106 protein-coding genes are annotated in these 114,195 nt (G+C 63.6%); 38 read left to right on the top strand and 68 right to left on the bottom strand.

All coding sequences use genetic code 11. The features are described from left to right. Positions 1-84: 84 nt before the first annotated feature. From AC1RKI_RS19085 to AC1RKI_RS19070, 4 genes are all read right to left on the bottom strand, one after another. Positions 85-507: a PRC-barrel domain-containing protein gene (locus tag AC1RKI_RS19085; protein WP_061957406.1), complete on the bottom strand. Its 423-nt coding sequence runs from the start codon at positions 505-507 to the stop codon at positions 85-87. Positions 508-761: 254 nt separating this feature from the next. After that, positions 762-1,499, bottom strand: a complete 738-nt coding sequence (locus AC1RKI_RS19080; RefSeq protein WP_223506022.1) for a helix-turn-helix transcriptional regulator — start codon at positions 1,497-1,499, stop codon at positions 762-764. 220 nt (positions 1,500-1,719) lie between these two features. After that, positions 1,720-2,178, bottom strand: coding sequence for a phosphate-starvation-inducible PsiE family protein (locus AC1RKI_RS19075; protein WP_061957405.1), 459 nt, complete (start codon positions 2,176-2,178; stop codon positions 1,720-1,722). A 97-nt stretch (positions 2,179-2,275) separates the two neighbouring features. Then, positions 2,276-3,310, bottom strand: a complete 1,035-nt coding sequence (locus AC1RKI_RS19070) for an LLM class oxidoreductase (RefSeq protein WP_492796593.1) — start codon at positions 3,308-3,310, stop codon at positions 2,276-2,278. 312 nt (positions 3,311-3,622) lie between these two features. Here AC1RKI_RS19070 and AC1RKI_RS19065 point away from each other — a divergent pair, with 312 nt between their 5' ends. Next, positions 3,623-4,837, top strand: a complete 1,215-nt coding sequence (locus AC1RKI_RS19065; protein ID WP_492796766.1) for an alkene reductase — start codon at positions 3,623-3,625, stop codon at positions 4,835-4,837. A gap of 86 nt (positions 4,838-4,923) precedes the next feature. Further along, the gene (locus AC1RKI_RS19060; protein ID WP_061957403.1) at positions 4,924-5,280 is read left to right on the top strand and encodes a host attachment protein; all 357 of its coding nucleotides are present in this window, start codon (positions 4,924-4,926) and stop codon (positions 5,278-5,280) included. A gap of 209 nt (positions 5,281-5,489) precedes the next feature. Here AC1RKI_RS19060 and AC1RKI_RS19055 read toward each other — a convergent pair whose 3' ends face one another. After that, entirely contained in the window at positions 5,490-6,062 is a 573-nt protein-coding gene (locus AC1RKI_RS19055; protein WP_244788550.1) for a hypothetical protein, read from the bottom strand. Positions 6,063-7,182: 1,120 nt separating this feature from the next. On the opposite strand from AC1RKI_RS19055, the gene AC1RKI_RS19050 reads away from it, so the two are divergent. From AC1RKI_RS19050 to AC1RKI_RS18995, 12 genes are all read left to right on the top strand, one after another. After that, positions 7,183-7,368 carry a Flp family type IVb pilin gene (locus AC1RKI_RS19050; RefSeq protein WP_061957402.1) on the top strand — a complete coding sequence of 62 codons (186 nt, stop codon included), beginning with the start codon at positions 7,183-7,185 and terminating at the stop codon, positions 7,366-7,368. 110 nt (positions 7,369-7,478) lie between these two features. After that, positions 7,479-8,075, top strand: a complete 597-nt coding sequence (locus tag AC1RKI_RS19045) for an A24 family peptidase (RefSeq protein WP_150981559.1) — start codon at positions 7,479-7,481, stop codon at positions 8,073-8,075. Positions 8,076-8,433: 358 nt separating this feature from the next. Continuing rightward, complete coding sequence (gene cpaB, locus AC1RKI_RS19040) at positions 8,434-9,285, top strand: Flp pilus assembly protein CpaB (RefSeq protein ID WP_150981558.1); 852 nt, start codon at positions 8,434-8,436, stop codon at positions 9,283-9,285. A 44-nt stretch (positions 9,286-9,329) separates the two neighbouring features. Continuing rightward, positions 9,330-11,240, top strand: coding sequence for a type II and III secretion system protein family protein (locus AC1RKI_RS19035; protein WP_084004025.1), 1,911 nt, complete (start codon positions 9,330-9,332; stop codon positions 11,238-11,240). A gap of 24 nt (positions 11,241-11,264) precedes the next feature. After that, the gene (locus AC1RKI_RS19030; protein WP_061957371.1) at positions 11,265-11,573 is read left to right on the top strand and encodes a hypothetical protein; all 309 of its coding nucleotides are present in this window, start codon (positions 11,265-11,267) and stop codon (positions 11,571-11,573) included. 44 nt (positions 11,574-11,617) lie between these two features. Next, the gene (locus AC1RKI_RS19025) at positions 11,618-12,823 is read left to right on the top strand and encodes a CpaE/TadZ family protein (RefSeq protein WP_492796588.1); all 1,206 of its coding nucleotides are present in this window, start codon (positions 11,618-11,620) and stop codon (positions 12,821-12,823) included. 18 nt (positions 12,824-12,841) lie between these two features. Beyond that, complete coding sequence (locus AC1RKI_RS19020) at positions 12,842-14,230, top strand: TadA family conjugal transfer-associated ATPase (protein WP_061957369.1); 1,389 nt, start codon at positions 12,842-12,844, stop codon at positions 14,228-14,230. A 40-nt stretch (positions 14,231-14,270) separates the two neighbouring features. Next, positions 14,271-15,248, top strand: a complete 978-nt coding sequence (locus AC1RKI_RS19015) for a type II secretion system F family protein (RefSeq protein WP_061957368.1) — start codon at positions 14,271-14,273, stop codon at positions 15,246-15,248. 14 nt (positions 15,249-15,262) lie between these two features. Further along, on the top strand, positions 15,263-16,213 hold the full coding sequence (locus AC1RKI_RS19010) for a type II secretion system F family protein (protein ID WP_492919056.1): 951 nt from the start codon (positions 15,263-15,265) through the stop codon (positions 16,211-16,213). A 58-nt stretch (positions 16,214-16,271) separates the two neighbouring features. Next, a complete protein-coding gene (locus AC1RKI_RS19005) occupies positions 16,272-16,757 on the top strand; it encodes a TadE/TadG family type IV pilus assembly protein (RefSeq protein ID WP_061957366.1) in 486 nt (161 codons plus the stop codon). Between the two features lie 25 nt (positions 16,758-16,782). Further along, entirely contained in the window at positions 16,783-17,451 is a 669-nt protein-coding gene (locus AC1RKI_RS19000) for a TadE family protein (RefSeq protein WP_150981553.1), read from the top strand. A gap of 18 nt (positions 17,452-17,469) precedes the next feature. Then, positions 17,470-18,786 (top strand): vWA domain-containing protein, encoded by a 1,317-nt coding sequence (locus AC1RKI_RS18995; RefSeq protein ID WP_492796585.1) that lies wholly within the window; start codon positions 17,470-17,472, stop codon positions 18,784-18,786. Between the two features lie 123 nt (positions 18,787-18,909). Here the strand turns inward: AC1RKI_RS18995 and flgL are convergent, their stop codons facing one another. The 11 genes from flgL to flgB all read right to left on the bottom strand — a co-directional run bounded on the left by flgL (position 18,910) and on the right by flgB (position 29,768). Then, positions 18,910-20,151: a flagellar hook-associated protein FlgL gene (gene flgL / locus AC1RKI_RS18990; RefSeq protein WP_150982350.1), complete on the bottom strand. Its 1,242-nt coding sequence runs from the start codon at positions 20,149-20,151 to the stop codon at positions 18,910-18,912. Between the two features lie 46 nt (positions 20,152-20,197). Further along, entirely contained in the window at positions 20,198-22,117 is a 1,920-nt protein-coding gene (gene flgK, locus AC1RKI_RS18985) for a flagellar hook-associated protein FlgK (protein ID WP_061957362.1), read from the bottom strand. Between the two features lie 221 nt (positions 22,118-22,338). Further along, entirely contained in the window at positions 22,339-23,361 is a 1,023-nt protein-coding gene (flgJ, locus tag AC1RKI_RS18980; RefSeq protein WP_150982351.1) for a flagellar assembly peptidoglycan hydrolase FlgJ, read from the bottom strand. Further along, positions 23,361-24,557, bottom strand: a complete 1,197-nt coding sequence (locus tag AC1RKI_RS18975; RefSeq protein WP_061957360.1) for a flagellar basal body P-ring protein FlgI — start codon at positions 24,555-24,557, stop codon at positions 23,361-23,363. The genes flgJ and AC1RKI_RS18975 overlap by 1 nt, the downstream gene beginning before the upstream one ends. Before the next feature lie 7 nt (positions 24,558-24,564). Continuing rightward, positions 24,565-25,269, bottom strand: a complete 705-nt coding sequence (gene flgH / locus AC1RKI_RS18970; RefSeq protein WP_061957359.1) for a flagellar basal body L-ring protein FlgH — start codon at positions 25,267-25,269, stop codon at positions 24,565-24,567. Between the two features lie 8 nt (positions 25,270-25,277). Next, positions 25,278-26,063, bottom strand: a complete 786-nt coding sequence (flgG, locus tag AC1RKI_RS18965) for a flagellar basal-body rod protein FlgG (RefSeq protein ID WP_150982352.1) — start codon at positions 26,061-26,063, stop codon at positions 25,278-25,280. A gap of 54 nt (positions 26,064-26,117) precedes the next feature. Further along, on the bottom strand, positions 26,118-26,861 hold the full coding sequence (gene flgF / locus AC1RKI_RS18960; RefSeq protein ID WP_061957357.1) for a flagellar basal-body rod protein FlgF: 744 nt from the start codon (positions 26,859-26,861) through the stop codon (positions 26,118-26,120). Positions 26,862-26,886: 25 nt separating this feature from the next. Next, entirely contained in the window at positions 26,887-28,113 is a 1,227-nt protein-coding gene (gene flgE / locus AC1RKI_RS18955) for a flagellar hook protein FlgE (RefSeq protein WP_061957356.1), read from the bottom strand. Between the two features lie 94 nt (positions 28,114-28,207). Further along, positions 28,208-28,879, bottom strand: coding sequence for a flagellar hook assembly protein FlgD (locus tag AC1RKI_RS18950; protein WP_150982353.1), 672 nt, complete (start codon positions 28,877-28,879; stop codon positions 28,208-28,210). Between the two features lie 52 nt (positions 28,880-28,931). Further along, the gene (gene flgC / locus AC1RKI_RS18945; RefSeq protein ID WP_061957354.1) at positions 28,932-29,339 is read right to left on the bottom strand and encodes a flagellar basal body rod protein FlgC; all 408 of its coding nucleotides are present in this window, start codon (positions 29,337-29,339) and stop codon (positions 28,932-28,934) included. A gap of 12 nt (positions 29,340-29,351) precedes the next feature. Then, on the bottom strand, positions 29,352-29,768 hold the full coding sequence (flgB, locus tag AC1RKI_RS18940) for a flagellar basal body rod protein FlgB (RefSeq protein WP_061957401.1): 417 nt from the start codon (positions 29,766-29,768) through the stop codon (positions 29,352-29,354). Between the two features lie 402 nt (positions 29,769-30,170). Here flgB and flgA point away from each other — a divergent pair, with 402 nt between their 5' ends. The 5 genes from flgA to AC1RKI_RS18915 all read left to right on the top strand — a co-directional run bounded on the left by flgA (position 30,171) and on the right by AC1RKI_RS18915 (position 33,542). Then, on the top strand, positions 30,171-30,938 hold the full coding sequence (gene flgA, locus AC1RKI_RS18935; protein WP_492796580.1) for a flagellar basal body P-ring formation chaperone FlgA: 768 nt from the start codon (positions 30,171-30,173) through the stop codon (positions 30,936-30,938). 228 nt (positions 30,939-31,166) lie between these two features. After that, positions 31,167-31,484 (top strand): flagellar biosynthesis anti-sigma factor FlgM, encoded by a 318-nt coding sequence (gene flgM, locus AC1RKI_RS18930; RefSeq protein ID WP_061957352.1) that lies wholly within the window; start codon positions 31,167-31,169, stop codon positions 31,482-31,484. 7 nt (positions 31,485-31,491) lie between these two features. Continuing rightward, positions 31,492-31,956 (top strand): flagella synthesis protein FlgN, encoded by a 465-nt coding sequence (locus AC1RKI_RS18925; RefSeq protein ID WP_061957351.1) that lies wholly within the window; start codon positions 31,492-31,494, stop codon positions 31,954-31,956. A 230-nt stretch (positions 31,957-32,186) separates the two neighbouring features. Next, entirely contained in the window at positions 32,187-32,357 is a 171-nt protein-coding gene (locus AC1RKI_RS18920; protein WP_061957350.1) for a hypothetical protein, read from the top strand. Positions 32,358-32,501: 144 nt separating this feature from the next. Further along, a complete protein-coding gene (locus tag AC1RKI_RS18915; protein WP_227460408.1) occupies positions 32,502-33,542 on the top strand; it encodes an FUSC family protein in 1,041 nt (346 codons plus the stop codon). Positions 33,543-33,560: 18 nt separating this feature from the next. Here the strand turns inward: AC1RKI_RS18915 and AC1RKI_RS18910 are convergent, their stop codons facing one another. Continuing rightward, positions 33,561-34,193: a LysE family translocator gene (locus AC1RKI_RS18910; protein WP_492796577.1), complete on the bottom strand. Its 633-nt coding sequence runs from the start codon at positions 34,191-34,193 to the stop codon at positions 33,561-33,563. Positions 34,194-34,389: 196 nt separating this feature from the next. Here AC1RKI_RS18910 and AC1RKI_RS18905 point away from each other — a divergent pair, with 196 nt between their 5' ends. Both AC1RKI_RS18905 and AC1RKI_RS18900 read left to right on the top strand, forming a co-directional pair. Further along, on the top strand, positions 34,390-35,289 hold the full coding sequence (locus AC1RKI_RS18905; protein WP_492796575.1) for a YihY/virulence factor BrkB family protein: 900 nt from the start codon (positions 34,390-34,392) through the stop codon (positions 35,287-35,289). Between the two features lie 259 nt (positions 35,290-35,548). After that, on the top strand, positions 35,549-37,792 hold the full coding sequence (locus AC1RKI_RS18900) for an NADP-dependent isocitrate dehydrogenase (protein WP_061957347.1): 2,244 nt from the start codon (positions 35,549-35,551) through the stop codon (positions 37,790-37,792). 116 nt (positions 37,793-37,908) lie between these two features. On the opposite strand, the gene AC1RKI_RS18895 is transcribed toward AC1RKI_RS18900, so the two are convergent. From AC1RKI_RS18895 to AC1RKI_RS18885, 3 genes are all read right to left on the bottom strand, one after another. Beyond that, positions 37,909-38,433, bottom strand: coding sequence for a carboxymuconolactone decarboxylase family protein (locus AC1RKI_RS18895; RefSeq protein ID WP_492796573.1), 525 nt, complete (start codon positions 38,431-38,433; stop codon positions 37,909-37,911). 51 nt (positions 38,434-38,484) lie between these two features. Further along, a complete protein-coding gene (locus tag AC1RKI_RS18890) occupies positions 38,485-39,459 on the bottom strand; it encodes a Bug family tripartite tricarboxylate transporter substrate binding protein (RefSeq protein ID WP_244788542.1) in 975 nt (324 codons plus the stop codon). 77 nt (positions 39,460-39,536) lie between these two features. Continuing rightward, positions 39,537-40,331 (bottom strand): SDR family NAD(P)-dependent oxidoreductase, encoded by a 795-nt coding sequence (locus tag AC1RKI_RS18885; protein ID WP_492796571.1) that lies wholly within the window; start codon positions 40,329-40,331, stop codon positions 39,537-39,539. A 136-nt stretch (positions 40,332-40,467) separates the two neighbouring features. On the opposite strand from AC1RKI_RS18885, the gene AC1RKI_RS18880 reads away from it, so the two are divergent. Beyond that, positions 40,468-41,406 carry a LysR family transcriptional regulator gene (locus tag AC1RKI_RS18880; protein ID WP_492796570.1) on the top strand — a complete coding sequence of 313 codons (939 nt, stop codon included), beginning with the start codon at positions 40,468-40,470 and terminating at the stop codon, positions 41,404-41,406. Between the two features lie 41 nt (positions 41,407-41,447). On the opposite strand, the gene AC1RKI_RS18875 is transcribed toward AC1RKI_RS18880, so the two are convergent. Together AC1RKI_RS18875 and AC1RKI_RS18870 are read right to left on the bottom strand one after the other, a co-directional pair. Continuing rightward, positions 41,448-42,011 carry a GNAT family N-acetyltransferase gene (locus AC1RKI_RS18875; RefSeq protein WP_492796568.1) on the bottom strand — a complete coding sequence of 188 codons (564 nt, stop codon included), beginning with the start codon at positions 42,009-42,011 and terminating at the stop codon, positions 41,448-41,450. Beyond that, complete coding sequence (locus AC1RKI_RS18870; protein WP_492796566.1) at positions 42,008-43,057, bottom strand: sensor domain-containing diguanylate cyclase; 1,050 nt, start codon at positions 43,055-43,057, stop codon at positions 42,008-42,010. Before AC1RKI_RS18870 ends, AC1RKI_RS18875 begins: the two co-directional genes overlap by 4 nt. A 97-nt stretch (positions 43,058-43,154) precedes the next feature. Between AC1RKI_RS18870 and AC1RKI_RS18865 the strand changes: the two genes are divergently transcribed. Together AC1RKI_RS18865 and AC1RKI_RS18860 are read left to right on the top strand one after the other, a co-directional pair. Further along, positions 43,155-43,463: a DUF1272 domain-containing protein gene (locus AC1RKI_RS18865; RefSeq protein ID WP_492796564.1), complete on the top strand. Its 309-nt coding sequence runs from the start codon at positions 43,155-43,157 to the stop codon at positions 43,461-43,463. Positions 43,464-43,533: 70 nt separating this feature from the next. Further along, complete coding sequence (locus AC1RKI_RS18860; RefSeq protein ID WP_150982357.1) at positions 43,534-45,228, top strand: IlvD/Edd family dehydratase; 1,695 nt, start codon at positions 43,534-43,536, stop codon at positions 45,226-45,228. Positions 45,229-45,282: 54 nt separating this feature from the next. Here AC1RKI_RS18860 and AC1RKI_RS18855 read toward each other — a convergent pair whose 3' ends face one another. From AC1RKI_RS18855 to AC1RKI_RS18840, 4 genes are all read right to left on the bottom strand, one after another. Next, entirely contained in the window at positions 45,283-45,711 is a 429-nt protein-coding gene (locus AC1RKI_RS18855) for a rubredoxin (protein WP_150982358.1), read from the bottom strand. A 118-nt stretch (positions 45,712-45,829) separates the two neighbouring features. Next, entirely contained in the window at positions 45,830-46,264 is a 435-nt protein-coding gene (locus AC1RKI_RS18850) for a VOC family protein (RefSeq protein ID WP_227460423.1), read from the bottom strand. Then, positions 46,261-47,223 (bottom strand): isopenicillin N synthase family dioxygenase, encoded by a 963-nt coding sequence (locus AC1RKI_RS18845; RefSeq protein ID WP_492796562.1) that lies wholly within the window; start codon positions 47,221-47,223, stop codon positions 46,261-46,263. Before AC1RKI_RS18845 ends, AC1RKI_RS18850 begins: the two co-directional genes overlap by 4 nt. Before the next feature lie 11 nt (positions 47,224-47,234). Then, positions 47,235-48,272 carry an ABC transporter substrate-binding protein gene (locus AC1RKI_RS18840; protein ID WP_150982360.1) on the bottom strand — a complete coding sequence of 346 codons (1,038 nt, stop codon included), beginning with the start codon at positions 48,270-48,272 and terminating at the stop codon, positions 47,235-47,237. A 229-nt stretch (positions 48,273-48,501) separates the two neighbouring features. Between AC1RKI_RS18840 and AC1RKI_RS18835 the strand changes: the two genes are divergently transcribed. From AC1RKI_RS18835 to AC1RKI_RS18815, 5 genes are all read left to right on the top strand, one after another. Then, positions 48,502-49,725, top strand: coding sequence for an NAD(P)/FAD-dependent oxidoreductase (locus AC1RKI_RS18835; protein ID WP_492796560.1), 1,224 nt, complete (start codon positions 48,502-48,504; stop codon positions 49,723-49,725). Positions 49,726-49,858: 133 nt separating this feature from the next. Continuing rightward, a complete protein-coding gene (locus AC1RKI_RS18830) occupies positions 49,859-51,121 on the top strand; it encodes a flavin-dependent oxidoreductase (protein ID WP_492796558.1) in 1,263 nt (420 codons plus the stop codon). 66 nt (positions 51,122-51,187) lie between these two features. Further along, on the top strand, positions 51,188-52,336 hold the full coding sequence (locus AC1RKI_RS18825) for an ABC transporter substrate-binding protein (protein ID WP_244788534.1): 1,149 nt from the start codon (positions 51,188-51,190) through the stop codon (positions 52,334-52,336). Beyond that, the gene (locus AC1RKI_RS18820; RefSeq protein ID WP_492796556.1) at positions 52,333-52,818 is read left to right on the top strand and encodes a DUF3237 domain-containing protein; all 486 of its coding nucleotides are present in this window, start codon (positions 52,333-52,335) and stop codon (positions 52,816-52,818) included. The genes AC1RKI_RS18825 and AC1RKI_RS18820 overlap by 4 nt, the downstream gene beginning before the upstream one ends. Before the next feature lie 6 nt (positions 52,819-52,824). Beyond that, positions 52,825-53,322: a MarR family winged helix-turn-helix transcriptional regulator gene (locus AC1RKI_RS18815; RefSeq protein WP_150982364.1), complete on the top strand. Its 498-nt coding sequence runs from the start codon at positions 52,825-52,827 to the stop codon at positions 53,320-53,322. Positions 53,323-53,356: 34 nt separating this feature from the next. On the opposite strand, the gene paoC is transcribed toward AC1RKI_RS18815, so the two are convergent. The 11 genes from paoC to AC1RKI_RS18760 form a co-directional block, all read right to left on the bottom strand. Next, the gene (gene paoC, locus AC1RKI_RS18810; protein ID WP_492796554.1) at positions 53,357-55,549 is read right to left on the bottom strand and encodes an aldehyde oxidoreductase molybdenum-binding subunit PaoC; all 2,193 of its coding nucleotides are present in this window, start codon (positions 55,547-55,549) and stop codon (positions 53,357-53,359) included. Beyond that, on the bottom strand, positions 55,546-56,505 hold the full coding sequence (locus tag AC1RKI_RS18805) for an FAD binding domain-containing protein (RefSeq protein WP_492796552.1): 960 nt from the start codon (positions 56,503-56,505) through the stop codon (positions 55,546-55,548). The genes paoC and AC1RKI_RS18805 overlap by 4 nt, the downstream gene beginning before the upstream one ends. Next, positions 56,502-57,161 carry an aldehyde dehydrogenase iron-sulfur subunit PaoA gene (gene paoA, locus AC1RKI_RS18800; RefSeq protein WP_492796550.1) on the bottom strand — a complete coding sequence of 220 codons (660 nt, stop codon included), beginning with the start codon at positions 57,159-57,161 and terminating at the stop codon, positions 56,502-56,504. Before paoA ends, AC1RKI_RS18805 begins: the two co-directional genes overlap by 4 nt. A gap of 216 nt (positions 57,162-57,377) precedes the next feature. Next, entirely contained in the window at positions 57,378-57,836 is a 459-nt protein-coding gene (locus AC1RKI_RS18795; RefSeq protein ID WP_061958705.1) for a flagellar protein FlhE, read from the bottom strand. Then, entirely contained in the window at positions 57,836-58,552 is a 717-nt protein-coding gene (locus tag AC1RKI_RS18790) for an RNA polymerase sigma factor FliA (RefSeq protein ID WP_061958704.1), read from the bottom strand. The genes AC1RKI_RS18795 and AC1RKI_RS18790 overlap by 1 nt, the downstream gene beginning before the upstream one ends. 109 nt (positions 58,553-58,661) lie before the next feature. Then, the gene (locus tag AC1RKI_RS18785; RefSeq protein ID WP_223506337.1) at positions 58,662-59,477 is read right to left on the bottom strand and encodes a MinD/ParA family ATP-binding protein; all 816 of its coding nucleotides are present in this window, start codon (positions 59,475-59,477) and stop codon (positions 58,662-58,664) included. 12 nt (positions 59,478-59,489) lie between these two features. Further along, positions 59,490-62,054, bottom strand: a complete 2,565-nt coding sequence (flhF, locus tag AC1RKI_RS18780) for a flagellar biosynthesis GTPase FlhF (protein WP_244788530.1) — start codon at positions 62,052-62,054, stop codon at positions 59,490-59,492. A 10-nt stretch (positions 62,055-62,064) separates the two neighbouring features. Further along, on the bottom strand, positions 62,065-64,152 hold the full coding sequence (gene flhA, locus AC1RKI_RS18775) for a flagellar biosynthesis protein FlhA (protein WP_061958701.1): 2,088 nt from the start codon (positions 64,150-64,152) through the stop codon (positions 62,065-62,067). Further along, positions 64,149-65,294, bottom strand: coding sequence for a flagellar biosynthesis protein FlhB (gene flhB, locus AC1RKI_RS18770; RefSeq protein WP_061958700.1), 1,146 nt, complete (start codon positions 65,292-65,294; stop codon positions 64,149-64,151). Before flhB ends, flhA begins: the two co-directional genes overlap by 4 nt. Before the next feature lie 384 nt (positions 65,295-65,678). Further along, positions 65,679-66,401, bottom strand: a complete 723-nt coding sequence (locus AC1RKI_RS18765; RefSeq protein ID WP_061958720.1) for a YceH family protein — start codon at positions 66,399-66,401, stop codon at positions 65,679-65,681. Positions 66,402-66,599: 198 nt separating this feature from the next. Beyond that, positions 66,600-67,409, bottom strand: a complete 810-nt coding sequence (locus AC1RKI_RS18760) for a CsgG/HfaB family protein (RefSeq protein WP_061958699.1) — start codon at positions 67,407-67,409, stop codon at positions 66,600-66,602. Positions 67,410-67,668: 259 nt separating this feature from the next. On the opposite strand from AC1RKI_RS18760, the gene AC1RKI_RS18755 reads away from it, so the two are divergent. After that, complete coding sequence (locus AC1RKI_RS18755) at positions 67,669-68,616, top strand: ABC transporter substrate-binding protein (RefSeq protein ID WP_492796546.1); 948 nt, start codon at positions 67,669-67,671, stop codon at positions 68,614-68,616. Here the strand turns inward: AC1RKI_RS18755 and AC1RKI_RS18750 are convergent. From AC1RKI_RS18750 to tssH, 10 genes are all read right to left on the bottom strand, one after another. Continuing rightward, a complete protein-coding gene (locus AC1RKI_RS18750) occupies positions 68,606-69,976 on the bottom strand; it encodes a M20/M25/M40 family metallo-hydrolase (RefSeq protein ID WP_492796544.1) in 1,371 nt (456 codons plus the stop codon). The two genes, AC1RKI_RS18755 and AC1RKI_RS18750, sit on opposite strands and share 11 nt — an antisense overlap. Positions 69,977-70,113: 137 nt before the next feature. Next, positions 70,114-73,977, bottom strand: a complete 3,864-nt coding sequence (gene tssM, locus AC1RKI_RS18745; RefSeq protein ID WP_492796542.1) for a type VI secretion system membrane subunit TssM — start codon at positions 73,975-73,977, stop codon at positions 70,114-70,116. 10 nt (positions 73,978-73,987) lie between these two features. After that, on the bottom strand, positions 73,988-75,361 hold the full coding sequence (tssL, locus tag AC1RKI_RS18740) for a type VI secretion system protein TssL, long form (RefSeq protein WP_150982497.1): 1,374 nt from the start codon (positions 75,359-75,361) through the stop codon (positions 73,988-73,990). Beyond that, the gene (gene tssK, locus AC1RKI_RS18735; protein ID WP_061958695.1) at positions 75,361-76,704 is read right to left on the bottom strand and encodes a type VI secretion system baseplate subunit TssK; all 1,344 of its coding nucleotides are present in this window, start codon (positions 76,702-76,704) and stop codon (positions 75,361-75,363) included. The genes tssL and tssK overlap by 1 nt, the downstream gene beginning before the upstream one ends. Before the next feature lie 4 nt (positions 76,705-76,708). Next, a complete protein-coding gene (gene tssJ, locus AC1RKI_RS18730) occupies positions 76,709-77,230 on the bottom strand; it encodes a type VI secretion system lipoprotein TssJ (protein WP_492796540.1) in 522 nt (173 codons plus the stop codon). 4 nt (positions 77,231-77,234) lie between these two features. Then, on the bottom strand, positions 77,235-77,516 hold the full coding sequence (locus tag AC1RKI_RS18725; protein WP_061958694.1) for a PAAR domain-containing protein: 282 nt from the start codon (positions 77,514-77,516) through the stop codon (positions 77,235-77,237). A 228-nt stretch (positions 77,517-77,744) separates the two neighbouring features. Continuing rightward, on the bottom strand, positions 77,745-78,227 hold the full coding sequence (locus AC1RKI_RS18720; protein ID WP_061958693.1) for an Hcp family type VI secretion system effector: 483 nt from the start codon (positions 78,225-78,227) through the stop codon (positions 77,745-77,747). Positions 78,228-78,438: 211 nt separating this feature from the next. Then, positions 78,439-79,929: a type VI secretion system contractile sheath large subunit gene (tssC, locus tag AC1RKI_RS18715; protein WP_061958692.1), complete on the bottom strand. Its 1,491-nt coding sequence runs from the start codon at positions 79,927-79,929 to the stop codon at positions 78,439-78,441. 43 nt (positions 79,930-79,972) lie between these two features. Then, positions 79,973-80,527: a type VI secretion system contractile sheath small subunit gene (gene tssB / locus AC1RKI_RS18710; protein WP_492796538.1), complete on the bottom strand. Its 555-nt coding sequence runs from the start codon at positions 80,525-80,527 to the stop codon at positions 79,973-79,975. A gap of 39 nt (positions 80,528-80,566) precedes the next feature. Further along, entirely contained in the window at positions 80,567-83,284 is a 2,718-nt protein-coding gene (gene tssH, locus AC1RKI_RS18705; RefSeq protein WP_492796536.1) for a type VI secretion system ATPase TssH, read from the bottom strand. 293 nt (positions 83,285-83,577) lie between these two features. Here tssH and AC1RKI_RS18700 point away from each other — a divergent pair, with 293 nt between their 5' ends. From AC1RKI_RS18700 to tssA, 5 genes are read left to right on the top strand one after another with little or no spacing between them, the layout of a single operon-like run. Next, the gene (locus AC1RKI_RS18700; protein ID WP_492796534.1) at positions 83,578-84,324 is read left to right on the top strand and encodes a TagK domain-containing protein; all 747 of its coding nucleotides are present in this window, start codon (positions 83,578-83,580) and stop codon (positions 84,322-84,324) included. Further along, complete coding sequence (gene tssE, locus AC1RKI_RS18695) at positions 84,321-84,842, top strand: type VI secretion system baseplate subunit TssE (RefSeq protein WP_150982501.1); 522 nt, start codon at positions 84,321-84,323, stop codon at positions 84,840-84,842. The genes AC1RKI_RS18700 and tssE overlap by 4 nt, the downstream gene beginning before the upstream one ends. A 4-nt stretch (positions 84,843-84,846) precedes the next feature. Beyond that, positions 84,847-86,727: a type VI secretion system baseplate subunit TssF gene (gene tssF / locus AC1RKI_RS18690; RefSeq protein ID WP_150982502.1), complete on the top strand. Its 1,881-nt coding sequence runs from the start codon at positions 84,847-84,849 to the stop codon at positions 86,725-86,727. A 2-nt stretch (positions 86,728-86,729) separates the two neighbouring features. Then, positions 86,730-87,725 carry a type VI secretion system baseplate subunit TssG gene (gene tssG / locus AC1RKI_RS18685; protein WP_492796531.1) on the top strand — a complete coding sequence of 332 codons (996 nt, stop codon included), beginning with the start codon at positions 86,730-86,732 and terminating at the stop codon, positions 87,723-87,725. Between the two features lie 28 nt (positions 87,726-87,753). Next, a complete protein-coding gene (tssA, locus tag AC1RKI_RS18680) occupies positions 87,754-88,836 on the top strand; it encodes a type VI secretion system protein TssA (RefSeq protein WP_492796529.1) in 1,083 nt (360 codons plus the stop codon). Positions 88,837-89,012: 176 nt separating this feature from the next. On the opposite strand, the gene cheZ is transcribed toward tssA, so the two are convergent. The 18 genes from cheZ to AC1RKI_RS18590 all read right to left on the bottom strand — a co-directional run bounded on the left by cheZ (position 89,013) and on the right by AC1RKI_RS18590 (position 108,564). Next, complete coding sequence (gene cheZ, locus AC1RKI_RS18675; protein WP_227460458.1) at positions 89,013-89,651, bottom strand: protein phosphatase CheZ; 639 nt, start codon at positions 89,649-89,651, stop codon at positions 89,013-89,015. 15 nt (positions 89,652-89,666) lie between these two features. Then, the gene (gene cheY, locus AC1RKI_RS18670; protein WP_200899064.1) at positions 89,667-90,053 is read right to left on the bottom strand and encodes a chemotaxis response regulator CheY; all 387 of its coding nucleotides are present in this window, start codon (positions 90,051-90,053) and stop codon (positions 89,667-89,669) included. An 81-nt stretch (positions 90,054-90,134) separates the two neighbouring features. After that, on the bottom strand, positions 90,135-91,208 hold the full coding sequence (locus tag AC1RKI_RS18665) for a protein-glutamate methylesterase/protein-glutamine glutaminase (protein ID WP_150982505.1): 1,074 nt from the start codon (positions 91,206-91,208) through the stop codon (positions 90,135-90,137). Between the two features lie 24 nt (positions 91,209-91,232). Then, on the bottom strand, positions 91,233-91,892 hold the full coding sequence (cheD, locus tag AC1RKI_RS18660; RefSeq protein WP_061958682.1) for a chemoreceptor glutamine deamidase CheD: 660 nt from the start codon (positions 91,890-91,892) through the stop codon (positions 91,233-91,235). Beyond that, positions 91,892-92,800: a CheR family methyltransferase gene (locus AC1RKI_RS18655; RefSeq protein ID WP_061958681.1), complete on the bottom strand. Its 909-nt coding sequence runs from the start codon at positions 92,798-92,800 to the stop codon at positions 91,892-91,894. The genes cheD and AC1RKI_RS18655 overlap by 1 nt, the downstream gene beginning before the upstream one ends. 63 nt (positions 92,801-92,863) lie before the next feature. After that, positions 92,864-93,358 carry a chemotaxis protein CheW gene (locus tag AC1RKI_RS18650; protein ID WP_061958680.1) on the bottom strand — a complete coding sequence of 165 codons (495 nt, stop codon included), beginning with the start codon at positions 93,356-93,358 and terminating at the stop codon, positions 92,864-92,866. A 21-nt stretch (positions 93,359-93,379) separates the two neighbouring features. Continuing rightward, positions 93,380-95,404: a chemotaxis protein CheA gene (gene cheA, locus AC1RKI_RS18645; protein WP_227460463.1), complete on the bottom strand. Its 2,025-nt coding sequence runs from the start codon at positions 95,402-95,404 to the stop codon at positions 93,380-93,382. A gap of 60 nt (positions 95,405-95,464) precedes the next feature. Continuing rightward, on the bottom strand, positions 95,465-96,442 hold the full coding sequence (motB, locus tag AC1RKI_RS18640) for a flagellar motor protein MotB (RefSeq protein ID WP_061960081.1): 978 nt from the start codon (positions 96,440-96,442) through the stop codon (positions 95,465-95,467). A 15-nt stretch (positions 96,443-96,457) separates the two neighbouring features. Then, positions 96,458-97,321, bottom strand: coding sequence for a flagellar motor stator protein MotA (motA, locus tag AC1RKI_RS18635; protein WP_049815961.1), 864 nt, complete (start codon positions 97,319-97,321; stop codon positions 96,458-96,460). A gap of 125 nt (positions 97,322-97,446) precedes the next feature. After that, a complete protein-coding gene (flhC, locus tag AC1RKI_RS18630) occupies positions 97,447-98,052 on the bottom strand; it encodes a flagellar transcriptional regulator FlhC (protein ID WP_150982508.1) in 606 nt (201 codons plus the stop codon). After that, positions 98,049-98,366: a flagellar transcriptional regulator FlhD gene (flhD, locus tag AC1RKI_RS18625; RefSeq protein WP_008647543.1), complete on the bottom strand. Its 318-nt coding sequence runs from the start codon at positions 98,364-98,366 to the stop codon at positions 98,049-98,051. The genes flhC and flhD overlap by 4 nt, the downstream gene beginning before the upstream one ends. Positions 98,367-98,762: 396 nt before the next feature. Continuing rightward, positions 98,763-99,515, bottom strand: a complete 753-nt coding sequence (locus tag AC1RKI_RS18620) for a DUF4088 domain-containing protein (RefSeq protein ID WP_061960079.1) — start codon at positions 99,513-99,515, stop codon at positions 98,763-98,765. Positions 99,516-99,640: 125 nt separating this feature from the next. Then, positions 99,641-101,491: a methyl-accepting chemotaxis protein gene (locus AC1RKI_RS18615; protein WP_492796523.1), complete on the bottom strand. Its 1,851-nt coding sequence runs from the start codon at positions 101,489-101,491 to the stop codon at positions 99,641-99,643. A gap of 172 nt (positions 101,492-101,663) precedes the next feature. After that, positions 101,664-103,301: a methyl-accepting chemotaxis protein gene (locus tag AC1RKI_RS18610; RefSeq protein ID WP_492796521.1), complete on the bottom strand. Its 1,638-nt coding sequence runs from the start codon at positions 103,299-103,301 to the stop codon at positions 101,664-101,666. A gap of 74 nt (positions 103,302-103,375) precedes the next feature. Next, positions 103,376-103,864 carry a chemotaxis protein CheW gene (locus tag AC1RKI_RS18605; protein ID WP_061960076.1) on the bottom strand — a complete coding sequence of 163 codons (489 nt, stop codon included), beginning with the start codon at positions 103,862-103,864 and terminating at the stop codon, positions 103,376-103,378. A 186-nt stretch (positions 103,865-104,050) separates the two neighbouring features. Beyond that, positions 104,051-104,434 (bottom strand): response regulator, encoded by a 384-nt coding sequence (locus tag AC1RKI_RS18600; RefSeq protein WP_061960075.1) that lies wholly within the window; start codon positions 104,432-104,434, stop codon positions 104,051-104,053. A 208-nt stretch (positions 104,435-104,642) separates the two neighbouring features. Further along, positions 104,643-106,622: a putative bifunctional diguanylate cyclase/phosphodiesterase gene (locus AC1RKI_RS18595; RefSeq protein WP_150982512.1), complete on the bottom strand. Its 1,980-nt coding sequence runs from the start codon at positions 106,620-106,622 to the stop codon at positions 104,643-104,645. Positions 106,623-106,767: 145 nt separating this feature from the next. Beyond that, complete coding sequence (locus AC1RKI_RS18590; RefSeq protein ID WP_222156601.1) at positions 106,768-108,564, bottom strand: methyl-accepting chemotaxis protein; 1,797 nt, start codon at positions 108,562-108,564, stop codon at positions 106,768-106,770. Positions 108,565-109,121: 557 nt separating this feature from the next. Here AC1RKI_RS18590 and AC1RKI_RS18585 point away from each other — a divergent pair. Beyond that, a complete protein-coding gene (locus AC1RKI_RS18585) occupies positions 109,122-109,433 on the top strand; it encodes an H-NS histone family protein (RefSeq protein WP_061959796.1) in 312 nt (103 codons plus the stop codon). A gap of 84 nt (positions 109,434-109,517) precedes the next feature. On the opposite strand, the gene galE is transcribed toward AC1RKI_RS18585, so the two are convergent. Both galE and AC1RKI_RS18575 read right to left on the bottom strand, forming a co-directional pair. Next, positions 109,518-110,537: a UDP-glucose 4-epimerase GalE gene (gene galE / locus AC1RKI_RS18580; RefSeq protein WP_492796518.1), complete on the bottom strand. Its 1,020-nt coding sequence runs from the start codon at positions 110,535-110,537 to the stop codon at positions 109,518-109,520. Between the two features lie 94 nt (positions 110,538-110,631). Continuing rightward, entirely contained in the window at positions 110,632-111,669 is a 1,038-nt protein-coding gene (locus AC1RKI_RS18575) for a tyrosine-type recombinase/integrase (RefSeq protein WP_061959794.1), read from the bottom strand. A 265-nt stretch (positions 111,670-111,934) separates the two neighbouring features. On the opposite strand from AC1RKI_RS18575, the gene AC1RKI_RS18570 reads away from it, so the two are divergent. Further along, a complete protein-coding gene (locus AC1RKI_RS18570; RefSeq protein WP_061959793.1) occupies positions 111,935-112,924 on the top strand; it encodes an NAD(P)H-dependent flavin oxidoreductase in 990 nt (329 codons plus the stop codon). 63 nt (positions 112,925-112,987) lie between these two features. On the opposite strand, the gene AC1RKI_RS18565 is transcribed toward AC1RKI_RS18570, so the two are convergent. Then, a complete protein-coding gene (locus tag AC1RKI_RS18565) occupies positions 112,988-113,566 on the bottom strand; it encodes a PadR family transcriptional regulator (protein WP_061959792.1) in 579 nt (192 codons plus the stop codon). A gap of 341 nt (positions 113,567-113,907) precedes the next feature. Between AC1RKI_RS18565 and AC1RKI_RS18560 the strand changes: the two genes are divergently transcribed. Beyond that, positions 113,908-114,123: a hypothetical protein gene (locus tag AC1RKI_RS18560; RefSeq protein WP_061959791.1), complete on the top strand. Its 216-nt coding sequence runs from the start codon at positions 113,908-113,910 to the stop codon at positions 114,121-114,123. The last annotated feature ends 72 nt before the right edge of the window (positions 114,124-114,195 follow it).

The following is a 114,195-nucleotide window of genomic DNA, read 5'->3' as shown; positions in this document are numbered from 1 at the left end:
CCGAGCGCATCGCGCTACGGGATCTCGATGCGCCGCGTCGCCCAAGGATCATTGGCCGGCGTGCCGCGATGTCGCAGCCCGCTGTCAGCTCTTGGCATATTCGAACTCCGGCAGCTTCTTCAGCGCTTCCTTGCTTGCACCCGGGAGGACGGCCTTCGGTGCCATTTGCTTGAAATGCTGAACGGGGATGGCGACACGATGCGTCGCCATTCCAAGAAAGCCACCCACATCGATAATTGCGGCCGAGAGCGTGCCATCCGGTGCGATGATCAGGTCATCAACCTTGCCGATCTTTTCGTTCTTGTCGTTGTAGACATCGGTGTGGATCATCTTCGATGCGCGCCAGCCTGTTGCAACGACTTGGGCTTCGGTGACGGTGACGCCAAGTGTCGCCTTGCCCGCGATAGGCACATCCTGCGCGATGGCGCTAATGGCCACCAGGCCACCAGCGCATAGCGCGAGCACAAACGACGACAGCCTTGCGGCCGAGATGAGGTGAGTCTTCATGGTGTTCTCCGACATACGCAACGTGATAGGTGCACGCCGGACGCACAATGCGTTCACGCATGCAGCAGCGCGTTCTGCCTGTCGCGAAGGACGGGCCGCCAGTTCCGCGCGTCGCGCCCGAGGCGCGCGCAGATGGTTATGGCGCGAGTATCGTCAAGCATATGTCCGGCAGACGCGCGCTTCTTTCGGGTTCCTGCCCAGAGGTGTCGGATTCCTGCGCGTGTTGGTCACTCACGGATCGAGTCGCGAGCGCGTTACCGGATCGTGGGGTGGTGATGCGCGAGGCGGAACGCACGGGGCGTGCACCCCGCATAGCGATGGAACACCTCAGTGAAGTGCTGCTGAGTCTGAAAGCCCGCGCGTGCCGCGACATCGATCAGCGGAAGACTTCCTTCGAGAAGCATCAATTGCGCAAATTTCAACCGCTTGGTCGTCACATAGAAGTGTGGCGCAAGCCCCGTCGCATTCTTGAAAGCATGCGCAAAATGCGAGGGGCTCATATGTAGAAGCGCAGCGAGGTGTTCCACCTGGATGTTTTCCGCAATGTGTTCGTGAATGAAAAGTTCCACGACACTCAGCTTGCTCTGGGAAAGACTGGTACCGGCCTCGCGCGTGTCGGCGTTGCGTCCGTAGCGGCACGCGAGATGAAGTGAGATGACGTCGGCGAACGCCGCGAAGCACATGGGGTCGGGGCCTATGTTGGAGTGCAAAGTGATAAGGATGTCGGCCGCTTCCCGTAGGAAAGGATCCCACGCCGTGAACCAGCACGGGATATCGCAGGTCCCGTTGCCGAGTGCCTTGCGAGCGGCTTCCCTCAGCGTAGGCGAATGCAGCGCAAGGACGAGGCCGCGTGGATCGTCATTGTCGACTTCAATGCGAGCCCACGCCGGCACGATTGCGATGAACGGCGCGCTGACGCTGATATGGTGATCCGGCCGCTCGCTGCCTCCGACTGTGCTCGCATGCGCGGTGGTCCTGTCCGCCGGTATCACACACAAGATCCATTGCGCCGACTCTTCGGCGCAGTCCGTACAGAACGCACCGATCGAGTGACAGTGGAGACACCGCAATTCTGAGGGACGAGACATTTGCGCTATGGTGAGCGTTTGCCAAGAAGACGGGTCGATCTTGCTGCATCGAAACGAATTCTAGTGGTCCATGTCCGTCGGTGTTAGAAATGTTTTTTTTCATGCATAAACCCGGGCCGCCTTGTCACACGCCCGACTCACGATCGCGCGTGGCGCGCTCTGCAATTGCGGCATCGACGGGATCATCGCGCTGCCGCATCAGCCAATAAACGCTGCCGAGCGCAACCAGGCCGGCCGCAAGTGCAGCGATGTGAGCGGGGTCCGTGGCGGGATCGAGGATGATGAACTTGCGCGCTATCGCAAGCATCGCCACGAGGATCACAGTCTTGACTTGCACAATGTGATCTCGCCTGAGCATGACGCGGATAATCGAATGCTTGAACTCCATTGCGATCAACAGCGTCATCACCATGCCAAAGACAGCCTGGAAGACCGCATGATCAAGGGGATCGAACGCCCCGGACAGCAACAGCACGACGACCGCCCGGATCAACTGCCAAAGCGATACCAGGACGACCACCGAAATCACGATGCTCAGGATATGGGCGATGACCTGCTCGAAGCGCTCATAGAAAGTCAGCATGCTCCATTGCGGCCGAATCTTGTCGAGGTTCAAGGAAATGGGTAGCTCTCATTTGCTCATCGATTGAAAAAGACGGCCAACCCCGCACGAACGCCTCTTACCAGACACTCACGATTTGCGCGTCCCGCCCGTCATCCTTCCCCGCAGGCTGTGCGCCAGCATCTCGCGCCCGAAACCGAGGCACCACATGCGTGCCAAGTTCTTCCACCACCTCGGCCGCACTTCGATGACCGTATTTCAGATTCAAAATGACGTGGTCAACGCCAATCTCCTGCAGCGCATCGAGCAAGTCAATGAGATGGCGCCTGCCTAGCTTGTATCCCAAGTGAATTGGCGATGCTGCTGTGGACGGCGATGCGTCGAGGTCGATATACAGCGACTGTAAGAACGGCTTGTACTCGGTCCCGGATTGCACGATAACTTCTTGTCTCCATTTTTCTACGAACGATCGCTGCAGATGAGGAGGACGGGGATAGGTGATCCACCCGCAGCTATGTTTTGCGATCCAATCGAGCGATTGGCGACTGTGTCCGGTCACAAAGAGCGGAATCTCGTTTGTCGTCGGCTTTGGAATGAGGTCGGCACCGATGAGCTCTCCGTCACTCCATCTGACATGCGCAAAGCTCGTGCGCTGAACCCATCGGATCACCTCCACCCTTTCGCGGAAAATCTCCCCGCGCCTTTCCGGATCGATGTTGAACGCTGGAAATTCGACCGGACGATCGCCGGAGGCGACTCCCAGTAGCAAACGGCCATGACTCAGTTGATCGACGCTCGCCGCTGCTTTGGCCGTATGCAAGGGGTTGCGCAACGGCAGCGCGATCGAGGCCGTGCCAAGCGCGATTTTCGAAGTGTGGGCGGCCATAAATCCCATATAGACCCACGGATCGAACACCTGGCCGACGTCGCCAAAGCTTGGATCTCTTAGCGGCACATCACGGAACCATAATGCTGAAAAACCTAACGCTTCGGCGCGCTTTGCAAGTGTTACCTGGTTCTGCATGGTCGGCCGATCTCCGTCGAAAGCTTCAATGGGAAAGAACAATCCCAAGCTAAGAGAGCCGGACGAAAATGTGTGCTCAAATGCCCTGTGCCGCTGGTAAGGAACAGTACTAGGTTGGTACATCTGCATGCCCCCTTCTGTTTCATGCCCTTCCCTAGCCAGCAGCCCGCACGCCACAGCCGGGGTAGACCACATTTTCCAGCACGGTAGACGCATCGCAGCGGTCTGTCTTTCGCGATGCTGCCGAATTTTGTTGGCGTTCTGCCGCCGCCAAGGCCGCAGGATCGTGACACATCTCAGCAGAAACCAAAAAGAAGCCCGCGCGGCGTCACGGCTAGACTGCGCGTAGAACGGGGATCCCGTCGATTTGCTTTGACGCCGACGCTTCTGTGCGTCTGTGGCAACACGTTTCGGCCCGAGTCGCAAACACATGGAGCGAATATGTCTGATACGGAGATTGCCCCCGAACAAGCCCGGCAGCATGAAGCTCCCGTTTCCCTGCACAAGCTGTTCGAACCCCTAAAGGTGGGCCCCTACACCCTGCGTCATCGTGTCGTCATGGGGCCGCTGACGCGTTCGCGCGCAAACCGGGCAGGCAACATTCCGTCGCAGCTCAACGCCTGCTATTACGCGCAGCGTGCAACGGCCGCGCTGATCATCAGCGAAGCGACCCAGGTGTCGATGCAGGGACAGGGCTACGCATGGACGCCTGGGATACATACCGCAGAGCAGGTTGAAGGCTGGCGACACGTAGCGGACGCCGTGCACGACGCGGGCGGTCTGATGTTCATGCAGCTGTGGCACGTAGGACGCATATCGCACCCCTCATTGCAGCCCGATGAAATGCTGCCGGTTGCACCCTCTGCGATCCAGCCGAAAGCGGAGGCGTTTATTGAGAACGAGCGAGGCGAAGGTGTTGTCGCGCCCTGCGTCAAGCCGCGTGCGCTGCAGGTCGAAGAAATGCCGTATCTGGTGCGCCAATACTTCCGGGCAGCGCGCAACGCAAAGGCTGCCGGTATGGACGGCGTCGAAGTACATGGCGCGAATGGATATTTGCTCGACCAGTTCCTGCTGTCCGGCACGAACCACCGCACAGACGAATACGGCGGATCGATCGAGCGTCGAGCCAAGCTGCTATTCGAGGTGATCGAGACGGTTTGCGAAGTGTGGGGACCAGAAAAGGTGGGCGTGAGGCTCTCTCCTCTTGGCACCTTCAACGACATGCACGACGACGATCCCGAGGCGACCTTTTCATACGTCGTAGAGAGACTCAATCGATACGGGCTGGCATATTTGCACATCGTGAATCCCGCGTTGGCAGCGACCGGTGCGGATGTGGCTTTCATCGAACGCGCGGAACGCATGAGCCAGATGATTCGCCGCACCTATCGTGGTGTGCTGATGGTCGCGGGCGGCTTCGACGTGAGCAGTGCGGAAAGATGGCTCGAGGACGGCAACGCGGACCTGATCGCATTCGGACGTTTGTTCATCGCCAATCCCGACCTGCCGGAACGCTTGCGATCGCACGCTCCGCTCAATTCGCCGGATCCTTCCACGTTCTACGGCGGCGGTGAGCGCGGATATACCGACTATCCATCGCTCGCGCAGGAACGCGGGGAAGCGCCACGGTCCGTCATCGATGGGCGCTGGAGATAGACCGTCGCCGATGGCAAATTCGCCGGCGTTCGCGACGATTTTCGATGGACGCAGAGCCGGCGACCGATCACGTTGAAAGGTGCACCATGGCTGACACTACCTGGGTTGTCGTCGCCGACGGCAGCCGTGCTCGAATCTTCGAGACCCCGGGGCTCAAACTGGACTTGCGGGAAATTGAAGACCTGGTCAATGTCGTCCCCGGTGGAACGACGCTAAGCGAGAAAGACCGCGAGAAATTCGCAAAGACCGTCGCCGACCACCTCGAACAAGGAAGGCTTCATCACCGATTTCATCGATTGCGCCTTGCCGTGGAGCCAAAGTTTCTCGGCATGCTTCGCAAGCGTCTGAGCGAGGAAACGCGTCAGATGATTTTCGAAGACATCAACGAAGATCTCTCGGCCCTCGATACGCAGCAAATTCAAGCGCACCTGGCAAGGCATTGAAGGCGACGTCGCGGTTGTGGCGAACGTTGTTCAAGCCATCTTCACGATCAAAAAAAAAGACCCGCCACATATAAATCAGGGCGGGTCTTTCGATAAAGTTCGAGAAGAATTTAATTTGTCAACGTCGCCTATGTGTCCCTAGTGTAAGAGAAAAGCATCAGGAAATCGGGCGTTTCCGCAACAACACCCATTCGGCGCAATCCTGGTCATCAGCACTCGGCAGGCCACTGCTGCTGGCCAAACAACTTCTTCAACGCCTTTCCATCATTTCGCTCATCTTCAAGCGCAACCTGATCGATTAGGCGCCTCGTACTTTCGTCCGCTGCATACCTGGCTGAAAGCTCCGACAGATATTTTCCTGCGACGGATATCAATTCCGTACGTAGATCAAGAATGCGCAGCGGGGCGCTAGATCCGTAAATTCTAACTTTCGCAAACCAAAAAGAGTCCGAGAACTCCGCAAAGATCTCGTATCCGAACCCACGATGTAGCGTCAATGGTCCGACTTGCTTGTCAATCCATGCTTTTGCTGCACCGACACCAGCATCCAAGGCGTCTGCGAACGATCGGTATCGCTCAGATCCCACATAAATTTGATGCTCCCGAGCTTCAGTCTCACGCAGGTCTGTTGCCACCTGAAACTCGGCTAAGTAGCGTGTACTGGCAAAGGCTCTCTTCGGCATCTTTACAGTGACTATGGGCGAAAATCTGCCGTCCTCGCTACGGGATGTGCTGCACCGAATGGGATAGCCGCGATACGTCAAAGACAACTGTTCGCTCATCCCGGTCTCAAAAAGGTCGCCCATACGCACCAATCGCATCATTCCTGGACGCTATATACCGGCCTCAGTCCCGAGGCGCACTCAACTCTTCGGCCTCAAGCGCAGAAAGCGTTGCTCCGATCTCGAAACTCAGAATAGCAAAATATGAACTCCGAGTCAGACCGGTTTCGCATTTGCAACCTTTTGGTTCAAGGCCGCCTCAGCATCGATTTGCACCCCGCGCTCGTCCTTCAGGAGGAGTAAAGGGCCACAAAAATCACATCTGTTTGGTGAATCGCTCCTCATTTTGGAAACCAAACACGAGGGTGCACCGGGACTGCAAACATCCCAATCACCAGTACTCATCCTTTTGCTGGGCCATCTGGCGGAGAAGCGTCCAAAAAGGCGTTTCATCCTTGCAACCGTTTTAACCGATCGGGCGTCTAGTCGTTCGCCCTGATTGGGCAGTCTAAAAGCGGATTATTTATCTCATTATTTATTACACAAACAGCATAAAGAATTGTAAGCGATACAATTCGCCGCAAAAAGCGCCTAATAATCTACGTAAAGATCTAGAAACATTTAGTTACATCGTCTCGAAAAAGGTACGCCACAAAAAACCCTCTTTATAAAAATCAAACACTTAGGACGAGTGGCACGTTCGTCGCTGTATATCCGCCACAGGCAGCGAGGCGGCCCCAAAACAAACGGAGCCACCGAGACTGCAGAACCCGAGTCACGGATACCGAGGACGGGGAAAAAGGGGGCGAAATTAACCAGCACCCAGGGAGCGAAAGCGGCCGGCACGCTGCAGTGCCGGTCCGGACTGGCAGGGCCTCGGCCGCCAAGTCAGCAGATTGCAGCAAATTCAGGTGTGGGTCGGATCCCTGGAGAGAAGTTGGATCAGTTCCACAGTGTCCAGCAGGATGCAATGCGTCGAGCCGAATGGTGCATGCATCGGACATCGTCAAGACGGCCTTTGTGGCGCGGTCTCGTCCCTGAGCCAGGTGGAATCGGAACAGACACCACACACCCTTGTGGTAGCTGGCCGGTTTGGCCTCGGCCGGTTTCCGGCCGAAACCTTGTGCCCGATCTCCAGCGGGCGCTTTTTTCCACTAACCATGACGTGAAGGAGAAGGACATGAACTCCATGTTCAATGGCATCAAGCAATTCGCCCAGGAAGAAGACGGCGCAGCCGGCATTGAATATGCCCTGCTGCTTGCGTTCGTGGCCCTCTGCATGGTCGCGGCAGGCCCTGCCGTCAAGACCGCAGTGACGAAAATCTGGACCAGCATCCAGACGGCACTCACGACGGCAGCTGGCTGAGCGGCGCGCAGCCCGGTGCAACGCGCCACGCACCGGGCTGCAGTATCGCTAACGTTGGCGCACCCCTCGCCCGAACATCGAGCGATCTGAATCACGCATGAGAGGCTGCCATGCATGTCACAAACATCAGCTCCGTCTTTGACCCACTCACGTCGGCCTCCTTGATGGCTGTGCTGGGCATGGCGGTCGTGACGGATGTGAGCAGCCATCGAATTCCAAACCGGCTGGTTGCCGCCGGCACCGTCGCCGCGCTGGTGCTGCAAGTTTGGCAACACGGTTCGGGCGACGGAACATGGCGATGGGCCACGGGACTTGCCGCCGCCTTCGTGCCATTCCTGCTGCTGTACATCGTGCGCGCCGTCGGCGCAGGTGATGCCAAATTGATGGGATTTGTCGGCGCGCAGGTTGGACCCAATGCTGTGCCGGAGATTCTGTTGGCGACTCTGCTGGCCGGCGGCGTGCTGGGTCTGATCGTAATGTTGTGGCGACGTGAATCGCGTCGCACGCTGCATGCAGTCATCGGCGCACTGCTTTGGCTGCCATTTGCAGGACATGCCTCCTCCATGACAGAGGCATGCGCAACGACGGAGGGTCAAGGCAGCTCCACGGCATCTACGGGTGCCAACAGAATTCGCACCATTACTCGCCTGCCCTATGCGGTGGCAATCACAACAGGCGTGGCACTGGTCATGACTGGCGTCATCTGACACGCCAGGCAGGACCATCGTAAGAAAAAGCAAGTCCGATAGCAATCAACGGACACGGGAACGGGAGATCGATCATGGCCTTGAAGCTTCGCAATACTGTCAGCCCCGCGAACGCGCGCCGCTGCCCGTCACGCCACTTCAGTGGGACACCACGTGCTGAACCACCCGCGCAAGCCGCGCGCACCGTGCGACAGCACATCGGCTGGGTGTTCCACCACTAGCGACCTAAGAGCTGCACCACCGGTTTCACAACGTTGTATGGCGCACCGCATACGCCGTGCCGCCAGGGGCGCCTGCGTCCTTTTCACCAGATCGGCCAGATCGGACCAGGCATCGCGAGTAAAGGGAGGAACATCAAATGAGAAACGTACGCACCCTGATGATGCTGCTCGTGGCGGCTCTCGCCGGCCTGGCGGCAGTTGTGTTGGCCTCGCGCTGGATGGTCGAGCAGAGCGCCGGCAGCACGGTGAAAGTGGCCGTGGCCAACACGGATATCAACCTGGGGCAGCGCCTGGCACCCGAGTTCGTGAAACTGGTCGAATGGCCGCGTGAAAGCCTCCCACCGGGAACGCTGAGCGATCTCAAGACAGTGGATGGGCGCGTGACCAAGGCCAGCGTGATGCGCGGAGAACCGATCCTCGAATCGAAGCTCACCCCAGCCGGCACGAAAGGTGGTCTCTCGGCGGTCATCGCCGAAGGCAAGCGTGCCATCACGGTCCGCGTCAACGATGTGGTGGGCGTCGCCGGCTTCGCCTTGCCCGGCAGCTTCGTCGACATCATCGTCAACACCCAGAAAGCCGGCATGAAGACCAACACTGCGACCGAAGGCGAGCAGTCGATCTCCAAGATCGTACTGGAAAAGATCCTGGTGCTCGCGGTGGCACAAGAGGTGAATCGCGACGAAACCAAGCCCAAAGTGGTCAACGCCGTCACGCTGGAAGTCTCGCCCGAAGAGGCCGAGAAGCTCGATCTCGCCCGCAGCGTAGGCTCCCTTTCGCTGGTTCTACGTAATCAGGTGGAAGCCCGCCCTGTGGAAACCGCTGGCGCCACCAAGCGCAGCTTGCTCAATGAGCCCGTCATCCAGGCCGCTGCGCCCGCCACACCGATCGCCAAGGCCATTCAAGTCGTACATCGGCTCGTCGAACGCAAAGTCAATACCAACTGCGTAGGCGTGATCAGCGGCATGCAACAGGACAAGGAGTGCTTCTGAGCGCGCGAGCCAAGCGCCAGAAGCCACCAACCGGGGAAATCATCATGAAGACCAGCCATACATCGTCAGGCCGCACGCGTGCCACACGCATGCACGGCGTCGTTCGACTGAGCGCCCTTTCCACTGTGGCCATTGCCAGTGTCTGGCTTGCCAGCACCCAGGTGCAGGCCGCAGAAGAAGCCGCTGCGGCGCAGCCAGCACGCATCGCCGCCAATGGGCCGATTCAGCTCACGATAGGCGCTGCCGCAGCGCCTGCGGCTCCCGCCGATAGCGGCGCTCGCGGCCCAAGTTGTAGTGGCGCAGCCGCCGAACCCGAACAGGTGACGGTGCCCATCGGCAAGTCCCGCATGCTGCCGTTACCTGAGCCGGTGCGCACTCGCACCTTGGGCAACCCAAGCGTGGTCCAGGCCATGCTGGTGTCGCCGCAGACGATGTATCTGCTGGGTCTTGATATCGGCACGACGAACATGATCGTGCAAGGGCGCAGCGGTCGCTGCACCGTCATCGACGTAACGGTGGGCGCCGATCCCGGTGGCCTGCAATCAACCCTGCGTTCACTCCTGCCGGGCGCGCGTGGAGTACAGGTGGCAGCAGCCGCAGACAGCTTGGTCCTCAGCGGCAATGTGCCCGATTCCTCCACCGCGCAACAGGTGATGGACATCGCCAATGCGTATGTCTCCCGTCAGTCGCGCAGCCCCTTGCAGGCGCCACCGCAGGCGCTCGGGACACCGGCCAACGTCGCGAACCCCAATATGGGAATGATGATGGGCGGCATGATGATCCCGGTCGCCAATACGCTCCAGGCCAGCGGCATGCCACAGCGCAGCAGCAAGATCATCAACATGATGTCGGTCGATGCGCCACAGCAGGTGATGCTCGAAGTGAAGGTAGCCGAGGTCTCGAAAACCCTGATCGACCAGCTTGGCGCGGCAGCCAACCTGCAGGGCGCATTCGGCAGTTGGCAATTTGGCCTGCTGGCGAATTTCCTGTCCGGCAGCGCAGCATCGCTCACCGGCATCAAGAGTAACAACCTGCCGTTTTCCTTCCAACTCGATGCTCAGAAGGGGGACAGCCTGGTCAAGATCCTGGCCGAGCCGAACCTGATGGCCATCAGCGGCCAGGAGGCCAGCTTCCTGGCAGGCGGCAAGGTCTACATACCTGTGCCGCAATCCAACATTGGCGGCGTCACCACCATTGTGCTGCAGGAAGAAACCTTCGGTGTTGGCCTCAAGTTCACGCCGACGGTACTCGCCAACGGCCGCATCAATCTCAAGGTGGCGCCTGAAGTCTCCGAGCTGTCACCGACAGGCGTAGCGGTTACCGCGCCGAACACCTCCGGCTCGACCATCCTGCCTCTGATCACCACGCGGCGCGCGTCTACCACGTTGCAGGTGATGGACGGACAAAGCTTTGCCATCGGCGGACTGATCAAGAGCAACGTGACCGGCAGCCTGAAGGGCCTGCCAGGGGCGGGCGAACTGCCAGTGCTGGGCAACCTTTTCCGCAGCACGAGCTTCCAGCAGGACCGCAGCGAGCTGCTGTTCGTGGTCACGCCTCGCCTGGTCAAGCCGCTGCCGCCGAACTATCCGATGCCCACCGATTCGTTCGGACCAGCAACGAACGGTGAGGTCTATATCAACGGCAACATGGAAGGACATCCGGTGCGGGTGCCAGACAACCTCGCCCGGCCTGCGATGGCCCCAGCACCCGCGACGCCGGCCGCACCGATGTCTCCCGCCCTGCCAGCCGCGCCAACCACCAGCATCGGACCGGTTCCCAGCGTGAGCGTCCAGCCCGTCGACATGTCGCCGAACTCGGGTCAGCCACTCGGCGCCCGGCCCGCCGACGCACCGCAGCCCGCAAGTGGCGGCTTTGTGCCGACCGCCTCCTTGCCCCCAGCGTCGCCCACTTCGGCCCCGACGGCCGTGACGATGGCAAGCGACACCATCCAGTAATCGACCTACGGACAGGTGAACACCATGAACTCCAAGACACGACTCATGTACGCGGCCGCGGCCACCTTGCTCAGCACCGGCCTGGCCGGTTGCATGAACACTTCGCCGATCTGGGACGCGAACTTCGGTGAATCGGTGCGTACCGTGCGCATGATGCAGACGCTCAATCCTGATGCGACATACACCAACACGGACCCGGTCACCGGGGTTGACGGCCGCGCCGCCACGTTCGCGATGGACCGCTACGGTCAGTCCTTCCGCAACCCACCGACCGATAACAACACATTCGTGATTGGCGTTGGCAGCGGGACGATGGCGTCGCCGGCGCAATAGGCACGACCGCCCCGAATCATCCGGATTACCGAGGGAGATGTGACATGGCTAAGCTGATACTGGTCGCCGCCGACGATATACGTGCACGCCAGATGCTGGCGCTGGCGCAACAGGCAGACACCAAGCGCCAGCCGCAGTTGGTGTGCGTAGACCCGGCGAAAGCTCTCGGGATGCCAGGGCTGATCCACGCATCGGATTTCGTGGTCCTGCAGGCTGACGAGTTCGGAATGGACGTGTTTGAGCACCTGCGTCAGCGATTCCCGGAGCCGGGGGATGTGCCGTGCATCCTCGTCACACCGCAGCCATCAGCCGAGCTGCTAATGCGCGCGATGCGTATGGGCGTGCGCAGTGTCCTGCGCTGGCCGCTCGACCCCCGCGAGTTCAATGAAGAACTGGCCCGCCTGGATACCCGCGCGCAAGTGGACCCGGATGCCCAAGCCCGGACCTTTGCCTTCACGTCTTGCAAGGGCGGCAGCGGCACCACCTTTGCGGCGGCGAATTTCTCCTTCGGGGTCGCGCAGCGCGGCAAGCGCGTGTTGTTGCTGGACCTGGACCAGCAGTTCGGCGATGCGGCATTCATCGTCACGGACAAGACCCCGCCCGCCACGCTTGCCGATATTTGCCATCAAATCGACCGGCTCGATGCTGCATTGCTGGATGCCTGTGTCACGCATGCTCACCCGAATCTCGACGTCATTGCAGGTGCAGGCGATCCAGTCAAGGGCGCCGACGTCAAGGCGGCACATCTGGAACGCATCCTTGATCTCGCAAAGCCCGCCTACGACGTACTGGTATTCGACTTGGGACAGGCCATCAACCCTGCGTCGATCATGGTGCTTGACCACAGCGAGGTTATCCATTCCGTGGTGCAACTAGAGCTGCCCTACCTGCGCGCGGGGCGGCACATGATGGAGATATTCCGTTCGCTCGGCTACCCGCCAGAACGCATGCAGGTCATCCTCAACCAGCTCGGAAAACACGCCCCCATCACTATCCGCACGATGGAAGAAACGCTCGGCGCCCGGACGGCGCATACATTGCCCACCGACGCCAAAACGGCCCGCGAGGCCGCCAATCAAGGCGTTCCTGTGCTGCAGCTCGCTCCGAACAGTGCGATGTCTCGCGCGTTCCAACAGATGGTGGACATCCAGTTTCCCGCGCCCGCGAAGAAAGAAGAGGGCCTGCTCACACGCCTGCTCGGGCATCGCGGCGACTCGAGCCAGCCGCTGCCCGTCAGCCGGCACGCTTAACCCCTGGGGAGAATCGAGATGTCACTGCGCGCACAACTCTTCGAGAAGGCCGGCGAAACGCCGATTGACCGCGTGCCAGAACGCACCGCAGAACGACCTGCGGAGCGCGCTCCGGTTAGCTCTGGTGCAAGCGCTGCCTACCAGCAACTGAAGGCAGACATTCATGAAGCGATCATCGAGCGCGTGGAGCTGGAGAAGCTTCAGCGACTGAATCCCGAGCAGGTCAAGCGTGAGTTGGCGGTGCTGGTGGAGCGCATTATCGACGAACGCAATATCCCGATCAACGAAGCCGAACGCCGCCGCCTGGTGTCCGATGTGCGGGACGAAATGCTTGGGTACGGTCCACTGGAACCGTTGCTGTCCGACCCCACGATTTCGGACATTCTTGTCAACACGGCACACAAGGTGTACGTCGAAAGAAGGGGCAAGCTGGAGCTGACCGATGTCACCTTCCGCGACGATGCGCACCTCATGAAGGTCATCGACAAGATGGTCTCCCGTGTCGGCCGCCGCGTCGATGAATCGAGCCCGATGGTGGATGCGCGCCTGCCCGATGGATCCCGGATCAACGCCATCATCCCGCCGTCCGCGGTGGATGGTCCGCTACTGTCCATCCGGCGTTTTGCTGTGAATCCGCTAATGGTGAAGGACCTCGTCGAGCTCCAAACGCTGACGCCGCCGATGGCCCAGTTAATGGAGGCCATGGTCAAGGCCAAGCTCAACATCCTGATCTCGGGCGGTACCGGCAGCGGCAAGACGACGATGCTCAACATTCTTTCGGGCTTCATCCCGGAGAGCGAGCGCATCGTGACCATCGAGGATGCGGCCGAACTGCAGTTGCGCCAGGACCATGTGCTGAGGCTCGAAACACGTCCGCCCAATATTGAAAATCGGGGCGAGATCACGCAGCGATCGCTGGTGCGCAACGCGCTACGGATGCGTCCGGACCGCATCATCCTTGGGGAAGTGCGCGGTGCGGAAGCTTTGGACATGCTTCACGCGATGAACACAGGTCACGAAGGGTCGCTGGCGACTATCCACGCCAACACGCCGCGCGATGCTCTCACCCGCCTAGAAAACATGATCAGCATGGCGGGATTGTCCCTGCCGCCGCGCACCATGCGCCAGCAGATCACGTCGGCCATTACAGTGATTCTGCAGGTATCACGACTGGCGGACGGACGGCGCAAGCTCATGAGCATCCAGGAAGTCACCGGCATGGAAAGCGACGTAGTGAACATGCAGGAGATCTTCACGTTCAAGCGCACCGGCGTGGACGCAGAAGGCCGCGTCAAGGGCTACTTCTGCGCCACCGGAGTCCGTCCGCATTTCTCCGAGCGATTGCAGGCATTCGGATTGTCCGTGCCCGAGCGGCTATATGAGCCTTCGGTGCGATTCGACGTCTGAGCCAATGCGCAACCAAACGATGCAATAACGGAGACTCGCCATGGACAACACACTGCTCGGGTTCGGCGTCTGCCTGTTCGTGGCCATCGTGACGGCGGCGACGTTGGGCTACCAATGGTGGCAGCGTCGGCATAGCGCCGCAGCGCGACGGTTCGGACGGCGCTTGCGGGCGGTGGCATCCACACCGTGGCAAGACGATGCCGCCGCATCGATCATGAAGGCCCGCAAGCTCGCCCATTCGCCCTTCATGACCATGCTCCTGCGCAAGTGGCCGCACACGATTGCGGTGGAACGGCTACTCATGCAGTCGGGGCTGAATTGGACGGTGTCGACGTTCCTGACGATGACGCTATTGCCGCCTATTGCGTTGTGGGTAGTTGGAAGAATTCTCACGCTTCCAGAGGTTCCTGTCGTCGTTGCCGCCTTGGTCTGGCTTTTCATACCCGCCTTTCACGTGCGGCGCGCCCGGGATCGTCGGATGCAACGCATCGAGACGCAATTGCCGGAAGCCGCGGACCTGATCAGCCGCGCCCTGCGTGCCGGCCACTCGTTCTCAAGCGCCCTCGACATGGCTGGTGACGAACTGCCCGAGCCCATCGCCGCCGAGTTCCGCACAACGTTCGACGAGATCAATTTCGGCACCTCGATGCACGATGCGCTCGGCGCACTGGCGGAGCGCGTACCGCTGCCAGACCTGCGCTATCTGGTTATCGCGGTCCTGATCCAGCGCGAATCGGGCGGCAACCTGGCCGAGATTCTTGGAAACGTCAGCCACATCATTCGCGAGCGAATGAAGCTGATGGGCCAGGTGCGCGTGCTGTCGGCAGAGGGCCGGCTTTCCGGGATCATCCTGTCGCTGCTGCCCTTCGTCGTGGCCGGCGCGATGTATGTCCTGAATCCGGAGTTTCTTGATCCCTTGGCCAATGACCCCGTCGGCCCCTGGATTGTGGGATACGCCTTGCTGCTGATGGGACTGGGCTTGCTCTGGATGCGTCGGATCGTGCGCATTCATGTTTGAATGAGGAGTCTGCGATGAAAACCGGTCAGATCCTGATCCTTCTGCTGACGTTTGTGCTCACGTTCGGCGCTGCTTTGCTTGCCATGTTGCTCATCCAGCCCGACGTCATGCGTCGGCGCATCTCCCAGGCGACTCAGGCGCCCGCGCCGGAGGCACAGACCGATCCGCAAGAGGAGTGGCTCCAGCGCATGGCACGTGTATCAAAGCCGCTGGCAAAGCTGGCTGTGCCCAAGGAAGGCTGGGACACTTCAGCGCTGCGTACGCGCTTCACGAACGCTGGATGGCGCAATCCTTCGGCCATCCCCGTCTACTTCGCCACCAAGACGTTGTTGGCGATCGCGTTCCCGTTGATCCTGTTCGTCGCAACCGGTGGCGTAGTCAGCGAGGACAATCCCCGGCTGCTGCCCATATCGCTGCTGGCTGCCGCCATCGCCGGATTCTATTTGCCTGACCTGATCCTGCGTCGGCGCATTGTGCGGCGCAAGGAGGAGATCTTCGAATCCTTTCCCGACGCGCTGGACCTGATCACAGTCTGCGTTGAGGCGGGCCTTGCGCTCGACGCCGCGCTGCTGAAGGTGGTGGAAGAACTCCGGGTCAGCGGGACTGCGCTGTGCGACGAGTTGGAGCTACTGGTGCTGGAACTGCGCGCCGGCCTGTCCCGCGAGAAAGCCTTACGAAATCTGGCGCTGCGCACGGGCGTTGAGGACGTTGACATGCTGGCCAGCATGCTGATCCAGGCCGATCGATTCGGCACCAGCATTGCTGAGTCGCTGCGTGTGCAGGCCGACACATTGCGAACACGTCGACGTCAGCGCGCGGAGGAGCGTGCGGCAAAAATTGCCGTGAAGCTTCTTTTCCCGCTGATCTTCTTCATCTTCCCCTCTCTCATGGTGGTCCTGCTGGGCTCCCCTGCCCTGCAGTTCTATCGATCCCTGATGCCGTTCATGATGGGTGAAGGTAGTTGAGCCTTTTGCAAACGATCGCGACGTCGCAAACGGACAAGGCAAAAAGAGGGAGACCATCATGCGCCAACGACTGAAGTTTCCGTTTCGGACAGGACGGCAACGCGGTGCCAGTGCCGTCGAGTTTGCGCTGGTGGCCCCGATATTCTTCCTGCTGCTGTTCTCGGTTGTCGATTTCGGCATGATGATGTGGGCCAACCTGACGATGCAGCACGCTGTCCGCGAGGGCGCACGATATGCGGTGACTGGCCAGGCGAACCTCGATCCGAACGCCAGCGCGCCGCAACGCTATCGCGCGGTGCTTGAGAAAATCCACGATACCTCGCTAGGCGTATTCGACATGTCCAACGCTCAGGTCACGACCTGGGTTAACGGGTCGTCGCAGCCAAATGGTGCGGGCATGTTCGGCAACGCGGGCGACATTGTGGTGATCCAGGTGACGTGCAACTGGCCCTTGCTGACGCCCGTGGTGGCGGCGTTCTACCAGGCCACGGGCGGGAAATACAAGTTCAGCGTCGCCGCCACTATGCGCAACGAGGCTTTTTAGGGTGCGACCACAAGCGAGGACTGCCATGAATGCCACGAATGCGACCCTCCGGCCCACAAGGCGCCCGTCGAAGCCGCGCGTGCCGCCTGCGCGCAGAACAATGCGTGGCATCGCAGCCATCGAGTTCGGCATCCTGCTGCCCATCTTCATCTTTCTGACCTTGCCGGTCATCGACTTCGCCCGCGCCATCCAGGCCAACCTGATTTTGGTGAACCTGACCCGTGAGGGAGCGAGCCTGGCGTCCCGCACCTCTCAACTGCCGCAGACGATCATGGATTCTCTTGCGCAGACGACCCCTCCGCTCAACATGGGGCAGCGCGGGATGATCTATATCACCAAGGTGATGGGCAATGCAGAGAACTGCAATAAGAGCGGCACGAACTGCACCGTTCGAAATATCGTCATCGAGCAGTACCGCTGGACGGATGGCTGGGGCATCGGCGGCAGCGCGCCCGCCAGCAAGGTCTATGGCTGCGGGAGTTACGCGAGCAGCGATGGCTCGTGCCGGAACCTGCCCTCGCCTGGAACCTCTTCTCCTACCGCCAATGCCATGACGGGGAAGCTCTCGGATGGCCAAGTGATCTACGTAGTGGAGACCTGGTACAGCTTCAACATGTTTTTTCAGGGGCTGACGATGGGTACGCTCAAGATGCCCACGCTAGGTCCCAATCTCTATTCGTCCACGACGTTTTGAGCCACGGGGGGAGACGCCATGACATCCATCAAGTTCGGCACGCGTCCACATCTACGTATTCAGCGGCAGCGTGGGCAGATCACGATGATTGCCGGTGTGCTGATGATTGGCTTGCTTGGTATCGTCGGTCTCGGGATCGATGGCGGAATGTCCTACGTGACCAAAGCGCGATTGAATGCCGCCGTCGATTCGGCCGCGGTGGCAGCCGCCCGCGCAGTCACCAACGGCACGACACAAGCCGAGCAGACCGCCGCAGCGCGCCAGGCAGCAACGGATTTCTTCAATGCAAACTTCCCAAATGGCTATCTGCGCGGCACGCCTACCCTCAACGCGACAAGTGTGACCTTCGACCAGGGAAAGGTCACCATCGCCGTGTCGGCAACCGCTTCGATGCCGCTATCGCTGATGAAGGTGCTCGGCTTCAACAACGTGGTGGTGGCGGCGGCATCCACGACGATTCGCAAAGATCTGGACATGATCTTCGTGATCGACTCGTCCGGTTCCATGAGCCCAGTCTGGAGTACCGTGCGCAGCAACGCGAACAGCTTCCTGAACCAATTCAGCCCCTCTACCGATCGCGTCGGTTTGGTGCATTTCTCCTCCGGCGCCGTGTCGGATATTGCGATCCGCACGTCTGCCCGAGGCTTCGACCGGCCGACGATGCAAAGCACCATTACCAACCTTCCGAACGGCGGCAACACCAATTACGCGGAAGGGCTATGGCAGGCGCGCTCGCAGTTGAACAGCATCCCGCAAACCAGCCGATCCAGCCTGCGGGTAATTGTCTTTTTCTCGGACGGTCAACCCAATACCATTGCGGCGGCCTACCAGACGAAGAATGGCAACACTTGCACGGGCGGCATCACGTCGGCAGGAGGCGTTGACGGATACTTCGCGATTAATCAGCAAGACTCCACTCTGAATGGAAATTGCAACAGCGTGTCGAACAACAAGGCACCGGCGCAAATGCCCGCCTACTACAACGCGCACAATCCTACTGATACCGAGTTCAAGATCGTTGGCAGTACGCCAAATACCGTGACGTCATCGACAAGCGGTGGAAATCTGGCCACAAACGTTGCCAACGCGTCCACCAACGTGCCATTGGCGATGGCGTCGTCGTTGCGCGACCAAGGCGTCTACATCTTCACGCTCGGTCTGGATGGCAATGGTGGATTTGACGCTGACCTTCTCAAAAACATGGCAAATACCCCAGATGCTTCGGCGTATAACAAGGCACAACCGAGTGGCATCTATTGCTACGCAAAGACCATCAACGATTTGCGGCCTTGCTTCTCGAAGTTGGCCTCTGAAATTCTGCGTATTTCTCAATGAAGCTACGCGGTGACGCTTGCCGACGGGGGGACCGTGCACCCCTCGGTCAAATCGATGGCAGAGCGATGGTTCTGGACCGCCTTATTGTTCCGCCACAAACGGCTCCAGAGCCGTCCGTACTGCTTAACGCAAATACTGGAACAGATTCATCCCCTGCACTTGCATGAACGATTGCTGCGCACCCTGCAGCGCGGTCTGGCGCTGGTAGTACTCGGTGATGGCCGAGGCGTAGTCCAGGTCTTGCAGACCGGACAGTGTCTGCGCGTTGGTCAGGTCGCGGTTGGAGCCGATCGTGTCGAGCGCGTCGATTTCGTCCATGCGCGAGCCTACCGACGAGCGCACGGTCAGCACGTTGTCCAGCGAATTGCTGAACTGGCGGATGCCGGTGGCGATGACGTTCTGCAGGTTAGCCGTGACGGTGTCCTGCGACGCGCCGGTATTGATCGGCTGCTTGAGGGCGTCGATGATGCCTTTCAGGTTGGCAAACATGTCTGCGCCCGCCTGTTGCGCGGGATCGGCCGAGAACGAATCGCCGTCGGCCGGCGTGCCCTTGATCGAGAACGATACGCCGCCAATGTTGATGGCCGCGCCATCGGTGTAGTTGGTGGGCGTGCCGATTGCCGCGCCGCCGTTGGACATGTCAGCCACGACGTATTGCTTCGCGCCCGTCGTGACGTCGGTCTGGAACGTCACGCGCAGCGAATGCCCGTACAGTGCGTTGGTCGGATCGGTGACCGAGACGGTGCCGAAGGTGCCCGTGCCCTGGTTGTTGGCGTTGCCCTTGACCACATAGCCCGAATTGTTGGTCACGGACTGGAACACTTCCGCGCCGGTATTGCCGGCGGCCATCTGGCGCGCCACATCGACCTGCAGCAGTTGATGGCCGGTGTCGCCCTGATAGGTCAGGTTGCCCGCGGCATCGGTCACGAACGGCGCCGAGCCGGTCTTCAGTCCGCCGAACAGGTAGTTGCCGTTGCCGTCGTCGGCATTGGCCAGTCCCAGCAACTGGTCGTACTGGCCTTGCAGCGCGGTGGCCAGCGAAGCACGGTCGTTGTCGCTCAGCGTGCCGTTGCCGGCGTTCACCAGCAGCGTCTGGATGTTCTGCACCGTGGTGGTCACGGTCGACAGCGTGTTCTCGGTGATCCCCAGCGACGCGGTGGCCTGCTTGCGCGATGCGGTGTACTGGCCGTTCACCGCGCTGGCCTGGGAAACGGCGAGCGCGCGCGTGGCCGCGACGGGATCGTCCGACGGCGTCAGCACGCGGCGGCCCGTGCCCAGCTGCTGCTGCACGTGCAGCAGGCTGGCCTGCTGGTTGTTCATCGAGGCAAGGCCCTGGTGATACAGGGTGGAGGTGGCGACGCGCATGGCGTGATTCCTTCTTGTCCGGTGTGGTTGTCTGGGATTGCCGCGATCAGCCGATGCTGATGAGCGTGTCGAAGATCGAGCTGGCCGTCTGGATGACCTTGGCGTTGGCCTGGTACAGCTGCTGGAATTTCAGCAAGTTGACGGTTTCCTCGTCCATGTTCACACCGGACACCGATTGCTGCGCCGTGTAGATCTGGTTCGTGATGCTGTCCTGCGACGTCGACGCGATGCTGATCGACTTGGCTTTGCTGCCGACATCGTTCACCAGCTGCGCGTACGCATCGTTGAAGCTCGACGTGCCGTTGATGGTCTTGGCGGTCTGCAGCTTGGCCAGCGCCAGCGCATTGCCGTTGTCGGCCACCGAACCGGTATTGTTGGCCAGCGTGAACGTGTCGCCATTCTTCGGCGTGCCGGTGAAGCTGAACGTCATGCCGTTGATCGTGTAGTCGACCCCATTGGCCGTTGCGGTCGCCGTGGGCTGGGTGGCCAGCGGCGTGCCGGTGGCGTCGGAGAACACGTAGGTCGAGGTGGTGGAATCGTACTTGGCCGTCAGATTGCCGGCCAGCAGCGAGAAGCCGGGCGCCACGTTGGTGAGCTTGGCCGCGCCCGTGCCGCTGTTCTGCGTGCTGGCATCCACGCGCGCCGGCGATGCGGCGGCGATCTTGGCCGGGTCGGTGATCAACGAGCCGAAACCTGCCGCGGCGTTGCGGGTGGGCTGGATATCGAACGATTCGTTCGGGTTCAGCGCCTTGTCGACGCTGACCGAAAAGCCGTCGGCCGCCATCACCAGCGGCACCGGCGCGGTCGCGCCGGCCTGGGTGGCCACGACCGTGTTGTCGGACTTGCGCGTCAGCGTGTAGTTGGTGCCGTCGAACTTGAGCGTGTAGTCGCTGGTGGTCAGGTTGCCGGCCGCGGTGATCGTCGCCGTGGCCACGGCGCCCGACGTATTCTTGCTGTTGGCATAGACGGTGGCCTTGCCCAGCGAGAACACATCCGTGCCGATGGCGCCGTTCAGGTCGATGCCGAGCTTGTGCTGGTCGTTGAAGCTCTCGCCGATGGCCAGCGACAGGCGACCGATCGCGTTCTGCGCGCTATCGAGCGTTTCGCTGCGGAAACGCAGCATGCCGCCGATCGATCCGCCCGTCACGGCACCCGGCTCCGATTCCACCACATTGCCGTTGGGCAGCGTGTAGGCGATCGTGGTGCGGCTCGGATCCGACGACGACGGCACGGCCTTGACGTCGTACGAATCGCTGCCCATCACCAGCGGCTGGCCATTGCCAACGAACACGTTGTACGTGCCGCCATCCTGCACCACCACTTTCGCACCGACCAGTTCGGTCAGCTTGGACACCGCCTGGTCGCGCTGGTCCAGCAGGTCGTTCGGTGCCTGCCCGCCCGATGCCGCGGTCATGCGCGTGATTTCCTGGTTCAGCTTGGCGATCTGCTTGGTGTAGTCGTTCACCTGCGTGATCGACGACTGCAACTGCGTGTTGATGCCGTCCTGCAGCTGCTTCAAGTAATCGCTCGATGACTGCACCTGGCCGGCCAGCGCCTGCGCGGCGGAGATCATGCCCTGGCGCGCGGCGGGGTCGGCCGGCGTGTCCGACACGGCCTGCACGGCGGCGAAGAACTTCTGCATCAGGGGTGCCAGGCCGCCCTTTTGGTCAGCCAGCAGGTTGTCGATCTGCGCGATCTGGTCCGAGTAGGTCGAGAGTTCCGCGCTGCTCGACGTCGCGCCGCGCAGCTGTCCCGTCAGGAAGCTGTCATAGACGCGCTGCACGGTGATCGTATTGGAGCCCTGGCCGTAGAAGCCCGCGCTGGTGGCCAAACCGCCAGCCGACGCAATGATCGTGTTCTGGCGCGTATAGCCCGCGGTGGCGGCATTGCTGAAGTTGTGGCCGACCGTGGTGAGCGCGTTCTGCGCCACGTTCAGGCCCGACAGACCGATATTAAACAGAGACATGTTTGTCTGACTCCGGATCGAATGGCAAGCCAGCGGCACACGGCCGACGGCGGTGGATGTGTTGGATAACGGCCGGAACGTGGCGCGACTTTAGCGCCGCAATCCCTGCAAATTCACCGGGCTTGTAAGCGAACACTCTCGCGCCAGGCCGCAGCACAAACGCAAACAGCGTGGCCGTTGAGGGCCACGCCGGGGTCGATCCGGAGCGCGCTCGCGCCGCGTCAGGTCGACACTTTTTTCATGATCCGCACCAGCTTCTCGCCATATGCGGGATCGGTCGCGTATCCGGCGCGCTGCAGGCCGTGGGCGGCTTCCTCCGCGTTCGATGCCGTCACCACGTTGGCGTAGCGCGGGTTGTTGCTGATCAGGCGCGCGTAGTCGTTGCACGCCTCTTCATACGATCCATAGGCGCGGAACTTCGCGCGCACCTTTTGCGGCTGGCCGTCGACGTACTCGGTGGTCAGGATCTCGGTGGTCGGGCCCTTCCAGTTGGCGCCGGCCTTGATGCCGAACACGTTGAAGGTGGTCGAGCCATCGGGATTGCGGATTTCGCGGCGACCCCAGCCCGATTCCAGCGCGGCCTGGCCGACGATCAGCTTGGCCGGCACGCCGGAGGCGCGCGACGCCGCCATCGCCGGTTCGGCCATGCGGTTGACGAAATTGCTGATGTGCTCGGGCGAATCGTCGGGCAGTTGGCCCAGTTGCGACTGCCCGGCGCCCTGCCAGTCGGCCTGGTTCTGATACTGGCGCACGCCGGCCGTGGGGTTCCACGCACTGCCGGGCAACGTCGTGCCGATCGGCGGCGGGCCGTCGGCGTCGGTGGCGCCGCGGCTGTCCAGCAGTTGCGCCATCTGCGCGTCGCGCACGCTGGCGCCGGTGATGCCTCCCGCGGCGGCCGTACCCTGCGGCAATGGCGTGCCCGTGGCGCGCGCGAGCTGGCGGATCATCACGTCGGCCAGGCCAATGCCGCGCGACGAAAGCTGCTGCGACAGCTGCTGGTCCATCATCGACATGTAGAGCTTGGTCTGCTCGTTGTCGAACAGGCCGTCGGACGGCGTGGCGTCGCGCATGCTCTTGAGCACCATCTGCGTGAAGACCGCCTCGAACTGCTTGGCGGCGGCCTGCAACGTAGTGTTGTTGTTGCCGGCGCGCGCCTGGCCCTTCAGCGCCTCGAAACCCTGCGTATCGAGCGCAAAGCGCTGCGATACGTCGGCCTGCGCGCTGACAGTCGTACCGGCCGTCATCAGATGATCTCCAGTTCGGCGCGCAGCGCACCGGCGGCGCGCATCGCCTCCAGAATGGTCTGCAGGTCGGCCGGCGTGGCGCCCAGTGCGTTCAGGCCCTTGACCACCGCGGCCAGCGATGCGCCCGCCTTGACGATCTGCAGCGATCCGCCATCGCGCTTGAGGTCGATCTGCGACACCGGTGCCACCACGGTCTGCCCCTGGCTGAACGGCGCGGGCTGGCTGATCACCGGCTGCGTATTGATGACCACCGACAGGTTGCCATGCGCAATCGCGCAATCCTCCACGGTCACAGCCTGGTTCATCACGATCGATCCGGTGCGCGCATTCAGGATGACCTTCGCGGCGGCCTTGGCGCGCGTGACGTCGATATTCTCGATGCGCGCGATGAAACCGACGCGGGCCTGCGGCGCCTGCGGCGTGCGCACCTGCACCACGCGCCCGTCCATCGCCGCGGCAGTGCCGGGGCCCAGGTTGCGGTTGATCGCTTCCACGACGCGCTCGGCGGTGCCGAAATCCGTGTCCTTCAGTTCCAGGTTCATGTAGCCGCCGTCGGGCTGGAAGGCCGCCACGGCGCGCTCGACGATCGCGCCATTGGCAATGCGCCCGACCGCAAGCTGGTTGATCTGTACCTTGCTGCCGTTGGCCGACGCGCCCGCACCGCCCACCAGCATGTTGCCCTGCGCGATCGCGTAGACCTGCCCGTCGGCGCCCTTGAGCGGCGTCATCAGCAACGTGCCGCCGCGCAGGCTCTTGGCATTGCCCATCGACGACACCACCACGTCGATCTGGCTGCCCGGCTGCGCGTAGGGCGGCAGCGTGGCGGTGACCATCACGGCCGCCACGTTCTTGAGCTGCATGTTCTTGCCGGCCGGCAGCGTCACGCCCAGTTGCGAGAGCATGTTGCTCAAGCTCTGCGTGGTGAACGGCGTCTGCATGGTCTGGTCGCCTGTGTTGTCCAGACCTACGACCAGGCCGTAACCGACCAGCGGGTTGTCGCGCATGCCCTGGAACGTCGCCAGGTTTTTCAGGCGCTCGGCGTGCGCCGCTCCGGCGCCAAGCGCCAGGCACAGCGCGGCCAGCATCGACAGCAGCGCACGGGCAAAAGAGACCGCGCGACCTGAGCGGGAACGGGGGCCGGGCGGGGTGCCAATAAACGAGCCTGGCTTGTGGAAAGGCATCGGAGGCAGAAACATGGCGGGATCAGAACGGTAAGACATTGAGGAAGAAGCGCTGCAGCCAGCCCATGTTCTGCGCTTCGTCGATATACCCCTTGGCGGTGTATTCGATGCGCGCGTCCGCCACCTGCGTGGACGGCACTGCGTTGTCGCCAGTGATCGTGCGCGGATTGACCACGCCCGAGAAGCGGATGAATTCCGCACCCTGGTTGATGGCCATCTGCTTTTCTCCGGACACCACCAGGTTGCCGTTGGGCAGCACCTCCAGCACCGTGACGGTGATGGTGCCGTTGAACGTGTTGGCCGCCGTGGCGCCACCGCCGGCCTTCAGCGAATTGGCACCGTTCACGTCGGCATTCTGGCTGCTGCTGAACAGTCCGCCCAGCGCGCGCGGCACCGCGGTGAACGACAGCGTGGTGCTGCCGGTGCGGCTGGCGTTGGTGGCGGAATTCTTGCTCGCGTTGACGTTTTCGCTGATCACGATGGTCAGGATGTCGCCAACGTTGCGTGGCCGCCGATCCTCGAACAGCGGATTGCCCGCGTACGAGGATGCATAGATGGAACCGGTGGCGGGGCCCATCGGGCGCGGTTCGGCGCGCGCCGTGGTGGGCAGTTGCACGAGCGGCTCCTTGGGCATCATCGCGCAACCGCCCGTGGCCAGCGCGGCCAGGCCGACGATGGCGTAGAGGACGAACGCACCGATGCGATACTGCGTGGCGGCCATGATCATTCCCGTTCTTAACCCATCTGGGTCAGACGTTGCAGCATCTGGTCGGACGTCTGCACCGCCTTGCTGTTGATTTCGTAAGCGCGCTGGGTCTGGATCATGCTGACCAGTTCTTCCACCACGTTCACGTTCGACGCTTCCACGTAGTTGTTCTGCAGCGTGCCCGCGCCGTTCAGGCCCGGCACCGTGGTGTTGGGCGCGCCCGAGGCGTCAGTCTGCACGTACAGGTTCTCGCCCAGGCTTTCCAGGCCGGCCGGGTTCGGGAACGTGGCCAGCTGGATCTGGCCGACCGTGGCGGCGTTGGTCGAGCCCGGCTGCATTACGGTCACTGTGCCGTCGCGCGCGATGTTCACCGACGTGTAGTTGGCCGGCAGCGTGATGGCCGGATTGATCACGAAGCCGCTGGACGTGACCAGCTGGCCGTTCGGATCGACCTGGAACGAGCCGTCGCGCGTGTACGACGTGGTGCCGTCCGGCATCGTCACCTGGAAAAAGCCCTGGCCGATGATCGCCACGTCCTTGGCATTGCCGGTTTGCTGCGGATTGCCTTGCGTGTGGATGCGTTCGGTCGCCACGGGGCGCACGCCGGTACCCAGCTGCATGCCCGACGGCAACACGGTCTGGTCCGACGACAGCGCGCCGGGCTGGCGGATGGTCTGGTACATCAATTCCTCGAACACCGCGCGGCTGCGCTTGAAGCCCGTGGTCGACACGTTGGCCAGGTTGTTCGAGATCACGTCCATCTGCGTCTGCTGCGCATCGAGGCCGGTCTTGGCAATCCAGAGAGAGCGGATCATGGTGTTCCTAGTTCGCTTGTTCGTAATGCGTGCGTGCCGTTGCCGCGCGCGTCGTCAGTTGTTCGATAGCAGCGCGTTGGCGCGCTGGTCGTTGGTGTCGGCGCCGGAGATCATCTTCATCTGCATCTCGAAGCGGCGCGCGTTGGCAATCATGTCGACCATGGCTTCCACCGGGTTGACGTTGCTGCCTTCGATTGCGCCGGAGATCACGCGCACATTGGGGTCCTGCTGCAGCGGATCCACGCCGGGACGCAGTCGGAAATAGCCGTCGTCGCCACGCGCCAGCCCTTCGGGCGGCGGCGTGACTACGCGCAGCTTGCCAACCTGCGCCAGGCCGTTAGCGGCCTCGCCCGGGCCGCGCGCCACGACGCTGCCATCCGAGCCGATCGACACCGTCGATCCGGGCGGCACGGCGATCGGACCGCCATCGCCCATCACCGGGCGACCGGCAGAAGTCTGCAGCTGGCCGTCGGCCGACACCTGCAGCGAACCCGCGCGGGTGTAGGCCTCCGAGCCGTCCGGCATCTGCACCGCCAGCCAGCCGTTGCCCTGCAGGGCGACGTCGAGATCGCGCCCGGTGTAGGTCAGCGGGCCGGCCTTCATGTCGGCGCCCGGCGTCGACGCGAGCGTGAAGGCGCGCGTCTGCGTTTCCTGGCCCTGCACCGGCACGGCGCGATACAGGTTCACCTGCGCCTTGAATGCGGGCGTGGATGCGTTGGCCAGGTTGTTCGATACCGCGGCCTGTTGGTCGAGTATCTGCTTGGCGCCCGACAGGGCGGTGTAGATCATGCGGTCCATGGCGCTTTCAGTTCAGTGCCATCGATCAGATGTTCACCAGGGTCTGCAGGACGGTGTCCTGTGCCTTGATGGTCTGCGCGTTGGCCTGGTAGTTGCGCTGCGCGACGATCAGGTTGACCAGCTGGCCCGACAGGTCGACGTTCGATTCTTCCACCGCGTTGGACTTCAGCGTGCCCATCGCGCCGCCGGCCACGCCGAGCAGTTCCTGGCCCGATGCGCCCGTGGCGGACCACACGTTGTCGCCCTGCGGCTTCAGGCCTTCGACGTTGCCGAACGACGCCATCGCGATCTGGCCCAGCGACAGCGTCTGCTCGTTCGAGTACGACCCAAGGATCGTGCCGTCTTCCTGCACCGCGTAGCCCACCAGCGCGCCGGAGGCGAAACCGTTCTGCACGATGCTCTTCGGATCGTTGTCCGAACCGAACTGCGTCGAGCCGGTGAGGTTCACGGCGGCGGTCATCGCGGCGGCGCCGTTGGCGGCCGGCAGCGTCACGGTGGGATTGGCGGGCGTGGTGCCCGTCATCGTGCCATTGGCGTTGAACGAAATGGTGATCGTGCTGAGGATATTGCCCGCGGCATCGGTCACGTTCATGTTCCAGTCGTTGCCGCCGCCGGCGTTGGTGGTGCCGGTCTTGCCGAAATATGCGGTCAGCTGCTGCTTGTTGCCCAGCGAGTCATACACGGTCATGGCCGTGCTGTAGCTGAACATCGTCGAATCGGGCACGGTCGGCGGAACGGTGGCCGGATTGCTGGCAAACGCGTTGGCCGGCACGGCGCTGCGCGAATCGAGCTGGAACTGCGCGGCGATATTCGTGGTGGCCTTCGGCGGCATCTGCGCGTTGCTGATCGTGATCGGCTGCGGTGCCACGCCGCCGGCCGTCGAGCCCGGCGGATAACCGGTGACCTGCAGGCCCGTGGCGTTGACCAGCCGGCCGTCGTCAAGGCGCTGGAACTGGCCGTTGCGCGAGTAGTAGACCTGTCCGTCGGTGTTGGTCAGGCGGAAGAAGCCATTGCCGTTGCTGATGGCCACGTCCATGCTGCGGCCCGAGGTCGAGATATTGCCGTTGGTGAACGACTGCACCACCGCGTTCACGCGCGTGCCCAGGCCGATCTTCGAGCCTGCATAGACGTCCGCGAATTGCGCGGTCGATTGCTTGAAGCCAACCGTGTTGGCGTTGGCGATGTTGTTGCCGATCACGTCCAGGTTGGACGCCGCGGCGTTCAGGCCGCTTACCCCTTGACCAAAACCCATGATTTTCCCCTATGGAAGGCTGTCGTTCGTGAAATGCCCGCGCGTATGCCGGACCGGGTCATGCAATGAATGCGTTCTTGGTTGACGCTGGAAATCAGGAAATGCGGCGCACGTCGTCGACGTTGGCGGTCTGGCCGTTGCCCAGATCCACCAGCACGCCGCTGCTGTCGCCGCTGATGGCCTGCACCTTGCCGTACACCAACGCAACCGGCGTGACGTCCTTGCCGTTGGCCGTGGCGGCAACCTTGAAGCTGTAGTCGCCGTCGGCCACCGGGGCGCCCTGATCGTTCTTGCCGTCCCACGCGATGTCGTGCACGCCGGCGGTCTGGCCCTTCATGTCGATCGTGCGCACCACGTTGCCGGCCTTGTCGAGCACCTGCACCGACACCGCGTCGGCAGTCGACGGGATATCCACGCCGATCTTGCCGGGCACGCCGCCGGACACGCTCACGGCCGAGCCCGGCACCATCACGGTCTTGCCGATCAGGCTGGCCGAATCCATCGCGCGGCTGGCGGCGGTCTGCGTCAGCAGCTGGTTCAGCGTCTCGTTCATCGTCTGCAGGCCGCTCACGGTGCTGATCTGCGCCAGTTGCGACGTCAGCTGCGAGTTGTCGAGCGGGTTGAGCGGGTCCTGGTTGTTCATCTGCGTGACCAGCATCGTCAGGAAGTTGTTCTGCAGGTCGGCGGCGCTGGCGCTGCCGCTTTGCAGGGCCTGGTTGACGGCCGACGACGAAGTGCTGTTGCCTACGGAAGAAGTGGTTGCCATGGTGTTGTACCGTCCGGATGGACGTTCGGTGGATTCGAAAAAAGGTTGGGCGTCACTGACCGATGGTCAGCGTCTTCAGCATCATGTTCTTGGCGGTGTTGAGCACCTCCACATTGGCCTGATACGAACGCGACGCCGAGATCATGTTGACCATCTCTTCCACCGGGTTCACGTTGGGCATCGTCACGTAGCCGTTGGCGTCGGCCAGCGGATGCGACGGGTTGTGGACCATGCGCGCCGGCGCGTTGTCTTCCATCACGCCGGCCACCTGCACGCCGCCCACATCGGTCTGACCGGGCGTGGGGGCCATTTCAAAAATCACCTGCTTCGCGCGATACGGCTGGCCGTTGGGCGCCACGGCGCTGTCCGCGTTGGCCAGGTTCGACGCGGTCACGTTCATGCGCTGCGACTGCGCGGCCATGGCCGAGCCGGCCACGTCGAAGATATTCATGGAACCCATCGCGTCTCTCCGTTAGTTCTGGATCGCGGACAGCATCGTCCTGATCTTGGCGCTCATCACGGTCAGGCCCGCTTCGTAGTGCACCGTGTTGTCGGCAAAGGCCACGCGCTCGGTGTCCATTTCCACGGTGTTGCCGTCGATGCTCGACTGCAGCGGAATGCGGTATTCCAGATCGCGCTCGCTGTTGCTGATGGCAGGCGCCTGGGCCGGCAGGTGACGGGCGGACGTGGTGGACAGCGACACGCCGTCGCGCTGCTGATTGCCGCGCTCCACCGACTGCGCCAGCGTGCTGGCGAAATCGAAATCGCGCGCCTTGTAGCCCGGCGTATCCGCATGGGCGATGTTCGAGGCAATCACCGATTGCCGCTGGGTCCGCAGGCTTAGTGCTTCCTGCTGGAAGCGGAACGCCGCATCGAGTCTGTCCATGATGTCTGCCTTTCCTGCAATGGCTTCATTTCGGGGAGAGATCTGCCGTAGACCTGGGTATACGCCCAAGCCGGGCTTCTTCAGGGTTGCCATCTTATGGGCCGTCCTGTCACGCCAATCGCGCGAATAACGACGAGAAACCCGCGCATTTCCGGCTCGGTCTCTCGCGCGAGGCTGCCTACAATGGCTCCCACTGACTGATATCGAAGCAGTGCGGATTGCGGCGCCAGGCCCCATCGCGCAAGGCGTCGGCGGTTGGTGCGAGGCTCGGCCGCGTCACGGTGGGCGACACGCCTCGCGGCACTTTCACGGATGTTCAACTGTTGTGCGACGGCATCGCCGCGCGGGCAAATCCGCATCGGTTGCACGCAAGCCGTGCCGTCTCATCCTCGCTGGGATGACCCTATGACTTTCTATCGCCAGGCCGCCGCGCTGATGGCGCTGGCCGGCATTGCGCTGGCGCAGCCCGCAGCAGCCGCCCCCGCCCAGGTCACGCCGGTGGCGCCGCCGGGTGCCGCCGCCTATCCACAAGCCACGCAGGCCGCGGCCACGCCGTTCGTCGACGATCCGGCCCGCGTGGCTGTCGAGCAGTTCCTGCTGCGCCAGTCCAATGGCTTGCCGGGCAAGGTCAGCGTGCAAGTGGTGCCGCCTTCGGGCGGACGCGCGCCCGAGTGCGTGAATCCCGAACCATTTCTTCCGGCCGGCGCCGCGCCGTACGGGCGCGTCAATGTCGGCGTGCGCTGCGGCGGCGATCGTCCGTGGACGCGCTACGTGCAGGCGCGCGTGTCGGTGCTGACTGACTATTACGTGGCTGCGCGCGCGATGGGGCCGGGCGAAACCATCACCGCCGCCGATCTGGAAATGCGCCAGGGCGACCTGGGCGCGCTGCCGCGTGCGGTGGTCACCGATCCGGCGCAGGTCGAGGGCAGTGTCGCCGCCAACCGGATCGCCGCCGGATCGCCGCTGCGCACCGACCTGCTGCGGCGCCCGATCGCGGTCAAGTCCGGCCAGACCGTCAACGTCACCGTGGAAGGCGATTCGTTCCAGCTGACCAGCGAAGGCAAGGTCCTGAGCGACGCCACCACGGGCAACGCGGTGCAGGTGCGGCTGCGCAACGGACAGGTGGTAAGCGGCCTGGTGCGCAGCGGCGACACCGTGGTGTTGCAGCAATAAACCGCGAAATTGTCGAGAAAATCACTTTTTGCAGTACCGGTAAGTTAGTCGTCACACGTGCTGGGACCCGCGACCGGGCAGGAAAGCGTCGTAGTCTCAACCGGCACAGGCGGACCGTGCGAAAATGCGGGCGGCCTGAGTCGGGAAGCGGCCGGAAATCGAGGGAAAGCACCTAAAGTTTCTGGCCGCCGGTCCGATAAGTCAGAGGAACCCAGCAAGGATTTCACCGTGAAGATCAACAATTCCACTCCGTCCCGGCCCGCCGATTCCGCGGCTACCGAAGGCAATGCCCGCGCGGCGGCCAGCGGCACCGCAGCGACGGACCCCTCCAGCCTGACCGGCGTGCGCGTCAGCCCGCTGGCCGCACAGGTGCGCGAAATTGGTGCGCGCCTGCTGCAGGACAGCGATAGCGACATCGACGCCGCCAAGGTGGAAGAGGTGCGTCAGGCAATTGCGGAAGGCCGGATCAAGATCGATCCCAGCAAGATCGCCGATGGCCTGCTCGCCTCTTTGCACGAGCTGAGCCAGGCGCCAAGCCAATCCTGACCCTGACATGAGCCAAGCAGCCCTGATCCAGTCCCTGTCGCAAGAAGCCACCGCCATCGCGGCTTTCGGCCGTGCCCTTGCAGATGAGCGTGAAGCCATCAAGCGGCAGGATTTCCAGGCGTTGAGCGCCCTGCTCAACACCAAGATGGAACTGGCCCAGGCGCTGACGCGCGCCACCGCCGCACGCGAGGCGCAGATGATCGCGCTTGGCCTGCGCATCGGCGACGGCGGCCTGCTGCTGGGCCGCGAAGTCCACGCCGACGTGGCCGAGGCATGGCGCAAGGTGGTGTTCTTTGCCAGCAAGGCGCGCGACGCCAACGAGCTGAACGGCGCCATCGTCAACGCGCATCTCGAATTCACGCAGGAAGCCATCCAGGTGCTGCGCCAGGGCGGTCTCACGCCCAACGAAATGTACGGCCGCGACGGCCGTGCGCAGGCGCCGGCCGGCGGCGTCAGCCTGGCGGCTGGCTGAGCACGCTACCTGGGCGCGCGCCGCGATGCACGCGTCCCGCCCGTTCGGAGCGCTTTCGTTCCGGATCGGATGCACGACTGCCAACTGCGTCAGCGTCTGCCTACGCGAGGCTCGGCCATCGCCCGATCCCGCGCGGCGGTCATCCTTCCTACATTGACAGTGAGCCACACGCTGCACGCGCGGCGATGTGATGTCCGTATAACTCACTTCATGTCCAGGAGGTATCCGCCATGTCGTTCGCGCTCTATCTGATCGGGCTGCTGTTGCTGGTGGGCGGCATTGCCTGGGGTCTGTCCATTGCCGGACTTGCGCCGGTCTATATCGGCATCGCCTGCGTGATCGTGCTCGGCATCGGCATCATGTCGGCCGTGTCGCGCACGCGCACCAAAGATCCTTCCTGATCGCCGCGCAGGGTTGCCGTGCAGACCCCGCCACTGCCACCGGGCGCCGCGCCGCTGCGCGGCTCGCCAAATGTAAACATTGCGGAACATGCGGCGCGTTCCCTACACTCGAAGCGTTCAGATCTCCGTACGGTGATCGCCGCCATGTTCGAGGCACTGCGAAAAACAACCAGCGCGCTGTTAGACCCCGACCGACGATTCCGGCAAGCCCGCATCTTCCACGCCACGCGCGTGGCGCTGGCCTTGCTGGCCTCCATTGCGCTCACCACGGGCATCGACATCCCGCACGGGGAATGGGCCACCATTACCGTGCTGGTGGTGATCGGCGGCCTGCAGCATCACGGCAATATTCGCCGGCGCGCCGCGGAGCGCGGGGCGGGCACCTTGATCGGCGCGCTGATCGGCTTCGTGCTGATCCTGCAGGAAACATGGTTCGGCCTGCCGATGCTGACCTGGGGCCTGCTCGCGCTGGTCTGCGGCTACTGCGCGTATCACGCGGTCGGCAAGGGCGGATATCTCGCGCTGCTGGCTGCGATCACCGTCGTCATTACAGCCGGCCACGGCAATCAGGATGTCTACGACGCGCTGTGGCGCACGATCGATGTGCTGATCGGCACCGTGATCGCGCTGGCGTTCTCCTTCGCACTACCCGCCTATGCGTCGTACTCGTGGCGCTTCAAGTTGGCCAGCCTGCTGCGCGCCTGCGCGGCAGTGCACGCGAAAATCGAGCGCGGCGAACGCGACGGGAAGGTGCGCCAGCAGGACATGATGAAGCTGTCCGCCACGCTGGTGCAGTTGCGCAGCCTGATCCCTTCCGTGTCCAAGGAGACCAAGGTGCCGGTGGACGATCTGGAGGATGTGCAACACAGCGCGCGGGTCTGCATCAGCGCGCTGGAGATGCTGGCGGCGATCGATCCCGACCTGGTGGGCGATATCGGCGACGAGGAGCGCAATATCCGCGACCTGTTGCTGGAAATGGCGGCCGCGCTTGAATCCGGCGATGAAACGCTGGTGCATCAGCATCCGTCGCTGCCGTCGCCGCATCCCGACGATCCCACCATCGGATCCAGCTCGCATGCTTTCCTGACGCTGCAGCTGTGCGCCGAAATCAGCCATCTGCGCGAGCATCTGTCGCAGATGGCCGCGCAGACGCGCTTTCCCTACGGCATGTCGCGGCCGGTGTGAGCGGTTGGGGCTCGGCGATTATTTTCGGTCCGTCAGGGCGATGCGCAATGCCAGCACGCCCAGCACGCTGCCCATGACATAGCGCTGCGCGCGCGGCCAGCGCTCGCTGCGCGACAGAAACGCGGTGATGCCCGACGCGCCGAGCACCAGCACGCAATTGACCGCGCCGCTGACGCCAATTTGCACCGCGCCCAGCTGCAGGCTTTGCATCAGCACCGAACCGTTTTCCGGGTGCAGAAATTGCGGGAAGAACGACAGGTAAAACATCGCCACCTTGGGATTGAGCAGGTTGGTGACAAACCCCATGCTGAACAGCTTGCGCGGAGGATCGGCGGGCAGCGCACGGGCCTGGAACGGTGCCGCGCCACCGGAACGCACGGCTTGCCATGCCAGCCACAGCAGATACGCCGCGCCGGCCAGCCGGATCGCATCGAACGCAAAGGGCACCGCCATCAGCAGCGCCGTCAGGCCCAGCGCCGCGGCCATCAGGTGAACCACAAATCCAAGCAGCACGCCCGACAGCGAGATCAGCCCCGCGGCACGACCCTGGCACAGCGCGCGCGACACGCAATAGATCATGTTGGGACCGGGCGTCAGCACAAGGATCAGGCAGGCCAGGGAGAAGAACGCAAGTTCGTGCCAGTTGAGCATGATGGAATGGGGGCGATGTCGATGGCGATGGGCGAGGGCGTCGGCGATGGGCGCACAGCGGAGAGTGATTATAGGCAGGGCTGCGTCGCTTGCGCTGGCCGCCATGCGGCCGATCTGTCAGACAAAGCCCGCTTGCCATGTGCGGGGCGGTCATCCACATTGGATCCAGATCCGTTTCCGGCGTTTGCCCGCAGCCATGCCGCTTTCCGATACCCGCATACGGCTGGTGCTGCGGCACCCCGTCAGATTCATGCTCCGCACGGTCCGGCATTTCCGCGCCAACCAGGGATTATTGCTGGCCGGCGCCGTGGCGTATTACGCGTTGCTGTCGATCGTGCCGCTGCTGATTCTGATGCTGATCGGCCTGTCGCACGTGGTGGATCCGGCCGAGTTGCTGGAAACGCTCGAGCGCTATCTCGAATGGCTGCTGCCCGGCCAGGCCCGCGCGCTGGTGATCGAACTGGCGCGCTTCGTCAGCAACCGCGGCGTGATCGGCTGGGTGCTCGGCATCACCATGATCTTTTTCAGCTCGCTGGCCTTCACGGTGCTGGAAAACGCCATGTCGGTCATCTTTGTGCATCGCGTGGCGATCCGGCGCCGGCACTTCCTGGTGTCGGCGATCCTGCCGTACTGCTACATCGTCGTGCTCAGTCTCGGATTGCTGGTGGTCACGCTGGTGGCCGGCGGCCTGCAGACCATCGGCGAGCGCCATGTGGAAGTGCTCGGCCACAACTGGTCGCTGGACCGGCTGTCGGGCTGGCTGCTCTATCTGCTCGGCTTTATCGGCGAAATCCTGCTGCTGACTTCGATCTACATGGTCATGCCAGTGGGCCGCCTGTCGATCCGCCATGCGCTGGTCGGCGCGGTCTTTGCCGCCGTGCTGTGGGAAATCTCGCGCCATGTGCTGGTTTGGTACTTTTCCACGCTTTCCCAAGTGGGACGCGTGTACGGGTCGCTGACCACCGCCATCGTGGTGCTGCTGAGTCTGGAAATCGGCGCCACGCTGCTGCTGTTTGGCGCGCAGATCATTGCCGAATTCGAGCGCGGCGACCGCCCGCCGCCGGCGCCAGTCCGCCGGGACGCGTTCCATACCTGACTGATCCACTCATGAATCGGAATTCATCTGAATTTTGAGGCCGAGAAATTTCCGCGCAGTTGAGTGTCGTTATTCAATTTTAGCGTCATGATATCGAAAAATACCCGTTCAGGTGGATGAATCCCATTGCATACATTGCCCGCATTTCACATACAGGATCGCACCTCCGCCATGCAAAATCAGGCAAAATTGATGTCTTGCCTCGAACCGCGACCCGGGCGGGGCATTTTCCAAACCCGAATACGATGCGAGAAATGCAATGAGTAACCAGCAGCCCACCATCATCTACACCCTTACCGACGAAGCTCCGCTGCTGGCCACCAGTGCCTTCCTGCCCATCATCCGCACGTTTACGAAGCCGGCGGGCGTCAATGTCGTGACCAGCGACATCTCCGTGGCAGGCCGTATCCTGGGCGAATTCCCCGAGTTCCTGACCGAAGAACAGCGCGTGCCGGACAACCTGGCCGAGCTGGGCAAGCTCACGCAGGACCCGGACACCAACATCATCAAGCTGCCGAACATCAGCGCGTCGGTGTTCCAGCTGGTCAGCGCGATCAAGGAACTGCAGTCGAAGGGCTACAAGATCCCCGACTATCCGGAAGATCCGAAGACCGAAGAAGAAAAGGCGATCCAGAAGCGCTATTCGAAGTGCCTGGGCAGCGCCGTGAACCCGGTCCTGCGCGAAGGCAACTCCGATCGCCGCGCGCCGGCCGCCGTGAAGAACTACGCGCGCAAGCATCCGCACAGCATGGGCGAATGGAGCATGGCGTCGCGCACGCACGTGGCGCACATGAAGCACGGCGACTTCTATCACGGCGAAAAGTCGATCACGCTGGACCGCGCGCGCGAAGTGCGCATGGAACTGGTCACCAAGAGCGGCAAGACCATCGTGCTGAAGCCCAAGGTCGCGCTGCAGGACGGCGAGATCATCGACAGCATGTTCATGAGCAAGAAGGCCCTGCTGGCCTTCTATGAAGAACAGATGGAAGACGCGCGTAAGACCGGCGTGATGCTGAGCCTGCACGTCAAGGCGACCATGATGAAGGTGTCGCACCCGATCGTGTTCGGCCATGCCGTCAAGGTGTTCTACAAGGATGCCTTCGCCAAGCACGCGAAGCTGTTCGACGAACTGGGCGTAAACGTCAACAACGGCCTGGTCGACTTGTACACGAAGATCGAGGCGCTGCCGGAATCGAAGCGCGAGGAAGTCATCCGCGACATGCACGCCTGCCACGAACATCGCCCGGAACTGGCGATGGTGGACTCGGCCAAGGGCATCTCGAACCTGCACGCGCCGAACGACGTGATCGTCGATGCGTCGATGCCGGCCATGATCCGTATCGGCGGCAAGATGTGGGGCGCCGACGGCCGCACCAAGGACACCAAGTGCCTGATCCCGGAATCGACCTTCGCCCGCATCTATCAGGAAATCATCAACTTCTGCAAGACCAACGGCGCGTTCGACCCGGTGACGATGGGCACCGTGCCCAACGTGGGCCTGATGGCGCAGAAGGCTGAAGAATACGGCTCGCACGACAAGACTTTCGAAATTCCCGAAGACGGCGAAGCCCGCATCGTCGACAACGCCACCAATGAAGTGCTGACGGCGCTGACGCAGCAGGTCGAGCAAGGCGATATCTGGCGCATGTGCCAGGTCAAGGACGCACCGATCCGTGACTGGGTGAAGCTAGCCGTCACGCGCGCGCGCAATTCGGGCATGCCGGCCGTGTTCTGGCTGGACCCGTACCGTCCGCACGAGGCCGAGCTGATCAAGAAGGTGGAAACGTACCTGAAGGATTACGACACCAACGGCCTGGACATCCAGATCATGTCGCAGGTTCGCGCCATGCGTTACACGCTGGAACGCGTGATCCGCGGCCTGGACACCATCTCGGTCACCGGCAACATCCTGCGCGACTACCTGACCGACCTGTTCCCGATCATGGAACTGGGCACCAGCGCCAAGATGCTGTCGATCGTGCCGCTGATGGCCGGTGGCGGCATGTACGAAACCGGCGCGGGCGGTTCCGCACCGAAGCACGTGGCACAGCTGGTGGAAGAAAACCACCTGCGCTGGGATTCGCTTGGTGAATTCCTGGCGCTGGCCGTGTCGCTGGAAGAACTGGGCATCAAGACCGGCAACAACGCCGCCAAGGTGCTGGCCAAAACGCTGGACGCGGCCACCGGCAAGCTGCTGGACAACGCCAAGAGCCCGTCGCCCAAGACCGGCCAGCTCGACAACCGCGGCAGCCAGTTCTACCTGGCCATGTACTGGGCCCAGGAACTGGCCGCGCAGACCGACGACGCCAATCTGGCGAAGACTTTCGCACCGCTGGCCAAGACGCTGACGGAAAACGAAAAGACCATCGTTGGCGAGCTGTCGGACGTGCAAGGCAAGCCGGTCGATATCGGCGGCTACTACCAGCCGGACGCCGCCAAGCTGGAAGCCGTGATGCGCCCGAGCAAGACGCTGAACGCGGCGCTGGAATCGGTAAGCGCCTGAGGCCGGATCCGTCCGGCTGCGGCCTGACGGAGAGGAGCCAGACCGAATGAATACGCCCCGGCGCGATTGTGCGCCGGGGCGTTTTTCATGGGCGATTCGGTAATGGCCGGCGGGGACTAGCGCGCGTCGTGCGAATGCACCTGCAGCGCTTCGAGAAAGCGCGACACCATGTTGTAGGCCGCGACGGTGGCCGTCAGCTCGATGATGTGGCGATGCGAGAAGTGCTCGCGGATCGCCTCGAACACCGGCGCATCGACCTGGATATTGCGCGTCATGGCATCCGTATAGGCCAGCACCGCGCGTTCGGTGTCGTCGAACAACGCACTGTCCTGCCATGCCGGCAACGCATCGAGCTGCGCCTGCGTCATGCCTTCCTTGAGCGCGATCGGCGCATGCTGGTCGGCCTCGTACGGCGCGCCATTCAGGATGGCCACGCGCATGATCACCAGTTCGCGCAATGCGCCGGGCAAGGTGGATTTCTGGCGAATCGCCGTCAGGTACGTAAGCCAGCCTTCGGCCACGGGCGGCGCGTGCAGCAGCATCTGGTAGAGATGCAGCACGTTGCCGCGCTCGGCGGTAATGCGGTCCGCCAGCGGGCGCACGGCCGGATCGGACAGGTCTGCGTAAGGAATGTTTGCCATCGTGGATGTCCTTTTATTCAGCGGCTGTGATTGAGCTGCGATGGGCGTCGACTATTCGGCGGCGATCACGCGGCGCTTGACCAGATCGGACATCACGTCCGAATCCTTCCTGACACGCGCGGTGAATGCCTCGGGGCTATTGTTGACGATATCGAACGCGTTTTCCGCAAAGCGGCGCGCGACTTCGGGATCATGCATCACGTCCCGCGTCGCGCTCAAGATCTTCTCGCGCACCTCCTGCGGCAAACCCTTGGGCGCCACCAGGCCGATCCACGTCGGATACTCGAAGCCGGGAATCGATTCGCTCATGGTAGGCACATCGGGCAGTTGCGCCGAACGCTTCGGCGAGCTGACGGCCAGCGCGCGGATCTTGCCCGCCTGGATATGCGGCAGCATCACCGACAGCCCTGCAAACGCATACTGGATATGCCCGCCCAGCAGATCGGTCAGCAGTGGCGCCGCGCCCTTGTAGGGGATATGCGTGGTGGCGAGCTGCCTGGCCAAACTGAGCTGCGCGCTGTTCACGTGACCGGCCGACGCCGTGCCCGCCGATCCATACGACGTTGCCGGATGCGCCTTCAGATACGCCACCAGTTGATCGAGATTCTTCACCGGCATGTCGCTGCGCACGACCAGCACCTGCGGCGTCGTCACCAGCAGGCTCAGATAGTCGAACGAGCCGAACGTGTCGAAGCGCAGGTTCTTCACCGTGAAGTGATTCACCGCCTGCGAGTCGAGCGCCAGCATCAGGGTGTAGCCGTCGGGCTTGGCGCGCGCCAGATCGGCTGCACCAAGCGAGCCGCTCGCCCCGGGCTTGTTCTCGATCACCACGCTCTGGCCCAACTGCTTGCCTAGCGCACCGGAAATCGTGCGCGCGGTCTGGTCCACCGCGCCGCCGGGCGCAAACGGCACGATCAGGCGAATGGGCTGGCTCGGATACGGCTGCTGCGCCAGCGCGGGCGCGCCGCCCAGCATCGTCGCGACCAGTGCGGCCGCACCGAGCAGGCATCGGGAAATGCGTGTCATCGTTTGTCTCCTTTCGTTATGAATGCCGGGCGCACTCTGCGGCGCGTTCCGGCCAGCCGGCGGCAGCGCCGGTCCGGTCAGCGCGTGGCGGCAACCAGACCGCCGTCGACCACGATCTCGGTGCCGGTCACGTAGCGGCTTTCGTCGGCGGCCAGAAACAGCACGGCGTGCGCGGTGTCCCAGCCATCGCCCATGCGCTTCATCGGCACCTGATTGTTGCGATGCGCGATAAAGCCGTCGGTGTCGCCTTGCGCATACTTGGCCGCCAGGCCTTCGATCAACGGCGTGTGCATCAGCCCCGGCACCACGCAGTTCAGACGGATGTTGTCCGGCGCGTGAATCACGGCCGTGGTGCGCGTGAAATGCATCAGCCCGGCCTTGGCCGCGGCATATGCCACCTGCGGCTTGCCGACGTAGCGCAGACCCGCCACCGACGCCACGTTGACGACCGAACCACCGCCCTGCCGCTGCATGATCGGCAGCACATGCTTGCAGCCCAGAAACGCACCCTTCAGGTTGACCTGCATTTGCGCGTCCCACACGGCCTCTTCCATATCGACCGGGCCGCCGGGCTGCGACAGCCCGACGTTGTTGACCAGGATGTCGATGCGGCCATGTCGCGCCATGCATGCCTGTACCGCGCGCGCCACCTGCTCGGACTGGGTGCTGTCGCACGCCATCACGTCCATGTCGAATCCTTCGGCCACGATCAGGTCGCGCGTTTCATTGGCGTGATCGAGATGCAGATCGGTGCCGAACACGCTGGCGCCCTGCCGTGCCATCAATACCGCCGTGGCGCGCCCGTTGCCCCAGCCCTTGGCCACTGCGCCGCAGCCCATCACCAGCGCCACCTTGCCTTTGAGATCCAGCATCGCGTCTCCGTGTTGCCGGCAACGGGGCCGCTTTCGCCCTCCTGCCCGCCGTTATCGTGAAATTTGCCGGCCCATTCTAGGCAAGCTACATTTATCCCGGAAATTCCATTTATCGATAAATTGATAGGTCACGAGAATGAATGTCACGCCGCGTCAGCTCAGGATCTTTCTATCGCTGGCTCAATCCCTGAACTTCAGCCGCACCGCCGAGCAGTTCTTTGTCACGCAGCCGTCGTTGAGCAAGGCCGTCAAGGATCTGGAGGAGGAACTGGGCGTGCCGCTATTCGAGCGCTCGACGCGCAGCGTGCGGCTGACGCTTGCGGGCGAACAGCTCGTGCCCATGGCGCGGCGCATCGTGGGCGAATTCGATACCGGCCTGAAGCATATGCAGAGCCGTGCCGAGCAGGAAGCGCATCGGCTTGCCGTGGCGGCGTTGCCATCGCTCGCCAACGTGTTGTTGCCCGGCGTGTGCGCGGCGCTGGAACAACGCTATGCGCAGCCGCATATCGCCGTGCACGATTGCGCGGATCAGGCGGCGGTGGGTCGCGTCGTCAACTATCAGGTCGATTTCGCGCTCGCGTCGGCGTCGCCATCGAATCCCGAACTGCACTACGAGGAAATCCTGCGCGACCGCTTTGTGCTGCTGGCGCCGAGCGCGTGGGGCCGAAAGCGCCTCGGCGCGCGCATGGCGATGGACGATCTGAACGATCTGCCGCTGATCAGCATGACCGACGCGAGCACGGCGATGAAGTACATGAGCGCGGCATTCCTCCAGCGCGGCGTGGTGTTCCGCCCCAAGCTTCAGCTCGACCAGATCGGCACTATCGCCGGCTTTGTCAAACAGGGGCTGGGCATCGCGGTGCTGCCTTATCTGGGCATCATGCCGCTGCTTTCGCTCAAGGGTATGCGCGTGGCGGAGATCGTCGATGGGCCCGTGCGCTCGGTGGGCATCGTCAGCCGCAAGGCCTCCGCGCCATCGCCCATCGCCGCGCAGGCGATGATCGAAATCCGCGCGGTGGCCGACCGGCTGAAGCAGCAGTCACCGGAGTGGATCTGGCCGCCAGCCGCTGCATGACGGCGCACGCGGCCGGTGGGTGCTGGGCCTGTCATCGCGCCTCATTGTCGATGACGCGCAGTCCAGGCGTCTTTCGACAGTCGATACAGCACATGGCGCGTCAGCGGATGGCCGGGCGGCAGCGCCGGATGATCGAAATCGTCGGACGGCGCATGGTGCATGCCAATGCGCTCCATCACGCGCTCGCTGCGCGAGTTGACGGCCGCTGTGAACGAGACCACTTCGTCGAGACCCAGCGACTCGAATGCGAAAGCGAGCACGGTGCGCGCCGCTTCCGTGGCAAATCCCTGGCCCCAATGCGCGGCGGCGAGCCGCCATCCAATTTCCACGCATGGGCCAAAACACGGCTGCCACTGCGGGATCGACAAGCCGGTAAAGCCGATAAAGTCCGCCGTATCGGCGCGTTCCACCGCCCACAAGCCAAACCCATGCGCCATGTGATGCGCGACGATGCGGTCAAACAACGCATCGCTCTGGGCTGCGTTCAGGGTCGATGGAAAGTACGCCATTACCTGCGCGTCGGCATTCAGCGCGCGCAGCGGTTGGCGGTCCGCCGCGCGCCACGCACGCAGGCGCAGGCGGGCGGTGGCCGCGGGACATGTCATCGCGAATGCACCCGGAACGCATCACCCTGCATGCCGGACCGATCCACCGCCGCGATGCGATTGCGGCCGTTATCCTTGGCGTGATAGAGCTGCGCATCGATCAGGTTTAGAAACGCAGTGGCATCGGTGCGATCGTCGGGCAGCACCGTGCCCACGCCAAAGCTCGCCGTCACGCGCTGATCGTATGGCGAGCGCATATGCGGGATCGATGCGCCGGCGATGGCATTGCGGCAGCGTTCCGCAATCGCCACGGCGGCATCGGCATCGGTATTGGCCAGCACCATGGCAAATTCCTCGCCGCCGAAGCGCCCGAGGAAATGGTCGGGGCCAACTGCATCGCGCAGGATGCCGGCAACCTGCTTCAGGCAGGCGTCGCCCTGCACGTGGCCATAGTAGTCGTTGTAGGACTTGAAAAAATCGATGTCCGTGATGATCAGCGACAGCGGCGCGCCGCTGGCCGCGCCCGCCGTCCATTCCCGCGCCAGGACGTTGTCGAACATGCGGCGGTTGCCCACGCCGGTCAATCCATCGGTGAACGACAGGCGTTCCAGTTCATGCTGCAACTGCGCGAGCTTTTCCTCGTTGCGCTTGCGTTCGCTGATATCGAACATGAAGCCGATCAGCGCCTGCACTTCGCCGTTATCGTTGCGCTCCACGTGCACTACGTCACGCAGCCAGACGTAGCCGCCGTCGCGCGTCAGCGCCCGATAGTCGGCTTCATGATCGGTGCCCGCCTGCGACTGCGCCACGCAGAAATTGACCACCGCCTCGCGATCGTCGGGATGCATGCGGTCAGCCCAGTCGTGCACGGTCTTCCACGTCGACGGCGCCCATCCCAGCAACGCTTCGATCTGCGGACCGATATAGCTGAACGTCATCGTGGCCCAGTCGATTTTCCATGGAATCGCCTTGGTCGATTCGAGCAGCGTGCGATAGACGGCGCTGTCGTCTTCGCCTAGCGCATGCCCCGGCGGCGCCAGTGTTTCTTCGTGGCGCAGGAAGGCGGCTTTCAGCGTGCTGTCGGCGGGATCTGTGCGGTCGGTCATGTCGTTGGATGGCAGGAGGGCGGTGCAGAAAATGGAATCGCGCGGGCGAATGACGGCTATGATGGCACGAACCCCACCCACCCAAAAGGAGAGATTCATGCTGGAGCTTCGTCCGTCGTGCGAACACTGCAACCTGCAATTGCCGCCCGCTTCCACGGCGGCGCGCATCTGCAGCTTTGAATGCACCTTTTGCGCGGATTGCGTGGACAACGTGCTGGCCAACGTCTGCCCCAACTGCGGCGGCGGATTTGTCGCACGGCCGATCCGTCCGGCGCGGGACTGGAAGAATGGCAACAACGTCGCCAATAATCCACCGTCGACCACCATCAAGCACCGGCCGGTCGATCCCGAAGCCCACGCGCGCTTTGCCGCCGACATCCGCGGCATCGCGCCGGAGAACCGCTGACGCGCCAGCGCGCCCGCATCGCTCATCCCACAAATCCCATAAATCCCATAAATCCCGCAGGAGAATCGCCATGTCGGAGCCGCTCGGTCTGGACAACGGTTTGACCAACTACGGCGACCGCGATTTCGCACGCTATCTGCGCCGCTCGATGGCGCACTCGATGGGCATTTCCAGCGAGCTGCTGTCGCGTCCCGTCGTCGGCATTGCCGCGTCGCCGAGCGATTTCAATAATTGCCACCGCTATATGCCGCAGCTGGTGGAGGCGGTGTCGCGCGGCGTGCTGGCCGCGGGCGGCCTGCCCCGCGCGTTCCCCACCATTTCGCTGGGCGAGGTGTTCCTTAACCCCACCAGCATGGTCTATCGCAACCTGATGTCGATGGACGTGGAAGAAATGGTGCGCGCGCAGCCGATGGATGCCGTCGTGCTGATTGGCGGTTGCGACAAGACGGTGCCGGCGCAATTGATGGGGGCTGCATCGGCGGGACGGCCGGCGATCCAGCTGGTGACCGGCCCGATGTCCACCGGCCGCTATCGGGGTGAACGGCTGGGCGCCTGCACCGACTGCCGGCGCTTCTGGGCCAAATATCGCGCCGGAGAAGTCGATCAGCAGGAAATCCAGGTCGTCGAAACGCGGCTGGCTACGACCGCCGGCACTTGCGCGGTGATGGGCACGGCCAGCACGATGGCATGCATCGCCGAGGCGCTGGGCATTGCGCTGCCAGGCACCGCTGCGATTCCCGCCGTCGATTCGCAGCGTCTGGTTGCAGCCGAGGAAACCGGCAAGGCAGCCGTGCGGCTGGCGCATCGGCCGATCTATCCGGCGCAGATCATCACCGAGCAATCGGTGGAAAACGCCTTCCGCGTGCTGATGGCGCTGGGCGGATCCACCAACGCGATCATCCATCTGACCGCCATCGCAGGCCGGCTTGGCATCCGCATCGACGCCCGGCGCCTGAACGAGATTTCCGACGAAACGCCGGTGCTGGTCGATCTGAAGCCTGTTGGCGAAGGCTATATGGAGGACTTTCACGCTGCCGGCGGCATGGGCGCCGTGCTGCGCGAGCTGCGGCCGCTGCTGCACCTCGATTGCCTGACCATCGACGGCACCACGCTGCGCGAACGCCTGGACGCGCCAGCCGGATGGATCGACCGCAAGGTGATCCGGGCGTTCGACGCGCCCGTGTCGCCAGTGGGCGGCCTGATCGCACTGAAGGGCAGCCTGGCGCCCGACGGCGCCATCTTCAAGCGCGCGGCGGCCACGCCCGCGTTGTTCGAGAAGGAAGGACGCGCGGTGGTATTTGACGGGTTGGAGGATCTGGCGCAACGCATCGACGATCCCGCGCTGGACGTCACCGCCGACGACATCCTGGTGCTCAAGAATGCCGGCCCGCTGGCGGCGGGTATGCCGGAGGCCGGCTACCTGCCGATCCCGGCCAAACTGGCGCGCGCGGGCGTCAAGGACATGGTGCGCATTTCCGATGCCCGCATGAGTGGCACCGCGTACGGCACGATCGTGCTGCACGTATCGCCCGAAACCGCGGCAGGCGGCCCGCTGGCAGCGGTCCGCAACGGCGACCGTATCCGCCTGTCGGTACAAAACAAGTCGATCGACCTGCTGGTGCCCGAAGACGAAATCGCGCGCAGATTGTCCACATTCGAGAAACCCGCACCGCGCTCGGGCGGCTATCGTGGTCTTTATGACCGCACCGTGATGCAGGCGCCCGAAGGCTGCGACCTGGACTTTCTGGCGGGACCGCGCGGTTGAGATGCGGGATAGGCAAGTAAAGAAAAACGACGCCGGCGCGTCGTTTTTTTTGCTTCAGAACTCGACCATCGCGAAGTCTTCCTTGCCGACATCGCATTCGGGGCAGCGCCAGTCGTCGGGGATGTCTTCCCAGCGCGTGCCGGGCGCGATGCCGTCTTCGGGCCAGCCGGTGGCTTCGTCGTAGACCCAGCCGCAGATGATGCAGACCCACTGCCTGTATTCGGGCGGCGATGCGGGCGACTGCGCCGTGGGCGCGTCGGCGGAGTGCCGTGCCGCGTTGGCGTCGTCGCCGGCGGGGCCCTCAAGGCTGAACACCAGCGGCGCATCGGTGCCTTGCGTAGCCTGGGCCAGATGGTTCTGCAAGCGTTCGAGCAACGCCCGCGCTTCGTCGATGGAAAGGTCCACCCAATACGGATCGCCAGCGCCATCGTTCAGGCGTTGTGGGGGAAACTGAATTTCTACGGAGGTGCCTTTCTTGTACATGCGGGGGCGGAATTGATCACAAACAGCCACCCATATGGCGTCCTTTTCCCGATTATCAAGACCGCAGCACTGCGGGCACAAGACTGCACCGCGCGACGCCGGCGCCCATCCAGCGCCATCACTGCGGCAGCGACAGGCTGCCCGGCGCCACCCCCGCTGGCAAGGCTGCGCACGCCACGCGGAACACATTGCCTTCCGGATCCTGCAGCACCGTTTGCCATTGCCCGTAGTAGGTAGCAAACGGCGGCTTGATGACGTCTCCCGGTGACCGCGCGACATACGCTGCGGCGGCATCGACGGCGCCTGGCGTATCGACCATAAAGGTGGCGTACGCCACCACCGGAAGCCGTGCATCGTGCGCGGGCTGGCGCTCGCCGATGCCAAGCAGTGCGTAGGCGGGCGCTGCGTTGAAGCCAAACTGGAAATCGGCCGTTTCCAGTGCGCAATAAATCGGCGAGCGACTTTGCGCCGCTTCGGGCAGATCAAGCAGGCTGCGGTAGAAATCGAATTGCGCGTCGATATCGCGGCACAACAGGTTGAACCACAGCTTCATGCCGACGCCTCCGCCACGTACGTCTTGCGGTACATCTCCGTCAGATGCTCGCCTGCCGTGCAGGGCGTGTAACGCGGCGCCTCGCCCTCCGGCACGGTGCCGGGCACCGGTTCGATGCGGGCAAAGTAATCCGGTTCGTAGAAGAAGGGAATCGAATAACGCGGCGCCCCACCCGAATGCACGTTGCGCACGCGATGCGGATTGGAGTGGTAGCGGCCGTTGGTCCAGCGCGGCACCATGTCGCCAAGGTTCACGACGAAGCAGTCTGCCATCGGCGTGGCCGGCACCCACTCGCCTTCCGGCGTGCAGACCTCCAGACCGCCATGCGCGTCCTGCGCGAGGATCGTGATCGCGCCCCAGTCGGTATGGGCGCCAGCGCCGAACGTCCGCGCATCGGCGTTGGCCGGATGCGCGGGATAGCGGATCATGCGCAGCGTCACCATCGGATTTTCGCTGGTGTGATCGAAATAGTTTTCGGGCAGCGACAGCGATAGCGCCATCAGCTGCATCAGCCTGCGCGACAGCACGAGCATGGCGTCGATATACGTCTGGCACTGCGCCGGCGCCTGCGGCAATTCAATCGGCCACTGGTTGTGACCATAGGTCTGGTAACCCGCCACCACATAGGGATGGTCGTCGGGATACGCCATGCCGCAATAGAAGCTCTCCTTCAGATCGGGGCGCGCCGCGGCGTCGAGTCGCTGGTCGCCCAGGTTCTCGAAGCCACGCATCGTCGGGGAATTTCCCATCGCCAACGCCTGCCGCGTGCTGGCGGGAAGATCGAGCAGCGCCTGTGCCAGGCCAAACTGACGCGCCACCAGATCGCGCGGCACGCCGTGATGGCGGACATAGAAGAAGCCGGACGCCATGGCGGCGGCGCGAAATGCCTGCGCCACTTCGGCGCTACGCGGCGCACCGGGCGTGAGCGCATCGGTCAGATCGATAACGGGAATCGACATTGCGGCTCCTGTCACGCCTTGAGCTTGCGGTCGGCCAGCGCCGGCAGGAACTGGTCGGTCCAGATATCGGCCACGGTCATGCCGGGTTTGATGCCGAACGCGCCAACCGTTTCGTCGACGGTTGCCTGCAAGCGCGCCTGCGTGGCAGCGCCCCAGCCGTCGCGCTGCGTATCGGCGGTGCGCATCGTGCCGTCGACGATCAGCTTCAGGCGCTCCAGTTCCAGCGTCTGGTCCGCCAGCGGCTCGCGCGTCTTCACCGCTGCGGCGCCGGCCTTCGGATCGGCCATCGCTTCGATCCAGCCGCGCGTGGAAGCTTTGACGAACGCCTTCATCGCCTCCGGCTGCTCGGCCATCGTCTTGCGATTGGCGACCAGGCCATTGCCGTACGACTTCATGCCGTAGTCGGAAAAGCGGAACACAGTGAGCTTCTCCGGGCCCATGCCGCGCGCCTTCAGATTCAGCAGGCCCGTGAAGTAGAAATACGCGGCGGCGTCGAAATCGCCTTTGACAAAGCGCGTATCGCCGATGTCGGGCGTCACGCTTTCCCATTTCACCGAAGACGGGTCGAAGCCCTGCGCCTTGGCGAACACCGGGAACAGCTTGCGCGATGCGTTGAACGGCTGCCCCAGGATGGTCTTGCCGGCGAGATCGCCAGGCTTTGCAATGCCGCCGCCCTTGCGCACGATTACCGCGTTGGGATTCAGGTCGTACTGGATGGCCACGGCCTTGAGCGCCGCGGCAGGATTGGCCGCATTGAATTCGATCATCGCGGCCAGATCGGCGGACGCGCAATCGTAGGCGCCGCCCGCCACCAGACTGATGGCCGACGCCGACCCGTTGCCGGTATCGATCACTACGTCGAGCCCCGCGTCCTTGTAGTAGCCGCGCTGCAGGGCCAGCAGGAATCCCGCACCGGAAGCTTCCACCTTCCAGCCGAGGTTGAACTTGAATTTCTGCAGCGAACCGGTGGCGCGCACGATGGCAGGTGCGGCGAACAGCGAAGCGAAGGCGGTGGCGCCCGTGGCGCGGAGAAAGGAACGGCGGCGCATGATGGAAAACTCCGGAAACAGGTGTGGGGACACTTGGCGAGCAATTTCCGGGCGGCGCAGGCCGCTGAACGCTTCTACTCTCCGTCCATGGCTCAGCAGGTTCCGTGCCATGGGTCCCCCCGGAAAATCTGTCGCGCATGCACCGTGATGCAGCGCGATGGTGCGCGGCGTGCGCCACGACGGCGCAGACGCTTGCCCGGCGATGCGTTCGGCAGTAACTTGTGCGGCCATGACCACACACGCCCCATCCCTCCCATCCGCAGGCCCGCGCGTTGCCGTGATCGGCGCAGGAATCGTCGGCAGCTGCATTGCGCTGGCGCTGCGCAAACGCGGCGCGCAAGTAACGCTGATCGATCGCGAAGGTCCGGCCAGCGGCTGCAGCTACGGCAATTCCGGCGCGATCAGCGTGAGTTCCGTCGCGCCGCTGGCCATGCCCGGCATACTGGCCAGCGTGCCGAAGATGCTGATCGATCCGGAAAGCCCGTTGCATTTGCGGGCGGCGTATCTGCCCGCCGCCGCATCGTGGCTGACGCGTTTCGTGTTGTCGGCCACGCCCGCCCGCGTGGAGCGCGCCGCCGCCGCATTAGCCGCGCTGCATGCGGGCGCCATCGACAAGCACCGCGCGCTGGCGCAAGAGGTGGGCGTGCCCGAACTGTTCCTGCAGCGCGGGCACCTTCATCTTTACACCGACGCCGCTGCGTTCGATGACGATGCACAGGCGTGGCGCCTGCGCGAGCGCTTTGGCTTCCGCTACGAAGTGCTCGACCGCGCAGGCATCGAAGCACTCGAGCCGCACGTTGCCGCCCGCTACCGGGCCGGCGTGATGCTGGCCGACCACGCCACCATCCTGAATCCCGCGCGCTACACGCAGGCAATTGCCGCCGCATTTGTGCAGCGTGGCGGCACGCTGCTGCGCGACGAGATCCAGCGCCTGCAGCGCAGTGGCGACCAGTGGTCCCTGCAGGGCGCCAGCCAGCGCTACAGCTTCGATCATGTGGTGGTGGCAGCCGGCGCATGGTCGCGCGCCCTGCTCAGTCCGCTTGGCGTATCGCTGGCGCTGGAAAGCCAGCGCGGCTACCACGTGCAATTCACCGGCGCGCACGACGTGGTATCGCGCACGGTGGTGCTAACCGACCGCAAGATCTTCGTCACGCCGATGGAGGATGGACTGCGCGTCGGTGGCACCGTGGAGATCGCCGGTTTGCAGCGCCCGCCCGACGCTGCCCGCGCCGCAATGCTCGAACGGATTGCACGCGAGACCTTCCGCGGCCTCGACGATCGCCCCGTGACCACTTGGATGGGTCATCGCCCGTGCATGCCCAACTCCGTTCCCGTAATCGGCGCCGCCCCTGGACAGCGGGGCCTGTGGCTGGCAGTGGGCCACGGTCATCTTGGACTCACCGATTCGGTCAACACCGCTGATTTGATTGCCGACGCGCTGCTGGGCGCCTGAGGCGCGCGCCGTCCGACAGTCAGGGAAATCGCTAACTTTCCGCGCCCAAAATTAGTTATACAGTAGAACAATCGACAGCAGGCGCCGCGGAACGTGCATCCCGTTTTGCGAGAGCGATGCGCGGGGGAGACATATGAAGATTGCGATTGCTGGCGGCGGCATCGGCGGGCTGACGCTCGCCTTGCTTTGCCATCGGAACGGATTCGACGTCGAGGTGTGGGAGGCCAGCGAGACGCTGCGTCCGCTTGGCGTAGGCATCAACCTGCTGCCTCACGCCGTGAAGGAACTATCGGCGCTGGGCCTGCAGGACGCGCTGGCCGCGATGGCCATCGAGACCTCGTCGCTGTCCTACTTCAACAAGTTCGGGCAACAAATCTGGCATGAACCGCGCGGCCGCGCGGCCGGGTATGACTGGCCGCAGTTCTCGGTGCATCGCGGCGAATTCCAGATGTTGCTGTATCGGACCGCGGTGGCGCGGCTGGGCGCCGACCGCATCCATACCGGTCATACGCTGGAATCGATCGAAAGCACTGGCGAGAAATCCGGCGAGCCGACACAGTTCACGTTGCGGCGCCGCAGCGACAACGTTCTGGTGCAGGCGCATGCCGATGTGCTGGTAGGCGCCGACGGCATCCATTCCGCCGTGCGGCGGCACTTCTATCCGAGTGGCGACGCCCCGCGCTTTTCGCGGCGGCTGCTGTGGCGCGCGACCAGCGATGCCGCTCCCTATCTCGATGGACGCTCGATGTTCATGGCGGGCCATCAGGACCAAAAGTTCGTGGCGTATCCGATCTCCGAACCGATGCGTGCGCAGGGCCGCTCTCGCATCAACTGGATTGCCGAGCTGCGTGTGTCCGAAGACTACCCGGAAGCGCCGCCGCGCAGCGACTGGAACCGCCAGGTCGACAAGTCGGTGTTTCGTGCTGCGTTTGCAGACTGGCGCTGGAAATGGATCGATATCCCCGCATTGATCGACAGCGCCGAAGCGATCTATGAATTCCCGATGGTCGACAAGGACCCGCTGCCGCGCTGGACGTTCGGGCGCGTGACGCTGCTGGGCGACGCCGCGCATCCGATGTACCCGATCGGATCGAACGGCAGTGCGCAGGCGATCGTCGATGCACGCTATTTGTCGGACTGCCTCTGCAATGAACGCGATATCAATTACGCGCTGCGCGAATATGAGGCCGAACGATTGCCGCGCACGGCGGGCATCGTGCTGCGCAATCGCATGAACGGACCGGAACAGGTCATGCAACTGGCCGAAGTCCGCGCGCCGCAGGGCTTTGCCAGAATTGACGATGTCATTGCGCGCAGCGAGCTCGAAGCGATTGCGCAGCGCTACAAGACCCTGGCTGGTTTTGGCCAGCAGCAGTTGCAGGCGGCCAAGACCTGAGCCACAAAAAGCCATATCCGCAATCCGATTGCGGCATCGAAGAATCAGAACAGAACGGAGGAGACAATGCTGACCCCATCGCGCAGGACCCTTGCCCACGCCGCTCTCGCGGCACTCTCACTGGCCAGCGCCATCGCGCAGGCCGACGTCACGGTGGGCGTCAGCATTGCATCGACCGGACCCTCCGCATCGCTGGGCATCCCGCAGAAGAACACCATGCCGTTTCTGCCCGAAACGATTGCGGGCGAGAAGATTCACTACATCGTGATGGACGATGGATCGGACCCGACACAAGGCACCAAGATTGCGCGCCGCTTTGTCACCGACGACAAGGTCGACATCATCCTTGGGTCGTCGGCGGTGGCCCCTTCGATTGCGATTTCCGAGGTAGCCGATGAAAGTCAGACCGTGCAGCTGGCCTTCTCGCCGATCGAACTCAAGCCGGGTCGCGGCGCGTGGACGTATCGGCTGGCGCAGCCGGTGAAACTGATGGCCGAAGCCGTGGCAGAAAAGGCCAAGGCCAATGGCGTGAAGTCGGTGGCCTTTATCGGCTTTGCAGACGCCTATGGCGAAACGTGGCTCAAGGAATTCACCGCGGCCGCGCAGACCAACGGCATCAAGGTGACGGCCGCCGAGCGCTACGCGCGATCCGATACCAGCGTCACCGCGCAAGCATTGAAGCTGATCGCCGCGCGCGCCGATGCGGTGCTGATCGCTGGCGCGGGCACGGGCGCGGCCTTGCCGCACACCACGCTGCGCGAGCGCGGCTACACCGGGCCGATCTATCAGACGCATGGCGCAGCCACGCGCGATCTGATCCGCATCGGCGGCAAGGCGGTCAACGGCGCGATTCTGCCGGCTGGCCCGGTCATCGTGGCCGAGCAATTGCCATCGAGCGATCCCGTGAAGAAGCCCGGCATGGACTATGTGACCCGCTATGAAAAACAATACGGGCCTGAAACGCGCACGCAGTTTGGCGCGCATCCCTACGACGCCGGCCTGGTGCTGCAGCGTATCGTGCCGGTGGCGTTGAAAAAGGCCAAGCCCGGTACGCCAGAGTTTCGCAAGGCGCTCAAGGACGCACTGGAAAGCGAACGCGACATCGTCGTTTCGCATGGAGTGCTGAACTACACGGCACAGGATCACTTCGGTTTTGACAAACGCGGACGCGTCATGCTGACGATCGACAACGGCAACTGGAAGCTGCTCAAATGAAGCCCGGCATTGCAACGCCCACGCTGGAGCCGCTGGCCGACATCAGCGTGCAAGTGGCAGCGCCCACCGAAGTGGGCGTGACGGCGCTGGGCCAGCGACGGCTGATTTCGATCCTCTCTGGCACGGTGCAAGGTGCGCGCCTGAATGGGCGCATCCTGCCCGGCGGTGCGGACTTCCAGTTGATCCGGCACGACAGCGGCGACGGCGTGACCACTGCCGATATCGAGGCCCGTTATGTGATCGAGACCGACGACGGCGCGCGCATCTATGTCGTCAACGCTGGCGTGCGCACTGGCACGGCGTCCGTGATCGCACGGCTCAACCGAGGCGAAACGGTGGACCCCGCGGAAATCTACTTCCGTACGGCGCCCCGCTTCGAAACCGCCGCGCCGCAGTACCGCTGGCTGATGCAGCACCTGTTCGTCGCATCGGGCGCACGCCATCCCGATCGCGTCGATCTGCGCGTCTTCCTGGTGCGGTAGCCGACGATGGCATCTTCCCGGCAAACACGCGATCCGCTCGCTCCCGACCCGGACGGCGGCCACTTCGAACCGCATGTGCCGCATGTCGACTACGGCGTACTCGACTCGCTGATCGGATACGCCATTCGACGCGCACAGATCCGCATCTACGAAGATTTCGTGGCGTCGCTGGCGCCGTGGAACATTACGCCGCCGCGCTTTTCGGCGCTGCAGATCATCGCGCGCAACCCGGACCTGAAACTGACCGACCTCGCCCAGATCCTCGGCATCGCCCGGTCCGGGGCCGTGCTGCTGGTGGACGCACTCGAATCGATGTCGTTGGTGCAACGGGTGCCCTCGCCCACCGATCGACGCGCCTACGGTCTGGCGCTCACGGACATCGGCCGCCAGACGCTCAGCGAAGTCACGCGGACCGTCTGCGAGCACGACGCCCGCATCGCCGCCGGGCTGACCGATCAGGAACAGCAGATGCTTCGCGCCATGCTGGAGAAACTGGGGCGTTAGGAAATCCCTGTCGCCCCAGACATTCCCCGGCCAGTCACCCCACCGTCGGCATCTGCGCCAACATCTTGTCCAGTGTCAGCGGGTAGTCGCGTACGCGTATGCCGGTAGCGTGGTACACCGCGTTGGCTACAGCCGCGGCAACGCCGCAGATGCCGAGTTCGCCCACGCCCTTGGCCTTCATCGGCGACGAGATCGGATCGGTTTCGTCGAGGAAGATCACGTCCTGATGCGGAATATCGGCGTGCACGGGCACCTCGTAGCTGGCCAGGTCGTGATTGACGAAATAGCCAATGCGCTTGTCGACATGCAGCGCTTCCATCAGCGCGGCGCCCACGCCCATTGTCATGGCGCCGATGACCTGGCTGCGCGCCGACTTTGGATTGAGGATGCGGCCGGCCGCGCAAACGGCCAGCATGCGCTGCACGCGCACTTCGGCGGTAGCGGCGTCCACGGCCACTTCGACGAAATGCCCGCCGAACGTCGATTGCTGGTACTTCTTGTCGAGATCGCCGTACTCCATTGCGTCCTCGGCGCTTGCGCCCGCGAACTGCGTCAACGGCACGCTGCGGCCACCCGCACGGATCTGGCCGTTTTCGAACACCGCCTCGTCGGCGTTGAAGCCCGCGCGATCGGCCAGGGTCTGGCGCAGTTTCACGCAAGCCGCATAGACGCCGGCAGTGGAACTGTTGCCGCCCCACTGCCCGCCCGATCCGCACGACACCGGATACTGCGAATCGCCGAGTCTGGCCACCACGCGTTCCAGCGGCACGCCCAACATTTCCGCCGCGGTCTGCGCGATGACGGTATAGCTGCCCGTGCCGATGTCGGTCATGTCGGTTTCGACGATCACCATGCCATTCGGATCGATGCTGACGCGCGCGCCCGATTTGGTCAGCAGGTTATTGCGGAACGCAGAAGCCACGCCCATGCCGATCAGCCATTGCCCCTGGCGCATGGAAGCCGGCTTCGGATTGCGGCGTTGCCAGCCAAACCGTTCCGCGCCCAGGCGCAGGCATTCCACAAAGCGACGCTGCGAAAACGGCCGCTGCGGCTTTTCCGGGTCCACTTGCGTATCGTTGAGAATGCGGAACTGCACCGGATCCATGCCCAGTTTCTCGGCCATTTCGTCGATGGCGATTTCCAGCGCCATCAAACCCGGCGCCTCACCGGGCGCGCGCATGGCGTTGCCTTCGGGAAGGTCGAGCGTCGCGAGCCGCATCGACGTCATGCGATTGGCGCCGGCGTAGAGCAGCCGCGTCTGCATCACGGCGGTTTCCGGCTGGCCGCCTTCCTGATCGCCGGACCAGCTTTCATGACCGATGGCCGTGATCTTGCCGTCGCGCGTGGCGCCGATGCGGATGCGCTGGATCGTCGCGGGTCGATGCGTGGTGTTGTTCGGAATCACCGGCCGGGTCAGCGCCACCTTCACCGGCCTGCGCACCTGACGCGCGCCGAGCACGGCGAGCAGCGCCTCGGCGCGCAGAAACAGCTTGCCGCCAAAGCCGCCGCCGATAAATGGCGACACGATGCGGATATTTTCCTTGGGCACGCCAAGCGTCTTCGCCATGTCTTCGCGCGCCCAATCGACCATCTGATTCGACGTCCAGATCGTTACCTTGTCGCCATCCCACGCCGCCATCGACGCGTGGGGCTCCATCATCGAATGCGACTGATCGGGTGTGGTGTAGCGCGCGTCGAGCTGAACCGGCGCCGCCGCAAATGCACCGGCAAAGTCGCCCACCGCGGTGTCCGGCTCCGACTCCTTCTTCGGCTTCTCGGCCCAGCCGCATGCTTCCTCAAGGTCGAACCGGCCTTTTTCCGCGGCGTAATCGACGTGAATCAGCATCGCGGCCGCGCGCGCCTGCTCGAACGTCTCCGCGATCACCAGTGCGATCGCCTGGTGATAGTGCTGGATATCGGGCCCACCCAGCAGCCTGGCGGTGTTGCGCTCGCCCTTGCCCAGCTTGCCCGCGTTGTCGGCCGTCACGATGCCCAGCACGCCCGGGGCGCGGCGCGCGTCGTCGAGCCGCATCGACGTGATGCGGCCGCGTCCGATGGCCGCGCCAACGACATAGCCGTAGGCCGGATTGGACGCCATGTCGTGACGCTCGTAAGCGTAGGGCGCGGTGCCGGTGGTCTTGCGTGCGCCGTCGATGCGGTCGACGGGATGACCGACTACGCGCAGTTGGTCGATCGGATTGGTCGTGGCGGGAGTATCGAATTTCATCGTGTGCCCTCCTTGGCCTGCATCAGCACCGCGGCCACGGTACGCCGCGCCAGTTGCACCTTGAATGCGTTGTCGGCCGTCGGCGTGGCACCGTCCAGCAAGCGCTGCGTCACGGCCGTGGCGCCGTGCGGCATCTCCGCATCGGCCGCCGGTACACGCCACGGCTTGTGCGCCACCCCGCCCAGCGCCACACGGCCCGTGCCATCGTGCTGCACGATGGCCGCCACGGACACCAGCGCAAACGCATACGACGCGCGATCGCGCACCTTGCGGTAGAACTGCACACCGCCCACCGGCGGCGGCAACGTGACCGCCGTGATCAGCTCGCCGCGTTCGAGCGCGGTTTCGATATGCGGCGTATTGCCGGGCAACCGATGAAAATCGGCAATGGGAATCACGCGCCTTGCGCCGTCGGGGCGCACCGTCTCCACGCTGGCGTCGAGCACGCGCATGGCCACTGCCATGTCGCTCGGATGCGTGGCGATGCATGCGCTGCTGCTGCCGATCACCGCCAACTGCCGGCTGACGCCGCCAATCGCCGCGCAGCCGCTGCCCGGTTGGCGCTTGTTGCAGGCCTGATTGGTGTCGTAGAAATAAGGGCAGCGCGTACGCTGCAGCAGGTTGCCGGCGGTGGTTGCGCGATTGCGCAACTGGCCCGATGCACCGGCCAGCAGTGCGCGCGCAAGCACACCGTAGTCGCGGCGCACGCGCGTGTCCGCCGCCAGATCGGTATTGCGCACCAACGCACCCACGCGCAGGCCGCCCTCGGCCGTGGGCTCGATCTTGTCGAGCGCCAGTCCATTCACGTCGATCAGGTGGGTGGGCGATTCGATGCCAAGCTTCATCAGATCCAGCAGATTGGTGCCGCCCGCGATAAACCGCGCGCCGGGCGTCTGCAGGGCTGCCGCGGCGGCATCGGCCGGCGACGTGGCGCGAGCGTAGGAGAATGGATTCATGACTGGCCCCCTGCAACTTCGGCAATCGCCTCGACAATGTTTGAATACGCGCCGCAGCGGCAGATATTGCCGCTCATGCGCTCGCGCAGTTCATCTGCCGACAGCAGCGGGCGCGCGTTGAGATCGGCGCTGACGTGGCTAGGGATGCCTGCGCGGATTTCATCGAGCACGGCCACGGCCGAGCAGATCTGGCCCGGCGTGCAATAGCCGCACTGGTAGCCATCGTGCTTAACGAACGCGACCTGCATCGGATGCATGCGATTGGGCGTGCCGAGGCCTTCGACCGTGGTGATCTTTGCGCCTTCGTGCATGACGGCAAGGCTCAGGCATGAATTGATGCGCCGGCCGTCGACGATCACCGTGCACGCGCCGCATTGGCCGTGATCGCAGCCCTTCTTGGTGCCGGTGAGATGCAGATGCTCGCGCAGTGCGTCGAGCAGCGTGGTACGAGTATCGAGCTCAAGCGCGCGTGACTGGCCATTGACGATGAATGACACCTTCGAAGCCACGGGCTTCAGGGCGGCTGGCGAGCGCGGCGCGGGCGCCGTTGCGGCAGCCGTAGCGGCGCCGGCCGGCGCTGCCGCAGCCGTGATCGATGCCGCACCGGCCACCACGAATTCACGGCGCGAAAGCTTGATGTCGCGGAAGTCTTCCATGTTGTTGGATCCTTTCTGGCTGACAGCGGATGGCAACGTGGCGGGACTTGCACGTAGAAATTACATGCCGGCATGCGACATGGCGGACGCGAGGTCCGCGCAAATATGCACGATAGGACGAATACGGCGCACGCCGCACGTTGCCTGGCGGGATGGCGCACAAACCATGCCACCGGGCGGTGGCATTGCGCCGTGGCAACGCGTTGATTTCAGGTCTTAGCGGTAACTGACAGTCACCTCGTTGCTGCGGCCTTGCAGCATCGGCATGAGGCCGCCCTGGCCCGGCACGCGATAGGCGAAGACGAATCCCTTGGTCGCGTCGTCGCCAACAAAGGCATCGGTCTTGCCCTCGGCGCCGGGCAGCAGAACGCATCGATCCGCATTGCACAGATACGCTTGCAGATCGACCGGCGGGGTACGGGTGAAGCTGTAGCGCCAGCGCACCGAGGTGATCCGTCCCGTCGCCTGCGGCATCGTAGCGGCGGGCAGCACCGGTAAAGACAGTGTGCGCTGCCCCCGGTTTGCGATCTGCGGCGCCCCGGCGGATGCGGTCCACGCATAGCGCGAACCCGTGATCTCGTAGGTCGCCTTCATGAAGACCGGCGCGGACGTCTGCGCGGCAGACCAGCCCGGGCCAAACGCGCACAGCGCGGCGATCACGATGGCGCGCTGCATTACAGCATCCCGCGCAGCTGGTTGCGCAGGCGCGCGATCGCCTGGCTGCGAATCTGGCACACGCGCGACTCCGTCACTTCCAGCACCGCGCCGATTTCGCGCAGGTTCAGTTCCTGGTCGTAGCACAGCGACAACACCAGCTTTTCGCGTTCGGGCAATTTGTCGATGGCGCGGATCAGCGCATCGCGCATGCCCGATTCCATCAATACGGTCAGCGGATTCGCGTCGTCGGTAACGCCCAGATGCCGATCGAGAAAATCCTCCTCGCCGGACCGCTCGAAGTCTTCGTAGTGCAGCAACTGGCAGCCATAGACCTCGTTAAGCAGCTCCTGGTATTCGTCGAGCGCCATGTCGAGCTCCTTGGCCACCTCGGAGTCGATCGGCGTGCGGCCGAGCTTCTGCTCGAGCTGACGTTGGGTACGCTCGATCTTGCGCGTGAACTGCCGCAGGCTGCGCGACTGCCAGTCGTTGGCGCGCACTTCGTCCAGCATCGCGCCGCGGATGCGCTGGCTGGCGTAGGTCTCGAACCGCGCGCCGTGGTTGTCTTCATAGCGCTTGGCGGCGTCGAGCAGGCCGATCATGCCAGCCTGGATCAGGTCGTCGATCTGCACGCTGGCGGGCAGTTTTGCCGCCAGTTGCAGCGCGATGCGCCGTACCAGTGGTGCGTGGGATTTGACCACATCCGCCTGCTCGAGCTTTCCCTGAATCGTGTACATGGGTGGAACTCTCGGTAAATACTTTCTGAGTGGGCCAGTGCCGCGGAGACTGCAATCGGCGACTGGCAGGCTGAGTTTCCGGTCCGGTCGAGACTTCTTGTTCTTTGCTTCATGCGGGAACGGCCGAAGCCATCCCACGGGGCGATGCTGTCTGTCGCAACGGCCATGCGCCAACACTGCTGGCGATGTGCCGCAACGCGCCGGTGGCCGCGGCGGCGGGATACGCCTCCACCACGCAGCGCCCGAGCTGGAGCGCACGCGCCACCAGCGGATCGATCGGCAGATACCCTGCCAGGCCGGCCTCCACGCCCAGGTACTGGCTCGCCGTGCGAGTCAGGTTGCGCGCAAGGGCCGTGACCGCGCCTTCCGTGGCCGCCAGATTGACGACCAGCTGGAATTGACGGCATGCGTATTCGTGATGCAGCCGCTTGATGCATGCATAGGCTGCCGTGATCGACGTCGCTTCCGGGCGCAGGACGATCACGAAGTTGTGCGCGGTGGCGGCGATCGGCGACAGCGCGCCGGTGGCGTCGCGTCGCGCATCGATCAGCACCGAGCGCATATCGGGCAATTGCGCCGACAGCGTCCGCTCGTCGGGCATCGCGCCCGCCGCAAGCTGGCCGGCGGGCAGCACGCCGACGCCGCTGGCCGGGCGCGAGCCGAGCGCGGCGGCAAGCGGCACGCGTGCGGCCAGCACATCGGCCAGCGTAGCGCTGGGCGTGGCGCCGGCAAGCCGCATGGCACGCGCGCCGTGGACGTCCTCGTCCACCAGCAGCACGCGCTCGCCCTGCATCGACAGCGCATTGGCCAGGCCCAGCGCCACCGTGGTGGCGCCGGCCCCGGGTTCGGCGGCGACCACCGCGATGCGTCGCGTCACGCGTGGCGCCAACAGGCGGCGCAGGCTTTCTGCCTGATCGGAAGCCATCGGATTCAAGGCTTACTCCCCGGCCGCCGCGAACTGCGGCATGGCATCCATGGCGGCCATCGCCCGCATCGCGGACGCAGCGGATTCGGGCGCGTCGGCCGCTGGTTCGACGGCCATCATCGCGGGCGATGCGCTGCGGCCCGGATAGTTTTCCAGCACGTCCAACAGCGCCAGCAGCCGGCCCATGCCTTCGTTGAGCACCGGCCCGGCAACCGGCGCATTGACGCGCGCCGAGGCGCGACCGGCCAGTCGCGACAGGAATGCCGGCGCCGTCGGCGTCGGCGTGTGTTGCAGGCGCAGCGCGGTCAGACCCAGTTGCAGCGCCACCATGCTGGCGCAGGGCATGGTCTCTTCATCGGCGTCCTGCGCGAAATGGTCCATTGCGTGGCGCAACGTGCGGAACTGATCCTCCGCGTCGAGCGTCCATTGCGCCCAGCGCGCGACCTGCGCGGCATCGTTGGCCAGTGCCGGATCACACAGCGTGTACTCGACGGACAGCGTGTCGCCGGTGTCGCGCGCGATCATGCGCGACACCACCAGGCACGCCTCGGTGCCGGTTTCGGCAGCTTCGCCCGCGTTGGCGGCATTGGCACGTCCGCGCGCGGCGGCGCGCACCTGGCCGTCCGGCACGCGCACCAGGCAATGCGCGAGCCAGTGCACGGCATCGCGGTCGCGGCAGCGCACGTCGCCGATGGCGTGGAACGTGAGCGTGTCGGCAATCGTGTCGACCTTGTTGGCCAGACCGTTGGCAATCACGCGCGTGGTCTTGCGCGTGCCTGCCACCCAGCGTTCGCCGCTTTGCTGCCAGCGCGCAAGCGTGGCGGGGCTGGGCAGCGACGTGTTGAGGTTGACCACCGTGCGCGCGGCAGCCAGCGTGGTGCGCACCGTGGCGGCTTCCGCTTCGGCATCGGCTTCGGCCAGCGACTGGCGCGTACGGCTGGCGGGCACCACGGTGCTGGCCAGCGGCATGCCGTCGCGATCGGACAACCACAACGTCTGCTGCATCATCTGCGGCGCGCGGCGGCCCTGCACCGGCTGGGCTACGCTCTGCGTCACCGCCAGCACGTGGCGATCGCAAACGCGGCTGGCCTCGCGGCACATCGCCAGGCGCACCTGCTGGACCATCGGTCGCAGCGCCGCCGCACCGGCAGTGCGCTGCTGCCACAGCTGCCGGGCCAGATCGAAGCCGTACGGCGCGGCGTTGAGTTCTTCGACGCAGACGCCGACGGCGTTGGCGCTATCGGTCAGCGACCGCAGCATGTCGTCGGCGCCATTGCGCTCGGCCGCGCGCGGCGCCACAGCGTCGACGGCGCCGGCCTGGCGGCGCGCCACATCGGCGTCATTGAACAGCGACCCGCGACGCGGCGTGAGGAATGCGCGTTCGACCAGTGCACTGGCCTGCGCCAGTTCGAGATGTTCCGGCACGCGCTGGCCGGTCGATGCATAGAACACCGGCAGACGGTGACGGATCACCACATCGAGCACCGATCCCAGATGTGTGGCTTCGTCGAGCTTGCTGATGATGCAGCCGTCGATGCCGCCAGCGGCGCCTGCGGCGTCATTGCGATAGGCGTGCACGACTTCGTTGAGCGTGTCGCCGTGCGCGGCGCCGTTGAGCAGCAGCACGCGCTGCATCGGCGCCTGCACACCGGCCAGCATCGCGATCTGGTCCGACAGGCTGCGGTCGCGCTGGCTCATGCCAACGGTGTCGATGATCACCAGATGCTTGTCCTGCATGGCCGACAGCGCAAAGCGCAGATCGGCAGCGTCTTTCACGGCATGGACCGGGACGCCGAGGATGTCGCCATAGATGCGCAGTTGCTCGTGCGCGCCGATCCGGAATCGGTCGGTGGTCAGCAGCGCCAGGCTTTGCGGGCCGTGGCGCAACACGAAGCGCGCGGCCAGCTTGGCGGTGGTGGTGGTCTTGCCCACGCCGGTCGGGCCGATCAGCGCGAGCACGCCGCCCTGCGCAAACAGCGCGTCCTCGTCGGTCAACACCGGCACCTTGCTTGCCAGTTCCTGGCGGATCCACGCCATGGCCGCGGGGCGATCGGTGCCGAGCGGCAGGCGCGACAGCAGCGTGCGCGACAACTGGCCCGAGAAGCCCGCGTTGACGAGCCACTCGAACAGCGATTCGCGCAGCGGGTCGCCCGCGGCCACCGATGGCGCGCCGTTGGACAGCCCGGCGAACTGACGTTCGAGCATCGAGCGCATCGACGCCAGTTCGCCGCGCAGATCGTGCATCGCGCCATCGTCTTTGGCGACGGCATCGGGCGCGGTGGCGGCGAGCGTGTTGGCGGGCGCGGCGAACGGCATGCCGTCGGCCGCCGGCGGGTTGATGCCGTTGAGCGCCTGGAGCATGGGCGACGGCGAAGGCATCGCCATGGCGGATGCGGGCGGATCGTAGAGCTGCGCGCTGGCCTTGACCGCACCAAGATCGGTATCGCGCATCGCCACGATTTCCACGCCGCCTTCGATGGAGCGGTTGGAGAGCACCACGGCATCGGGGCCCATGGCCTCGCGCACCTTGCGCATCGCTTCACGGCCGTTGGCCGCCACAAACTTTGCCACGCTCATGATTCTGTCCTTACGCCGCGCCGCCGATCATGGCGGTGATGCGGATGTTGCGGTTGTCCGGTACTTCTGCGTGAGACAGCACTTTCAGTTGCGGCAGCGTGCGACGCAGGAAGCGCGCCATCAGCGGCCGTAGCGGCGCCGGCACCAGCAGCACGGGGTCGAGTCCGAGCTGTTCCTGGCGCATGACTGCGCCTTGCGCCTGCTGCAGCAGCGCATCGGCCAGCCCCGGCTCGATGCCGCCGCCGTTGGCCATCGCTTGCGTCAGCACGCGCTCCAGGCCGGCGTCGATGCCGATCACCTGCATGTCGGCGTTGTTGGGGAACAGCTGTTGAGTGATGGCGCGGCCCAGCGCCACGCGCACCAGCGTGGTCAGTTCGGCCGGATCGTTGATCTTCGGCGCGTTTTCCGCCACGACGTCCAGAATGGTGCGCATGTCGCGGATCGCCACGCCTTCGTCGAGCAGGTTCTGCAGGATCTTCTGCAGTCCCGTCAGGGAGATCGTCTTCGGCACCAGATCCTCGGTCAGCTTCGGCGCTTCCTTGGCGATGCGGTCGAGCAGCGCCTGCACTTCCTGGCGGCCCAGCAGTTCGGACGCGTGCATCTGGATCAGATGGTTCAGGTGGGTAGCCACCACGGTGCTGGCGTCGACCACGGTGTAGCCATACGCCTGCGCCTGTTCCTTGAGGCTGGCGTCGATCCAGACGGCCGGCAGGCCGAAGGCCGGATCGCGCGTCGCCGCGCCAGGCAGCGTGCCCGTGACCTGGCCAGGATTGATTGCCATCCACTGGCCCGGGCTGGCTTCGCCGCTGCCAATTTCCACGCCCTTGAGCGTGATGCGGTAGGCGGTCGGCTTCAGTTCGAGGTTGTCGCGGATATGGACCACCGGCACCAGGAAGCCGATGTCCTGCGCGATCTTCTTGCGGATGCTCTTGATGCGGCCCAGCAATTCGCCGTTCTGTCCGCGATCCACCAGTGTGATCAGGCGGTAGCCCACTTCCATGCCGAGCGGGTCGACCATCGTGACGTCTTCCCATGTGGCTTCGGCGGTTTCCGCCGGCACGGCGGGCGTGCGTTCGTCGCGCGTCTTGCTCTCGGCAACCTTTGCTTCGCGCTGCATCATGTAGCGGCCAAACCAGACCAGTCCGCCAGCCAGCAGCAGGAAGGCAAAGTGCGGCATGCCGGGGATGATGCCCATCATGCCGATAATGGCCGCGGTGATGAACATCACGCGCGGATTCGAGAACAGCTGGCCAGTCAGCTGCTGGCCAACGTCCTGCTCGTTGGACACGCGCGACACGATCACACCGGCTGCGGTGGAGATCACCAGCGCCGGGATCTGCGCCACCAGGCCGTCGCCGATCGTCAGCAGCGTGTAGTTGTGCACGGCGGTAGCGAAATCCAGATCGTGCTGGACCATGCCGACTACCATCCCTGCGGACACGTTGATGAACATGATCAGCAGGCCGGCGACGGCGTCGCCGCGCACGAACTTCGATGCACCGTCCATCGCGCCGTAGAAATCGGATTCCTGCGCCACTTCGGCGCGGCGCTTGCGTGCGCCTTCTTCGTTGACCAGGCCAGCGTTGAGGTCGGCGTCGATGGCCATCTGCTTGCCAGGCATCGCATCGAGCATGAAGCGCGCGCCGACTTCGGCGATACGGCCTGCGCCCTTGGTGATTACCATAAAGTTGATCACCACCAGGATCGCGAACACCACGATACCGACGGCGAAGTTGCCGCCGACCAGGAAGTGGCCAAACGCCTCGATCACCTTGCCCGCGGCGTCCGGGCCGGTATGGCCCTCGAGCAGCACCACGCGCGTGGAGGCCACGTTCAGCGACAGACGCAGCAGCGTGGAGAACAGCAGCACGGCGGGAAACGCGGCGAAATCGAGCGGGCGCTGCGTGTACATGCCGACCAACAGCACCATGATCGACAATGCGATATTGAACGTGAACAACAGATCCAGGATGAACGCCGGCAACGGCAGAATCATCATGCCGAGGATCATCACGACCAGCAGCGGGCCAGCCAGCGCCTTCATCTGGGCGCCGCCACGCAGTGCGGGCGAGTTGAAAAGGTTGGTCAGAGCGTTCATGCGCGGCTTTCCGGTACGGCTAGTTCATCCGGCACCAGCAGCTCGGCCGGCGCATTGGGCTGCGGGCCTTGGCTGTAGTGCCAGTGTTTCAATTGAAAGACCCAGGCCAGGACCTCGGCCACTGCGGTGTACAAACCCGCCGGGATTTCCTGCCCCAGTTCGACGTGACGGTGCAGCGCGCGCGCCAGCGGCGGCGCCGACAACACCGGCACGCGATGCTCGGCGGCCAGTTCGCGGATGCGCGCGGCCACTTCGTCGGTACCTTTGGCCACCACGCGCGGCGCGTTCCAGCGCGCCGTCTCGTCGTAGCGCAGCGCCACGGCGAAGTGCGTGGGGTTGGTCACCACCACGTCCGCCTTGGGCACTTCGGACATCATCCGGCGACGCGCCATGGCCCGCTGCTGCTGGCGGATGCGGGCCTTGATATGCGGATCGCCATCGGTTTCCTTCATCTCCTGCTTGACCTCTTCCTTGGTCATGCGCAGCTTCTTGTAGAACGTCCAAAGTTGCCACGGCACGTCCAGCGCCGCCACCAGCAACAGCGATCCGGCCACCATCGCGCACACGTACAGCACCATGTCGGTCATGTGCAGCAGCGCTTCCTCGATCGGCGCGTTCATCAACGCGACGGCTTCGGGGATCTCGCGCCACAGCAGCCACGCGCCCACGCCGCCCACCAGCAGGGACTTGGCGATGGCCTTGGCCAGTTCCACGAGCGAGTTCGACGAGAACATCCTGCCGATGCCGGCCAGCGGCGACATGCGCTTGAAGTCGGGCGCGAACGATTTCGTCGAGAAAACCCAGCCGCCCAGCGCCAGCGGCGCCACCAGCGCCGCCACGCCAAACATCAGCAGCAGCGGCATGAAAGCCAGCAGGCTTTCCCAGATCGCCACGCCGAACTGCGACAGCATGCGGTGCGTGTCGAACGCCGTGGCGGGCTCGAACGCCAGGCTGGCGTGCATCACGGCATTGAGCTTGCGGCCGAGCATGCCGCCCATGACCCACAGGCCCAACACGCCCGTCATCAGCATGACGAACGTGCCGAGTTCGCGCGAACGCACCACCTGCCCCTCCTCGCGCGCCTTTTCGAGGCGCCGGGGTGAGGCGGGTTCGGTTTTTTCGAGATCGCTTTCCTCGGACATGAATGCTCCAATACGACGCGCACGGACGGCACTTCGTCACCGAGGATTATCAAATCCCGGACTGGAAAGCATTGGGGGGAAAAGGCGGGGAAACAGGTGCCTGTTTCAGGAATGAGCGGGCCAGCGGAAATAACGGCCCCGGGGTGCCAATCTTTAGCGCGACGCGCCGAAAATGTGCCGATTCCGCCCATTGGAAGTGCGCGCGGCGACGAAGATATGGCCGCCGCCGCCGCGCATCGTGCTACCGGAAGAGGCCTTCGGCGGCACCGGCGCCCATACGGCGGCGGGCTGCCGGACAATTCGCAAAATCTGCGATCGTCTTATAAAAAGCGTGCAATTGCGCGCGATCGCCCCCACGCGCATATCGGCTCAGTGGACGACGTTTCAGGCCGAGCCGTCCTCGGAAGGCGCCGTGTCGATCTTGATGCCAAGCTGGCCGGCCATGTCTTCGACCAGCGCCTGCAGGCGCGCCACCTTGTCTTCCAGGGCGCGATGGCTGATGCGCAGCGCTTCGAATTCCGACGGCGATACGTCTTCGTCCGCGCTGGCGCCGCGCGGCGATGCGCCCCATTCGGCCGCGCTGACCTCGCCGCACATCAGGTGCATCCATCGATGCTCGCGTTCGCCCGGCGCGCGCGGCAGCTTGACGACCAGCGCCGGCGTGCGCTCTGCAAGTTCGTCCAGGAATCCCTCGACCGACGAAATATCGGCAAACGCATGCAGGCGCGCTGAATTGAGCCGCAGTTCCGCCGCGGTTTGCGGGCCGCGCAACAGCAGCGTGGAAAGCAGCGCCGCCGACTGGCTTGGCACACCGAGCACTTTTGCCAGATTCTGCTCGAAGCGCGGCACACGGCTGCTGCTGCCTTCGAACACCAGGCTCAGGGACTTCAGGCCATCGATGGCCGTGAGGATTTCGGCCTCGCTGGCGCTCATCACCGGCGAGCGTGCGGTCTTCTGGTTGCATCCGGCCACCAGCGCGTTCAGCGACAGCGGATAGGTGTCCGGCACCGTAAGTTGCTTTTCAAGCAGCACGGCGACGACGCGGCCCTCCAGCGCGGTCAGCGCGCGCATGGGAGGTCGGGCGGGTCTGTCGGGAATGGCATCCATCGATAAGAAGCGAGCGTTTGCGAGGCAGACATTGAAGCGCAACGCCCGCGGCGACGCAACCGAATTGGATGCCCCGGCACGCGCCACCATGCAAAAAAGGCCGCAATCCCGACGACCGCGGCCTTTCGTCATACCAAGCGACGCAGCGAGGTTCGCGGTCTTTGACCGCGTTCGATCCGCGTTGCCCGGCGTTACGCCTTAGTTGACCTTCAACTGGCCGCCCGTGCCCAGGCCGCCCTTGACGTTCTGCGCCTTGTACTGTTTGACGGCGGTGACGAGGTTGTTCAGCGAATCGGTAAACGCGGCGACCACCACCTTGCCTTGCGGTGTGTTCGAGTACGCACCTGCGCTGCCGCGCGCGCTGTTGCCCATCAGGGCGCCGAGCATGCCGTAGTCGATATTCTTGGCCGATCCTTCGGCGGCGGCCAGCTGCACGCTCGAACGGTTGTCGACCAGCGTCAGCAGCGTCGACGCCTCGGCGCTCTTCATGCTGCCGGCCACGCTGGACAGCACGCCGCCCACGTGCGGCACCCACGCCAGCAACTGACCCGACCCACCGCCGGTGTTATTGCTGCTGAAGGTGATGCTGGGGCTGACCGTGTAGTCGGCCGCCACCATCTGGCCCTTCTGCAACTTCGACTTCTTGCGCAATTCGCCCGTTGCGTTCAGGGCGCGTTCGCCCATCGCGGCGTCGAGGCCACGGCCGCGATCCACCACGACGAAACAATTGGACTGCTGCACCAGCAGCTTCAGTACCGGAACCGTGCTGCCCAGCTGATACTGGCCGGTCAGGATGCCGTACCACGGCGCAGAAGTGTCCTCGATGATCGATACCGTACCCAGCGGCGCATCGCAGCGCTGCAAGGTAGTCTGTGCGTTTTGCGATTCGGTGCCGCCGACGGAGCCGGTTGCCACCGTCTTCGCATCCTTGGCGCCCATTTGCATGTCGGCGCACGCACCCAGCAGCAGCACGGCGGCTACGGCGACTCCCGTTGTCTTGAAACCCATTGCGACCCTCTTTTATTGGATTCTTTGTCTAAATACGCGCGAGTCGTCAAAAACGACAAAAAGGCCCCGTTCACCCGATCGCGCGCAACCGCCGTTATGGCGGAAAGTTCCCGTGACGATAACCACACTTGAGTGTTATTTACAGCACAATTCAGATGTGATAGTCGCGGCACTCACGGCATAAGGATCGGCGAAATGATTCGTTGGCCGGCGCATCGTCAACGCTTACGGTCTGCGTTTTCCCATCAGAAATCAGACGATGACCGCCTCCCGCCGCCAGTTTCTTCATGCCGCCAGCGCTGGCGCCATGCTTGCCGCCGTTCCCGCCCTGCGCGCGCAGACGCGACCGCTATTGAAGGCGGGGGATCAGAAGGGCGGCCTGCGCGCTCTGCTGGAAGCCGCCGACGCGCTGAAAGGCCTGAGCTATGACATCCAGTGGACCGAATTCCCCGCTGCGGCGCCGCTTGCAGAAGCGCTGAACGCAGGCGCCGTCGACAGCGGGCCGATCGGCGATGCGCCCGCGATCTTCGCCCTGGCCGCCGGCACGCGCATCAAGCTGATCGGCGCCAACCGGTCCGACCCGTATGGCACAGCGGTGCTGGTGCGGCCCGATTCGCCGCTGAAGACCGCCGCGGACCTGAAGGGCAAGCGCATCGGCACCAACCGTGGTTCGATCGGCCATTTCGTTGCGCTGAAGGCATTGTCGTCGGCAGGGTTGCGGCCCGAAGACGCCGACATCCGGTTTCTGCCGCCCGCCGACGCCAAGCTCGCATTGACCAATGGATCGGTCGACGCCTGGGCGACGTGGGAACCCTATACGGCCATGGCGGAGACCAGCGGGCATGCGCGCGTGCTGGTCAGCGGGCGCGGGCTTTGGTCGGGCTTGAGCTATCTCGCGGCGACCGACGCGGCGCTGGCGGCCAAACGTGCCGTGCTCGGCGATTTTCTGCAGCGCATCGTGCGGGCGCAAGCGTGGTCGTATCAGCACGTTCCCGAGTTCTCCGCCACGCTGGCGCGCATCATCGGCATTGCTCCGGAAGCCGCGCGCCTGCAGTTCGAAAGGCGCCGCACGCAGTGGCAGCCGATCGATGCGGAATTGATCGCCGTACAGCAGCAGACCGCCGACTTTTACCTCAAGTCAGGGCTGCTGAAGCAACGGCTCGACGTCGCCGCCACGTTCGACAAGGGCTTCCCGATCAGCGCGTGATGGGCGGCTTGCCGGGACGGCGCTCGAGCAGCGGCGCATCGATGCCCTGCACGCCCACGAGGCCAAGTACCGTGGTGAGGCCCCATTGCGCGCCTTCATAGGCATGGGTGGGGTCGAACCACTCGTCGCGCGAATGCGATCCGCCCGATTTGCCGCCGCTGCCGATGATGATGGCCGGGATACCGAGTGCCATCGGCACGTTTGCGTCAGTGCTGCCGCCGCGCAGCGAAGGCGCTTCCTTGCTGTTGGCCTTGATCACGCGCACCGCCGACTGCACGATCACCGCGTTGCCGGGCGTCATGCCTGCCGGACGATCGCCGATCTGGCGCGCCTGAAACGTGATTTCCTGCCCCTTTGCGGCCGACCATCGGCGGTTTTCTTCGGCCACACCCGCCGCAATCGCGTCCATGATCTGCTTTTCGGTCTCCAGCAGCGACGGCGTGGCATTGGAGCGGATATCGATGGCCATGCGCGCGTCTCCCGCAATTGCGTTCACCGACGTGCCGCCGCCAACCGTGCCCACAGTGAAGGTAGTCTTTGGATCGGCCGGGGTGCGCACGTCGCCGATCTTGCCGATTGCGCGCCCCATTGCGTGGATGGCGCTTGGCAAGCCAAACGCGCCAAAGCTGTGGCCACCCGGACCGCGGAACGTGACCTCGTAGCGATGGCTGCCGGTGCCTTGTGTCAGCACGCGCTCGCCGGTGCCCGGCTCGATCCCGACCATGCCATCGATATCGGGATGATCCCTGAACACGGCGCGCATTCCGCGCAGATTGCCAAGCTCTTCCTCGCCGACGTTGCCCACAAAAACCAGATCGCCAACCGTGCGCACGTTGTTCTCGTTGAGCACCTTGAGCCATGACAGCAGAACCGCCAGGCCACGCGTGTCATCGCCGATGCCGGGCGCATAGAGCTTGCCGTCGCGCGATTTCACCGTGACGTCGGTGCCCTCCGGAAACACCGTATCCAGATGCGCGGAAACCAAGAGCTTGGGCCCGTTACCGGCGCCCTTGCGGATGCCGATCGCATTGCCTTCGGCGTCGATGTGCGCATCGTTCAAGCCCAGCGCCTTCAGCCGGGAAACGAAATACTCGGCGCGCGCCTTTTCCTTGAACGGCGGCGCGGGGATTTCGGTCATCGTCTTCAGCTCGGCAAGCGCACGCGCATCGTCGGCACGCACATCGGCCATCAGCTTGCGATACAGCGGCGATGCTTCGAGTTTTGCGTAGGCACTGTCGACAGCAGGCGAAACCTGCGGAACATCGAGCGTCTGTGCGTGGGCGGGGCCGATCGCCGCGGCAATGGCGGTGGCCGTGGCAAGCGAGAACGCGGTACGGCGAAGGCATGACACGTGTGACATGGGGGCAGAATCCTCCGGCAACGAACGGGAAGGCCCAATGTCGAGCAACGTGTTGCGATGTCCGCCATCGCTATAGGTCGACATCGGGATGTCGGCGCATTGTGCCAGCGATTGGCGTTTCGTGTGGCGCGGCAGGCTCAGCCGGATCGCCCGGGGCAATGAAAGCCCTGCAGCAGGGTTGTGGTCCACGGATTGGGCAAACCGCCCATACCAATGTCGAAACGGGCCTTGCGCCCGTCGAAATCAAACTCTGCGGTAATCTGGCTGGTGCCAGACGCGACCGATAATTTGGCCTGATCGATCAGCCGCATCAGCGCCCATGGGCCATTGGCGACCTTTGTCGAGGTATCGGGCCGCACACGCGGATTGGCCGTGATCTCTGCGCGCTGCCCGCCGCGCGATCCAGGCCAGGTGACGTTCATCGGCACTACCGGGCCATGCACATAGCGCTGGACCTGTCCGTCGATATCGAGTTGCAGCGAGACGATTTCGGGATCGACTTCCATGATCTTCATGTCGACCTTCCACGCCAGCTTCTTGCCGCTCGGATCGCGAAAGAACACATTGCGAATCTCCTTGGCGTGCTGAAACGGCACCAGGCTGGGGCCAGCGACGGGCGGCACGTCGGGTGCGGTGAGCTTGTAGCGCCAGGGCGAGGTCGTCGTGTCGACATGGGGAGCAAGCACCTGCTGGAAAAAGTCGTCCAGCACGCCACCGCTGGCGAAGATGCGCACGAAATCGTCTGCGTCGACATCCTCGGCGGCGGTGGGCATGAACGGATACTTGCCTTCGATCGCGCGCCGGCATTGCTCGCCGATCACGGCGTCCATCTTGGCGACGAGGATTTCGCCCACGCCCTGATTGACATCGCGCGTGCCTTGAACCACCAGATCGGCCAGCACGGCATTGAACGGCGCCGGCAGCTTTGCGGCTTCCATGCGCAATTGATCTCCCGCATCGGCCGGCGGCGGCATATTGCGCGTGTTCAGCGCATTGTTGGCCACCACCAGCGTGGTGTAGTAGGCGTTGACCAAGCCGGAGATGGCATCGAGACGCGGTTTGCCCGACGTGGACGACGTATTGCCGGCGCGTGGATCGGCCTGCCCGGACACCACTTCGCGCAGCGCCGCGAAACGACTGTCCACCAGATCCCATTCCTGACGCGATTCGGCACGCGCCTTCAACACCCCATCTTTGATACCGAGTTTCTTCTCCGCCTGCCCAGCGGCGTCCGACAGCAGCTTGTCCTGCATCTCCATCGGCCGGCTGAGCGTCGTCTCGCGCACCGCGGCCCGCCCCAGCCGCGCCAACGGCGAATCGGGCGCGGCAAACTGGCGCAGGACGTCCAGATCGAACGCTAGATTGTTGCCTGTCAGGGTACGGATATCGGCAAGAAAGACCGTCCAGCGCCGGGCGTATTCCGCCAGGTAAAGCCGGCGGATTTCGCGCGTGAACGGATCAATGCCGCTCACCTTGCCCACCGCGCCCGCCACGGTTCCGGACAGGGATTTGCGCTGGCGGTCGCCCATCACCCACGAGTCGGCCACCTGGGCCTTGCTGACGAACTCGGCCAGCCGCGCGTTGAATACGTCGTGGTATCCGTCATAGGTGAAGAGACCTGGAACGCCCCGCTCCACCGGCTCGCCACCAGCGCGTGTAAACACCGTGCCTGCCTGCGGACCGACCGCGCGCAGCAATGTGAAGTCCTGCGGCGCGTCCTGGGCCATGGCGGTCTTGGCCTGCTCGTAGAGCCGCTCCACCGATGTGCTGTCGTCCAGAAAATCGCGCGCTGACTGCACCAGCGTTTCATTGCGCGCATACGGCGATTGCACCACGCGACTGCCATCGAGCAAGCGGTTCAGATGTTCGAGCGCCGCGATGCGGCCGCCGAAATCGTCGGCGGCGTTCCCGGTGCTCCAGTCGGCCTGGACCCACTCGCGCACCTCCGCGGCGTTGAACTTTTCCGCCTCGTGCAGCATCAGGTAGATCCGCAACGTCTCGTATGTCGCGCGACTGTCCTGCGCGGCGATGGCTGCGGTCAGGGCCGCTTCCACGCGATGCACCAGATACGGGACCAGCAGGTTGTCCTGTAGCGCCGCATGGGTCTTGGTCGTCGCGCTCAGAATGCGCGGCGCCGTGTAGAGTCCGTAGCGCCACGCCAGCGCCGGCGACGCGGGGTCGAGTCCCGGATATGCGGCAATATCGTTGGCCCCGTCCAGCAGTTCCGGCACGGCCGCAGTCTGCGATTGCTTGTAGAAAGCGACAACCCTCTGCGAGACTTCCTGGGCTTTCGCCGTCACCTGATTCAGGTACTGGCCATTGTTCTGGTGGCTTTCACGCAGGCCGAACATCATCCAGACGAACAGCGCCAGGCAGACCGTGTGGCAGAGCACACGAAACAGGCGGAAGCGAAATGCCCAGCGCAGGTTTGGGCGGACCAGATACGCCTCCGGCACGATGATGCGCTGAATCACCTCCTGCAGGAAGAAGCTGCGATACCCGCTTGCATGGGTTTTTTCGACGCGCACGAGGTTGCGACCGCCGGGCTCGTCCGCGGCCGATGTCATGTGGGCGCCGCGCGATCGCTCCAGCGCGCGCATGACCGTATGCGGATTGCCGATGACCGTCTCGCCGGTCTGCAGCGCGCTGGTGAAATAGACGCCGCGCAGCATCGGACGATGCTCGGTATTGTCGTAGCGCGAATCGAGAAAGACATGCTCGAGCACGTTCAGCAACGGCACTGTCAGGCTTTGCATGTCCTCGCGCATGCCCTGCATATGACTGCAGGCGGTCTTGTCGAAGACCTCGTACTGCCTCAGGTTGAGCCCATCGCGCAGCCGGTTGATGAGGACGTCCAGTTCCGCGCGGCATTGTTCGATCAGGCTCGCAGCCTGCGCGGCGCGCTGTCCGCGGCCCTCCTTCAGTGGCAACGTGAAGCCCCACGGTTGCGCACGACCCTCGCTGGACAACGTCTGGAAATACTCGGCAAAGCCCGCGATCTGATCGATCTTCGTGACCACCACATAGATCGGAAACTGCACGCCCAGATCCTGGCGCAATTCGATCAGCCTGGCGCGTAGTGAGGCCGCCAGCACGCGAAGCGCATCGGGTGACTTGGTCAGCAGATCGGGACAACTGATAAACAGCATCGCGCCATTGACCGGCGTACGCGGCCGCGCTTTTCGCAGCAGGCCCAGCAGGGTCTTCCACTCCGCACGGTCCGCCTGTGCATTCTGTTCCTGATCCGTATAGCGCCCAGCGGTGTCGATCAGCACCGCTTCGTTGGTCATCCACCATTGCACGTTTTCGGTGGCGACCTGTGCTTTCGCAATGCCTGCCATTTGCTCGGCGATCGGAAATTCCAGACCGGCGTTGAGCAGCGCCGCAGTTTTGCCGGCGTGCGCCGGTCCTATCAACAGATACCAGGGCAACCTGTACAGATAACCTTTGCCTTCGACCAGGCGCCGGATGCCGCCGGTCTTGCGCATCCCCTTCAACTGGCGCAATGCCGTCTGCATGAGATTCGTCAGCAACGCCACGGCGTTGTGCGTCGACGCGGCGTCCGCGGATTCCACATCGTCATCGAGCTTCAGTATTTTTCTGGCAAATGCCTTGTCCGCCACGAGCCGCTTCCACAGGCCGTAAAACATCAATGCGAACGACACGACGACGACGATGACGATCGTCACGATGCGAGTGGACTGCGGCACCAGCGGTCTGAATTGCCCAAGCGCCAGCATCGGTCCCGCGTGCCAGATCAGCAAGCAAAACGCGACGCTCGCGATCGGCCATAGTGGCAGCCTGAACCACCACAGCATCACGAGCGCTGCCAGCAAGGCGACCAGTGTCAGACGTATGCCGACTCCTGCCAAGGGCTGCCAGTCATCGAACGCCAGCAACGGGCCGATGAACCATACTGCGACCGCAATCAGCACCGCCGTGCCCAGCGCGATCACACAAGGCCAGAAGGCGCGTGGCGCACTAATTTTCCGAAAAAACATGCGATGGTCCTTATGGCTGCGTCACGATGATTTCAACGCGGCGATTCTTTGCGCGCCCGGTCGCAGTCTTGTTGTCGGCAACCGGTTCGGTGTCGCCTTTGCCAACGGATTTGATCCGCCCCGTGGCAACCCCTTTGCTGACAAGGTATTCGCTCACGGTGAGCGCCCGCGCTTCCGACAGTGCCTGATTGGAAGGGAAACGTGCGGTACGGATGGGGAGGTTGTCACTGTGGCCAACCACGGTCACGTTGCCGGGAATCTGGGCCAGTTCCGCGGATACCTTGTCGAGCAGCGGCAGGATGGATGCCTGCACATCACTGCGGCCACCTCCAAACATGTCATCGCCGCGAAAGGTGACGACGCTGCGCGTGGCGTCTTCCTGCACGCTGACAGCGCCGCGCTCGATATCGCCTTTGAGCCGTTCCTTGAGTCCGAACACCTTCGACGGCTCCGGCGGCCGCAGCTTGCCGATGGCCAGGATCTGCTGCTCCGCCGCCTCGGTTTGCAGCAGCAGGTGGTATTTGTACCAGGACAGCATGCCAAGCACGACGATGCCGAGCAACGACGCGGTCAACCAGATCGGCACCGTACGGAACACGCCCAACGGCTTGGCCGGCACGCCGCGCCAATGTGGCGACAGCTCGCGTGGAAGCTCGCCGCGCTTGGCGGAGACCAGCCCTAGCAGACGCTGGCGAATGGCGTCGATCTGCCGATGTCCATCGGGAACACCGGCGTAACGCCCCACGAAACCCAGCGACAGAACCTGATAAAACACCTCGATCAGGTCGAGGTGTTCGTCAGACTCGCTAAGCAGCTTGGCAAGCAGCTGGAAGCAACGTGTGCCGCCGGCCGTGTCCTGATGAATGCTGACCAACAGGCCGTGTTGCGGCCAGCCGCTCAGGCCCCAAGCCCTGGTATGCGCGGCTTCGTCGAGCGCGGTGCACAGCAGATAGCTCGTGGCAATGATGTGTTGACGGCGAATTGCCGCGCGCTCGCACAATTGCTGAAATTGCTCAAGTTCCAGAATCAGCAAATGGCGCAGTTCCATCGCCATGCCGGAGAACTGCGAGGCTCCCGCGGCGCTGCCGGTTTCGGACGTCATCCGCTGCGCACCCGGCAGGTGGTCTGGCATCTCGGCCAACGCGCGCAATAGCGGCTGCGCTGCCTCGAGCAGCGGATTTGGCGCGGCCAGAATGCGCGCCAGGGTCTGTTCGCGCGACTCCGCTGGACGCCAGTCCCATGGGCCGCGCTGCGGGCCTGTCGCGTCCGCTTCTCGCGCGCCCGCGCCGTCCCGCGCGGATGACTGAGACGGCTGTGCGCCTGAACTCGTTTCTATTCCCGCGATGCTCTGGCCGCTGTTGGCGCGGTTGGTCGATTCGCTCATCAGCTGCGCACTCCCCATAGATCGATGCGGAGTTCAGGAAAGCTACCAGCCACGTGAAGTGCGAGACCACCGAATTTTGTCACCTGTTCCCACAGCGGATGCGACTGGGAGATTTCGAAGTAGATGTGTCCTGCATTGAACGGAATCTGTCGCGGCGGCACCGGCAGCACTTGAAGCGGCACGCCAGGCAAATGCGAGCGAATCAGTTCGGCAAGGCGGCCCGACGGCCCAACCTTGGTTTGCGCGGGAAACTGCTGCGTCAGCACATCCGCAGGGATTTGCGCATGGACCGCCAGCACAAATGTGGAGAAACGCGGGATCTCGGCGGGATCGAGCACGGCGAGGTACAAGCCGTGTCGTTCGTCGCGCAGTTCGATGCGTTGCGCGCCACGTTCAAGCACCACATTCAGCAAATAGCGCAAATCATCGACAAGTGGCCGAATGCATGTGTGTGGCTCCGCGTGACGATACGGCGGATAGGCGGCGGGGCGCCGCGTATCCGTGCGCACGAAAGTGGAAAGCTCGCCAGCCAGCGCCGCGAAAGTCGTGTAAAGCGTTTCCGGCGACGCTGACCTGGCTTCGAGCAGGTGCTTGAGCACCGGCTCATGGCGATTGAGCAACTGCAGGATCAGATACTCGGAAATCTCCGCGGCATCGGCCCCGCGCGTGCCACCAGCGAGGACACCTTCGGCCAGCGCATCGGCCCTTAGATGCAGCAGGCCGTGAACTTCGACGAGCCAGTTCAGCAGTTGATGACTTGCCGGAAAGACGTTGACCGGTGGGATCAGGGCGGTGTCGAGCCGCACACTGCCATCGGCCCGGATTTCCGTAATGCGTGCCAACGGCAGCCCAATCCATGATTCAGTGAGTTCGTTTTCAGGAACAAGGCGCACACGGAGATCCGATAACTGCACCAGCTTCGGCCCTTGCGCGATCGAATTGGCATCGACAAGCTCCCGCTCGAACGCGTGGTAGCGAGCCAGGGAATCGCGTCGCTCGCCAAAGCTGGTTTCATCGGCATTCGGCATGCGAATCGGCACGGCAAAGTGAATGATCTGATTCAGATGCGTCGGCCCAATCGCCAATGGCGCTGGCGGCGTGGTCTGCCCTGGCACATCGAACGGGGTGCCATCCTGGAACACCCCCGCCGCCTCGGAAAGCACCAGCTTTCCCAGCGACAGCGCTTCGGTGTCGATGCTGTACTTGTGAAATCCCCAGAAAAATGGGCTCAACGACGCGGCACGCTTGTGCGCGTAGTGTTCGAGATAGCGCTCCTGCTGTTGAAACAGCTGCGGGCGCAGGAACAGACCTTCGCTCCAGACAACCTTGTTGTACCAGCTCATGACGTCAGTCGGGTTTTGAAATGGATATGGCCTGCTGGTCCAGGGTCACCTGCAGTTCGACTTCGCTTGCCGGGATTACCGATCGATACCATGCAGATCTTGGGGCGCTGGGCAGCACGTGCACCGCGCGCCATTGCGCTTTGCCGAGGTCCCGATAGCCGACGAGAAATCCCAGTATGTGAGCGCCCTCTTGCAATTTGCGCTCGACATTGCGCGTCTCGCCCGGGCGCAGCACGAATTCGTCGCGCGCCAACAGGTCCTGCGCCAATGCCGTTGTGTCCGATTTGTCGAGAAGGAAATAATCGGCGTTGACAAAGGCGGCCTCGGTCTTGAGTTCGTAGACACGTACCAGCACCGGGGATGCGCGCCCCTTTTCATCGGGATTGACATTCGCCTTCGCGGAAATGGAAAGATCGAGCTTCATGCGTTCCGTCTGCGCGGATGAGCTGGCGCAGCCGGCCAGCAGCGCAATACCCCAAAGCCCTGCCACAATCGCCGTCCGCCGCCGCAAAGGTTCGACGCCCACGGAATCAGCCCCCCACCGTAGCGGGCTGGCTACCGATGAGCTGACATCCGCATTCGGTGCGATGGCCCTCCAGTGCTACCGGCTTGCCGTCGACAAGACAGGTGTCGTCGCCTTCGCTGATGGCGTTGACGCCGTGCGGCTTGCCGCCCGGATCGACCATCGGGCAGGCCACGCGATCGCCCTTGCGCGCTATCGGCCGGCCGTTCAATAAATGTTTGTCCGATCCCGAAATAACCTTGCCGCCGTGGGTGGTGCTGTCACCGACAGTGATCATTTTTTTGGACATATTCAGCGGTATCCTCGATCCGAGAAGCTTCCCTATCGCGAGAGATTCATATTCCTTGCATCCAGATATATTTATTAAACGTTTGCAACGAAGTTCTGCGCGGTAAATACAACATGGTGAAAACAGAATGAAATGGGTCGCCGGTGAAATTCCGGTGTTTGACTAAGTCATTTTTGGCAGCACCGACGACCAACACTTCGGAGTCTATCGACTCACTGCATCGTCGAATTATTTCTCTGCGTTTTTCTTGAAATCGTATTCCGCAGTGATTGTTGCGCCCTTGGCACCCTTGTCAGTCTGCGGGGTGTATTCCTGCTTGATCGATGCAAAGGCCAGATTGAACGATTCCGTCGGAAAGTCGGATCCGCCACCTTGCTGACTCACATGGGAGATGATCACTTCCGACATCGTAAGCTTCAGGTATGCAATACCGCCGCCGCCGGCCTTCCGGCATACCAGCTCCGCACTGCCGATGGCATCACCTTTCGTACACAGATTCATCAGCGTGGCGGACGCGCTGTCGATACGGTGCACAATGTAAAGATCCGAAGCCGACGCCTTACCTGCGCCGCCACCGGTGCCTTCATGAATGTTGACAGGCTGACTGATGCTCCAGCCCCAACCGTCCACCTGAATATAGTCCTTGAATTCCTTGTCCTGGGATTCACCCTTGACGCCATCGATTTTCAAGAAGAAGTCTTGATTAGACATTTGACAAAATCCTTAATATTAGTAAGTTGGGATAGACCCGGTTAAACATCCCGAACGTGGCAACGAGATTCACAACAGTTGATCGTCACCACGCGGCTAGGGAAGTCTTTCATTCAACGAGTAGGACACCGTTTTAGGTCCACCGCGTCGAAAGATTCTTCCGGAACACCAGCCGCGGCACGGCTGGTGTCCGTTAACCTTCATGGCTTGATCAAGCCGCCTGCACCGCTGGCAATTGCGCCACCAGCCGCAACGACACGGTCAGGCCTTCCAGCTGGAAATGCGGACGCAGGAAGAAGCGCGCGTTGTAATAGCCAGGATTACCTTCCACGTCCTCGACAATGACCTCCGCCGCAGACAATGGGCGGCGTGCCTTGGTCGACTGCGACGAATTGCGCGGATCGCCGTCCACGTAATCCATGATCCAGTTGTTCAGCCAGCGCTCCATGTCTTCGCGCTCCTTGAACGAACCGATCTTGTCCCGCACGATGCATTTCAGGTAGTGCGCAAAGCGCGAGCACGCAAACATGTAGGGCAAGCGCGCCGACAGGTTGGCGTTGGCCGTTGCGTTCGCATCCGCGTATTCGGCTGGCCGCTGCAGCGACTGAGCGCCGATGAATGCGGCGTAGTCAGTGTTCTTGCGATGAATAAGAGGAATAAAGCCGTTCTTTGACAGCTCGGCTTCGCGCCGGTCCGAAATGGCGATTTCCGTCGGGCACTTCATGTCCACGCCGCCGTCATCGGTCGGGAACGTGTGGGACGGCAGGTTCTCCACCACGCCGCCGCTTTCCACGCCGCGGATCAGAGAGCACCAGCCGTAGTTCTTGAATGAGCGGTTGATATTGACCGCCATCGCGTAGGCCGCGTTACCCCAAACATACTTGCCGTGATCCGTGCCATCCGTCTCCTCTTCGAAATTGAATTCGTCAACGGGATTGGAGCGAATACCGTAAGGAGCTCTGGCAAGCATGCGCGGCATTACCAGACCGATGTACCGCGCATCCTCGGAATCCCGCAGGCCGTTCCACGGTGCGTATTCGACGTTGCTGAAGATCTTGGTGATGTCACGCGGATTGGATAGTTCTTGCCACGACCCCATCTGCAGCACCGAAGGCGCGGCGCCGGAGATAAACGGCGCGTGGGCTGCCGCTGCGATCTTGGCGATCGAACCCAGCATTTCGACGTCCGGCGGAGTGTGGTCGAAGTGATAGTCCGCGACCAGGCAGCCGTAGGGTTCACCACCCATCTGACCATATTCCTCTTCATAAATGCGTTTGAAGAGCGGACTCTGGTCCCATGCCGTGCCTTTGAACCGCCGCAACGTGCGGCGCAGTTCGTCTTTGGAGATATCCATGACACGGATTTGCAGCTGTTCGTCAGTCTCCGTGTTCGATACGAGATGGTGCAGACCGCGCCACGCCGATTCAAGTTTCTGGAAGTCGGGGTGATGCAGGATCAGATTGATCTGCTGGGAAAGCTTCGCATCGATCGCCGCGATAAACGCTTCGATGCTTCGGTACGCATCGTCTCCGATCGTCAATGACGAAGCCAACGCCTGCTCGGCGAGCGTCTTGACTGCGAGATCGACCGCGTCGCGCGCCTGGTCGGTTTTCGGGGAAAACTCGCGATTGATCAGTGCTGCAAAGTCCGATTGCTCGAGCGTGGGGGCAGCAGATTGTTCTTGATTGGATACGGAAGACATAGAAATCTCGTGAGAAATATGGCGTCAGGAAGTTGGCACCGGATCAGGCTTCGGCGTCCTTGGTCTCGGTGACCGGCTCGCTTGCGGGCTCGCTGGGCGATTCGGGCTTCGCCGAACTGGCCAGCGCCTTCATCAATGCCGGGTCTTTCAACAACTGATTGATCAACGACTCCGCCCCGGTCTTGCCATCCATATACGTCTGCAGGTTGGCAAGCTGCGTCCGGGCCTCGAGCAATTGCTTCAGTGCATCGATCTTCTTGGCGATGGCGGCGGGAGAAAAATCCTCCATGCTTTCGAACGTCATATCGACCATCAGTTGGCCCTCACCGGACAGCGTGTTCGCCACGGACATCGCAACGCGCGGCTTCATCGCCTTCATGCGGTCATCGAAGTTGTCGATGTCGAAGGGAAGGAACTTGCGATCGGCCACCGGCGGCAGTGGTTCAGTCGGCTTGCCGGAAAGGTCGGCCATCACGCCCATCACAAAGGGCAATTCGACACGCTTTTCCGAGCCGTACAACTCGACGTCATATTCGATCTGCACACGCGGCGATCGATTACGTGCGATAAATTTTTGGGAACTGTTTTGACCAGACATGGATATATCCTTTGAGATTGAAGAATTTGCCGCTCGGCGTCAGGCCTGCTCGGCAGCTGGAATAGCCTGCCCGGCAGACTGCGCTGTCCGGTACTCGGCGTCGTAAGTGAAATCGGTTGTGTCGCCATCGCCGCGACGGATGGCAATCGCAGTGAGGCCACGCTTTTCAGCCAGCGCGGCAAGCCAGAGCCTGGCCAATTGGGGCTGGATCCTTTGTTCGATGAAACTGATCAGTTGCCGGACACCGGTGTCTCCCAGCGTGCACCGGCGCGCGATGTCGGCGACGACGGCATCGTCGTAGGTCAGCGCGATGTCGTGGCGCTCGCGCATACGCGCCACCACGCGGTCCAGGTGCAGCCTGACGATGCGGCCCAGATGGTCGGCGCCGAGCGGGAGGTACGGCACCACCACCAGCCTGCCGAGAAACGCGGCCGGAAACACTTCGCGCAGCGCGGGCGTCAGTGCCTCGCGCAATGCGTCAGGCGTGGGATAACCCGCAGGGTCCCCGCCAGCGTCGTCAACACAGCGCTCCAGCAAGGCAGATCCGACGTTGCTTGTCAGCAGCAGAATGGTGTTCCTGAAATCGATGCGGCGCCCTTCTCCGTCCTCCATGTATCCCTTGTCGAATACCTGATAGAAGACCTCATGCACATCGGGATGCGCCTTCTCGACCTCGTCCAGCAGCACGACGCTGTAAGGACGCCTGCGGACCGCCTCGGTCAGCACGCCGCCTTCGCCATAACCGACATACCCGGGCGGCGCGCCCTTGAGCGTCGACACCGTATGCGGTTCCTGGAATTCGGAAAGATTGATGGTGATGACGTTTTGCTCGCCGCCGTAAAGCGCATCGGCCAGCGCAAGCGCGGTTTCGGTCTTGCCCACGCCGGACGGCCCCACGAGCAGGAACACGCCGACCGGCTTGCCAGGGTCCGCCAACTGCGCGCGTGATGTCTGGATGCGCTCGGCCAGTGCGGTCAGCGCGGTAGTCTGTCCGATCACGCGCTCGCCAAGAATCAGCGGCAGCGCCATGACTGTCGCCACTTCGTCCGCCACCATGCGCGTGACCGGAATCCCGGTCCAGTCGGCGACGATCGCGGCGACCACCGGTTCTCCGACTTCCGTGTGCACCAGCGGCGTGTCGCCCTGCACTCCGCTTAACTGGTCTTCCAGTTGCACGAGCTCGTACGTGAGCGACTGCCTGCGATCGCTATCGTCTGTAGCGGCAATCGCCGCGCGCAGTTCGACGATCCGCTTTGCGAACTCGCGTTCCTGTTGCCAGCGCGCCTCGGCCACCGAGAGCTCGGCCTTGATTTCGTCGACCGCGTGTTCAATCTCCGCCAGTCGCGGCCCGTGTACCTTTCCGAACGTCGCTTCCTTCGTCAGTAACCCGGCCTCCGCCTGCGCGGCATCCAGACGCTGGCGCAGACTCGCCACACAGGCAGGCGTAGCATGCAGCGACAGCGCAACTCGCGCGCACGCGGTATCGAGCAAACTGATGGCTTTGTCCGGCAATTGCCGCGAAGGGATGTAGCGGTGCGAGAGTCGGACGGCGGCACGAACGGCTTCGTCGCGTATTTGGATCTTGTGATGCGCTTCGAACGTCGGGACCAGCCCGCGAACCATCGCCGTCGCGTTGGCTTCCTCAGGCTCCATCACCTGAAGGACCTGGAAGCGCCGGGTCAGCGCCGGATCTTTTTCGATATGACGCTTGTATTCGCTCCAGGTGGTGGCGCCGATGGTGCGCAACGCACCGCGCGCCAGCGCAGGCTTGAGCAGGTTGGCGGCATCGCCGGTGCCGGCTTGTCCACCGGCGCCCACCAGCGTGTGTACTTCATCGACAAACAGGATGACCGGCGTGCTCGACGACGTCGCTTCCTCGAGCACGCCCTTGAGACGCGCTTCGAATTCGCCCTTCATGCTCGCACCGGCCAGTAGCGCACCGACGTCCAGGCTCAGCAGACGCACATTTTCCAGACTCTCCGGCACCTGTCGGGCCGCGATCGCCTGCGCCAATCCTTCGATGACGGCGGTTTTGCCGACGCCGGCTTCGCCGGTCAGCAGCGGATTGTTCTGGCGGCGCCGCAGCAGGATATCGGTCATCGTCCGGACCTCGTGCTCGCGCCCGATAACGGGATCGAGCTGTCCAGCACGCGCCGCCTCGGTCAGATCCCGGCAGTACTGGCCGAGCGCGCCCTTGCGCGAGGGCCCGGCCGATAGCGCCTGACTTGCCTCTCCTGGTATCGACGCAGCCAGGCCGCTGCCATCGAAGGCGGCCTCATGCCGTTCCGGAGACTGCGCAACCCATGCCGGGACATTGGCGACAATCTGTTCAGTGTCGATTTTTCCGAAGTGGTTCGAGATGGCCAGCAATGTGCGACGCAGTTCGGGCGTTTTCAACATCGCTGTCAACAGGTATGCACCGCGTATCCGGTCATCGGCAAAAGCAAGGGTGGCGTACACCCAAGCGCGCTCGATGGCTAACTCGATCTGAAATGAGAAATCGCTGATGGAGGTGGCGCCAGTGGGCAGCGCGGCCAGCGCGCGCGCCAAATCAGCCTCGATGTGCTGCGCATCGACGCCGGTGTGGTGAAGCACCCGCTGGATGTCGCCATCGGGCGTCTGCATCAGTTGATGCAGCCAATGCGCAAGCTCGACATAGGGATTGCCACGCAGCTTGCAAAATGCGGTGGCGCTCTCGATCGCCTTGAACAGCGTCGGATTTAGCCTGCCAAACAGTGTTTGACGCGAGATATCCATTTCAGTCCCATATAAATCAGTAAATGAACCTTTATATGAATTTCTTCCTAAAATAAAAGTCCATCCGCCTATTTTTTTAGACTATTTGAAGTGGAGCAACCAAGCACTGATCAAGATCACTAACCTCTTAACCGCGTCACAAGGATATGCAAAATTCGACAACAACCCACCTTCATTCTCATCGCACGAGGATCTGGAAACGGAATCGGAAAGATCGGATTCCTACCAGGCTGGCACCGCGCACCGGATAGAAACATATGTTTTATTTTCTGTAACTCACATTCCAGCTAAATTTGGATTACAGAATTTTCATCACACTTAATTTTTTAAATTTTTTTTTATTTTGTAGCCCGACTGCAATGGAATATCATCGCAACGGAATCAACTCCCGCTACGGACACTCCATGAACGACAGGGCCGCTATCCCATCCGAATTGGACATCTTCGGCAACGACGATTGGCGCGCCACGCCATCCGCCGCTGTCATGCAGGAAGTGAGGCCCGATCTGTTTTCAGTCCTGCCGCCCCAGATTGGGCAGCAGACGCTGGCTGGTTCGGCGGGCCATGGCGAAAGGGAGACACAGGACGATCTGATTCGCACGCTGACATACGAGAGCGCATTTGTGATCGAAGCTCCTGCGCCTGCAGTCACTGCGCCAACTGTGGAAAGAGATGTGTGCAGTCCGCCGCCTATCCAGCGGGACGCGGAGGCGTCGGGGGCAGGGTCTTGCCGGCCGCACCTGGATGCAGCAGACACGGGCGCCCACGAATTCGACACATGGCACCCGGCACCGCACGGCGAGGTAGTTGTCTCGATTGAACGCGCGGCCTCGGTTGCAAAACTTTTCGGTCCGCTCGACGACCAGGAGCTCGCGCCGCTTGCCGCAACTCTCCCGCCGACAGATGTGCTGGCACTGTTCACCACGCATCGCGCGGAACCACCGAAGCGCCAGATAATGTCTGCCCTGACACGACGCGAGCATCATCTCGTTGCGATGGACAGCGCATACATTCCCGCGCAAATCTCCGTCGTGACATGAAGCGCAAAGATCCGCCGCGGCGACCCAACAGTCAGCTGCTACCTACCTTGTTCGATCGGCTGCGCGACGATGCGCCGCATCAGCAGGCCGAAAATGCCGACGCTTACACCGTCACGCGCTCCCAGATGAGCGAGATCGTTCGCCGCGATCTGGCACATCTGCTCAATACGACTAACCGAGAAGACGAAATCGATCGGGAACGACACGCCTATGCCGCCAGGTCCACTGTGAACTATGGCGTGCCGCCGCTGGCGGGCACCCACGCCGCCGATCGCGACTGGCCGGAAATTCTCGGGATGATCCGACGCGCAATCGAGGATTTCGAGCCGAGGCTGATTCCCGGCGATCTCGTCGTCCGATTGCTGGACAAAAAACCTACTGAGCACGAATACAACGTGCTGCGATTCGAGATACGAGGCAGAGTGCACATGAATCCGTATCCGATGGCGTTTACGGCGCAGAGCTCGCTCGATCTGGAAACCCGGTCGATCAGCATCAAGTCGTTCCAGGCAAGCTGACGCCGTGGACCCGAAGCTCCTTGAGTACTACAACCGGGAACTTGCCTATCTTCGTGAACTGGGCGGGGAATTTGCCGCCAAGCATCCGAAGATTGCGCGGCGGCTTGGCATGCATGGCATCGAAGTGGCCGATCCCTACGTGGAACGCCTGATCGAGGCGTTCTGCTATCTGTCGGCGCGCACGCAAATCAAGCTCGATGCCGAGTTTCCGCGCTTCACTCAGCGCCTGCTGGAAGTCATTTATCCCAATTACGTTTCGCCCACGCCTTCGATCAGCGTCGTGCGCTTCCATCCCAGCGAGCTGCAAGGCGATTTCGTGCGCGGCGTATGCGTGCCGCGTGACACCGCTTTGAAAGCCGCGATCCCGCCGGGCGAGACGACAGCCTGTGAGTTCCGCACGACGCAGCCAGTGATGCTCTGGCCGTTTGACATCGTGGAGGCGCGTCTTACGGCAGTCCCGCCCGATATTCCCGGACTGGAACGCCGCGTGCCCGCGCATGTGTCGGTGCAGGGCGCGCTGCGGATCCGCCTGCGCATCACGCGAGACGTCACCTTCGCGCAGCTACCGCCTATCGAGCACCTCACCTTTTACCTGAGTGGCGAAGAACAGATCGCCAGCCATCTGTTCGAGCTTGTCCATAGCGCGGGCGTGGGGGCGCTGGTGGGCCGGCCCAATGCCATGGCGAATGCCGCCACGGTGACGGATGGCGAGCCCGTATCGCTGGCCGGATTCGATCCGTCCGAGGCCGCGCTGCCGCTTGCGTGGAACAAGTTCCACGGCCACAACCTCGTCCAGGAATACTTCGCCTGTCCGCAGCGCTTCTACTTCTTCCGGTTGAATGGACTGGCGCCGGGTCTGGCCGCGATCGATGGGCGCGAAGCCGAGATCGTCGTATTGCTTTCCAAGAGCACCACTCACCTCGCCGCCCATGTCGATGCGGGACAGTTCGCGTTGTTCTGCACGCCCGTTATCAACCTGTTCCCCAAACGTTCCGACCGCATCGAAGTCAATCATCGGCACACGGAATTCCATCTGGTTGTGGAGCGCGCGCATCCGCTGGATTACGAAGTCCACTCGGTGCAGAAGCTTGGCGGGCAACAAGCCGAGCGCAGCGACATGATCGAATTCCGTCCGCTGTTTTCCGCCCTTAACGGCGACACGGGCGGGAGCGGCCGGTATTTTTCGGTCCGGCGCGAAAAGCGGCTGGTATCGACGCAATTGCGCAAGTACGGAAGCCGCACGGAATACATCGGCACGGAAGTGTTCCTGTCCCTGGTCGATCAAAACGAGGCGCCCTATCCAGACGCACTGCGTCATCTTTCCGTCGATGCGATGGTGACCAATCGCGATCTCGCAACGCTGGTGCCGCGCAACGGCGTGAACGATTTGCGTGCGCCCGATTCCGTGCCGGTGGCCGGCGTCGGGTTGATCCGGCCGCCTTCGACGCCGCGCCCTCCCTTTGCCGAAGGCGAGCTCGCATGGAGACTGATCCGTCAGCTCAGCTTCAACTACCTCTCGCTGACCGATCTCGATCATCGCGAAGGCGGCCAGGGACTGCGCAACATCCTGAACCTGCTGATGCCGGTCGACGATATGGTGCATCAGCGACAAATCCAAGGCCTGATCGGGTCCAGCGTGCGGCCGGTTATCCGGCGTTTGCCTGGAAACGGTCCGATCATCCACGGTCGCGGTATCCAATGCCAGCTCACCATCGACGAAACAGGATTTTCCGGCGTCAGTCCTTTCCTGTTCGGCGTCGTACTCGAACATTTTTTGGCGCGACAGGTGTCGGTCAATTCCTTCACCGAAACTGAGATGGTCTCGATGCAACGCGGGCTGATCCATCGATGGCCGGCCCGCACCGGACGCCGTAGCGTGGTGTAGCCATGGATAACGCGGGGGAAATCGCCAGCAACGCGCCTTGGAAGATGAATTTCCTCGGCCTGCTGCGTCAGTTGGGCGCCAGGCATCCTCATTTGCCGCAAATCGGCCATGCATCCCGGCCCCGCGAGGAACCGTTCCGGATTGGTCAGCGCGCCTCGCTGATATTCGCCCCGCGCGAAATCGCCGCCATCGATCGCACCGAAAAGGGCCTTCATATCGAACTTTTCGGACTTGGCATGCTGGGGCCGAATGGTCCGCTGCCGATTCACATGACCGAATGGGTCCGGGATAGGCTGGAAGGCCATCGAGACGCCACTGTCTCGGATTTCCTGAACATCTTTCACCATCGAGCGCTTACGCAGTTCTACCAGGCGTGGGCCACCGCCCAGGCCGCGGCGGGGCTCGATCGCGCCGATGAAGAAGTGTTCTCCCGCTATATCTGCTGGCTATCCGGCAATGATCCCGCAGAGATCCGGCATGGCAGATTGCCCGCGCACGCCATTCTGGCCGCCAGCGCTCATCATGTTCGTGAATCGCGGAATCCCGATGGCGTCGTGGCGACGCTATCGCACTTTTTCGGCGTGCGCGTGCGTCTGGAAGAATTTGTGATGCACTGGATCGTCGTCGACCCGGGCGAGTACACGCGGCTGGCCAGCCCGGGCTCGGCCAGCGTGATGGGGCATGGCGCCATGCTCGGCGAAATGGTGCCGGACCGACAGCACAGGTTCCGTCTGGAAATCGGCCCTCTCACGCTGCAGCAGTATCTGGACTTCACGCCAAACGGCCGCAATCTGCCGGTTCTGGTCGAATGGGTCCGCGCCTTCTTCGGCTACGAATTCTCGTGGGAAGTCGCGCTGCTGCTTTTACCCCAGGCGGCGCCCGCGGCCGCGCTCGGTGCGGCCGAGCAGCTTGGCTGGTCGACATGGCTGGGCACACCCGATACCGATACCGCCACCACCGGCATGGTGTTCGAGCCGGATCAATACTCAACCGGCTGACCCGCAACCTTCTCACCACCGATTCTTCATGACCGACAAGCTGAAGCCCGACGCTCCGGCACCTTCGCCGTTCGCCGAACTTTTCTCGCCAATATCGACCGATCTGCCGTGCGGCAGCGATCTGGAATACGACCCAGCGTTTCTTTTGTTGCTGGCGCGGCTGCAACCGCGCGATGCGGTGCAGTACGGCGATTTCACGTCAACGCCGGAGCCGCTGGGCTGGACCGAAATCGAACGCGACTGCCGCAGCCTGTTGACGCGCACGCGCGATATCCGTCTGCTGATCGTACTGATTCGGTGCCGGTGCCGCGCAGCCGGAGCGCAAGGCCTTTTCGACGGCCTGCGGATGCTGCACGGCATGTTGACGACATTTCCGGACGACATCCATCCGCAGCTCCAGATCGAAGGCGAGCACGACCCGGTAATGCGGGCCAACGCGATGGCGACGCTGACCGATCGCGCCGGCCTGTTGTCCGATATTCGCGAGCTTACGTTAGGCGACAAGATACTGCGGCTGCAGATTCGCGAAATCGAGCGAGCGCTGACAGTGCCGCGCCCCGACGATGCCGCCACGCCCGAGGTCGTCCAGCAGCGGCTCGACACCCTGCGCCAAATCACGCCGGCACAGATGGCGGCCATCGACGGCGCATGGGCGCAAGCGACCGTGCTCCAGCGATGGTGTGAGCAGACCCTTCCGCGCGACGCGGTTGACCTTGGTCCGTTGATCCGGCTGCTGCAACTGGCAGCAAGGCCGGCGGCGCCCTTGCAAACGGGGGAGTTCGCGGATGATGCGGGACCAGCCACAGACGCGGCCATGGAGAACGCCGGAACGGAAGCGTCGGCAACCGATGCCAACGCTGCGGCTGTTTGCGGTGCGACGCGGGCGGCCGTAGCATTGGCGCCGGTCACCCGACAGACCGTATTGGGCGACATTCGTGCCGCGCGAAAGTGGTTCGAGGAAAACGAGCCGAGCAGTCCGGTTGCGCTGCTGCTGCGCCAGGCCGAACGTTTGACCGGCAAGCCATTCGCTGAGTTGTTTCAGGCAATTCCGAGCGATCTGGTCGAAAGCTGGTCGCGCGAGGCAAGCGAGGAGGAAGGCACGGAGGAATAGACGCGACAGATGCCAAAGCGCAGCGGGACCGCGCCAGCAAAATGCGTTGGATGTGCGCTGGATGCCTGACAAACGTGCGGCTGACGAGCCCGGCGTGAAGCAATCCGGATCCTCTCCCGCGCGGGCGGGAGAGGATCCGGGGGCGCAGAACTTTTCAGGCGTGAAGACGCCTGTCTTCAGAAACCCAGGCTTGCCAGCAGGTCATCCACCTGCGACTGGTCGGACACCACGTCCGCCTTGCCTTCCGGGTTGATCTGCGGACCGTTGAGCAGCGTATGCTGCGGCGTTTCCACACGGCGGTCTGCGGGCACGTTGTCGATCAGCACCTGCAGCAGTTCCTGCTCCAGCGTGCGGATCATATCCATCATCTTCTTGATGACCTGCCCGGTGAGATCCTGGAAGTCCTGCGCCATCATGATTTCCAGCAGATGGCTGCCAGTCGCCTTGGCCTTTTGCGGGACTTCCGTCAGGAACTCGCGCGTATCGAGCACAAGCGCGCGGGCGTCGCCCAGTTCCACCGGTTGGGCGAACCACTCATCCCACCGCTGGTCCAGCGCCGTTGCCTTGCGTTCCAGATCCTCCTGGAGCGGCTGTGCCAGTTCGACCGCGGTAAGCGTGCGTTCGGCGGCCTGCTCGGTCATGGCGGCGATGTAATTGAGCCGGTCGCGCGCATCGGGAATGGCCTGCGCGGCCTTCTCGATTTCCTTGTCGAGCCCCAGCTCCCGCATGTTATCGCGCAGCATCCGCGTCAGGTTGCCGATGCGATGAATGATCTGCTCGGCCGATTCTTGGCTGAAAGTCGGAGTCGTCGACATCTCGCGTACCTCTTCTTATTGACCCAGCTTCTCGAAGATCTTGGTGATCTTCTCGTCCAGCGTCGCGGCGGTGAATGGCTTGACCACGTAACCATTGGCGCCGGCCTGCGCCGCGGCAATGATGTTCTCCTTCTTGGCCTCGGCGGTCACCATCAGCACCGGCGTCTTGGCCAGTTCCGGAATGGCGCGGATCGACTGCAGCATGGTCAGGCCATCCATGTTCGGCATGTTCCAGTCGGATACGACGAACTGGAAGCTGCCATCCTTGACCTTCTCCAGACCGGCGGCGCCGTCCTCGGCTTCCTCGACGTTGGTGAAGCCCAGCTCCTTGAGCAGGTTACGAATGATCCGACGCATGGTCGGGAAGTCGTCGACCACGAGGATCTTGATGTTCTTGTCCACTATACGGCTCCAATACGGTTGTGGATGACGCTGGCCATCCAGGTTGTTGCTGATCTGACCTCTCGCGCGCGCACTTCGGCGTTACACGCGCTGCGCCCGCGCACCGAACGTCGCCAGATGCGTCATGACGCGCTGGCTCATCTGGTGCAGGGGCACCACTTCATGCACGCCGCCGGTGGCGATCGCCTCCTTCGGCATGCCAAACACGATGCAGGACTGTTCGTCCTGCGCCAGGTTGTACGCCCCGGCCTCACGCATGCGCAGCATGCCGCGCGCGCCGTCCTTGCCCATGCCGGTCAGGATGACGCCCGTCACGTTCTTCCCGCCGTGAATCGCGGCCGAATCGAACAGAACGTCGACCGAAGGCCGATGACGATTGACCGGCGCTTCCTGCGACAGGTGCGCCACGTAGTTCGCGCCACTGCGCGCCAGCAGCAGATGCGAATCGCCCGGCGCGATGTATGCGTAGCCGGGCAGCACCCGCTCGCCGTGTTCCGCTTCCTTCACCGTGATGCGGCAAAGTCCGTTCAGGCGTTGCGCGAACGATTTGGTGAAACCGGCCGGCATGTGCTGCACGATCATGACGGCCGGCGAATCCGGCGGCAGCGGCATCAGGAATTCCTTGATCGCCTCGGTGCCGCCCGTTGACGCCCCGACGATGATCAGCTTTTCCGTCGACAGCAAAGGCGCGCGCAGGATTGGCACGGAGGACACCGTGCCGGCCGGCGCGGCATCGCGGGCCCGCACGCGTGCACGCGATGCGGCGCGCAGCTTGTCGGCGATCGTATCGGTGTATTCGATCAGTCCTTCGCGAATGCCGAGCTTCGGCTTGGTCACGAAATCCACCGCGCCCAGTTCCAGCGCGCGCATCGTGATTTCGGATCCCCGCTCGGTCAGGGACGACACCATCAGCACTGGCATCGGCCGCAGCCGCATCAGGCGCTCCAGGAAATCGAGCCCGTCCATGCGGGGCATTTCCACGTCGAGCGTCAGCACATCGGGATTCAGGCGCTTGATCATGTCGCGCGCCACCAGCGGATCGGGGGCGGTGCCCACCACCTCCATGTCGGGCTGGCTGTTGATGATCTCAGTCATCAGGCTGCGGATCAGTGCGGAATCGTCCACGCACAACACCTTGATCTTCGCGGCGGTCATTTTTGTCTTTACGTCTTCAAGTTTTCAGGTCGGCACCTTGGCCGCTGCCTGCCGCGTGAACAATGCCACGGCGCCACGTGCGGGCGCTTTCGTGGAAGTGGAAAGGGCACGCGCCAGCGCGCGTTCGTCCCGTTCCACGCCTACCGTATCGTCCTGGCGTGTCAGCCGGCGCACCAGCGCCAGACCGGTACGCGGGAAATAGCTGACACGTCGCGCATGCGGACCACGCAGATCCTGTGCGGCCACGCGGATCTCTTCGGTGCCCAGATACTTCAGTACAAAATCGGCATTTCGGTCCCCAATATTGAGGGTCGTCATGTTTGCCAGCACTGCGCCGCCGCCAAAAACCTTCGCTTCCAGACGCTCGCGACGCGCACCCATCTTCAGCAGTTCATTGATGAGCACTTCCAGCGCATAGCACCCGTAGCGCATCGAAGCGGACAGCATGCGGTCGGCGCCCGCATTCTCGTCGTCGGGCAGCATGAAATGATTCATGCCGCCGACACCGGCCACCTCATCGCGAATGCATGCCGCCACGCAGGAACCGAGCACCGTGGTCAGCACCACGTCGTCGCCGGTAACGAAATACTCGTTGGGAAGCAGCTTGATGGCCTGCTTGTCGAACTCGCGATCGAAGTACTTGCGCGTGGCGATCGCTTCGGGCAAGTGGGGTGTGCCGCGCATCACGCACCTCCCTTGCCGGCCAGCTCGTACACAGTCTGTCCGCGCAGCTGGAAGGCGCGCGTGACATACGAGAAATTCTCGGAATGGCCCGCGAACAACAGCCCGTTCGGCTTGAGCAACGGCGCAAACCGCTCCAGGATGCGTCCCTGGGTCGGCTTGTCGAAATAGATCATCACGTTGCGGCAGAAGATCGCGTCGAACTTCTCGCGGATGCCCCAGTCGGGCGCCAACAGGTTCAGGGTCTCGAAGCTGATCGTCGCGGCCAGTTCCGGCTTGACCTTGACCGACCCCGCGCGCGCCCCGGTCCCTTTCAGGAAGAAGCGCTTGAGCCGTTCCTGCGACAGCCGCGACACCTGTTCGGCGCTGTAGACGCCGGCGCGGGCCTTGGCCAGCACCTGCGTGTCGATATCGGTGGCCAGCACCGTTGCCGCGCGCTCGCCCAGGGCCTCGGCCAGGGTGATGGCAATCGAATACGGCTCCTCGCCGGTCGACGCCGCTGCGCACCAGACGCTGTACGGACGCCCCACCTTCTTGGCGTGCTCGGCCAGCAGCGGAAAGTGATGCGCCTCACGGAAGAACGAGGTGAGATTGGTGGTCAGCGCATTGGTGAAGTACTCCCACTCGTCGGAGTGGTCGTCGGCCTCGAGCAGCGACAGATACGTGCCGAAATCGCTGATTCCAAGCGCGCGCAGGCGTCGCGCCAGACGGCTGTAGACCATCTCGCGCTTGTGACTGCCCAGCGAAATCCCCGCGCGCTTGTGAATCAGCGCGCGGACCTTCTCGAAATCGCGCTCGGTCAGCAGGAAGTCACGCATGTCGTCGCGCAGCGGCGCCAACACGGGCGCGGCCTGGTTGGCGGCCGCGCCTGGCTTCCCGATCGCGCTGGAGGAAGAACGGAGCGGCGTCATGAGTGTGTTTCGTCAGTGTGCCGGCAAGCGGCGATAAGGCGTTGGGGCGGTCCGCACGCGGGATCAGGCGAACTCGGTTTCGATCAGCGCCATTTCGGGGCTGGTCATCATGCGTTCGATGTCGATCAGGATCAGCATCCGGCCTTCCACCGAGCCCAGACCCGTCAGGTGCTCGTTCGAGACCGACACGCCAAACTCGGGCGCCGGCTTGATATCGTCGCCAGTCAGCGTCAGCACGTCCGACACGCCGTCCACCACGATACCGACCACGCGGCCGGCCACGTTCAGGATGATCACCACGGTCTGGTGGTCATAGCGCACGTTGCCAAGATCGAATTTCAGCCGCAGGTCGACGATCGGCACGATCACGCCGCGCAGGTTCGTCACGCCCTTGATGAAGTTGGGCGCGTTGGCGATGCGCGTCACCGTTTCGTAGCTGCGGATCTCCTGCACCTTGAGGATGTCGATGCCATATTCCTCGGTGCCCAGCGTGAAGACCAGGTATTCCTGGCCAGAGGCTTCGCTGCCCTGGGTATCGATGTGTCCGATGCCGGCCATGTCCGTTCTCCTTGCTGTCAATTACTGTACGGCCACCGGGTCCTGGCGGCGCACGCCGGTGCGCTGCAGCGCGCCCACGTCCACGATCAGCGCGACGCTGCCGTCGCCCAGGATCGTCGCGGCCGAGATGCATGGCACCTTGCGATAGTTGGTTTCGAGATTCTTCAGCACCACCTGGTGCTGGCCGATCAGCTGGTCCACCAGCAGCGCGAAGCGCTTGCCTTCGGCGGCCAGGATCACGGCGATGCCCTGCGTGGGCTCCTGCACCGCGTTGGCCACATTGAAGACCTTGTGCAGTTCCAGCAGCGGCAGGTATTCGCCGCGCACGTTCATCACGCGCTCGCCGTTGGCGGCCGTATGCACGTCCTCCGATTTCGGCTGCAGCGATTCCATCACGCAATTCAGCGGCAGGATGAAGGTCTCCTCGCCGGTGCGCACCGACATGCCATCGAGAATGGCCAGCGTCAGCGGCAGCACGATGCGCGTGGTGGTGCCCAGGCCCGGCCGCGAGCTGATCTCGACGTGACCGCCCATTTCCTGGATGTTCCGCTTGACCACGTCCATGCCCACGCCACGGCCCGACACATCGGTCACCACTTCCGCAGTGGAGAAGCCGGGCGCGAAAATCAGTTGCCAGACTTCGTCATCGGTCATGCTCTCGGACGCACCGGGCAGGCCGTTCTGCATGGCCTTGGCCAGGATGCGCTCGCGGTTCAGGCCGCCGCCGTCGTCGCTGACTTCGATGACGATGTTGCCGCCCGCATGCTGCGCCGACAGGATCAGCTGGCCGGTCGGCTCCTTGCCGGCCGCCACGCGTTTCTCGGGCGTTTCGATACCGTGGTCCAGGCTGTTGCGCACCAGGTGCGTCAGCGGATCAATGATGCGTTCGATCAGGCTCTTGTCCAGCTCGGTGGCCTTGCCGAAGGTGACCAGGTCGATCTGCTTGTTGAGCTTGCTGGCCAGATCGCGCACCAAGCGCGGAAAGCGCGAGAACACGTAGTCCATCGGCATCATGCGGATCGACATCACCGCTTCCTGCAGATCGCGCGCATTGCGTTCAAGCTGGCCCATGCCCGAGAACAGGCGGTCGAACAGCACCGGATCGAGCGACGACGCGGTCTGCGCCAGCATCGACTGGGTGATTACGAGTTCGCCCACCAGGTTGATGATCTGGTCCACCTTTTCGGTCGGCACGCGGATCGATCCGGAATCGGGCGCCTGCGCGGCGGCCGCGGCGGCGGGCTTGGCAGCCGCCTTTTCCTTCGCCGCCGGGGCGGCGGCAACCGGTGCCGGTGCCGGAGCCGGCGCAGCCACCGGAGCCGGTGCCGCCTGCGGTGCGGCAGGCGCCTGGCCCGCTGCAACGGCTTCCACCGCAATCTGTTTCTCGTCGATGACGAAACAGCAGACCGCAATGATGTCGTCGGTGCTGCACTGGCTGTTCAGCCAGATGGTCAGGTCGCCGTCGGCTTCTTCCTGGCCTGTGATTTCGCCCAGATTGGCCAGCTCTTCGCGCAGCAGCGCCTGGTCGCCCGCGGACACCTTGATCAGGCGAACTTTCAGGTTGCCGCCCGCGGATGCCGCCACGGGAGCCGGCGCAGGCGCCGCCACAGGTGCGGGGGCCGGCGCGGGAGCGTGCGCGGTTGCGCCGCCGGCTTCCTGCGCCAGCTGCTGCAGCACGGCGCAGATGCGCGCAAACGTTTCCGGATCGGGTTCGGTGCCGTTGCGATAGGCGTTGAGCTGGTCTTGCAACACGTCCTTGGTTTCCAGAAAGGTGTCGATGATGACCCGCGTAAGGGCCAGTTCCCGCCGACGGGTGCGATCGAGCAGGTTCTCAAAGATGTGCGTGGTCTCGGTCAGGGCCGTGAAGCCGAACGTCGCGGCTCCGCCCTTGATCGAATGCGCGGCACGAAAAATCGCGTTGAGCGCTTCCGCGTCGGGGGACTCGATGTCCACCTCGAGCAGCAGCTGCTCCATTTCTACGAGCAGCTCCTCTGCCTCCTCGAAGAAGGTCTGATAAAACTGCGTGATATCGATATCGACAGACATGATCGTCCTGACTCGCTAGATTGCACTGGAAGATGCGCCGCCCTCCCCAGGCGGCGCGCCTCACTCGATCCTGCCCTTGGGCGCGGTTGCCGGTCTGGCCGCTGGCGCCGATGCCGCGCCCATCTGCTCCTGCAACTCCTGCGCCATTGCTCCCTTCTGCGCCTGCACGGAGACCTCCGCCGCGCTGGCGTTTTCCGTTTCGAACTGGGCCTGCGCGCGCTTGTTGAGCACCACGATGCTGATACGCCGGTTCACTGGCGCCAGCGGATCGCCTTTCTCAAGCGGCATGGTGTCGGCCAGTCCCAGCACGCGCAGCACCTTGCCTTCCTGCATGCCGCCGGCGATCAGTTCCTGGCGCGACGCGTTGGCGCGGTCGGCCGACAGCTCCCAGTTGCTGTAGGCGCGCTCGCCCATCATGTACGTGGCCGAATCGGTATGACCGGACAGGCTCACCTTGTTGGGCATCTCGTTGAGCACCGGGCCGATTTCGCGCAGGATGGTGCGCATGTAGGGCTCCACCGCCGCGCTGCCGGTGCGGAACATCGGACGATTCTTGGTATCCAGGATCTGGATGCGCAGCCCTTCGCTGGTGATGTCCAGCAGCAGTTGCGGACGGAACTGCCGCAACGTCGGGTTGTTCTCGATGATCTGTTCCAGACGGCCCTTCAACGCGCGCAGGCGCTCGCTGTCGAGCTGGTCGCGCCGGCGCTGCGCATCGGCCGGGTCGTTGGTGAGGGCCTTCATCACCTCGCCGTCCTTGGCCATCGGGTCCTTGCCGCCGCCCGGAATCACGCTCTTCGACAGGCTGCTCTTGTCGCCACCGACCACCGCCACCTTGAGCGGCATCTTGAAATACTCGGCCACGCCGACCAGCGTCTTGGGCGACGACGTGCTCAACAGCCACAGCACCAGAAACAGCGCCATCATGGCCGTCATGAAGTCGGCGTAGGCGATCTTCCAGCTATGGTTGCCGTGCGGCTTGGCGTGCGACTTCGCCTTCTTGATGACGATCGGGCGCAGATCCTGGGCACTGCTCATGGCTTGCTCTCCCGGTCAGGTCAGGCTCTTGACTTCACGGACGTGATCGTCGAGCTCGAGGAACGACGGACGTACCGTGGAGTACAGCACCTTGCGACCGAATTCCACGGCCACCAGGGGCGCGTAACCGTTGAGCGATGCCAGCAGCGTCACCTTGATGCACTCGTACATCTTGATGCTCTCGGACACCTGGTGCTCGACGCGCGACGCCAGCGGCGACACGAATCCGTAAGCCAGCAGAATGCCCAGGAACGTTCCGACCATGGCGTGGGCGATCAGCGCGCCCAGCTCGGCTGGCGGCAGATCGGCCGAGGCCAGCGCGTGCACCACGCCCATCACCGCGGCAACGATGCCGAACGCCGGCAGGCCATCGCCAACGCGCGACAGCGCATGGGCAGGAATCTCTGCTTCGTGGCGGAACGTTTCGATTTCGTGGTCCATGAGCGCCTCGATCTCGAAGGCGTTCATGTTGCCGTTGACCATCATGCGCAGGTAGTCGGTCAGGAATTCCATCATCTTGGCGTCGGCCAGGATGCGCGGGTACTGACTGAAGACGCTGCTCGATGCGGGATCGGCAATTTCCTTTTCGAGGAACAGAATGCCCTCGCGGCGCGCCTTGGAGAGCAAGACGTAAAGCAACGCCATCACGTCCAGGTACAGTTCCTTCTTGTACTTGGAGCCCTGCAGCAACGAGGGCATGGCTTTCATCGTGGCCTTGATGGCCTTGCCGCTGTTGGAGCTGATGAATGCGCCAACCGCGGCCCCGCCGATGATGATGAGCTCCGCCGGTTGATAAAGCGCGCCCATGTGGCCGCCGGTGAGGGCGTAACCACCCAGCACCGCCACGACTACGACGACATAGCCAATAACTACTAGCACGATCGGATCCCCGTCTGAAAAACACGCGTCAGGCACGCACAGGCCATGCGGCATTGCGCGAGCGGCTTAACGCCGCCCGGCGCTGCCGGGGCCCGCCTGCCGCGCGGACGTCAGGCTGGATGGAATCAGGCGTCGGTCTGCGCGGCTGCGGCGTCTTTCGAGAGCTTCTTCACCTTTCCGGCCCGCGACGGCGGACGGCACAGGCTGCAGACGAAGTTCGTGTGCGGCTCATAGGCATGCGTCACGAACTTACCGCCGCAACAGGTGCACGTGGAAAGCTGCAGCATGTTGCTCTCGAAAAACCGTACTAACGTCCAGGCACGGGTGAAACTTAAGACGATTTCGCCGCCAAGCAGCGAAACGTGCTCGAGGTACAGACGATAAGCGGCTACCACGGCACGAATACCCGACGTCTCGCCTTCCTGCACCATGAACTGGTAGGCGGAGAAGAACAGCGACGAATGGATATTCGGCAGCCAGGTGGTGAACCAGTCTGTCGAGAACGGGAGCATGCCCTTGGGCGGCGACGCGCCCCGCAGCTCCTTGTAGAGACGGATCAACCGGTCGCGCGAGAGCGTGGTCTCGGCTTCAAGCACCTGCAGGCGCGCACCCAGGCCGATCAGCTCGATGGCGAGCTGGGTCTGGTTGGCATCCTGCAGGACGCTCTTGCGGTTGGGAACGGGAGTGGCCGTGAAGCTGCGGGCCGGCTGGGCCTGGAGGAGCGCGGTCAATTGAGCGACTCCACAGGTTGCCGGGCCAGCAGGATAGCAGCGTGGATCTGCTGCATATCATGGCTCTTGGCCGTGTGGGTGAGCGTGGAGAGCAGCGCGTGATCGTCGAAGCGGAAACGGCACAGCACCATGTTCGATGCTGCCAGCTTGACGAGTTGCGCCGAGGTCAGCTTGGCAAGGATCTCAGCAATTTCCTTGCTGACGCCAAGCCTGAACATGGCTTCCACCTGGTTTTCGCGCACCAGTCGTTGCGCCAGTAGGAGATAGGCAAGATTGACCTCCCTGATCTCCTGGAGAACTTCACTGCTTTCCAATTTTTCCCCGCTACCAAAAAACCCCTCGACCGCTTGTCCGGCGCTTACCGGCAGAACTGCTTGCCGGCGACCAGATCGTTTGGGTGCGTGTTCGAGTGGGTACGACGTACTACGAAAGGAACTTCGCCCGGTTACACCTTAACTCTGAAACGTTACAGATGTTACAGAGTGTAAGTGAAACTGTTACGTTTATATCGGCAATCGGCCCGAAATGCCAATCCCTACTTACGTTGGGGGGAAGCAAATGTCGTACGGAAAAGACATGGGCCGCGAATTTTGTAACAGCCTCGGCCGTCAGCTTGTGATTTACATCAAGACCGTAACGATTTTGTACTGAACGGACACGGGACCGCCGCGGTGCACACGTCACCTACGAAAGAGGGTTGCCGCTTTCCACTATTGACGAACGAGCGCGCCTTGGCTAAAGACGCGCCGCAGCCATGCGGCAAGCCGTGCGAAGACGTCGTCGGGGGCTTCGCGGAAAAGATGCGGACGCGCGCGCTCCACCTGTTCGAGCACGCGCGCGGCCTCTTCGGCGCTCACTGAGCCGTACTCAAGCGCCAGTCCCAGCAGCGCGCGCAACTCGCCCACCTTGCTGCGTCCCAGCGCTTCGCTCTGTTCGGTCTGCAGCGCGTACATGACGTCATAAGCGCGCTGGCGCAGGCTATCGGCGATGCGCCATGCCGGCGTGCGCATGCGCTCTTCCAGCGTGCGGATATCGACGGCGGACGAGGCAATCTGCGCAGCCAGCGCCTCGGTGAACGCGGCATCTGCGCCCGCTTCGGAAAGGATGTTGCTGGCCCATTCGCGCGCGTGTTCCACACGTTGCTGCGTGGTCCATTCGGGCTGTACCGCCAGCCCAAAGCCAAAGCGTTCGGCGTCGCGCATCAGCGCGGCCAGCGCGTTCGGCAACTGCTTGTCGAAGACCTTCCTGGCCCAGCCGTACTCGCCGCTGGCCAAGAGCCGCATCACCGCACGCTCAGTCAGCGGGCCGTCCTGCTGCATCAGGCGCGCACGCAGGAAGTCGTCGAACGCGGGTGGGATGAACTGCGCATCCAGCCCGGTGGAAACTTTTACAAAGGCATCGAAGTCCGCGCGCAGCCTTGCCGTGGCTTCGGCCGACAGGGACAGGCTGATGTCGGTGTTCATGATGTTCTTGAAACGGGTAAGCGCCCCGGCGAATCTTTTACAAGACCGCTGCCGGGGCGCGTGCCATCGTCAAGCGATGGCGATCACGGTGCATTCAAGCCACGTTCGGATACGCGCGTACGCGCTCAGAACGCGCTCCAGTCACCGTTGTCGGAAGCACCGTGACTTGCCGACGAAGCGGCAAGCGCGGGACGCTTGTACTGACCATCACTATCGGCATCGTCGTCGCCAACTTCAGCCATGACCGGCGCGGCCGTGGCCGCGGCAACCAGCGCCGTGCCTGCGGCACGCGCCGTCTTGCGTGTCTTGACTGCGCGTGCGCCCGCTGCCGTGGCCGTCGGCCGCACCACCGAACGCGCAGCGGGAGCAGCAGGCGCAGCCAGCGCCGGCACCGCGGCGTCTTCCTGCGACAGGCGGAAGCCCGACACCGACTCCATCAGGCGCGCCGCCTGATCCTGCAACGACCCGGCGGCTGCAGCAGCCTGCTCGACCAGCGCGGCGTTCTGCTGCGTCACCTCGTCCATCTGCGCGACGGCCTGATTGACCTGTTCGATGCCCGAACTCTGCTCGGCGGACGCCGCGCTGATTTCCCCCATGATGTCGGTCACGCGCTTCACGGCCTGCACGATTTCGTCCATCGTGGTGCCGGCCTGGCTGACCAGTGCCGCACCGGTGTCAACCTGCGCCACCGAGTTGTCGATCAGCGTCTTGATTTCCTTGGCGGCGTTGGCGCTGCGTTGCGCCAGGCTGCGCACCTCGCCGGCCACCACCGCGAAACCGCGGCCCTGCTCGCCGGCGCGCGCCGCTTCCACGGCAGCGTTGAGCGCCAGGATGTTGGTCTGGAACGCGATGCCCTCGATCACGCCGATGATGTCGACGATCTTGCGCGATGCGTCGTTGATCTCGCCCATCGTCAGCACCACGCGACCCACCACTTCACCGCCGCGTACCGCCGTGTCCGACGCATTGGCGGCCAGCCCGCTGGCCTGGCGCGCGTTGTCGGCGTTCTGGCGCACCGTGCTGGTCAGCTCTTCCATGCTGGAAGCCGTTTCCTCGAGCGACGCCGCCTGTTGCTCCGTGCGTTGCGACAGGTCGTTGTTGCCCGCCGCGATCTCGCGCGACGCGGTGCCGATCGATTCCGCCGATTCCTTGAAGTCGCGCACCATGTGCGACAACTGCTGCTGCATCTGGCTCATTGCGTGCAGCAGGCTGCTCTGGTCGCCACGGCGCAGCGTCACCTTGCCCGAGAAATCGCCGTCGGCGATGCGTGCGGCGATCGATGCGGCATAACCGGGTTCGCCACCGAGCTGGCGCGACAGTTGTCGGGCCAGGAACCATCCCAGCAGCACCGATACCGCAAGCCCGCCCAGCACCAGCACCAGCATCAGCACGCGCGAGCTGTTGTAGACGCTGGTGGACTCGTCCATGTTGGCGCGCGCGCGGTCGTCGCGGCGCTTCACCATCTTGAACAGCACTTCCTCGAGCGCGCGGCTTTCCTTGAGCAGGTCGGCGCTTTCCGTGAAGACCGTGCTTTCGAATTGCGATGTATCCAGCGGCTGCTTGCTTACCAGTTCCACATACTTGAGCATGCGATCGCGGAACGGCGGCACCAGCGCCTCATACTGTTTGAACAGCGCCTGGCCTTCGGGCTGGCTGAATGAATCCTTGGCGGTCTTCACACGCGCCTCCATCGCGGCCAGCGATTTCTGGATCTCATCCTTCTCGGTGGCGCGCTCGCCCATGGTCGACGCCGACAGCAGCGCGATCTGCGCGCGGCTGGCGTACACCAGGTTGATGTTGCCGTCCTGCACGGCCTTGAGCGCCTGCAGGTCCGTGTTGTAGATCTTGCCGGTCCATTCGGCCATGCGCCCCATGTTGACGACGCCCAGCAGGCCAATGATGGCGCCGATCACGGATACCACCAGAAAGCCGGCAATCAGCCTGGTCGTAACGCGTAGTTGGTTGAACCACTGCATAAGAACTACCCCCTTCTTCTGTCAGAAAGTCCGGGACGGCCTGCAAGGCAACGCCCCGGGTTGATGTCGCTGCCGCTTGCATGAGCGGCGGCTGTACCCCGTTCCTGATGCCGCGCCATTTGGCGCGGCGCGTCTGCAGCGGCGCCCATGCGGATGCCGCCCGCTCCCCACTTCAAGCCGCCGCCCGCGCGTCCGCCATCCCGTCGCGCACGCGCGTGGGCCGCACTTCGGCCTGCGCGCTGACGCGGAACGTGGAAATCGACTCGCGCAAGCGGTCGGCCTGTTCTTCCAGTGAACCGGCCGCGGCAGCAGCCTGCTCCACCAGCGCAGCGTTCTGCTGCGTCACTTCATCCATCTGCGCAACCGCCTCGTTGACCTGTTCGATGCCCGCGCTCTGCTCGGCCGAGGCGGAACTGATCTCGCCCATGATGTCCGTCACGCGCTTCACGGCCTGCACGATCTCGTCCATCGTCGCGCCGGCCTCGCTGACCTGTGCCGTGCCGTTTTCCACGCGCGCCACGGTATTGCCGATCAAACCCTTGATTTCCTTGGCGGCCTTGGCGCTGCGCTGCGCCAGGCTGCGCACCTCGCCCGCCACCACCGCGAAGCCACGGCCCTGCTCGCCCGCGCGTGCCGCTTCCACGGCCGCGTTGAGCGCCAGGATATTGGTCTGGAACGCGATGCCCTCGATCACGCCGATGATGTCGACGATCTTGCGCGAGGCGTCGTTGATGTCGTTCATCGTCTGCACCACACGGCCCACCGATTCGCCGCCGCGCAGCGCGGTTTCGGACGCATTGGCGGCCAGCCCGCTGGCCTGACGCGCGTTATCGGCGTTCTGGCGCACGGTGCCGGTCAACTGTTCCATGCTCGAAGCGGTTTCCTCGAGCGACGCGGCCTGCTGCTCGGTGCGTTGCGACAGATCGTTGTTGCCCGCGGCCACTTCATGCGTGGCCGTGGAAATGCTGACCATGCCTTGCTGGATGTCGTGCACCACGGAAAGCAGGCTGCGCTGCATGGTGCGCATCGCGCGCGCCAGCGCGCCTACCTCATCGGCAGCCTTGTGGTCGAAGGTGGTGCTCAGGTCGCCAGCGCCCATGCGCAGCGCGAAGTCGAGCATTTCGGCGATCGGGCGTTCCACGCGCGCCACCAGCATCGCCCCTGCCGCAAACGACGACACCACGGCCAGCGCGAATGCGCCCCACAGCCATGGCCACAGTTGCGCGGCCGCCTCGGGCGCCATCCAGTGCACACCGATCAGCGCCAGCAGGAACCACGACAGGCCCGCCATCTGCGCCCACTGGATGCGCCGTTTCAGGTTGACGCGCGCCAGCCGTCCGATGAATCCGGCGATGCCGGTGCGCACCACCGCGCCCTCGCGGATCGCCAGCCCGGCCGCGCGATTCTCCTGAAAGCGCTGGTAGGCGGCCTGTGCGGCCTCGATCTGCTCGCGCGTGGCCATCGAGCGCACCGACGTGAAGCCGACGATGCGCCCATCGACGCGCGTCGGCGTGACGGTGGCCTGCACCCAGTAGTGGTCGCCGTCCTTGCGGCGGTTCTTCACGATGCCCACCCACGACTTGCCGGCCTGGATCGACGTCCAGAGATCGGCGAACGCCTCCGGCGGCATGTCGGGATGCCGCACGAGGTTATGGGGCGCGCCGAGCAGCTCTTGCGCGGAAAACCCGCTGATCTCGATGAACGCCCGGTTCGCGAACGTGATCCGGCCCTTGAGGTCGGTTCGCGATATCAGGTAATCGTTCGGCGAGAGCATGTGCTCGCGCTGTGTGACAGGCTGGTTGTTGCGCATGGACGTTGACTGCGTTGAATGCGTCGGCCCGCGCGCCGCATGTGTCCGGCGCCGCGAGCCGCATGTGAAGGACTTCAGGTGGCGCCGGCCGCGGCGTCGAGCGCCGCGAGATCGTCGACATTCATCAGCTTCTCGATATCGGCCAGAATCAGCATGCGTCCCTCGAGCGATCCGAGCCCGCGGATGTAGTCGGTCTCCACGCCGCCCGAAAGCGTCGGCGCCGGCTTGATCTGTGCGGGCGCCAGCGTCAGCACGTCCGACACGCCGTCGACCACGAGGCCGGTGGTGCGGTCGTTGATGTCGACGATGATCACCACCGTGTACTGGTCGTAGCTGATCTGGGCCTGCCTGAACTTGATGCGCAGGTCGATGATCGGGACGATGATGCCGCGCAGGTTGATCACACCCTTCAGGTAGTCGGGCGCATTGGCGATCTGCGTGACCGACTCGTAGCCGCGGATCTCCTGGACCTTGAGAATGTCGATGCCGTACTCTTCGCGGCCGAGCCGGAAGGCCAGGAATTCTTCCCCGGCGCCGTCCGCGCGACTGTTGCTGGTGTTCATGGTTGCCCCCGCTGGCATGGTTGGTCGTGGCCGGGGTAGCGTGCCCCTGGCTGCTGGCGACCCGAAGCGGCGGCCGGCGCAATGACCGACGCGGCGATGCCGCGCCAATCGGCCGGACCACCTGCTATGGCCCTCCAGTGATTACGGCAATGCGCGGGGTGAATTAAGGGCAACTTGGGCCCGGATTTACCCCACCGTGGGAGGGGGCAACAGCGCCTGCACCGACGCCAGCAGCGCCTCCGGGTCGAACGGCTTGGCCAGGAAGCCCGACGCACCGGCCTCGCGCGCCTGGTCGAGGATATGGTCGTCGTGCTCGGTCGACAGCATCAGGATCGGGATCGACGCATACGGCGCCGTGGCGCGCAGCGCCCGGATCAGCGACAAGCCGTCCATGCCCGGCATGACCTGGTCGGTCACCAGCATGCCGAATTGCCCCTCCAGCGCAACTTCGTGCGCCTCCTTGCCGTCGGCGGCTTCCGTCACCGTATAGCCGCCCGCGCGCAGGCACGCGACCGTCATGCGGCGCAGGGAAGGAGAATCGTCGACGACGAGGATGTGCGGAAGGGACATCGGGGACTCCGGATGGGTTGCGTCCGCCAGCGGCAAGGCAGCCAGCCGGCGACGGACAGGCCAGCGGCACGCAGGGGCCGATGCGGCCGAAGCCACCGCCCTGCCTTGGTCATATCGACACGGAACGCCCGCCCTTTAGCGTTGCCGCGCACAAAATTGCGCGATGCGGTGCGGTGCGGTGCGGCAAACCCCGCGCGGGCGCGCGGGCTTACGCGCGCAGCGCCTGCGGACCGGGCAAAAGCTCGGCGAAGGTCGGCGCGTCCAGCGGTACCGACATCAGGTAGCCCTGCACCTCGTCGCAGCCCATGGCGTCCAGGATGTCCAGCTGCGAGGTCGATTCCACACCCTCGGCCACCACCTTCATGCGCAGCTCGTGCGCCAGCGCCACCATCGATCCCACGATCGCGCGGCCTTGCGGATCGGCATCGAGTCCGCCGATCAGCGTGCGGTCGATCTTGAGCGTACCCACACGCAGCCGCTTCAGGTAGCCCAGGCTGGAATAGCCGCTGCCGAAGTCGTCAAGCGCCGCCTGGATGCCCAGCGACTGCAGCTCCGTGAGCGTCTCCAGCGACTTGCCGATGTCCTTCATCGCGGCGGTTTCGGTGATTTCCAGTGTGATGGCGGAGGGCGGAATATCGTGCAGGTGGACCTGTTCGAGCAGGTATTGCGGAAAATTGCGGCTGGCAAAACGCAGGCCCGACACGTTGATCGCCACCGGCACGGTCCGCAGCCCGGCATCCTGCCACGCGCGCACCTGCGCGCAAACCTGCGAGATGACCCAGTCGTCGAGCTTGTCGATCTGGCCGGACTGCTCGGCCACCGTGATGAACTCGGCCGGATTGACCTGGCCCAGCGCCGGATGCCGCCAGCGGCACAGCGCCTCGGCGCCCACCACGCTGCGCGTCCTGACGTCGTACTTGGGCTGGTACACCAGCGACAGCGCATCGTCCTGGATGGCGGGCCACAGATCGCGGCGAATCACGCGTACACGGCGCGCGCGTTCGCCGGCGGCGGAATTGAACACGCGCATCTGGTTCGAGCCGCTTTGGCGCGCCTCGCTCAGGCTGACGCGGGCGGCCTGCATCAGCGCCTCGGACGTGGTGGCGTCGCGCGGATAGATCGCGATGCCGATGTTCACGCCGATCTGCATCTGCAGCCCGCGCGCCGAGACGAATTCCGCCAGCGATCCCAGCACGCGCGATCCGAGTTCGTTGGCACGCCCGTGCTGGACCAGCTCCGGCACGCCCACCGCGAATTCGTCGCGCGCCAGCCGCGCCAGGAAATGATGCGGCTCCAGCGCGGCCTGCGCGAGCGCGCCGGCGTCCTGCGCCAGAATGTCGTCGGCACGCACCTCGAAGACTTCGTCGACCTCACGGAAATCGGCGATATGGATCAGCAGCACCGCGCAGCTGGTTTCCGCCAGGCGCGCATGCGCAATGGTCTGGTCCAGCCAGCGCGCAAATCCCGTGCGATCGGGCAGGTCGGTGCTGACGCTGTATTCGCCCACCGTCGACGGCTCGCGCCCCGCCGCGGTGCGCACGGTCAGCCTGGCCACACGGCCGTTGGCACGACGGATCAGGCGCGACACGCGCGCGGGTGCGCCGACCGCAGGCTCATCGACCACGTCTTCGGCAAGCAGCGCGTCGGCTGGCGCGATCGCCCACTTACGCGATTGCAGCCGATGCATCGCGTACAGCGCGGAGCACAGCAGCGCAAGGCCGCCGGCCAACCAGGCGGGACCATGCATGCCGGCGGCATCGATGCAGTCGCGCGGCGACATCGACGTGCCGCCGCAGACGCGGCCGAGGCGCGCGCCGGCCATGGCGACAAGCCCGGCGCCAGCCAGCATCGCCGTAGCCATCAGCAGATGCCAGCCCCGCCCGCCTTGACGCAACCACTGCCAGACCGGTGCAAACAAATGGGACGCGGCAACGCCGGCGGCCAGCGACGCGGCGAAAGCCGTGGCCATCTGCAAGCCGTCGTTGGCGGCGGTCAGGGTGCCGGACGCCAGCGCCACCCAGACCGGCATGCCCAGCATGACCTGGGACATCAGAGCTGTCTTCCAGGTCAGCGACCGGACAGTCTTGCGCCCCTGGTCGCCGCCCCGTCTGGCTGTGCGCAGCCCGCCCGCGGCAACAAAGCCGAGCAAGGCCGCAAGCAGCAATAGGCTGAAATTCGTGGCAATCATTGGGGCTGCGCGTAGGAAGACGGCGATAGCGCGCGAATACCGTAATGCGTGGCAGACAAAAGCCCGCATCATGGCATCTTGCGGTCGCCGTGTGAACCTCGTGACTTCGTGACTCTCGTTCCTAACGGGTATCGGGCCCGCGGTCTCAGAAGGCGGCCCAGTTGTCGTCCGATGCGGCAGCAGCCACAGCCGCTTGTTTCGGGGCCGGACGCAGCAACTGCGTATCGCGTACCTTGCGCACGATCGGCGGACGCTTGGCGGTGGGCTGCGCCGTGCGCGCCAGCGCCGGGGCGGCGACTGCGCCCGACGTCGCGGTGTTGGCCGGCGCCGCGGGCAGCGTATGCGCCGGGCGCGTCGGCGTGCCGGCGTGACGCGCGGCGCCGCCGTCGTCGGCCAGCGAGAACACTGACACCACGCTCTTGAGCTTCTGCGCCTGCTCTTCCAGCGCACCCGCGGCAGCCGCGGCTTCCTCGACCAGCGCCGCGTTCTGCTGCGTGACCTGATCCATCTGCGCGACGGCCTGGTTGACCTGTTCGATGCCCGTGGTCTGCTCCTGCGAAGCGGCGCTGATCTCGTTCATGATGTCCGTCACGCGGCGCACCGCCTGCACGATCTCGCCCATGGTCTGGCCCGCTTCGGCCACCAGCTTGGTGCCGCTTTCGACGCGCTGGCCCGATTCACTGATCAGCGATTCGATTTCCTTCGCCGCATTGGCGCTGCGTTGCGCGAGACTGCGCACCTCGCCGGCCACCACTGCGAAGCCGCGGCCCTGTTCCCCGGCGCGTGCCGCTTCCACCGCGGCGTTCAGCGCCAGGATGTTGGTCTGGAAGGCAATTCCCTCGATCACGCCGATGATCTCGACCACCTTGCGCGATGCGCCGTTGATCTCGTTCATCGTGTCGACCACGCGGCCCACCACATCGCCGCCCTTCATGGCGATCTGCGACGCCTCGCCGGCCAGCATGCCGGCCTGGCGCGCGTTGTCGGCGTTCTGACGCACCACCGTGGTCAACTCTTCCATGCTGGCGGCGGTCTGTTCCAGCGACGCGGCCTGCTCCTCGGTGCGCTGCGACAGGTCGGTGTTGCCGGCCGAGATCTGCTGCGTGGCCGAGGCGATGGAGTCGGTGCCGCCGCGCACTTCGGACACGATGCCCGACAGGCTGTCCTGCATCTTGGCCAGCGCGGTCATCATGCGGCCGATTTCGTTCTTCGACATGCTGGTGATGCGCGACGTCAGGTCGCCGGCCGCCATGCGCTCGAACACCGAGAGCGCTTCCTCCACCGGCCGCACAATGGCGCGCTGGAGCAGCGTGGCGGCCAGCACGGCAATGGCGATACCGAACACGATCAGTGCGATCGACAGCACGCGGATGGTTTCGAAGCGCGCCTGCGCGCCGCTGAAGTTTGCTTGCCCGGCATCCATCTGGAATTTCTCGAGCTTCTCATGCGCGGCGGCCAGGCTGCGCTGCAGATCCGGCATCACATCTCGGCCGATGCGCAGCGCTTCCTCGCGGTTGCCGCCGAGCAGCGCTTGCTGCCACGGCGTCACGCCTTTGTCGAAGAACTCGCGGCGCTGGGCCTGCAGCGCGGTCGCCAGCGCCTTTTCCTCGTCATTCTGCGGCAGCGCCATGTAGCGCTTCCAGCCCCGGTCCGACGACTCGACGAACACCATCGAACGCTCGACGTGCTTTTTCGCGTCGTCGTTTTCGCTGCCCGGCATCACGCCGCGGTCCAGCGCCAGGCGCAGGCGCGTGGTGCCGAGCATCGCCTCGGCCAGCGCCTGCGACGAAGCGAGCTGGTTGGCGTAGGTTTCTTTCAGCGCATCATTGGACTGCGAAATGCCGTACAGCCCGGCCCCGCCCACGAGCAGCAGGATCGCGGCAAGCGCGGCCATGGCGGCCCTTAAAAGGGTCTTGATCTGAATATTCTGATGAAAGGACATGATGTGCTGACTCATTAGGAGATAACCCGAAGCCACTCCCACGCTTCGGTCCGGCAGCCCGACACCCCGTACGGCCTGCTCAGGTCTCGATAACGGTCAGGGACGTTGCATCCTTGAGGTGCACTCCAAATAGGTTTCTCCGAATGGCGACTGACGCACATCAGCGCACCAAATATGGAACAGCAAGCGCCCGGGCTAGAAAAAACCTGAAAATAAAAATACCGCGCGCCCGTTGGCCTCGCGGTGGCGCAGGCGATACGGCCGGGCGGAATGATCGATTAATTCGGAGGCCGAAATCAGTATTTCTTCGCGCCTTTGCACGGTTGCGCCATCCGCGACGAATCGCCTGTCAATCTCCGCCTGCGGCGCGGCCGGCGGGGCTGGCTGGATGGATAGTGCGGCGCGACCCGGCCAAGCGATAAAAGTTCACCGATATTTCCTAATTGAGAGTTTTCGCATTTCAAGGCGAAAGCCGGAAAGGGGATTTGCAGCCCGCGCGACTGTGGTTATAATTCCTTTCGTCAATTCACGACCCACCAGTAAATCGAGGGATACAAATGGCGACATATCAGGAAATCGTTCAGAAAATCAGCGAACTGCAGAAGCAGGCGGAAGAAATCAAGGCACGCGAGCAGGCTGCAGTGATCGCCGATATTCGCGAGAAAATCGAACAATTTGGCCTGACCGCCGAAGACCTCGGATTTGGCGGCAAGGCTGCCGCCGGCAAGAAGCTGACCGCCGTGCGCAAGGTGCCGGTGCGTTATCGCGATACCGCCGGCAATACCTGGACCGGCCGCGGCAAGCGTCCGGGCTGGCTGACGCAGGCGTTGGCCAGCGGCAAGTCGATGGAAGATTTCCTGATCCGCTGAGCAATATCCCTGCTGCGCATGCGGCGCGTCGCACCATAAAAAAACCGGGCCACAGCCCGGTTTTTTTATGTCTGGATCAGGCCATCACGCCGCAAATCCCATCGGATTCATCGACTGCCACCGCCACGAGTCCTCGCACATGCGGTCGATATCGTGGCGGGCGCGCCAACCGAGCAGCTCGTAGGCGAGCGCCGGATCGGCATAGCACGACGCGATATCGCCCGCGCGGCGCGCCACGATTTCATAGGGAATCGGCCGTCCGCTGGCACGTTCGTAGGCCTTTACTACCTCCAGAACGCTGTAGCCGCGGCCGGTGCCAAGGTTGACCGTCATGCCGCGCGGCTGGCGGCGCAGGTAATCGAGCGCCGCCACGTGGCCGTCGGCAAGGTCGCAGACGTGGATATAGTCGCGCACGCCGGTGCCGTCGACGGTGGGATAGTCGCCGCCATAAACACTGAGTTTTTCGCGACGCCCGCCGGCCACCTGCGCCACATATGGCATCAGGTTGTTGGGAATGCCGCCGGGGTCCTCGCCAATCAGGCCGCTTTCATGCGCGCCCACGGGATTGAAATATCGCAGGTAGGCAATGCGCCAGTCCGGATTCGAGATTTCCAGATCACGCAGAATCTGCTCGCCCATCAGTTTGGTCTGGCCATAAGGATTGGTGGCCGACAACGGGAAATCTTCCAGAATCGGCACGGTATGCGGATTGCCATACACGGTGGCCGACGAACTGAACACCAGTTGCATCACGCCCGCCGACTGCATGGCGCTGCAAAGCGTGATCATTCCTTCGAGGTTGTTGCCGTAATACTCGAGCGGCTTGCTCACCGATTCGCCCACAGCCTTGAGCGCGGCGAAATGAATCGCGCCCGAAATGTTGTGCTCGGAAAACAGGCGGTCCAGCAGCGCGCGGTCGCGCACATCGCCTTCCACAAAATGGGGTGTCGCGCCGGTAATTCGCGCCAGCCGGTTCACAACTTCACGATTACTGTTGCACAGATTATCGAGTCCGATCACGTTGTAGCCCGCTTGGTGCAACGCCACCCAAGTGTGCGAAGCGATATAGCCAGTGGCGCCAGTCAGCAGTAGGGTTTCAGCCATGAAATGTCCAACGTACGAGAATCGTTTCAAAAACAGCAATTTGCCAGCGTCCGTGCCATTGCGCGCCAGCGGCCGACATCATAACCGGCCAAAATTACGGCTGCCCGTTTTCGCCGCCCTGCCGCGCTGCGGGCGGCGCCATGGTCGGCAATCCCACGCGTGCCTGCCACGCCTCATAGGCCGCATGCAGGCGCCATCCCGATTCCAGATCGCGCATGCCCAGCAATTGCGCGACGGCAGCGGGCGTCGTGCCCGCGTCGAAATGCATCGCGCCGCAAGTATTGCGCAAGGTCTGCGGCGAAGCGCGCTCGCTGCGGCTGGCCAGCACGCCGGCCTCCTCCAGCAGAATCTCGATGCGGCGATACACGGACGCGGCGTGCATCGGGCGGCCATTCGCCATCGCCGGAAACACCAGCGTGCCAAGCGTCTGCGCGGCGGCGCGTGTGGCCAGCCAGTGGCGCAGCGGCTGATGTGCGAAGCCAAACAGCGGCGCCATATAGGTACGGCCATTATCGGGGCGCGTCATCCGGATCGCCATCGCCCCGCCGTCGATGCCCTCGAGCGCCTCGATCCGCAGCGCGCGTACCTCCGCCACCTTGAGCCCGGCGCCCAGCAGCACTGCCAGCAAGCCCACGTCGCGCGCGCGCTTCCACTGCGTCGGCGAAATGTCGCGCGTTTCGGGCGCCCCGAGGACCGCCGGCGCCAGGATACGCGCCACCAGCAGATCGCGTTCGCCGGGGAGCAGGAAAGCGGTCGGATCGTTCTCTCCTTCCGCCAGATGCGCCTTGACCGCCTGGCTGGCTGGATTGTGCAAATTCTGCTGCAGCGTCGACAAATGATGGAATATGCGCTCAATCAGCCGCGCATAACGATAGCGATGACGTTTATGCAGATTCTGCGCATCCAGGAACGCGCCGATCTGTGCGGCGGACCACTTCAACGGCGGCAGCCCCTGCTCGGCGGACCAGCGCAACAGCTTGCCCCACATGGCGCGATACACCACCGCCGTGCCGGCCCGAAAGCCGTGCCGCGCCAGCCAGCCGTCGAAAGCGCGCTCGGGATTCGCGTACCAGGCTTGTAGATCGGCGTCGAACAGTCCGTCCGGGCCGGCGGCCGCGGCGGCGTCGCTCATTTTGTTAGTTGCCACTGACTCTCCGGAATGCGCAGGTCGATCCATGCGCTCATTGTAGACAATACGCCACTGGCGCTTGATTTCGCGGGCATCTCTTTCGTAAAACGACCATTGCAACCGGTTGCATCGATCGCGCAGAACGTGCTAACTTTCATCCAACAATGCAACCAGTTGCATAGTGTGCGAAATCGAGTCCACCAAATCCGTTCCTCGATGCAATTCCAACGTCCGCCGCAAGCGGGCGCCAACCAGAGAGAAATCCGCCATGGCCATTCCTGCCCTGCTGCAATCCCTGTCGCTGCCGGCCGTTTGTTCGCCGCTGTTCATCATCTCCAATCCTGACCTGGTGATCGCCCAGTGCAAGGCCGGCGTGGTGGGATCGTTTCCCGCGCTGAATGCGCGCCCGGCGGAAAAGCTGGCCGAATGGCTGGACCGCATCACGACGGAGCTTGGCGAACACAACGACAAGCATCCCGATCGCCCCGCCGCGCCGTTCGCGGTGAACCAGATCGTGCACAAGTCCAACGACCGGCTCGAGCACGACCTGGAACTGTGCGTGCGCTACAAGGTGCCCATTGTGATTACGTCGCTGGGCGCGCGCGTGGAAGTCAATGAAGCGGTGCATTCGTATGGTGGCATCGTGCTGCACGACGTCATCAACAACACCTTCGCACGCAAGGCGATCGACAAGGGCGCCGACGGCCTGATCGCCGTGGCGGCTGGCGCGGGCGGCCATGCCGGCACGCTGTCGCCGTTCGCACTGCTGCATGAGATCCGCGAATGGTTCGATGGCCCACTGCTGCTGTCGGGCGCCATCGCCAGCGGCGACGCCGTGCTGGCCGCGCAGGCCGCCGGCGCGGACCTGGCGTACATCGGCTCGGCCTTCATCGCCACGCACGAAGCCAACGCCCAGGACGCCTACAAGCAGATGATCGTCGACAGCAACGCCGACGACATCGTCTATTCGAACCTGTTCACGGGCGTACACGGCAATTACCTGCGCGAAAGCATCGTGCGCTCGGGGCTCGATCCCGAGGCGCTGCCGACCTCGGATGCGACGGCAATGAATTTCGGTTCGACCCGCGTCAAGCCGTGGAAGGACATCTGGGGCGCCGGGCAGGGCGTGGGCGCGATCAAGCGCGTGGTGCCTGCCGCCGAGCTGGTACGCCGCTTTGTCGAGGAATACGCGCTGGCGCGTCGCCGCCTGGGCCTGGCCGATACGGCCGCCGCCGCGCGCACCGCCGACATCGCCTGAGATCGCTCGCGAATCACGATCAGTCGTCACAACGATATGGCGCGGGCCAGTCCCGCGCCAGTTTCAACCGCCGCTGTCCGCCTTTGGCATCTGCAGCAGCGGCAGCAACGCGCGTCCCCAGGCGGCCCAATCCTCCTGGAAACGGATGCCCCGCTGCAGCAGCGCGTACTGGATTTGCTGCCGGCGGTCCAGCTCGCCGGAAAAATCCCGGCGTTCGATTTCGCGATACAGCGCAAGACGGTCCTCGTGCAGCGCAATCAGCCGCGTCATTTCGCGATCCAGGCCAAGCGGTCCGATTGCAGCATCTGCACGTAACTTGACCAAAATTTCCTCGCGCTGATCCAGTCCGGCACTTGGCGACAGCACCCATCGCACCAGTTCGTCGCGCCCCGCCGGCAGCACCTCGTACACCTTCTTGCGGTTTTTCTTTTCGACGCCGTCGCCCTGGCCCGCCGCAGCCGCGCCGGCGTTCTCGGCCGCCGCGATCCAGCCCAGTTCGGCCATCCGCCCAAGTTCGCGGTAGATCTGCTGATGCGTGGCGTGCCAGAAATAGCCGATCGACTTGTCGAAGCGGCGCGCCAGGTCGTAGCCCGATGACGGTTTCTCGATCAGGGAAATCAGAAGCGCGTGTTGGGTGGACATTCGCCGGTGGGGAAGGCGGTGGGGTTGGCACGAAGGTTGCTGCCCCCAACCGCGGATGTTCAGGGTGGTGGCTATGGTAACGCGCAAGTCACGGCGCGTCATGCCGTTAACCCCTGAGTGTTTCGCGGATCAGATACCGGCAGTCCGGACGCTCCGGGCATCGACTGCCGAATTGCAGTGAAAAAATGACAATTGCGTCAGTTAAATCGATAGTGATGTAAAAAAAACGAAATGGCATTTCCCGACCGCCTGAAATACATTCCAGACATTGCTACCTGCATGCGCGCGACTTTCTTCTTCCGGCCCAACGTTCTGCGCCATGCATCACTCGGGAGTTGTCCATGAACGCAAGACCGGAATTTACGGAAGGCACCGCTGCGGGCGACAGATCGGCGACGATCAGCGCAGCGCGCGCGCGCGCCGGTACGGCCCCAATCTACTACCGGCTGCCCGATACGCCGGAAGGCCACCATATCAAGGAATACGCCAGCGGCCTGCGGCAGCTGGTCCGTTTTGTCGGCGTGGAAGAACAGGTGGTGAAGTACAGCCTGTTCTGATGCGCGGGCCGCCGCCACGCGGCCGGATCCGACGAAACCGCGTTTTGTCTCCTCCTGTCCCCTACGGACCTG

It is taken from the genome of Cupriavidus sp. GW822-FHT06G04 (assembly GCF_058799075.1).
Note: the sequence above shows the minus strand (reverse complement) of the source record. Positions and strands in the feature narration are given on the sequence as shown.

Excerpts from the sequence above, each read along its gene's own strand:
- AC1RKI_RS19055 (WP_244788550.1), bottom strand. The coding sequence starts at position 6,062 with ATGAGCGAACAGTTGTCTTTGACGTATCGCGGCTATCCCATTCGGTGC.
- AC1RKI_RS18915 (WP_227460408.1), top strand. The coding sequence starts at position 32,502 with ATGTTCGAGGCACTGCGAAAAACAACCAGCGCGCTGTTAGACCCCGAC.
- tssH (WP_492796536.1), bottom strand. The coding sequence starts at position 83,284 with ATGGATATCTCGCGTCAAACACTGTTTGGCAGGCTAAATCCGACGCTG.
- tssC (WP_061958692.1), bottom strand. The coding sequence starts at position 79,929 with ATGTCTTCCGTATCCAATCAAGAACAATCTGCTGCCCCCACGCTCGAG.
- AC1RKI_RS18975 (WP_061957360.1), bottom strand. The coding sequence starts at position 24,557 with ATGTTTCTGCCTCCGATGCCTTTCCACAAGCCAGGCTCGTTTATTGGC.
- cheA (WP_227460463.1), bottom strand. The coding sequence starts at position 95,404 with ATGTCTGTCGATATCGATATCACGCAGTTTTATCAGACCTTCTTCGAG.
- AC1RKI_RS18595 (WP_150982512.1), bottom strand. The coding sequence starts at position 106,622 with ATGATTGCCACGAATTTCAGCCTATTGCTGCTTGCGGCCTTGCTCGGC.
- tssA (WP_492796529.1), top strand. The coding sequence starts at position 87,754 with ATGACCGACAAGCTGAAGCCCGACGCTCCGGCACCTTCGCCGTTCGCC.
- flgH (WP_061957359.1), bottom strand. The coding sequence starts at position 25,269 with ATGATCATGGCCGCCACGCAGTATCGCATCGGTGCGTTCGTCCTCTAC.
- AC1RKI_RS19025 (WP_492796588.1), top strand. The coding sequence starts at position 11,618 with ATGGCTAAGCTGATACTGGTCGCCGCCGACGATATACGTGCACGCCAG.
- tssL (WP_150982497.1), bottom strand. The coding sequence starts at position 75,361 with ATGAGCGAATCGACCAACCGCGCCAACAGCGGCCAGAGCATCGCGGGA.
- AC1RKI_RS19075 (WP_061957405.1), bottom strand. The coding sequence starts at position 2,178 with ATGCTGACTTTCTATGAGCGCTTCGAGCAGGTCATCGCCCATATCCTG.
- AC1RKI_RS18650 (WP_061958680.1), bottom strand. The coding sequence starts at position 93,358 with ATGGCCGGCATCGGACACATCGATACCCAGGGCAGCGAAGCCTCTGGC.
- tssM (WP_492796542.1), bottom strand. The coding sequence starts at position 73,977 with ATGTTTTTTCGGAAAATTAGTGCGCCACGCGCCTTCTGGCCTTGTGTG.
- AC1RKI_RS19010 (WP_492919056.1), top strand. The coding sequence starts at position 15,263 with ATGAAAACCGGTCAGATCCTGATCCTTCTGCTGACGTTTGTGCTCACG.
- AC1RKI_RS18655 (WP_061958681.1), bottom strand. The coding sequence starts at position 92,800 with ATGACGCCGCTCCGTTCTTCCTCCAGCGCGATCGGGAAGCCAGGCGCG.
- AC1RKI_RS18570 (WP_061959793.1), top strand. The coding sequence starts at position 111,935 with ATGGCCATTCCTGCCCTGCTGCAATCCCTGTCGCTGCCGGCCGTTTGT.
- cheZ (WP_227460458.1), bottom strand. The coding sequence starts at position 89,651 with ATGTCGACGACTCCGACTTTCAGCCAAGAATCGGCCGAGCAGATCATT.
- AC1RKI_RS18885 (WP_492796571.1), bottom strand. The coding sequence starts at position 40,331 with ATGCTGGATCTCAAAGGCAAGGTGGCGCTGGTGATGGGCTGCGGCGCA.
- flgJ (WP_150982351.1), bottom strand. The coding sequence starts at position 23,361 with ATGACGGCCGGTACGACTGTCAGCGCGCAGGCCGACGTATCGCAGCGC.
- paoA (WP_492796550.1), bottom strand. The coding sequence starts at position 57,161 with ATGGAAGACTTCCGCGACATCAAGCTTTCGCGCCGTGAATTCGTGGTG.
- AC1RKI_RS18865 (WP_492796564.1), top strand. The coding sequence starts at position 43,155 with ATGCTGGAGCTTCGTCCGTCGTGCGAACACTGCAACCTGCAATTGCCG.
- AC1RKI_RS18920 (WP_061957350.1), top strand. The coding sequence starts at position 32,187 with ATGTCGTTCGCGCTCTATCTGATCGGGCTGCTGTTGCTGGTGGGCGGC.
- AC1RKI_RS18860 (WP_150982357.1), top strand. The coding sequence starts at position 43,534 with ATGTCGGAGCCGCTCGGTCTGGACAACGGTTTGACCAACTACGGCGAC.
- flgL (WP_150982350.1), bottom strand. The coding sequence starts at position 20,151 with ATGCGCGTCGCCACCTCCACCCTGTATCACCAGGGCCTTGCCTCGATG.
- AC1RKI_RS18790 (WP_061958704.1), bottom strand. The coding sequence starts at position 58,552 with ATGTACACGATTCAGGGAAAGCTCGAGCAGGCGGATGTGGTCAAATCC.
- AC1RKI_RS18830 (WP_492796558.1), top strand. The coding sequence starts at position 49,859 with ATGAAGATTGCGATTGCTGGCGGCGGCATCGGCGGGCTGACGCTCGCC.
- flgA (WP_492796580.1), top strand. The coding sequence starts at position 30,171 with ATGACTTTCTATCGCCAGGCCGCCGCGCTGATGGCGCTGGCCGGCATT.
- AC1RKI_RS18820 (WP_492796556.1), top strand. The coding sequence starts at position 52,333 with ATGAAGCCCGGCATTGCAACGCCCACGCTGGAGCCGCTGGCCGACATC.
- AC1RKI_RS18805 (WP_492796552.1), bottom strand. The coding sequence starts at position 56,505 with ATGAATCCATTCTCCTACGCTCGCGCCACGTCGCCGGCCGATGCCGCC.
- AC1RKI_RS18590 (WP_222156601.1), bottom strand. The coding sequence starts at position 108,564 with ATGTCCTTTCATCAGAATATTCAGATCAAGACCCTTTTAAGGGCCGCC.
- cpaB (WP_150981558.1), top strand. The coding sequence starts at position 8,434 with ATGAGAAACGTACGCACCCTGATGATGCTGCTCGTGGCGGCTCTCGCC.
- paoC (WP_492796554.1), bottom strand. The coding sequence starts at position 55,549 with ATGAAATTCGATACTCCCGCCACGACCAATCCGATCGACCAACTGCGC.
- AC1RKI_RS18825 (WP_244788534.1), top strand. The coding sequence starts at position 51,188 with ATGCTGACCCCATCGCGCAGGACCCTTGCCCACGCCGCTCTCGCGGCA.
- AC1RKI_RS18910 (WP_492796577.1), bottom strand. The coding sequence starts at position 34,193 with ATGCTCAACTGGCACGAACTTGCGTTCTTCTCCCTGGCCTGCCTGATC.
- flgC (WP_061957354.1), bottom strand. The coding sequence starts at position 29,339 with ATGGGTTCCATGAATATCTTCGACGTGGCCGGCTCGGCCATGGCCGCG.
- AC1RKI_RS18755 (WP_492796546.1), top strand. The coding sequence starts at position 67,669 with ATGACCGCCTCCCGCCGCCAGTTTCTTCATGCCGCCAGCGCTGGCGCC.
- AC1RKI_RS18605 (WP_061960076.1), bottom strand. The coding sequence starts at position 103,864 with ATGAACACCAGCAACAGTCGCGCGGACGGCGCCGGGGAAGAATTCCTG.
- AC1RKI_RS19070 (WP_492796593.1), bottom strand. The coding sequence starts at position 3,310 with ATGCAGATGTACCAACCTAGTACTGTTCCTTACCAGCGGCACAGGGCA.
- AC1RKI_RS19020 (WP_061957369.1), top strand. The coding sequence starts at position 12,842 with ATGTCACTGCGCGCACAACTCTTCGAGAAGGCCGGCGAAACGCCGATT.
- AC1RKI_RS19015 (WP_061957368.1), top strand. The coding sequence starts at position 14,271 with ATGGACAACACACTGCTCGGGTTCGGCGTCTGCCTGTTCGTGGCCATC.
- galE (WP_492796518.1), bottom strand. The coding sequence starts at position 110,537 with ATGGCTGAAACCCTACTGCTGACTGGCGCCACTGGCTATATCGCTTCG.
- AC1RKI_RS18795 (WP_061958705.1), bottom strand. The coding sequence starts at position 57,836 with ATGCAGCGCGCCATCGTGATCGCCGCGCTGTGCGCGTTTGGCCCGGGC.
- AC1RKI_RS18845 (WP_492796562.1), bottom strand. The coding sequence starts at position 47,223 with ATGTCGATTCCCGTTATCGATCTGACCGATGCGCTCACGCCCGGTGCG.
- AC1RKI_RS18720 (WP_061958693.1), bottom strand. The coding sequence starts at position 78,227 with ATGTCTAATCAAGACTTCTTCTTGAAAATCGATGGCGTCAAGGGTGAA.
- AC1RKI_RS18615 (WP_492796523.1), bottom strand. The coding sequence starts at position 101,491 with ATGCAGTGGTTCAACCAACTACGCGTTACGACCAGGCTGATTGCCGGC.
- AC1RKI_RS19050 (WP_061957402.1), top strand. The coding sequence starts at position 7,183 with ATGAACTCCATGTTCAATGGCATCAAGCAATTCGCCCAGGAAGAAGAC.
- AC1RKI_RS18785 (WP_223506337.1), bottom strand. The coding sequence starts at position 59,477 with ATGGCTTCCGATCAGGCAGAAAGCCTGCGCCGCCTGTTGGCGCCACGC.
- AC1RKI_RS19060 (WP_061957403.1), top strand. The coding sequence starts at position 4,924 with ATGGCTGACACTACCTGGGTTGTCGTCGCCGACGGCAGCCGTGCTCGA.
- AC1RKI_RS18815 (WP_150982364.1), top strand. The coding sequence starts at position 52,825 with ATGGCATCTTCCCGGCAAACACGCGATCCGCTCGCTCCCGACCCGGAC.
- AC1RKI_RS18560 (WP_061959791.1), top strand. The coding sequence starts at position 113,908 with ATGAACGCAAGACCGGAATTTACGGAAGGCACCGCTGCGGGCGACAGA.
- AC1RKI_RS18905 (WP_492796575.1), top strand. The coding sequence starts at position 34,390 with ATGCCGCTTTCCGATACCCGCATACGGCTGGTGCTGCGGCACCCCGTC.
- AC1RKI_RS19045 (WP_150981559.1), top strand. The coding sequence starts at position 7,479 with ATGCATGTCACAAACATCAGCTCCGTCTTTGACCCACTCACGTCGGCC.
- AC1RKI_RS19035 (WP_084004025.1), top strand. The coding sequence starts at position 9,330 with ATGAAGACCAGCCATACATCGTCAGGCCGCACGCGTGCCACACGCATG.
- tssG (WP_492796531.1), top strand. The coding sequence starts at position 86,730 with ATGGATAACGCGGGGGAAATCGCCAGCAACGCGCCTTGGAAGATGAAT.
- AC1RKI_RS18750 (WP_492796544.1), bottom strand. The coding sequence starts at position 69,976 with ATGTCACACGTGTCATGCCTTCGCCGTACCGCGTTCTCGCTTGCCACG.
- flgG (WP_150982352.1), bottom strand. The coding sequence starts at position 26,063 with ATGATCCGCTCTCTCTGGATTGCCAAGACCGGCCTCGATGCGCAGCAG.
- AC1RKI_RS18565 (WP_061959792.1), bottom strand. The coding sequence starts at position 113,566 with ATGTCCACCCAACACGCGCTTCTGATTTCCCTGATCGAGAAACCGTCA.
- AC1RKI_RS18835 (WP_492796560.1), top strand. The coding sequence starts at position 48,502 with ATGACCACACACGCCCCATCCCTCCCATCCGCAGGCCCGCGCGTTGCC.
- flhB (WP_061958700.1), bottom strand. The coding sequence starts at position 65,294 with ATGTCCGAGGAAAGCGATCTCGAAAAAACCGAACCCGCCTCACCCCGG.
- AC1RKI_RS18855 (WP_150982358.1), bottom strand. The coding sequence starts at position 45,711 with ATGTACAAGAAAGGCACCTCCGTAGAAATTCAGTTTCCCCCACAACGC.
- AC1RKI_RS19030 (WP_061957371.1), top strand. The coding sequence starts at position 11,265 with ATGAACTCCAAGACACGACTCATGTACGCGGCCGCGGCCACCTTGCTC.
- AC1RKI_RS18765 (WP_061958720.1), bottom strand. The coding sequence starts at position 66,401 with ATGGATGCCATTCCCGACAGACCCGCCCGACCTCCCATGCGCGCGCTG.
- AC1RKI_RS18890 (WP_244788542.1), bottom strand. The coding sequence starts at position 39,459 with ATGACACGCATTTCCCGATGCCTGCTCGGTGCGGCCGCACTGGTCGCG.
- flhF (WP_244788530.1), bottom strand. The coding sequence starts at position 62,054 with ATGAGCGTGGCAAAGTTTGTGGCGGCCAACGGCCGTGAAGCGATGCGC.
- AC1RKI_RS19085 (WP_061957406.1), bottom strand. The coding sequence starts at position 507 with ATGAAGACTCACCTCATCTCGGCCGCAAGGCTGTCGTCGTTTGTGCTC.
- AC1RKI_RS18575 (WP_061959794.1), bottom strand. The coding sequence starts at position 111,669 with ATGAGCGACGCCGCCGCGGCCGCCGGCCCGGACGGACTGTTCGACGCC.
- AC1RKI_RS19065 (WP_492796766.1), top strand. The coding sequence starts at position 3,623 with ATGTCTGATACGGAGATTGCCCCCGAACAAGCCCGGCAGCATGAAGCT.
- AC1RKI_RS18850 (WP_227460423.1), bottom strand. The coding sequence starts at position 46,264 with ATGAAGCTGTGGTTCAACCTGTTGTGCCGCGATATCGACGCGCAATTC.
- AC1RKI_RS18610 (WP_492796521.1), bottom strand. The coding sequence starts at position 103,301 with ATGCGCAACAACCAGCCTGTCACACAGCGCGAGCACATGCTCTCGCCG.
- flgE (WP_061957356.1), bottom strand. The coding sequence starts at position 28,113 with ATGGGTTTTGGTCAAGGGGTAAGCGGCCTGAACGCCGCGGCGTCCAAC.
- motB (WP_061960081.1), bottom strand. The coding sequence starts at position 96,442 with ATGAGCAGTGCCCAGGATCTGCGCCCGATCGTCATCAAGAAGGCGAAG.
- AC1RKI_RS18725 (WP_061958694.1), bottom strand. The coding sequence starts at position 77,516 with ATGTCCAAAAAAATGATCACTGTCGGTGACAGCACCACCCACGGCGGC.
- AC1RKI_RS18665 (WP_150982505.1), bottom strand. The coding sequence starts at position 91,208 with ATGACCGCCGCGAAGATCAAGGTGTTGTGCGTGGACGATTCCGCACTG.
- cheD (WP_061958682.1), bottom strand. The coding sequence starts at position 91,892 with ATGCGCGGCACACCCCACTTGCCCGAAGCGATCGCCACGCGCAAGTAC.
- tssK (WP_061958695.1), bottom strand. The coding sequence starts at position 76,704 with ATGAGCTGGTACAACAAGGTTGTCTGGAGCGAAGGTCTGTTCCTGCGC.
- AC1RKI_RS18840 (WP_150982360.1), bottom strand. The coding sequence starts at position 48,272 with ATGCGCCGCCGTTCCTTTCTCCGCGCCACGGGCGCCACCGCCTTCGCT.
- AC1RKI_RS18600 (WP_061960075.1), bottom strand. The coding sequence starts at position 104,434 with ATGTCCCTTCCGCACATCCTCGTCGTCGACGATTCTCCTTCCCTGCGC.
- flgF (WP_061957357.1), bottom strand. The coding sequence starts at position 26,861 with ATGGACCGCATGATCTACACCGCCCTGTCGGGCGCCAAGCAGATACTC.
- AC1RKI_RS19005 (WP_061957366.1), top strand. The coding sequence starts at position 16,272 with ATGCGCCAACGACTGAAGTTTCCGTTTCGGACAGGACGGCAACGCGGT.
- AC1RKI_RS18870 (WP_492796566.1), bottom strand. The coding sequence starts at position 43,057 with ATGACCGACCGCACAGATCCCGCCGACAGCACGCTGAAAGCCGCCTTC.
- AC1RKI_RS18875 (WP_492796568.1), bottom strand. The coding sequence starts at position 42,011 with ATGACATGTCCCGCGGCCACCGCCCGCCTGCGCCTGCGTGCGTGGCGC.
- AC1RKI_RS18900 (WP_061957347.1), top strand. The coding sequence starts at position 35,549 with ATGAGTAACCAGCAGCCCACCATCATCTACACCCTTACCGACGAAGCT.
- AC1RKI_RS18895 (WP_492796573.1), bottom strand. The coding sequence starts at position 38,433 with ATGGCAAACATTCCTTACGCAGACCTGTCCGATCCGGCCGTGCGCCCG.
- AC1RKI_RS18585 (WP_061959796.1), top strand. The coding sequence starts at position 109,122 with ATGGCGACATATCAGGAAATCGTTCAGAAAATCAGCGAACTGCAGAAG.
- AC1RKI_RS18950 (WP_150982353.1), bottom strand. The coding sequence starts at position 28,879 with ATGGCAACCACTTCTTCCGTAGGCAACAGCACTTCGTCGTCGGCCGTC.
- AC1RKI_RS18760 (WP_061958699.1), bottom strand. The coding sequence starts at position 67,409 with ATGGGTTTCAAGACAACGGGAGTCGCCGTAGCCGCCGTGCTGCTGCTG.
- flhA (WP_061958701.1), bottom strand. The coding sequence starts at position 64,152 with ATGAACGCTCTGACCAACCTTTTCAACTCGCCCGCACTGCGTGGCGGC.
- AC1RKI_RS18880 (WP_492796570.1), top strand. The coding sequence starts at position 40,468 with ATGAATGTCACGCCGCGTCAGCTCAGGATCTTTCTATCGCTGGCTCAA.
- tssB (WP_492796538.1), bottom strand. The coding sequence starts at position 80,527 with ATGTCTGGTCAAAACAGTTCCCAAAAATTTATCGCACGTAATCGATCG.
- tssE (WP_150982501.1), top strand. The coding sequence starts at position 84,321 with ATGAAGCGCAAAGATCCGCCGCGGCGACCCAACAGTCAGCTGCTACCT.
- AC1RKI_RS18620 (WP_061960079.1), bottom strand. The coding sequence starts at position 99,515 with ATGAACACCGACATCAGCCTGTCCCTGTCGGCCGAAGCCACGGCAAGG.
- AC1RKI_RS18995 (WP_492796585.1), top strand. The coding sequence starts at position 17,470 with ATGACATCCATCAAGTTCGGCACGCGTCCACATCTACGTATTCAGCGG.
- flgK (WP_061957362.1), bottom strand. The coding sequence starts at position 22,117 with ATGTCTCTGTTTAATATCGGTCTGTCGGGCCTGAACGTGGCGCAGAAC.
- AC1RKI_RS18925 (WP_061957351.1), top strand. The coding sequence starts at position 31,492 with ATGAGCCAAGCAGCCCTGATCCAGTCCCTGTCGCAAGAAGCCACCGCC.
- AC1RKI_RS19000 (WP_150981553.1), top strand. The coding sequence starts at position 16,783 with ATGAATGCCACGAATGCGACCCTCCGGCCCACAAGGCGCCCGTCGAAG.